Raw genomic sequence first — 115,343 nt, 5'->3', positions numbered from 1 at the left:
ATCAGCAACGGCCAGAAATGCCGCGATTGGGCGAACCGGCCTGCGGCTGGCGTGAAGATGAAGATGGCAAAGCCGGCCAGGGCAATGAGCGCGATCAGACTTCCCCAGAATCGACCGGATGCGCGCCAGTTCGAGGGCGTGCTGCGCGAATCGATGGCCTGGCGGTAGAGGTGGCGGGCAGGGAAAAAGGTGACGGCCGCGATTACCGGCAGCAGCCAGATCTGAACCGGAATATCGTCAAACATGCCGATCGATGCTGACCGTCTCAGGCGCGTTTCGCAACAGCGTCATGATCCCGCGCCTGAACGCAGGAAGCGTCGTCAAAAATCGGTCCCCAGCGTCAGCGCGGGGCCGGAACCCGGACTGGCATTGCCCGCGACGCGTTCGCGCCAGTCGACCGCGAGGCGCACGGCGCGGTCGCCCAGCGGTACCGTGGCGACGGCAGTGGGACCGACATCCAGGCGTGTCGCGTCGCGCTGTGCGGCACCCCAGCCGCCTGCGCCGAGATCGAGCCGCGCGCGACCGGTCGAGGCGACCTCACGCACCACGCGGAGCGCCCCGTCGGCGAACGGGTCGATCCGCTTGCGCGCGACCGCGCCCGCCTGCCCATAGGCTTCGAGCTTGAAATCGAGCGGTAGCGCGACGCCATCGACACCGCCGACGATCCCGATAGCAGGCCCGCCGGCCGTGCCGTCGAGACCGACACGGTGTTCGGCGACGAACCGCACGGGCGCGTCGAGCGGACGCCATTCCGCGCCGAGTGCGAGTTCGCGGCCGGGTCGTGCAAGAGCGCCGCTGACTCGCGCATAGAATGCGAGGCGGCGATTGCCGCCCAGCGCATAGGCGACGCGGATGCCCGCCTGATCGCCGCCAAGCTGCGGCCCGCCCGCCGACGCGCCGCGCCGCGTGACGAACCAGGCGCTGCCCGACCAGCGTGACGGCTGGGCGCGCTCCGGCAGCATTGCGGGCGGCGCAGCGCGGCGGGGAAGCGCGCCGGACGGTGCGCCCAGCACCTCCTCGCTACCGAACGAGACGAGTCCCAGCATGGCGAGGTTCACGCGTGCCGGATCGCCGGCACGGGCAGTCGGCGCGAGTGCCGTAGCGACGGCGCGGAACGGCATCTCGGGGCGTGCCTGAACGCGTGGCGCAGACGCGGCGCGCTTGACACCGGCCGGTACGATGGCGGCTTCCGCTTGTTGCAATGGGAAGGCAGCCTCGATCGCCTCACCCAGCGTGCCGCCCTCGGGCCAGAGCAAGACCACCCGTGCGCTGGCCCACGTTGCAGCGACCAGTGCGACGAAACGGATCGGGCGGCCACGCCCGTTCACCCGGCGGTCCCCTCGTTCTGATCGGGGAAGTGATGCGCGGTTTTTTCCCAGTGCGGGCGTTTGCCGTCCAGCGTCGGCCAATAGATCTTGAGCGCACGCCGCGCGGCCAGCAACGCCACCAGGTTGGCGACGAAGATGCGCGGGACCGACAACGCCGCCTGTCGCCAGCCATGCGCGCGACCGGTACACAAAGCGCGGCACAGGACGCGCCAGCCGAGCAGAACGGCATTGATCCCGAGCAGCCAGCGCATGGCACCTTCCGGAAGCGGCATGGCCGTTGCCGTCACCCCATGCCCGGCGAGCGACAGCCCCCATGCCACCAGCGCCAGATAGGCGATTGCCAGCACCGGTATCGCGAGCGTCGCGCGCCGATCGCGCATCCGCATCCAGTGATCGCCGATCGCACCCGCCCGGCCCCAGCCGACGCGATCCCAACCGGCAAGCGCAATACCCGTCATCCAGCGCGCCTTCTGACGCACTGCCGCGGAAAGCGCCGCCGGGAAATAGGCGCGGACGGCAACGAGTTCGCCGTCGCCGTCGCGAACGCGCGCCAATTTCGTGCGTCCGCCCAGAGCGGCAACGGTCAGGCCGAGTTCGTAATCCTCGGTCAGACTGGTGTCGTCGAACGGATCGCCGCCACGAGCGTCGGCGATGCGCGCCAGCATCTTGCGGTCAATCGCGCAACCGACGCCGGCAAAGGGAATGCCGGCGCGCAGCGTTTCACGCACCGCCAGATGCACCGTGTGAGCCGTCGCAAACTCATCAAGATAGTGTCCGGAGATCAGCGGTGACCGTGGATCAGGCAGCGGCAGCACCGGCACCTGCACGGCGGCGTGGTCAGTCAGATAGGCGGCGAAAACACGCAGTTCGTCAGGATGCACAAGGTCTTCCGCATCGTGGAGAACGACGGCGTGGGCCTCCCCCTCGCGACTCTCGTCATCGAGCAGGGTGCGCCACAGGCTGTTCAGGCAATCTGCCTTGGTGGTCGGGCCGGGGTTAAGGCCGATCACCGGCCTGACCCTGGCATCGATCGCTGCCACCGCTTCGACGATCGCGATAGTAGCTGTATCGTTCGGGTACACCCCGACATACAGGCGATAATCCGGATAGTCATAGCGAGCGAGCGTGGCGCGCAGCATCTGCCCGATCACCGCAGATTCATCCCAGGCAGCGATGAATATTGCGATGCGGCCTGCTGGTTTGTCGAGCGCGCGCGGCGGCTCCGGTCGAAACCAGTTGCATATGCGACACCAGAGATAGGCCAGATCAACCGCCAGATCGTCGATCCCGCCGATCAGGAAGCCGATCGCGGCGAACAGCATCGCTTCGCGGGCGATCGCGTCGATGACCAACAGCACGGTGTCGATGGCCGGCACGCCGTTTCCCCCGATTCGGACACGATAGTGTCTGTTACGGACAAGGCATGTTCAAGCGCTTGTTTTATACTCGAAAAGAGAAAGCCGGCCCGCAACGAGGACCGGCGTCAAATTCTTAACGAACGGACGGGATTAGCCGTCGTAATCAGCACCCAGATTCTGGTTGCGCGGCGGTGCGGCGGCGGTGAGGCGCAGCGCCTCTGCCGATGCGGCCAGCGAACCGACCTCGTCGGGCGCTTCCTCGTCGTCGATCTGGACGCGCTGCAGGCTGTTGACCAGCGATTCTTCCAGATGATCCGGACGCACCATCTCCTCCGCGATCTCGCGCAGGGCGACCACAGGGTTTTTGTCGCGGTCCCGGTCGATCGTCAGTTCGGCACCGCCCGAAATCTGGCGTGCACGCTGAGCGGCGATCAGGACGAGGTCGAAACGATTGGGAATCTTGTCGACGCAATCTTCGACAGTGACGCGCGCCATGAAACGCTTCCTTCGGCAACACTATGGGAAAGGGGGCGACTTAGGGAGGGTGGCCGGACGAGTCAAGAAAATCGGCGTTTCGGGGCTGTTCGCGGGACGGCGGCTCGTGCAAGCGGGGTGCATGGAGCAGGCCGAACCGATCCAACCTGTCGCGCAACCGGGTGCATTGCCCGCTGCGCCGCACGACATCGTGCCCGAACCGCCGCCGCAACCGGTATTCGGAATCGAGGGTAACCGCCTGACGCTGCTCGACACCGGCCCGCGCCGTCTCGATGCGTTGCTCGCCCTGATCGCGGAGGCACGCCAGTCGCTCAGGCTGCTTTATTATATCTACACCGACGATGCGGTGGGTGAGCGGGTGCGCGACGCGATGGTGGCGGCGGTGGGGCGCGGCGTCGCGGTGACGCTGATCGCCGATGCGCTGGGCAGCGATCCGGCGCATGACCGCGATTTCTTTGCCCCGCTGCGCGAAGCGGGGGGCAATGTCTGTTTCTTCGAGCCGCGGCTGGGCCGCCGCTATCTGTTGCGCAATCATCAGAAGATCGCGCTGGCCGATGCCGAAACTCCGGATGCGCGGGTCATCATCGGCGGGTTCAATATCCAGGACGATTATTTTGGCGCGCCGGGACCCGATGCATGGCGCGATCTCGGATTGCTGGTCGAGGGGCCGGCGGCGGCGCGGCTGGGCGGGTATTTCGACGCGCTGTGGCGCTGGGCACGGCGACCCAAGGCGCCGCTGCGCGGGTTGCGCCGTGCGCTGTCGCACTGGAGCGAACCGGAGGGCAGGCTGCGCTGGTTGCTGGGCGGACCCACGCGGCGATTGTCGCCATGGGCACGGGCGGTGCGCCGCGATCTGAAGGGCGCGCGGCGGATCGACATTCTCGCCGCCTATTTCTTTCCGAACCCGGCGATGTTGCGGCGACTGGGCCGCGCGGCGCGGCGCGGGGGCGAAGTGCGCGTGGTGCTGCCTTCGGTCACCGACAATGCGCTGACATTATGGGCGGCACGCTTCACCTATCGCGGGCTGCTGCGGCGCGGGGTGCGGATTTTCGAGTATCTGCCGACCAAGCTGCACACGAAGCTGTTCGTGATCGACGATGTGGTACAGATCGGGTCGGCCAATTTCGACATGCGCAGCCTGTACCTGAACTTGGAGGTGATGCTGCGGATCGAGGATCGCGCGTTCGCCGCGCATGTCCGTGCCTATGTCGATGGCGAGGTGCGGCGATCGCTGGATGTGACGCCGGAACTGCACCGCGAGCGCACCGGCCTGTGGACGCGGATCAAGCAGGCGGCGGTGTATCTGGTGGTCGCAGTGATCGACTATCGGGTCACGCGATTCCTGAATTTCGGGTCGAAGGACTGACCCCGAGCGCACAGGCCCGGGGTCAATCGGGGCATTACTTCACCGCAGCCAGTGCCTTTTCCGCGCCGGCCAGCGCTTCGGGGGTCAGTTGATCGGGGGCTTGGGCGGAAAGCTGACGCAGGCTCATGCCCTTGAACATCTCATAGGCTGCATGCGTGGTCACACCGGGCAGGCTGGCGTCGAGCGCCGCCTTTGCCGCCGGGTCGGCGACGATGTCCTGTACGGGCGTGTCGAGATTGAACTTGGCGGCCGCTGCGGCGGGGGCGGGGGCGGGGGCCGGTGCCGGTGCCGGTGCCGGTGCGGTCTGGGCGACGGCGGCGGGCGCGAGCGTGACAACCGCAAGCGCGGCGAACAGGGCAATCTTCATGGAAATTTATCCTCCCAGCGGCGCGCGAATCGCAACCGGCCCGTGGCGGGCGGCGTCGACCCTAGCGCGGGGATTTTCCCGATGCGAGAGGCCCCATCGTCAGCATCCAGAAATCGGGCGGCGCGCCCAGCCGTGCGGGCATGATGCTGGTGCCAAGACCGGCGGAGACGATCGTCGTCTGCGATGGCTCACGCACCATGCCGCAGCGGAAACGCTCGCCATAGCGCGATCCGGTCGAGACCGCGCCGATCACCGGCAGCACGACCTGACCGCAATGCGTGTGTCCGGCGAGGACGAGACGGAAGCGGGTCGGCAGCACCGGGCCGAGATCCGGAATGTGTCCGAAGATCACCAGTGGCGTGCCGTGCGGAGTTCGCCGATTCATGGCGGCGATATCGGCAGGCGCGGCGCGGCGATAGTCGTTGCCGACGATTACCAGCGGTCCGACGCGAGCGGGTTCGTTCCACAGCATCCGGATGCCGGCGGCGCGCATGGCATGGACGATCGATGCGGTACCGCCTGAATGATCGTGATTGCCGATCACCGCAAAGATGCCGAGTGGCGCGCGCAGACCGGCGAGCGGCGCAATGATCTGTGGGTCGGAATAGCGGTGCGTCGTCAGCAGCCGGTCGCCGCGATAATCCCCGGCGAGGAGGATGACATCGGGCCGCTGTGCGTTCACCTGCGCGATGATCCGACGCAGTCGAGCCGGGGGCATATCCGGCCCCTGAACATGCAGGTCGGTCACGAATGCGACGCGCAGCGGCGGCGCGCCCTTTGGCCAGCTGGCGAAACCGACATTGCCGTGGCGCACGACCGGATCGACGACGGCGTTGTGATAGAGCAGCGCCGCTGCTGCGAACAGCAACGGGACAAGGGCGATCAGCGCGCGCTTCATCGGGGGAGCGGCCCCATGCGGATCATCCAGAAATCGGGCGGCGCACCGAAGCGGAACGGCAGCACGCTGTTACCGATTCCGGCGGAGACGATGGTGGTGCGTCCGGGTTCGCGGATCATGCCACAGGCGTAGCGCTCGCCATAGCGTGAGGCGGTGGCGAGCCGGCCGATCAGCGGCAGCACGATCTGGCCGCAATGCGTGTGACCCGCCAGTACAAGCCCGAAGCGCGGCGGCAGAGCGGGCGCGATATCCGGGCTGTGGCTGAGCACGACCGTCGGTCCCGGCAGCGCGGCGGCGGCGCGCGTGAGGGCCTCGATATCGGCATTGCCGGTGTGGATATCGTCGGCACCGGCGATCGTCAGCGGCCCGGCACGGATCGCCTGATTGACCAGCACGGGGATGCCCGCCGCGCTCACTGCGCGTCGCATTGCCGGGCCGTCGCGCCAGTGGTCGTGATTGCCGAGCACCGCATAGACGCCAAGCGGGGCCTTCAAGCCTTTGAGCGACACGGCGATCTCGGTTTCGGCATAGAGCCGGGTGCGCAGCGTCCGGTCGCCGCTGAAGTCGCCCGCGATCAGGACCAGGTCGGGGCGTTCGCGGTTAACCTGTTCGACGATCCGCGCCATGCGTTCGGGCGGCAGGTCCGGACCCTGGACGTGGATGTCGCTGAGCAACGCGACGCCGATCGGCGGCGTGCCTTTGGGCCAGTTCTGGAAACCGACATTGCCATGCCGCACGACTGGATCGGTAACGGCATTGCGATACCCCAGCAGGGGAAGCGCGAGCGCAATCACGAGCAGGACGAGGGCGACGCGCTTCATCTGGCGCACGACTAGCGGAACCGGACGCGCCGCGCCATGTTGCACCTGTCATGCGCGCATTTGCCGATTTGCTGGACCGGTTGATCTACACGCGGTCGCGCAATGCCAAATTGCGGCTGATCGGCGATTATCTGAAGGCGACCCCCGATCCCGACCGTGGTTGGGCAATGGCGGCGCTGACCGGCGATCTCGATCTGCCTGCCGTCAAATCCGCGACGATCCGCGCGCTGGTCGACACGCGGGTCGATCCGGTGCTGTTCCGGCTGAGCCGTGATTTCGTGGGCGATACGGCGGAGACGGTGGCGCTGATCTGGCCCGAGCCGCTGGTCGCGCCGCCGACCGGCGAGCCGCTTAATCTGGCCAATGTCGTGGATCGGCTGGCACGGCTGTCGCGGTCGGATGCGCCCGCCGTGCTGGGCGAGATGCTCGATCGGCTGGAGGCGGATGAGCGCTATGCGTTGCTGAAGCTGGCGACCGGCGGCTTGCGTGTCGGCGTGTCGGCGCGGCTGGCGAAGACGGCGCTGGCGGAGGCGTTCGGGCTTGATGTCGATGCGGTGGAGGAGGTCTGGCACGGGTTGCAGCCGCCCTATGCTTTGTTGTTCGATTGGGCCGAGGGGCGGGGCGCACAGCCGACGGCGGCGGACGTGCCGGTGTTCCGCCCGTTCATGCTGGCGCATCCGCTGGAGGAGACGCAGGTCGATCTGGCCGACTATGCCGCCGAATGGAAATGGGACGGCATTCGCGTGCAGATCGTCCATGTCGCGGGCGAGACGCGGCTGTACAGTCGGGCGGGCGACGACATAACGGCAAGTTTTCCGGAGGTTGCGGCGGCTTTCGTGACGCCGGGGGTGCTGGATGGCGAGTTGCTGGTGAAGGGCGAGGCGCAGGGCGGTGTCGGGGGTGCGGCGAGCTTCAATGCTTTGCAACAGCGGCTGGGGCGCAAGGTGGTGCCGGCGAAGATGCTGGCCGACTATCCGGCGTTCGTGCGGCTTTACGACATATTGTTCGACGGGCTGGAGGATTTGCGCGCGCTGGGGTGGAGCGAACGGCGGGCGCGACTGGAGGCGTTTGCGACGGGGCTGGATGCCGAGCGGTTCGATGTGTCGGCGCTGATCGAGGCGGCGGATTTCGCAGGCCTGGAGGAATTGCGGGCGGGTGCGCGGGATGCGGCGATCGAGGGCGTCATGCTGAAACGGCGCAATTCGCCCTATGTTACCGGACGCCGCGTCGGGCTGTGGTATAAGTGGAAACGCGACCCGCTGAACGCCGATTGCGTGATGATGTATGCCCAGCGCGGGTCGGGCAAACGGTCGTCCTTCTACTCCGACTTCACCTTCGGCGCGTGGACCGAAGAGGGTGAGCTGCTGCCGGTGGGGAAGGCCTATTTCGGGTTCACGGACGAGGAGCTGAAATGGCTTGACCGCTTCGTGCGCAACCATACGACGGCGCGGTTCGGGCCGGTGCGGGAGGTGGAGAAGACGCTGGTACTGGAGGTTGCGTTCGACTCGCTGCACGAATCGAAGCGGCACAAGTCCGGGCTGGCGATGCGCTTTCCCCGGATTTCGCGGATTCGGACGGACAAGCCGGCGGCTGAGGCGGATACCATAAAAGGGCTGAAGCGGCTGGTGAGCTGACCCGTCATCCCGGGCCTGACGCGGGGTGACGATAAGGGGGTCAGCCCTGCGGGACGTTGGCCTGCAATTCATCCAGCCACGGTTTCGCCGTCCCGTCCGAAGGCGCACGCCAGTCGCCGCGCGGGGAGAGGGCACCGCCGGAGGAGACTTTCGGGCCGTTCGGAATCGCGCTGCGCTTGAACTGACTGGTCTGGAAGAAACGGACCAGGAATTTTTCGAGCCAGTGGCGGATTGTTGGCAAATCATATGCCACGCGCGCTTCGGCGGGCAGGCCCAGCGGCCATTCGCCCGCCGCCGCGTCTTTCCACGCATGCCAGGCCAGGAACGCGATCTTGGACGGGGCGAGGCCGTGGCGGACGACATAATGCAGGAAGAAATCGTTGAGCGCGTAGGGGCCGATCCGCGCCTCGGTGCTCTGCATCGCGCCGTCTTTACCGGCGGGGACGAGTTCGGGGGAGATTTCCTGAGCCAGGATCGCCTCGAGCACGCGGTCGGTTTCTGCATCGAACTGGTTGGTTCGCTCACACCAGCGGATCAGATACTGGATCAGCGTCTTGGGCACCCCCGCATTGACGGCGTAGTGGCTCATATGATCGCCGACGCCATAGGTGCACCAGCCGAGCGCAAGCTCGGACAGGTCGCCGGTGCCGATAACGAAGCCGCCGCGCTGATTGGCGAGGCGAAAGAGGTAATCGGTGCGCAGGCCAGCCTGCACATTCTCGAACGTCACGTCATAGATCGGCTCGCCGTCCGCATACGGATGCCCCATGTCGGTCAGCATCTGGCGCGCGGCGGGGCGGATATCGAGTTCCTCCGCCGTGATGCCGATCGCCTTCATCAGCGCCCAGGCGTTGGATTTCGTGCCCTCACCGGTGGCGAAGCCGGGCATGGTGAAGCCGAGGATATTGGTGCGTGGCAGCCCAATGCGGTCCATCGCCCGCGCCGCGACGATCAGGGCGTGGGTGGAGTCGATGCCGCCCGACACGCCGATGACGAGCTTTTGCAGGCCGGTCGATTCGATGCGCTTGCGTAGCCCCTCGACCTGGATGTTGAACGCCTCGAAACAATCCGCGTCGAGCTTGTCGGGGTTGTTGGGGACGAAAGGGAAGCGGCGGAGTTTGCGCTGAAAGCCGATGTCGTCGGTCGTGGGCTGGTGCTCGAACACGATACGGCGGAAGCGGGTTTCGGGGTGGCCGGTGGCGACGGCGGTGTCGTTGAACGTGCCAAAGCGAATCCGCTCCTGCCGCAACCGTCCCACATCGATATCCGCGATGATCGTTTCCAGCGTCAGGTCGAAGCGGGTGGATTCGGCGAGCAGTTCGCCGAGTTCGTAGATCAGGCTCTGTCCGTCCCACGCGAGATCGGTCGTGCTTTCCCCCGGCCCGGCCGCGGAGAAGATATAGGCCGAGGCGGTGCGGACCGATTGCGCGGCGCAGAGCAGCGCCCGCTCGCGCGCCTTGCCGATGGTGATGTTGGAGGCGGACAGGTTGCACAGGATCAGTGCGCCGGCGAGCGCGCCATGCGTAGAAGGTGGGAGCGGCCCCCAAAAATCCTCGCAAATCTCGGCATGAAAGACGAAATCGGGCAGGTCGCTGGCGGCGAAGATCAGGTCGGGGCCAAACGGCGCGGTTTGCCCCGCGATTTCAATCTCGCTCGACAGCCCGATGCCCGACGCAAACCAGCGCTTCTCGTAATATTCGCGGTAATTGGGGAAATAGCTTTTGGGAACGACGCCCAACACCATGCCGCGCGCGATGACGACGGCGGTGTTGTACAGGCGGCCATTGCGTTCGAGCGCTGCACCGACGACCAGCACCGGCTTCAACTTCGCGCTCGCCTCGATCAGGTCGGCCAGCCCGTCGCGGGTGGCACGCAACATCGCATCTTGGAGGTGGAGATCGTCGAGCGCGTAGCCGGTGATGCTGAGTTCGGGGAACAGCAGCAGGTCGGCACCAGCAGCATCACCCTCTTTCGCCAGATCGATATGCGACGCGGTGTTGGCCGCGACGTCGCCGACGCTCGCCCCCGGGGTGCATGCGCCGATGCGCACCAGCCCATGCGAATGGATCGAATAGAAGGGATGTTTCGCCATGCCCCGCTATTAGCGGGACAGGAACGAACGCGCCACTAACGCGATCTAGGCCGATTTCTCCGCGTAGATCATGCGGCCTTCGCCGAGTAGCGCGAACACCTTGTCCAGCTCGCCCTCACCCACCGCGAAACAGCCCTGGCTGCGGCCGAGCTTGCCGTGTTTAGCGATCATTTCCGAATTCGAATACCAGGCGGCGTGGATCACGATCGCGCGGTCGAGTGCGTTGTTGTTGGTATGATCGAGGCCGATCAGCCGCTGTGACAACTGGTGCTTGCCGACATAATAGTTGGACGCCAGGAACGCACCTTCGCTGGTCGCTTCCGAATTGACCTCGTTAGAGAAGCGCTGAAGCTCGCCGGTATGCTCTGGGTCCGATCCGATGCCGTGCGAGACCAGCATCGAGCGCGTCGCGCCATTGTGCAGATCGACGAGATGAAAGCGCAACCGCGATGATGCCAGCGAGAAATCGGCAATGGCGATGCGGTCCTGCTGGCGGATGCGGCTGCCGTGGCGCTGCAATGCGATCATCGCGCGCTGGAACAGCTCGGGCCGCACGCCGCGCGGGGCGACGGCGACGCGCACGCCGGGTTCGATCGGGGTGGCGACCGGTGGCGGTACCGGGATCCGTGGCGGCGCAACCGCCGTGGTGACGCTGCGCGAGGCGCAACCGGCCAGAAAACCCGTCCCCGCGACCGCTGCTGCCGTCCTCAAAAACGAGCGGCGCGAACGTGCCGCCTCAATCAATTCGTTCATGCGTCCTCTGTCGCCCCACAAAATTCGCCCCGCTTTCCTATAGCAAAAGATGCGCTTGATTCGCCTGAACAAGTTTAAGTGATTTGCCCGTTTCATCGCATGTGCGGCCCGCTTTGTCGAAGTTGCGGCCAAATCCGGGACAAAAGGCAAGTGTCCCGATTTCGCTTTTAAAGCCTGTTTCGGCATGGCACCAACTTGCGCATGACGGCGTTAACCATATTTGTGCGGGGGCGACGGACCTCCGGCGCGGCGATGGAGACGTGCATGTCCCTGATGGGGGTTCGGACGGTGTTGGCAATTGGGGTCGGTCTGGCTCTCGCATTGGCAGTCCCGGCGTCGGCGCAACAGGTGGCGGCGTCGGGTGCCAGCGAAGTGTTGTTGCGCAACGGTCAATGGACGTGGATCGAGGAAGCGGCGTATCAGCCCGCGGGCGGGCTGGGCCTGGTTTCGATCATCGTCAGCCTCCCCGGCCAGATCGCTTATGTCTATCGTGACGGCGTGCTGATCGCGGCATCGACGGTGTCGACCGGAAAGCGCGGTAAATCGACTCCGCCGGGCGAATTCACGATCCTGCAAAAGCGCGTGCATCACCGCTCCAACCTCTACAGCAACGCGCCGATGCCGTTCATGCAGCGGCTGACCTGGGACGGGATCGCGCTGCATGCCGGGTCGCTGCCCGGCTATCCGGCATCGCATGGCTGCATCCGCTTTCCGCGCGAGTTTGCGCGGCGGCTGTACGCGATCACCGAAATGGGCACGGCGGTGTCGGTGGTGACCTATGAAATTGACGATCCGCGCGTGCGGCGGGGTGTGCCGCGACTGGCGCCGTCGGAGCAGATCGCCAAAAGGGCCGATCCACCCTTCCTGCGCGCCGAGCTTGCCGCGTTCCGGACGGGTGAGTTCGACATCGTGACCGCAAGCAACGACGTCATCATCCCGGGGGTGGAAACGCGGGAAACGAGAAGCGATGGCGTGGTGCTCGCCCCGGCCAAGGCGGTGGTGCAAAAGGTGCCGCGCCGACGGCGTTAGGACGCGGCGTCCAACATATGGCTTGACGAAATCCTCGTCCGGAACGAAGGGCGGCGCGTGGGGGCGGCATGCTGCACCCGCGAAACGATCGCGCCGGTGTCCTTCGGGACTTAAACGGGAATGCGGTGCGGACGGGTGACCGTCTTATGCCGTAGCTGTCCCTGCAACTGTAAGCGGTGAGTGCGATGCGCAGGTCTCCCCTGAGGAGACAGCCACTGGACGGCAACGTCCGGGAAGGTGTGCATCGTGCGATGACCCGCGAGCCAGGAGACCGACCAGCGTGGTGTCGCTCTTGCTGAGGCCCAGGTGAGGCCGCGGCACGGTGATCCGTCTGAGCGACGATCCATGCGGCCGGACCGCACGGGTACGCCGCGACGGGTGACAAGCGCCCATCCCGACCGGCGACCCGGCTGACTTATGTCGGCAGATCCGGCCCGACGTTGCTCAGGCGCCGGGGGATTTCCCGATGAAGACCGCTGTTTCATTGATTGCGCTGGCAATTGCCGCGCCCGCTTATGCCCAGACCGTTGAGTCTGCCGACGAGGATGTTGTCGTTACCGCGACCGGCATCGAACAGCCGCGCGACGAGGTCGGTCAGACCGTCACCGTGATCGATGCCGAGACGATCGAGCAGCGCCAGACCATCGACGTGGTCGATCTGCTCGCCACCACGCCGGGCGTGCGGTTCAGCCGCAATGGCAGCACCGGCGGGGTGACCGGCGTGTCGCTGCGCGGGGCGGAGACGACGCAGACGCTGGTCCTGATCGACGGGGTAAAAGTCAACGACACCAGTGGCATCGGCGACGGCTATGATTTCGGCCATTTGCTGACCGGCAATATCAAGCGGATCGAAGTGCTGCGCGGATCGAACTCCGTGGTGCATGGCAGTCAGGCGATCGGCGGCGTGGTCAATGTGATGACCGGCGTGCCGGTGGCAGGGTTCGCGGCGAATGCGTCGGCGGACTATGGCTATAGCGACACAATCCGCGCGCGCGCCGATGTGTCGGGAACCAGCGGGCTGGCATCGGGCGGTGCGGGCGTTGCCTATTTCCGCACCGACGGGATTTCGTCGGCAGCGGGCGGAACCGAGCGCGACGGGTATAAAAACCTGTCGGCGAACGCGCGGCTGAAGCTGACGTTCAGCGATGCGCTGAGCCTCGATCTGCGTGGCTATTACATCAATTCCGACCTGAACTATGACAGCTTCTTCGGTGCGCCCGCCGACAGCGGCGACGTTGCCAAGCTCGACCAATATGTCGGTTATGCCGGATTGAACCTGGCGCTGTTCGACGGGGCGCTGAGCAACCGCGCATCGGTGACCTATCTGCGCAACGACCGCGACTATTTCTTCGCGCGCGGGAACGCGCCGGATTACGGCTATAGCGGCACCAATCTTCGCTTTGAGTATCAGGGCGTGGTCGCGCCGGTCGAAGCGGCCAAGCTGGTGTTCGGCTATGAACATGAGCGGCCCGAATATACCTTTTTCGGCTTCGGCTCGACCGCGGACGAGGGTGCGAACATCGACAGCGTCTATGCGCTGGCCCTCGTTCAGCCGTTCGCAGGCCTGTCGCTGACCGCTGGCCTGCGGCACGACGATCACAGCCAGTTCGGTGGCGCGACGACGTTCGGGGCGAGCGCCAATTTCTCGCCCAATGGCGGCGCGACCAATATCCGCGCCAGCTATGGCGAGGGGTTCAAGGCACCGTCGCTGTATCAGCTATACGACAGCTTCAGCGGCAACGATCTGCTGCGTCCGGAGCGGTCGCAAAGCTATGAGGTCGGGTTCGACCAGAACCTCGTCGATGATCGCGCGATCCTGTCGGTGACCGCGTTCCACCGCGATACGAAGAAACAGATCAACTATGACAATACGACCTTCACCTATGGCAATATCGACCGCACGCGGGCGAAGGGCGTCGAGGCGGCACTGACGCTGAAACCGGTCGAAGCGCTGAGTTTCGTCGCCGCGTACAGCTATATCGACGCGCGCGACCGCTCGCCCGGAACAGCGAATTTTGGCAAAAGGCTGGCGCGGCGGGCCGAGCAGACGGTGAGCGTGTCGGTGGATTATGACTGGTCGTTCGGCTTGTCGACCGGCGCGACGGTGACGGTTGTCGGCGATAGCTTCGACAATTCGGCTAACACCGTTAGGCTGGACGGCTATGCGCTTGCAGGCGTGCGGGCGTCATTGCCGCTGGGCGAACATCTGGAGGTCTATGGCCGGGTCGATAACCTGTTCGACGCGAATTACGCGACCGCGTTCGGCTACGGCGTCTATGGTCGCGCGGCCTATGGCGGCGTGCGTGTCCGCTTCTAATCTAAACAGGGGGCGGGCGTGATGCCTGCCCCCTTATTTTGCCGGGATGGCCGCGAGTTGTGTGGTCAGGCTGCGTGCGGCCTGCACATAGGCCGGGCCGCCGCACACCGTCCACGCCTGTGGCAGGGACACGCGCGGAATGTGGCGCAGGGCCGGATGCTGGAGCATTTCCGCGCCCTGATCGGTCACTGTCGGGCTGTCGGTTTCGACGATGAGAATGTCGGGATTGGCGGCGACCATTTCTTCGAGCGTCAGACGCGCGAGCGGTCCTTTGCCGAGTTGGGTGGCGAGGTTCACGAGACCGGCGCGGGTCATCAGTTCATCGACCAGCGTGCCGGTGCCGGTGACATAGCCGCGCCGCTGATAGTAAGCGGCGACGCGGCCCTGGCCGGTACGCCGGAGCTTGGCGAGCGCGGCGTCCATCTGTGCGGCGATCTTCTGCCCTCGCGCGGGGTGGCCGGTCGCGGTGGCGACGGCGCGCAGCTGGGTCTGGATATCGGACAGGCTGTTGGCGAAGGGGAGGTCGAGCGCAGCGATGTTCCTGCGCGCCATGCCACGCCATTGGGTTGTGCGGAATTCGGGTGCGCCGACGATCAGATCGGGGTCGAGGGTCAGGATTTCTTCGGCCGTTCCACGGATCATGCGGAAGGGCTGGGCCTGTTTCGCAGCAGCGGACATCCACGGGTCGCGTGCGTTGCGGGTGAGCGCAGCGATCTGCGCTGGATCGGCAACGGCGAGCAGCAGTTGATCCGCGCAGAGATTGGCGGAGACGATCCGCGTCGGTTGCGCGACCGCGTCGCCGGTGACGACGATCGGGGCAGCGCTGCCGGTGAAGGCCAGTGCGGCGGCGAGGAGGGGCAGGCGGATCACGCTGTCCTCATGTCGCGGGTCGGGAGCGCGCGCAAGTGAGCGTGGTGTCGCGCCCGGTATTGATCGGCGGACTGGCGATGCTGGCTGGCGTGGCGGGCATATTGTCGCTGCTGGTCGGGAGCGCGCCGATCGGGTTGGGGCGGCTGTTCGCTGCGCTGACGGGCGGCGGCGATCAAATCGCACGGGTGATCCTGTTCGAGCTGCGGCTGCCCCGCGCGCTGCTGGGGCTGGCGGTCGGGGCAATGCTGGGGGTGTCGGGGGCGGCGTTGCAGGGCTATCTGCGCAATCCGCTGGCCGAACCGGCGGTGCTGGGGGCGTCGAACGCGGCGGCGCTGGGGGCGGTGATCGCGCTGTATTTCGGGCTGGCCGCGATTCATCCGGCGGTGCTGCCGTTGCTGGCGATCCTCACCGGGTTGGGTGCGCTAGGGTTGTTGTTCCTGCTGGCGGGCAATTCGGAAAGTCCGCTGACGTTGATCCTTGCGGGCATTGCCGTGGCGACGATGGCGGGGGCGGGCATCAGCTTGGCGCTCAACCTTGCGCCCAATCCGTTCGCAGCAATCGAGATCATGACGTGGCTGATGGGCAGTCTGGAGGATCGCAGCTTCGCGCATGTCGCGGTGGCATTGCCGTGCATCGCGGTTGGCGGCGCATTGTTGCTGTGGGACGGACGCGCGCTGGATGCACTGGCATTGGGCGAGGATGGCGCGACGGCTTTGGGCGTCGATCTGCGCGCCACGCGCATCCGCATGATGCTGGGCGTCGCAATCGGCGTGGGTGGCGCGGTGGCGGTGACCGGGTCGATCGGCTTTGTCGGCCTTATCGTCCCGCATCTGGTACGCCCTTTCACTGATCGCAGCCCCTCCGCAATCCTGTTGCCGTCGGCGCTGGCGGGGGCGGCGCTGCTGACCTTCGCCGATCTGGGCGTGCGGCTGATCCCGGCGAGCAGCGAGTTGAAGCTGGGCGTAGTTACCGCGTTTCTGGGCGTGCCGGTGTTCCTGGCGCATCTGATGCGGGAGCGGCGGCTGTGGTGATGCTGGCGGCACAGGGTCTGGGCGTGGCGCTGGGCGGGCGTCCTGTGTTGGACGGCATCGACGTGTCGCTGGCGCCAAGCGGGCTGATCGGGGTGATCGGGCCGAACGGGGCGGGCAAATCGACGCTGGTGCGGGCGCTTACCGGGCTGGTGCCGTATCAGGGCATTGTCACGATCGACGGGGCGGACGCCGCCGGGATTACGCGCGCGGCGCGGGCACGGACGATGGCGTATCTGCCGCAGGGGCAGATATTGCACTGGCCGTTGACGGTCGAGCGACTGGTCGGCCTCGGGCGATTACCGCATCTGAGGCCGTTATCGCGGATATCGGGGGCGGACGCTGACGCGATCGAGCGGGCGATGGCGCGGGCCGACGTGCTGCATCTGCGCGACCGGGTGGCGACGGAATTATCCGGGGGTGAAAAGGCTCGTGCGCTGTTGGCGCGGGCGCTGGCGGTGGAGGCACCGGTGCTGATCGCCGACGAGCCGCTGGCGGCGCTGGACCCGCTGCACCAGATCGAAGTGATGGAGTTGCTGGCGACGGAAGCGCGCGGCGGCGCGCTGGTGATCGCGGTGATGCACGATCTGACAATGGCGGCGCGATACTGCTCGCGGCTGTTGATGCTGCATCACGGGCGGCTGGTGGCGGATGGGTCGCCGGAAGCGGTGCTGACGCCCGCGCGACTGGCGGAGGTTTACGGGGTCGAGGCGCGGGTCGAGTTGCGCGGCGGCGTGCCGGTGGTGCTGGCGATCGGGCGGGTTCAGCCCTCGGCCGGTGGCGCGGCGTAATTCACCGGTGCGACGGTGTAGGCGAACGGGCGCAGCGGCCCGCCCAGCGCGCTGACCAGCGCATCCTCGATCCGGCGACGGCTTTCGGCACCGATCGCCTTGCGGCCGGGAAAGTCGCGCGGGTCGAACGGGTCGAGAAAGGTGATGCGCAGCGGGAAGTTGCCCTTCCGCGCGAGCACGCGGCGGGCGTTGTTGAGACCGCTTTCGTCGCCGACCCAGCCGATTTCTTCGCCGACCGCGCCGTAATCGAGCATCACCGGCTGAACCATCACGCCGGGCGGCGGTGGTTCGAGCACGCGCAGCATCGGCGTCTTGAACGGCAGCAGCGATTTGCCATCGGTCGTGGTGCCTTCGGGGAATACGGTGATCGCCCAGTTTTCGGCCAGCGCGTCGCGCAGTTCGTTGATCTGTTCGGCCACGCCCATGCGGTTCTCGCGCTTCACGTAAACCGTCCGGTTCAGGCCCGCGAGCCAGCCGACGATGGGTGCCTCACCGATTTCCGACTTGGCGATGAATGCAGTGCCGCTTGCCCCGCCCAGCGATAATATGTCGATCCACGAGATGTGGTTGGAAATGTAAAAGACGTCGCGGCGCAGCGGCGTGCCGATGACCTGGACCCGCGCGCCAGCGATGCGTCCGACGCGCCCGAGAAACCAGCGCGGCCAAGGCGAGGGCAGGCGAAACAGCCGCCACAGATAATGCATGGGGACGTGGCTGAGCAGCAGGAGCAGCAACAGGCCGACGCGCCGCCAGAGGCGAAAGGATTCGTCGAAATCGAGGCGGGTGGCGACGCCCTTCGCGGCGTCGGCGCGCCGGTTATCGACGCCGGTCGTCACGGTCAGATTTTGCGATCGAGCGCGACGCCATAGAGTTCCATGCGGTGATCGACGAGGCGATAGCCGAGCCGTTCCGAAATCTGCTTTTGCAATTGCTCGAGCTCGGGATCGACGAACTCGATGACCTTGCCGGTCTCGACATCGATCAGGTGATCGTGATGTGCCTCCGGTGCCGGCTCATAGCGGGCGCGCCCGTCGCCGAAATCGTGGCGGTCGAGGATGCCCGCTTCCTCGAACAGGCGCACGGTGCGATAAACCGTGGCGATCGAGATGCCGGGATCGATCGCCGAGGCGCGCGCATAGACCTTTTCCACATCGGGATGATCGTCCGCGTCGGACAGGACGCGCGCGATCACCTTGCGCTGTTCGGTGATCCGCAGCCCTTTTTCGTGGCAGAGTGCTTCGAGGTCGATCTTCCTGCTCATGCAGCCGATGTAGCGACATCGGTGGCGGGGGGGAAGGGGACCAAGAAAGCGTTTTGGTGTTGGGTAGTCGGTGCCAGCCCGCTCCCCCACCCGGCCACCCACAGGGTATTCTGAATGGGTGGCCGGGTGGGGGAGCGGGCTGGCACCGACTACCAGATCAAAAATGCTTAGCGCGCGGTTTTGCGGCGCTTGGTGCCCAGGCCGATCTTTTTCGCCAGCGTGCGGCGCTGTTCGGCATAATTGGGGGCGACCATCGGATAGTCGGCGGGAAGATTCCACTTTGCGCGATACTGGTCCGGGGTCATCTGATAATGCGTCATCAAATGGCGCTTCAGCATCTTCAGCTTCTTGCCATCCTCAAGACAGACGATGAAGTCGGGTTTGATCGACGAACGCACCGAAACTGCCGGTTCCTGCTTCTTGGCTTCGGGCTCAGGTGCCTTTTCACCAAGCGCGGCGAGCGCGCCGTGAACATTCGAGATCAAAACGGGCAGGTCGGATACAGCGACGCTGTTGTTGCTGACATGCGCGGCGACGATGTCGGCGGTCAGCGTGACCAGCGTTTCGTGCAGGTCGTTCTGGGCGTCCATGATAATCCTTTCAAGCGGGTGCTGCGGCCGCAACATTACACGCCGCAAGCGCGCGCTATTGATCGGGAATGGATCGATTGCAAGTCCAGCGTGAGTAAATTCCGCAAGCGTCAGGCGATCTTTCGAGAAAAGCTGTGGGCATCGAACAGTTTGCCGTCGGTTCCTCTATAGTAATCGCGGCGTTCACCGATCTTGTCGAACCCTTCGGCACGGTAAAGCCGGATCGCATCGTTGTTCGCGCGAACTTCAAGATGCATCTTCGTCGCGCCGCGTTCGCGCGAGTCGGCCATCACCGAACGAAGTAGCGCGGTCCCGATCCCGCATCGACGCATCGACGGACGGATCGCCAGCAACAGCAACTCGCTTTCGTCGAGGACCGTGCGGGCAAGTGCGAAACCGGCGGGTCTCGCGCCACTCCACGCGATGCTGAACCACACGCCGGGCAGCGCGATCATGCCCAGGCACTGGCTGTTGGTCCACGCTTCGCCGTAACGCGGATCGAAGGCGTCGGCCATGATGGCGTTGACGGTGGCCAGGTCGGCGGGGCCGCCATGGACGATTTCGATCAGGACCGGCGCGGTGCTCATGACGCGATCGGCTTGGCATCCGGCGCACGACCATAGATCGGGCGCGGCGGCAGTGCGGTGAAGTCTGTTGGGAGCAGGCAGGCGTCGGCAGCGCGCGGCAGGGTTTCGCGCAGGTCGAGCGCGGGGTCGAGCGCGGCGAGGTGATGCACGCCGTTGCCGGTGGCGACGCGGTCGCCGAGCATCGCCAGTGCCGCCTCGGGCTTCAACGAGGCGAAGGGGCCGTTTGCGGCAAGCGGACGCCCGAATGTCTGCATGAATACCTCACCATGTCCCCCTTCGAGCACGACGGCAAGATCGTCGAGCGCCGGATCGGCGGCGAGCGCGGCGGCGGCGGTCAGTGCAAGTGACGAGAAGCCGGTGACCGGCACGCCCCAGCCGATCGCCAGCCCGCGCGCGGCGGCGATGCCGACCCGGATGCCGGTAAAGCTGCCGGGGCCGCAATCGACGAGGATGCGGTCGGCGCGACCGCCGTCGGGCAATTCGGCGATCATCGGGATCAACCGTTCGGCATGGCCGCGCCCGATCAGTTCATAGCGCTCCGCGACGACCGCGCCCTCCCGGATCAGCGCGACCGAGCAAGTGGTGGTCGAAGTTTCGATGACGAGCGTGAGAGGCGCAGGTTCAGGCAATCGTGTTGAACTGCCCGAATTCGGGCCGCGGGAGCCGTCCGAAGATCGTCGAGGGATCGCCGACGCCCAAGGTTGCGATGAAGTTCGACTTCACGTTCGGCGTGTCGGCAAAGAACGCCGCATCGACCTTCGCGTTATCGAACCCCGACATAGGCCCGGTATCGAACCCGAGCGCGCGCGCGGCGATGATGAAATAGGCACCCTGCAGCGATGAATTGCGGAACGCCGAGACTTCGCGGCCCGCAGGATCGGCGAACCACGGGCGTGCATCGACGTGCGGGAACAACTGCGGCAAATGCTCGTGAAATTCGCTGTCCATGCCGATGATGACGGTGACGGGCGCGGCGATAATCTTCGGCGCATTGTTGCCGGACGACAGCGCCGCCAGCTTTTCCTTCGACTCCGGGCTGACGCACCACACGAAGCGCCCCGGATGCTGGTTGGTCGCGGTCGGCCCCATCTTGAACAGGTCATAGATGGCGCGGATGTCCGCTTCGGTCACCGGCGCGTCGGTATAGCCATTATAGCTGCGCGCGGTGCGGAAAATGGTGTCCAGCGCGAGGTCGTTGAGTGGCGTGCCCATCAGACGGCGCGCACTTCGGTGACTTCGGGGACATAATGTTTGAGCAATTGTTCTATTCCGGTCTTCAGCGTCGCGCTGGACGAGGGGCAACCGGCGCAGGCACCCTGCATCTGGAGATAGACCTTCCCCTTGTCGAACCCGCGATAGACGATGTCGCCGCCGTCATTGGCGACGGCCGGGCGGACGCGCGTCTCGATCAGTTCCTTGATCTGCACGATAATGTCCTCGTCCGCCGGATCGTCAGTGAAGCTGTCCGGGGCGGGGACGGAGAAGCCGGCGGACCCTTGCCGAAACAGCGGCATGTTCGCGCTGAAATGATCGAGCAATATGCCGAGCACATCGGGCTTCAGCTGTGACCATTCGACGCCGGGACCGGCGGTGACCGAGATAAAGTCGCGGCCGAAGAACACGCCGGTCACATCGCCGAGTCCGAACAACGCGTCTGCCAGCGGCGACGCTTCGGCTTCCTCGGGCGTGGCGAAGTCGCGCGTACCGCTGTCCATTACCGGGCGACCGGGCAGGAATTTGAGCGTGGCCGGGTTCGGCGTGGATTCGGTTTCAATGAGCATGATCTGCATTTGGGGGCGATCCGGCTCCGCATCAAGCAAGGATACATATGGAGAGGGCGACCGAAACTGTCCGAAGCGCGTTCATCCACGCGCCAGCATCGACGGCGCACCCGGTGAAGCGGGAGAAACGCCGATGCTGACCTATCTGATTGCCGCCGCGCTGGCGGTCGCACCCCAGCAGGATTGGGCGCGCGACCGCGCCGCTGCGGCCGAACTTGGCATCATCGCAAAGGGGTGCGAGCTCGACTATGAGACCGGGCCGACGCGCGGCATCAATTACCGGCACGAGATCGAGCGCAATCTGCGCGCGATGCTGAAGGATCCGCCGACCTGCCCGGGCGTGGCGCAACAGGCGGCGGCGTGGATCGCGCGGTCGGTTGGCGCGCCGGAGCGAGGCGATGTCGATATCGAGATGCTGGAGCGCGCGTGGAAACTGGTGCGCGAGGGTCGGTTCGTGCGCGCCGACCGCGCGGTCGAACTGCGCTATGCCCGGATCATCTGGCTGTTCGACGGGCCGCGCCGGTTAAAGGAATATCCAAAGGCCGAATGGGAAGCATGGGCGCAGACGCCGGAGGCGGTGGCGCTGCTCGCCGCGCGCAATGAAGACAAGCGTGCACGCACGCGTCAGTCGCTGGTGCTGGAAATCGCCATGCGGTTGCGCCGCGACACGCCCTTCTACGACCCGGCGCGAGCGGCCAACCTGCTGAGCGACGCGCTGGTGATGAACAGTCCCGAGACGCGCGCGCAGACAGCGGCGATGTGGACCGATGGCGTGCATCTGCCGCGCGACTATGCCCGCGCCGCCGTGCCCTATCGCTATATGGCGACGATCGACGGTGAGAATGGCGCGGTGCATCGGCGCGGGTTGCTGGTGGTGGCGCGGCTGGCGGCGGCGGCGGCGCGGACCCCGGCGGAACGCGCGCTGGCGATCAATTTATTGTTCGGGGCGACACTCGGCGGCGAGACCGACCGGAACGGCGAGCGCGATGCGCTGGTCAAGCGGCTGGGGCGCGTGCCGGTGGTAGCGCTGGCGGCGGGGGACGCGGAGAAGATCGGGCGAGCCATCGACTGGGAGTATGGCTGGGCGCTGGGCACCAGTGGCGCGGAGAAACCGGCACCGGGCAACCTGATCCGGTTGCGCGCGCTGGTGGGGCCGGACGGGCGCGTAGTGCTGGTGACGCTGACGCGATCCTGTGGCGTGGCCGAGCGCGACCGGCGCGCGATGGGCGTGTGGTTTCAATATCGGGAGAGGGCCGATCTGTCGGCAACCGCACGCGGGCGCTTCGTCTGGGCAGACCTGCCGCCGGTCGATCCGGCGATGACATCGTCCGACGCTTATCAGCGCTGGAATAAGTAGCGGATACCATGCTTTTCTTTTGGGCCGACAGCGAGTAAGGCACCGCGTCTTTTACTGCATGTCCCAATGAGGTTTGTTTGGCCAAGGAAGAACTGCTTGAAATGCGCGGCCGCGTTGTGGAGTTGCTCCCCAACGCGATGTTCCGTGTGAAACTTGAGAATGACCACGAGGTTCTGGGCCACACTGCGGGCAAAATGCGCAAGAACCGCATCCGCGTGCTGGTCGGCGACGAAGTGCTCGTCGAAATGACGCCCTATGACCTGACCAAGGGCCGCATCACTTATCGCTTCAAGTAAGGCTCAGCGCGTCAGCGCGGCGTGCTCGCGCAGGCGGGCACTATGAAAATGGATAGGCACATGCGGCTGGTGCTTGCCTCGACCTCGCCCCGCCGTCTCGACCTGCTCGCGCGGATCGGCGTCGTGCCCGATCGTATCGCCGCGCCCGATATCGACGAAAACCCGCTGAAAGCCGAACTGCCGCGCGTCTATGCGACGCGACTGGCGGAGGCGAAGGCGCGCGCCGTGGAGCGCGCCGAAGACGAGATCGTGCTGGCGGGTGACACCACCATTGCCCTCGGCCGCCGCATCCTGCCCCCCGCCGAAACCGAAGCCGTGCAGCGTGAACTGCTGACAAAGCTCTCCGGGCGGCGGCATCATTGCCTGTCGGCGGTGTGCCTGATCGGGCTGGACGGGCGGGTGCGGGTGCGGATCGCCGATACGGTGGTGGCGTTCAAGCGGCTGAGCGACGCCGAGATCGACCGTTACATCGCGTGCGGCGAGGGGCTGGGCAAGGCCGGCGGCTATGCCATTCAGGGCCGGGCCGAGGCGTTCGTGCGGTTCCTGTCGGGGACGCATTCAGGCGTAATCGGCTTGCCGCTGTTCGACACGCGCGCGTTGCTGGAGAGCGCAGGCTACCCCCTTGGCTGAGTGGCTGTACGAGGCCGGGATCGGCGAAAACCGTGCGGCTCTGGTCGCGCGGGGCACGATCCGCAAGGCGCGGATCGAGCTGCCGGGGCTGCGCGCGGGGACAATCGCGCGGGCGAAACTGATCGACAAATCGACAGGCAAGATCGCGCTGGAAGGCGGCATCGAGGCACTGTGCGACCCGTTGCCGCCGGGGGTGACTCAGGGCGCGTCGTTCACCGTGCGCATCGTGCGCGAGCCGATCCCGGAGCGCGGGCGACCCAAGATGCCAAAAGCGGTGCCTGCATTGGACATCAGCCCTGCGCCCGGCCCCGACCTGTTGGCACAGATTACCGCCACCGACCTGCCGGTGCGGCAGTTGCGGGCGCATGAGCCGGATGCGCTGGAGGAAGTGGGCTGGTCCGAAGTGCTGGAGGAGGCATGGACCGGCGAGATCGCATTCGGCAGCGGGGCGCTGCGGCTGTCGCTCACGCCCGCGATGAATTTGTTTGACGTCGATGGCTCGGCACCGCTGGGGCCGCTGTCGATCGATGCGGCGCACGCTGTGGCGGCGGCGATGGAGCGGCTGGATATCACCGGATCGGTCGGCATCGACTTTCCGACGCTCGCCAACAAGAACGAACGCAATGCCGTGGCCGAGGCGATCGACGCCGCGCTGCCGCAACCGTTTGAGCGCACCGCGATGAACGGCTTCGGTTTTATGCAGGTGGTGCGCCGCCGCACGCGCATGTCGCTGCCCGAGTTGATCGCCGCCGATCCGGCGGGCGCAGCGCTGAGGGCGGAGCTGCGCAGGCTGGAGCGGGTTCCCCCGCCCGCGCCGGATACCCATATGCTGCCGGCGGCGCTGTTGCGGCGGCTGGAGCGCGAGCAGACCTGGCTCGCCGAACTCCACCGTCGCACCGGTGGGCGCACAACCTTTACGGAGCAGACATGAAGCGCAACGGCTGCCCGATCTGTGGCACGGCCCCCGACCCGGCGTTCAAGCCATTTTGCAGCCGCGGCTGCAAGGACCGCGACCTGCTGCAATGGCTGGGCGAGGGCTATCGCCTGCCGGGTGCCGCGATCGACCCCGATGATGCCGAGGGCGCGCAAAGCAGGCTGGACAGCGACCCGGACCGCGACTAATAGCCCCGCTTCCGGCGCAAGCCGCGATCCTATCCTCCGGCTTCGTCCGGTTGGGCCCGGATAGCTCAGTTGGTAGAGCATGCGACTGAAAATCGCAGTGTCGGCGGTTCGAATCCGTCTCCGGGCACCATTTTCCACAATGAAATGGATAGTCGTCTCCAGTCTGCGCTCCCCTTTGGCTGGAGCTTGGCCAACACAGGGCTGATACGCTCCAGCTTGCATCCTTAATGGCTGCATGGAATTGACAAGAGCGCCCTGAAAGGGCTGAAAAGGACCATGGGGGCGGCGATTCCTCTCATGAGGCGTCAGCCGAAGCATCGCATCAATCGTCATTCGAGGATGCTTCATGCTGCGTTTTGCGTTGTCGTTTTGCCTGGTCGCCAGTTTTGCCGTCCCTGCCACCGCCCAACAGAGTGAGGGCTTAGACCTTTCGGGATCGATCCGCCTTCGCCATGAGTCGATCGAAAACCAACCGCGCGCGGGGTTCGACCGCGACGACGCCCTGATAAACCTGCGCACGACGCTGTCGGCGAGCTACCGCGAGGGGCCGCTCACGCTGGCGGCAGAACTGTGGGATAGCCGTATATGGGGCGCGGACCCCGGCACGCCGGTTTCGACGGGCGAGGTCAATGCCCTTGAACTGGTGCAGGTCTATGCGGCTTACCGAGCCCAATTGGGAAAGACCCGGCTGACGCTGCAAGGGGGCCGCTTCACGCTCAACATCGGGTCGCGCCGATTGGTGGCTGCCGACGATTACCGCAATACTACCAACGGATATACGGGGATCAGGGCTGACTTTGCTGCGCCAAATGGCGTGTCGGGCACTTTGGTCTATGTCCTGCCACAACAGCGCCGACCCGATGATGCAGCGTCGCTGCGCAATGCCCGGGCCGAATGGGACCGTGAAGGGTTCGACCAGGTGCTGTGGGGCGGCACCCTTGCCAAGGCAAAGGCGATCGGGGCCGTGACGATCGAGGGGAACTTTTATCATCTAGGGGAGCGGGACACGCCTGGCCGTCCGGTTCGTGACCGTTCGATCAATACCTATGGCGGTCGAATCATGCGTGATCCCAAGGCCGGGGCGATCGACTTCGAGATCGAAGCATTTCATCAATCCGGCCGGATCAGCGCATCGACGGCGGCAAACGCAGCGCGGATTCCGGTCGATGCCAGTTTCGTTCATGCCGATGTCGGCTACACGCTGACCGATCCGTGGAAAACGAGACTGTCGTTGGAATATGATCGCGCGAGCGGGGATCGCGCCGGGGGGCGCTATGGCCGCTTCGATACGCTGTTCGGGATGCGTCGCGCGGATTTGGCCCCGGCGGGACTCTATAATGCGATCGGACGCGCGAACCTGGTTTCGATCGGGCCGCGCATTGAGATGGCGCCGTCGAAGCGGATCGACGTCACAGCGACCTATCATGCGATGTGGTTGGCGGAGCAGACAGACAGTTTCGCCACGACCGGCGTGCGCGATGCGACCGGCCGCGCGGGGCGTTTCGCGGGGCAACAGATCGACACCCGGTTTCGCTGGTGGATGGTGCCGGAGAAGCTGCGCCTTGAAGCGAACGCTGTGTTCTTGGCCAAGGGACGATTTTTACGCGAAGCGCCGAATGCACCGGCCGGAGGGTGGGCGCGCTATTTCTCGCTCAATATCACCGCGACATTCTAGTCCGATCCCGGCAGCCCTTGGTTGCGTAGCCAGAGTTTCCGCCCACCAAATAAAGCTATCGACTCAATTCCTATCAAACGAGTATGTATTGCTTATCGGCACTGGTCAGGCCGTGCGGTGAATAGCCGATCCGACCCGCGGTTTTTGACGGAATGCAGATTGCGCCGCGTCACCAATTGCTAAAGCGCACGGTGTTGCCGATGGAGCCCGGCTGCCTCGTGTTTCCGAGTATAAAAGGAACGACGATGAGCAAGTGTATCTCCGCCGCAACCCCGCCTCCCGCATTGGGAATACTCAGTTCAGCCGAGCGCTGACGCCACCCAAATTCTGCAAGTGACCGCTGCGGGCTGACGCCCGTGGTCCATCCCCTGTGCGCTGTTTTCAGCGCGACGGACGGCTGCGCCTGATGCGTGCCGGACCCGGCGGTTGCTTGCCTTGCTGACAAGGAAATTCCGCAATGACCGATACGATCAACGACCTTTGGTACACGCGCTGCCCGGTTCCGACCGGGCTCGGCATCGCCGTCCAGCTAGGCTGGTTCGCCGATGAGTTCGGGCGAGACGGGATCGGCCTGAAATCGATTCAGGAAAGCGCCGATACCAATACCCGCGAATCCCATTTCGACCATAATCTGCCCAGCTCGTTTCGGCAGGGCGGCAACATTCCGGCGATCTGGGCTCGCGCGAACGGTCGTGACACGCGCGTGATCGGTCTGTCCTGGACCGACGAGTTTCAGGCGATTCTGGCGCTTCCCGGATCGGGCATCCGGTCCGCGCGCGACCTGAGCGGTCGCCGCATCGGCCTTCCGGTCAACCCGATCTCGATCGACTTCAACCGCGCCACCGCGCTCAAGGGCTTTGCCAGTGCGCTCGAACTGGAGGGGCTTTCGCTTGGCGATGTCGAGCGGATCGACACGGTCAGCACCGATCCGGCGCGTAGCGGGATCGAGGGGATTGCGACTGGCGAGGGCAATCGCGGTCGCACGCGCCACGGCTATCGCGCCGAAGTGCTGGCGCTGGTGCGCGGCGAGGTCGATGCAATCTACGTCAAGGGTGCGCTGGGGCTGGAAACCGCGCGACTGGCGGGGGCGCACATCGTCGCGTCGCTCGGCAACCACCCCGATCCGTGGGTGCGCGCGAACAATGGCACGCCACGCACGCTGACCGTCGATGCCGCGCTGATCGAAAGCCGGCCCGATCTGGTCGAGCGCTTCCTGTCGCGCGTCGTTGCGGCGGGCGAGTGGGCGCGCGCGCATCCCGACGAGACCATCGCCTATATCGCGCGGGAGACCGGATCGACGCCGGACTGGGTACGCGAAGCCTATGGCCCGAACGCGCCTGCGAGCCTGGGCACCTTCCTTGCGCCCGACGCGATCGACGCGCTGTCGCGGTACAAGGATTTCCTGTTCGAGCATGGCTTCCTGGCGGCCGATTTCGACGCCGCGGCGTGGATCGATCCCGCGCCGCTTGCTGCGGTCGAGGCACGCACGCGTCAGGCCGCCTGACCACTTCACGACAATCGCACTGCACGGATCGACGCCCGCGCGCGATCCCGGGGGACACCGAGTTACCATGACGATCTACACGACACGCAAGAAGGCGCTTGCCGCCGCAATTTCACTGGCCGCGCTCAACGTCGGCCTGACCCCTGCCGCCTATGCCCGCGACGGCGAGGCGGTCGTCGAAGGCGCCGATCCCGCTGACCCCGCCGATGCCGAACCGCTGGAAATCGTCGTCACGGCAGGCAAGCGCGAGCAGGATATTCAGGACGTGCCCACCGCGATCACCGCGCTGGGGGCCGATGTCTTCACGCTTCAGGGCGTCGGCCGCTCGGCCAGCGAAGTGCTCAGCCTCGTCCCCAACGCATCGGCGGGGACGCAGCAGCATGGCCGCCCGCGCTGGTGGATTCGCGGCGTCGGCGCCGGGCAGCAGCAGATCGACCTTGCTAACCCGGTCGGCTTCTATCTCGATGAAGTCTATATCAGCAACGCCAGCGCCACCGGCCTGCCGCTGTTCGATCTGGAACGGGTCGAGGTGCTGCGCGGTCCGCAGGGCACGCTGTGGGGCAAGAACACCACCGGCGGCGCGATCGCCGTCGTCACCAAGAAACCGAGTTTCTCGACCGAGGGCGCCGAGAATTACGTCAAGCTCGATTATGGCAGCTATGACGACAAGATCGTCCAGGCTGGCGTCGGCTTCGTCATCGCGCCGGACGCGCTCGCCGCCCGCATTTCCGGCCATATCGAGAACCGCGACGGCCGCTACACCAACCTGTTCACCGGCGAAAAAGACAATGCGATCGAGGACAGCGTCATCCGCGGCCAGCTGCTCGCGCGTGCCGGTGGCAATTTCGAGGCGCTGCTGGGCGTCCATTACCGCAAGTACAAGACGTTTGGCGGATACTGGACGATCGGCAGCTATAGTGCCGACGGCGTCTATCGCAACGGCTATGCCCCGCCGACCGACCGCGACGCGGTCAATACCAATGCGCCGGAGAATAGCGACGCCGAACAGTTTGGCGGCTCGCTGAAGCTCGACTGGGATTTCGGTGGCGTCTCGCTGACGTCGATCACCGGCTATGAACGCTACGCATCCACCTCCTTCGGCGACAGCGATTATACGCCGCTCGAGATCGCGCGCAGCCACACCGATGCGGTGAGCAAGCAATGGAGCCAAGAACTGCGGCTCGCCTCAAACGGTGGCGGCCCGCTCAAATGGATCGTCGGCCTCTATTATTTCAACGAAAAGATCGACTCCGAAGCCGCTTCCGCGACCCTGCCCAACGGCACCGTTCCGGCGCGTCCTGGCGATACCGCCCCCGATGCCTTCAGCCTCACGCGCTATGCCCACAGCGCGGAGAGCGGTGCTGCCTTCGCCAATGTCGGTTACGACCTGACCGATACGCTGAACCTCACGGTCGGTGGGCGCTTCACGCGTGAGACGAAGACGCTCGATTTTCGCCGCTTCTCGTCCGCCGCCACAGCGCCACTGCCGCCGTCCTGGAGCAGCTATCCGCAGTGGTGGAACAGCTACACTGGCGGCTTTGGCGGGCTCGGCACCTTCGCCGGCAACCTCGAACGGACCTGGGACAATTTTACCTATGACGTGACGCCCTCATGGCGGGTCGCGCCCGATCATCTGCTCTATTTCAAATATGCGCATGGCGTGAAATCGGGCGGCTTCAACACCGCGGCTCAGGTTCCGGCGGCATTGCAGGTGGTGGAGCCGGAAGAGCTCGATTCGTTCGAGATCGGCTATAAATCGACCTGGTTCGACGGCGCGGTGACATTCAACGCCACGGCCTTCCACTATCAATACGACAATGTGCAGATCAACGTTGTCGGCCCCAACCCCGGCGCGGTTGCGGGCACCACCACTTCCTACCTCCAGAATGCCGCCGAAGCGCATGTCAACGGCGCCGAGTTCGAGTTGACCGCCCGCCCGTTCAAGGGGCTGGAGCTGAACGCAGCGCTCGGCCTGCTCGACACCAAATATGACAGGCTTCAGGTGGTGAATGGCGGCGCCAATTTGTCCGGCGCGGAGTTCGTGCGCGCGCCGCATGTCACGCTCAACCTTGGTGCGTCCTACCGCTTCGATCTGGCCGATGCGGGGACCATCCAGATCGCCGCCGATGCGCGCTATCAGTCGCATCAATTCTACTACATCACGCCACAGGATCGCGTGAACCGCTTCCTGCTAAATCAGCCGGGCTACACGCTGGCCAACGCGCGCGTCGCTTACACCACGCCCGACGATCGCTTCACCTTCAGCGTCTATGTCAACAATCTGTTCGACGAGGCCTATCGCAACCACGCGCTGCCCCAGGCGAACGCCGCGACCGGCATTACCGGGGACACCATCCAATGGGGCGATCCGCGGACCTGGGGCGCCGCGCTCGTGGCGCGCTTCTGATGACCCGCATTCCACTCATCCCGAACTTCAGGAGGCATGCATGACCGCCTTTCCAACCGAAATCTGGTATACCCGCTGCCCGGTGCCGACGCCGCTCGGCATCGCCATCAATCAGGGCGTGATCGACCGCGATCTGGGCAATCTGGGCATCACCGTCCGCTCGATCCAGGACACGACCGACCCGGACGTGCGCGCCAGCCATTACGACCATCATCTCGCGCACAGCTTTCGTCAGGGCGGCAGCGTGCCTGCGATCTGGGCGCAGGCGACGGGGGCGCATACGCGCGTCATCGGGCTCAGCTGGGTCGATGAAAGCCAGCTGATCCTGACCTTGCCGGACTCGGGCATCCACAATGTCGAGGATCTGAAGGGCCGCCGCATCGCGCTGCCGCGCCGCGCGAACGCAAAGATCGACATCTTCCGCGCCACTGCTCTTCGCGCACTGCTCGCGGGCCTGTCGCTGGGCAATGTCGGTGAAGACGAGGTCGAGTGGGTCGATGTCGACGCGACCGATCCCGACGGCTTCGAGACGGTCGGTCGTGGAAACTGGGGCGGGCGTCCGCTCTACACCGCTGAGTTCCATGCGCTGATACGCGGCGAAGTCGATGCGATCCATGTCAAGGGATCGCTGGGCCACGAATTCGCACTTCTCGCCGGCGCGCATGTCGTGATCGACACCGGCTTTCATCCCGATCCGAAGATCCGCGTCAACAACGGCGCACCGCGCCCGCTCACCGTCGATGCCGCGACGCTGGAGAAGCATCCAACGGTAGCGCGCCGCCTGCTCGGCCATGTCGTTGCGGCCGGGGCATGGGCCGAAGAACATCCCGAAGAAACGCTCGCCTATATGGCCCGCGAAACCAGATCGCCCGAACAATTCGTCCGCGCGGCCTATGGCGGCGATACGCTGCACCGGCGGCTGAAGACCGACCTTGACCCCGCATCGGTCGCGGCGCTGGTCGATTTCAGCAACTTCCTGTTCGATCGCGGTTTCCTGCCCGCGCCGGTCGATGTCGCCGCCTGGGTCGATCGCCGCCCGTTTGAGGCGCTCGATTTCCTCGAAGCGCTGGACGCCGCATGAGCCGCAAGACGATCCTGATCGCCATCGGCGCGGTTCTCATTCTCGGCGCGCTGCTGGTCTATCAGTTTCGCGGCGGGGCGGGCGACGCCGCGGCGGGCGAAAGCACCAAGACGCTGACCATCGCCAGCATCGCCTATCCGCATGAGGGCAAGCAGCGTTACCAGGGCCAGACCGCGATCATCCAGCAACAGGGCTGGCTGGAGGCCGAACTCGCGAAGAAGGGCGTCAAGCTAAACTGGTTCCCGGTCTCGACCGCCGTCGGCGGCCCGGTCATCAACGAAGGATTCGCGGCGAAGCGGATCGATTTCGCCAGCTATGGCGATTTCCCGGCGATCATTGCGGTTGCTGGCGGCGTCGATCTGCGGCTGGTCGTGCCGGTCGGGCGCGGGCAGAATGCGTATCTGGTCGTGCGCAACGGCATCGCCGCGAACAGCATCGCCGATCTGAAGGGCAGGCGTATCGCGCTGCACCGCGGGCGTCCGTGGGAATTGCCCTTCGCCAAGCTGGCCGAGGCGAACGGGCTGAAGCTCAGCGATTTCCGCATCCTCAACATCAACCCGCCCGCAAGTCACGCGGCGCTGGCCTCGGGCGATGTCGATGCGGTGTTCCTGCTGTCCGACGCGCATCTGTTGGTCGAGAAGAAGGTCGGGCGTATCATCTGGTCGACCAAACAGGCACCGCAATCGTGGAAGATGCGCGCCGAGTTGTTCGGGCGCGGCGACTTCGTCGATGGCCATCCCGAACTGACCCAGCTGGTCGCCGACGCCTATGTCCGCGCCCAGGCTTGGTCGTCAGACCCCGCGAACCGCGAGGCGGTGATCGAGATTACCTCGCGTGCCGAATCCCCGCGCAGCGTGGTCGAGGCCGAATTGAACGAACCGCGCGTCGCGTGGAAGGACCGCTACTCGCCGCTCTATGACGACTTCATGGTCGGCCATTATCGCGATGCCGCCGCCTACACATTCGATCAGGGGCTGGTCCGCAAACAGGTCGATGTCGACAAACTGCTCGACCGCCGCTTCGCCACCAAGGCCCTCGAACGGCTGAAGCTTCAGGACCAGTGGCAGGCCGCACCGGTCGAAAGCGCCGCGCGGTGACCGATAACCGCTTCATGGCGAACTTCCTGCTGCTCGCGTTGGTCAGCGGGCTGACGGTGGGGCTGGGCAAGGTCGTGACGACGATCTTCGCCATCGATCTGGGCGCGACTGCGTTTCAGGTCGGGGTGATCGCGTCGATGGAATCGATCGGCATGATCCTGGTGACGGTGCCGGCCGGTTTCATCATCGCCCGCTATGGCGCGCGCGGCATCTATTTCGCGTCGAGCCTTGGGCCGATGCTGGTCAATATCGCAATGCCGTTCGCGGCGGGCTGGGCCGCGCTGGCTGCGGGGCGCTGGCTGATCGGCCTGTGCATCCCGTTCCGCATGGTGGCGATGAACAGCTCGTTCCTTGAGCGGCTGCGCGGGCGCGGCGAGACGCGCGGCGGCTGGTATCGCGGTGCGCTGACGGCGGGCATGGCGATCCTGGGGCCGGCATCGGCGGGGCTGCTGATTGCCGGGGCGGGGATCACCACGGCTTTTCTGATCGTCGCGGCATTGTTCGGGATCATGGCGGTGTTCAGCCTGTCGTTTCTGCCTGCGCGTCAGCCCGAGAGCGCGGAGGGCGGAGCCTCCTTTCTCACCGAAATCGGCACTCTGCTGGCCAATCCTGCCATCGCTGAAAGCTGTTTCATCGAATTTCTGAGTGCGGCGACCGGTGCGCTGTTCGGCACGTTTATCCTGCTGCTCGCACCGACGATCCCGCTGCTCACGACACAAGACGGGATCACGTTGCTGCTGATCCAGGGCGTTGCTGCGGTCGCTTTGCTGTTCCTCAGCGGCACGATCGTCGCGCGGCTGGGGCGTGCCACGGCCTATACGCTGGCACTGACCCTTGCCACCAGCGCGCTCTTGTCGCTCGGGCTGGCGCAGGGTTTTGCCGCGCTCGCCGCCGGAGCCGTGCTGCTTAGCGCCAGCGCGGCGATCGTCCACCTCATCAACGTGCGCATGCTCGCCGCCTTGCCCGGCGTGAAGAGCAAGGCGGCGGGTCTCTACAATCTCGCGTCGATGACCGGGTCGTCGGTCGGGGCGCTCGGCGGCGGATTGCTGACCAAATTCGTGCCGCTCCAATCGGTGTTCCTGCTGTGGCTGCCGATCCTGTTCGCCGGTGCCGCGTTCGCCTTCGCCCGCCATCGCATTGCGCGTCCGCTGACCGCGCAGGAGGTTCTGCCATGAAGCGCCTCACCGCCATCGCTGCGGGGACCGCGCCGCTGCTCGCGCTGCTTCTCGTCTGGCAAATCGCCTCGGCCAGCGGCCTGTTCCCGCCGCAAGTGCTGGTCGCGCCCAGCGAAGTGGCCGCGACGCTCACGCAACTATGGCGCATCGGCGAGCTGGGCGGGCATCTCGGCACCAGCCTGTTCCGCCTCGTCTTCGGGTTCCTTGCGGGCGCGGCGATCGGCCTCGCCTTCGGCACATCGATCGCCCTGTCGAAACTGGTCGAGACCTTGTTCGCGCCGTTGTTTCAAGCGGTGCGACAGGTGCCGGTACTCGCCTTCATCCCGATGCTGGTGCTGCTGCTGGGGATCGAGGAGCGCTTCAAGATCGTCGTGGTCGCCGTCGCAGTGTTCTTCCCGGTCGCGCTCGCCACGTTCGACGGGGTCAAGTCGATCCCGCGCGCATATTTCGAGGTCGCCCGGCTTTACCGCACCCCACCGCTCCCCTTCGTCACACGCATCCTGCTGCCCGCCGCGATCCCGCCGATACTTACCGGCCTTCGCCTCGGCCTCACGCGTGGCTGGCTCGTCCTCGTCGCCTGCGAACTGCTCGCGGCGGACAGCGGCATCGGACAGATGATGGAGATGGGCCGCCAGATGTTCCGCATCGACGTCGTGCTGGCCGGTGTCTTCGTCAGCGGTCTTGTCGGCTTCGCACTCGATCGCTCGGTCAAACTCGTCGAACGCCACTTCGTTCGCTGGAAGGAGGCATGAGAATGGCCCGCCTGAACACCCCCGCCGCGCGCATCCTGCTCGGCCTGATCGTGCCGGTCCTGATCCTGTTCTGGTGGCAGGCGCAATCGGCGCTGGGCGGCGCGCGCGCGCTGGCGTTCGTGCCGTTGCAGGATGTGGGCGCGACCCTCGCCACGCAACTCGGCAACGGGTTCCTGCTCAACGACGCGCTCGCCACACTCTCGCGCGCAGTCACCGGGTTGCTGCTCGGCGGCGTGGCCGGCACCGCGCTGGGCGTGGCGATGGCGATGTTCCGCCCGGTCGACCGGCTGGTCGGGCCGCTTTATCACGCGATCCGTCAGGTGCCGTTGCTCGGCTGGCTGCCGCTGATCGGCCTGTGGGTCGGCAATGGCGACGGTGCGAAGCTGCTGATCGTCAGCCTCGCCGCCTTCTATCCCACGGTGCTCAACAGCTATGAAGGGGTGACGGCGGTCGATCGCAAACAGGTCGAGGTCGGCACGCTGTATGGCTTCACCCCGTGGCAGCGCTTCGTCCATGTGCTGCTGCCCGCCGCGCTGCCGCTGATCCTCACCGGCTTCACACAGGCGCTCGCCTTCGCCTGGATCGCCACGATCGGCACCGAAATCCTGCTCGGCGCAAATGCGGGCCTCGGGGCGACGATGGGCGTCGCGCAAGCACAGCAGCGAATGGACATCATCCTCGTCGCGATCCTCGCCGCCGCCCTTCTGGGGTTCTCTATCAACCACCTCTTCGCCCGCCTTCGCCGCCACCTGCTGCGCTGGCAACCGACGATCGACTGAAGGACCGGTCATGACATTGCACACCCGGATCGACACGCCGCCGAACCCCGCCGACGCGCACGCCAATGGTGCGCTCACCGTTCACGGCCTGTCGAAGGACTTCCGCATCGGTGCGGATACGCTGCCGGTGCTGGATCGGATCGATCTCGATATTCGCGCGGGCGAGTTCATCAGCATCGTCGGCCCCTCGGGCTGCGGCAAGTCGACATTGCTGCGACTTATCGCCGGCCTCGACACGGATTATGCAGGGGAAATTCGGCTTGATGGCCGCCGCATCGCGGGCACCAGCCTCGATCGCGGGCTGATCTTTCAGGACCACCGGCTGTTCCCGTGGCTGACGCTTGAGGACAATATCGGGCTGGCCCTCCTCAACACCGATATCCCGAAAGCGCAGCGCCCGAGGATCGTCGCAGAGCATATCGCGCTGGTAAACCTGACCGGCTTCGAGAAGGCTTATCCACACCAGCTCTCCGGCGGGATGGCACAGCGCGCAGCGATCGCCCGCGCACTGGTGACCGAGCCGAAGCTGCTGCTGCTCGACGAGCCGCTCGGCGCGCTCGACGCACTGACCCGCGTGCATGTGCAGCGCGAGCTTCAGCGCATCTGGATGGCGCAGCGATCGACGATGGTGATGGTCACGCACGATGTCGAGGAGGCCGTCTATCTGGGCAATCGCGTGATTGTGATGGATGCCAAGCCCGGGCGCATCCGCCGCATCGTCGACATTGATCTGCCGCATCCGCGCAAGCGTTCGTCGCCGGTGGTGCACCGCATCCGCGACGAGATTCTGGCCGAACTGACCGGCCCGCCCCCTGAAAAGCTGGTGCATCTGCCGGTGCGGGAGATGCGGGCATGAGCCGGGTTCCCGATCACCCGGTCGAGCCGTTGTTCGTGGATCGCTGGTCGCCGCGCAGCTTTTCCGGCGAGCCGATCCCCGATACGGTGCTGCACAGCGCGTTCGAGGCAGCACGCTGGGCGCCATCGGCCTCAAACGCCCAGCCGTGGCGCTTCATCGTCGCCCGTAATGGCGATGCGGCCTGGACCGATTTCCTCGACCTGCTGGCACCGCGCAACCGGCTATGGGCGGCGCAGGCATCGGCGCTGGTCGTGATCATATCGGCGCTTAAGCTCGAACGGCGCGGCGAGATCGTCGATAATGGCAACCACAGTTTCGACGCCGGTGCGGCTTGGGCGAACTTCGCGCATCAGGCGTTTCTGCTCGGCTGGCATACCCACGGCATTGGCGGGTTCGACCGCGACGCCGCGCGCGAGCGTCTGGCGATTCCCGCCGACTTCGCCGTCGAGGCGATCGTCGCGCTGGGGCGTCTAGCCGGCCTCGACACCCTGCACGCCGATTTTCACGCGCAGGAACAGCCCAATACGCGCCTGCCGCAGCGCGACCTCGTGTTCGATGGCCGCTTCGGCGTCCGCACCCACCCCCATGAAAGGAGTGCCGCATGACCCTCAACCTCTATTGGCGGCTCGACCCCGCCGCCGAACCCGCGCGGGGCGAACCGCACGAACGACCCGCCACAGGTTATCTGCCACGCGAGGCCCGCACGCGTTCGCTCACGCGCTACGACTATTATGCGCAGGTGGCGCGCGCCGCCGCGATCACCGGCTTCGACGGGCTGTTCGTCGCCTATCGCCCCGACAGCGACGACAGCCAGATCGTCGCGGCAGCGGTCGCGCGTGGGGCACCCCGGCTGCGGCTCATTCCCGAATTTCCCAGCACGGTCGGCTCCGCCGTCTATGCCGCCAAACAGGCGGTGAGCTTTCAGCGCGCCACACATAACCGACTGGGCTGGGCAATCGTGAGCAACCCCGCCGACGAGGAGGATGCCGAGCGTATCCGCGAGTTCCTCCATGTCGCGCGCGGCGTGCATGGCCAGCAGCCATTCGATCACAAAGGGCAGTTTTTCGCCGTACAGGGCGGCGGGTTCAAGGCACCCTTGGCCAATGTCCCATTTCCGCCGGTGTTCCTGAGCGGCGCGGACGAAGCCGCGTTGCAACTGTCCGCCCATGCCGCCGACATTCACTTGTTCGATGATGTCGATCTCGACCGGCTGCGTGAGCGCGCCGAGACGCTCGATCGTCTCACGCTCGCAGCGGATCGCAATGTCGCCATCGGCGTCGTCGCAAGGGTGACGGCACGCGAGACCGACGACGAAGCGGCGGGCGCGGGCGGCGAAGGTATCGCCGGCAGCTATGCGGCCGTCGCCGACCGGCTCGTCGCGCTCCACGCGGCGGGCGTCACCCACCTTGTGCTGAGCGCCCCGCAATCGGTGGAGGAAGCATATCGCATCGGCCAGTTCGTCCTGCCGCTCGTCCGCGCGCGCACGTCCGCGCTGCGCACCGCCGCCTGAAGGAAAAAGCACCATGTCCATCGACTTTTACTGGCGCCTGCCCACGCATGGTTGCCACTCGACGATCCGCCACGGCTCCTATGACCGCGGCGACTGGTCCCCACTCGCGCCCGGTAATCAGACACCGGGCCTGACCGCTGAAGGTGAGGATGACGGCTTTCGTTACATCGATCACCTAGCAGAAATTGCGAAGGCGGCCGAACTGTCGGGCTTTATCGGCGGGCTGATCCCGTCCTTTCCCAACACCGACGATCCATGGGCGATCTCGCCGCTACTGGCGCGTGAGACCGAGACCTTCCGCTTCATGATCGCGTTTCAGCCGGGTTTCCTCGACCCGGTCCACGCCGCGCGCCTCTCCGCCAGCCTGCAACGCGCAACCGGCGGGCGAACCGTGTTCAACATCATCACCGGCGGCGGCGGTCCGTCGCAATTGTGGTGGGGCGACGATTTCACGCATGACGACCGCTATGGCCGCACCACCGAATTCCTCGACGTTTTTCGAGGCGTCTGGAGCGGCCAGCCATTCGACTATCAGGGGCTTTTTTATCAGGTCGAGGGCGAGCGCTTGTCGCCGCTGCTCGCACGCGAGGAAGTGCCGGAAATCTGGTTCTCGGGATCGTCCGACGCGGCGCTCCAGTCGGCAGCGAAACACGCCGACTATTATCTTTCCTGGCTCGAACCCTATGAGCAGCTGACCGACAAATTTGCGCGGGTGAAGCAACGCACGGCAGAGCTGGGCGGCGAACAGAAATGCGCGATTCGGGTCGATCTGGTGGCGCGCCCGACCGAGGAAGAAGCGTGGCGCGACGTGCGCATCGGGTTCGAGAATGTCACCGACGAGACGCGCGCGCAGTGGCGCGGGCAGCCGACCGATTCGATCGGCGCATCGCGGCAGGCGGCATTGCGTCCGACCGAAGCAAAGCGCTGGGACGATTTGATCGTCGGCAAAAATCTGTGGGGCGGGTTCAACCTGCTGCGCGGAGGGCCGTCGCTGGGCATCGTCGGCAGCTACGAACAATGCGCCGAACAGCTCGACGAACTGATCGGGCGTGGGGCCGACGCCTTCATTCTCGCCGGCACCCCACATCTCGAGGAAGCCTATCGCATCGGTGAGGAGGTGCTGCCGCTGCTCGGTCGCACCGCTGCCAAACAATTCCTGCTCGAAGCAGCAGAATAAGGAGAACCCCCATGACCATCCTCAATTCCACCATTACCGATTTCGCTGCCGCCGTCGTGCGGGACGCGACCATCGCCTTTCGCGGGCTCGCCGCCACCGGCACGATCGCGCCGAGCGGCACGGTCAATTTCGTCGAGCGTGTGCCGGGCGAGGAAGCGGTCGTGTCGATCGGCTATCCCGGCCCGTTCGCACCCGATGCGGAGATTCACCCGACGATCTATGCGCTGGACGGCGAAGTGCTGAAGGGGCCGCCCAACGCCAATCTCGGCGGGGGGCGGTACCTTTCGATCTTTCGTGCGCATGCCGACATCACAACGGTGAGTCATGTCCATACCGTCTATCTGGGGGCATGGTCGCAAAGCCACCGGGCATTGCCGATCCGCTATGTCCCGGTCCAGCGCTGGACCCGCGCGCGCGAGCTGCCGATCTATATCGACCGGCGTCAGGCCGAGGCGGATTTCATCCTCGAAACGCTCGCGCGCGATCCGCAGGTTCCGGCGATCCTGGAGGCGAATGGTGGATCGACGGCGTGGGGCCGCAAGGGGCTGCTCGCGCTCGCCAGCTATATCGTGCTGATCGACGAAGGCGCTCGGTTTCAGGCGATTGCCGAGACGCTGGGTGGCGCGAAGAACTATGGTCCTGGCGTGCTTGAGCAGCAATGGAAAATGTCGGGATTGCTCAAGCCGGAAGAAGCGCTGGCGGTGGCTGCTGAATGATTCACTGATCTGGCTGCCGGGGATATGCGATTGCCCCGGCAGCAGGAGTTTCTTAGGCAGCGTGATTACCGACCTTCAACAGGGGCATGTTCGCACATAGCTAGCACGCAACCTGTATTTTCCTCGCTCCGTCTCCGGTCACCCTTCTCAGGGGTTGCGAGAGACGCTGCTCGGTCGCTGTCGGTGCGCGCGGCAATGGCGACGCTCCGGCAGTTCTTCCCCCGAACTCGGTTGTTCGGCACGCTTGCGGATCTCTCGAAAACGGCATCCATGAGCAGGCAGCGAATGGCCCCTACCTCAGTTTCTAGTCGGCGCTTGTTGAGCAGCCCTGCTAGCTCGCAGCCTGTCTTGATCCGTCCTTAGATACTCAATGTCGGCGCTATCTCGGCCAATGCTGGTGACAGGGGGCCTGATGGTACCGATCAGCGCTTGAACGTCTTCAGCAAGCGGTTGCGAGGGAAACGGTGGCACTAAGGCGTTCGCGGAGCCAGGACAGTCCGCGGTCGGCTGCGCGCGCGCTGTGGAATTGCATCATTTCGCGCATGATGGGCAGCTCGAATGGCGGGTTCTGAATCGCGAGCGACAATTGCGGTGCCAGTTCGCGTGCCAGGCGCTCGTGCATCAGGGCGAGGCGCGTGGTCCCGGGAAGCATCCAGGGGACTTGCGTGAACGCCGCGCAAATCACCTCGACCCGCCGTTGCTCACTTTGTCCGCGCAGAAAATTGTCGATGAACGTTCCGTCCCGAGAGACGCTGACCACCACATGCCCGCTATTGTAGAATGTCTCGGCATCGAGCGGCTTTTGCAGGGCGGGATTGTTCGCACAACCGACAACGACATGGCGCTCTTCAAACACCAGTTCGCGCGGGTGATCGGGACTGAGAAATTGTTCGGGGGAAATGAGTAGATCGATCTCGCCGTCGTCGAGCATTTCGAGAATGTCGGACCCCGGCAGGGTTATTTCGATCTGGATCCCCGGGGCTTCGCGTTGGAGCGATCGAAGTGCCGGACCGATCAGCACCGTCGTGATATAGTCGGACGCTACGATGCGGAACCGGCGACGCGACTGCTGCGGATCGAAGCGCATCCCGCTGGCGAGAATTCCGCGCAGGTTGAGCACAGCCGCGGCGACATGGGGTGCAAGTGACAAGGCACCGGGCGTCGGCACCATCCGTTTGCCATGCTGAACGAGAATGTCGTCCGAAAATGCCTCGCGCAGCCGCTTCAGCGCCGCGCTCATCGCCGATTGGGTCAGGTTCAGGCGCTCCGCGGCGCGGGTTACCCCGCGCTCCTCGATCAACACATCGAATGCAATCAACAGGTTGAGATCAAATTGATCGAGCCGCATCCATCAATTCCATTTGTTCATTCATATCAAAACAAATCATTATAATAATTTCAGCAAATTTGCCATTCCTGTTCGGCGAGGCGCGTCCATCGAAATGTCGCCCATCGGGAGGGATATATGAAACAAGCACTTTTGGCCGGAACGGCGGCGGTTCTGGCGCTTAGCGTCCCAACGGTTGCGGCCCAGCAAGCAGACGCCGGCGCGCAGCAAGCATCAGAGGCTGCTGACAGCGAAAGCGCGGATGGCCTTACCGATATCGTCATCACTGCCCAGCGACGTTCAGAATCGCTGCAGCGCGCGGCTGTTGCCGTCACTGCGGTAACCGGTGACGATCTGGCCAAATCGGGCATTACCGAAACATCCAATCTGGGCAAGCTGGTGCCATCGCTGGTCGTGCAGCCAACGGGGGGTACCACCAGCTTCTTCCTGCGCGGTGTTGGCACCAACTCGCAGAACTCCTTCTCCGAAAACGCCGTCGCGTTCAATTTCAACGGCGTTTATGTCGGTCGTCCGACAGCGCCAGCGGGCGTTTTTTACGACCTCGAACGGGTCGAAGTGGTCAAGGGGCCGCAGGGAACACTTTATGGTCGCAACGCCACCGGCGGCGCGATCAACGTGCTTCCGAAACGGCCTGTGTTGGGCCAGTTCCGCGGCGAAGCGCTGTTCGAATATGGCAATTACGACAGCAAGAAGGGCTTTCTCGCGCTGAACGTCCCGATCGGCGACACCGTAGCGCTGCGTGTGGCAGGGCAGGTCGTCGATCGCGACGGCTATATCTCCGACGGTTATGACGACGACAAGGGCGAGGCGGTGCGTGCGTCGTTGTTGATCGAGCCTTCGCCACTGTGGTCGATGACGCTGGTCGCCGATTATTATCGACAGCATGGCAAGGGGTCGGGCGCGGTTCTGCTTCCAAGCGCCGCATTCGCGGTACCCCCTCTGGAGGATCGGATCAGCGTATCCGACCCGCGCGCGCACGCCGCGATCCGTGGCTATGCCGCCACGGTGTTCGCCCCGCCTTTCTGCGGCGGTTTTGGCGGCTTTGTGACCAGCGGCTGCGTGGCGCTCGCCGGGACCGACGGCTTTCTCGACAATAAATTCTATGGCGTCAGCGCAACCGTTGTCGGCGATCTCGGCTTTGGCACGCTTACGGTGATTCCGGCCTGGCGGCGTTCGGACGTGAATTTCCGCACCTATCTGCCGGGCTTTGCGGGCGATTTCGTCGATTTGGCCGAGCAGACATCGGTCGAGGTCCGGCTGGCGTCGAATGACGGGCAGCGGCTGGGCTATGTGCTGGGCGCATTCTATTTCGGCGAGAACCAGGCGACCGAGAATTTTTTCCGCCAGGGCAATATCTCGACCACCCGCTTCACGCCCCGGCTGAATACCGAGAGCGTTGCGGCGTTCGGACAGTTGACGTTCAACGTCACCGATGCGTTGCGGCTGGTGGGCGGCGGGCGTTACACGCGCGAGGACAAGAAGCAGCTGACTTCGACGGCATCGGGTGGCCTTCCCGGTCCGATCCAGCCACCGCTGAGCGCGCCGTTCACCGGCAGCCTGAGTTTCGAGAAATTCACCTGGAAAGCGGGTGTTGAATTCGACGCAGGCCCGGCTTCGCTGATCTATGCGAACGTCGCAACCGGCTTCAAATCGGGTGGGTTCTTCGTCGCCCAGCCGCCCAACAATACGTTTCGACCGGAAACGCTGACTGCCTATACGGTGGGTGCGAAGAACCGCTTTTTCGACAACAAGCTGCAGCTGAATTTCGAGGCATTCTATTGGGACTATCGCGATCAGCAGATCACCTTCGTCGGTGGCGTGCCGACCGGCAACGGGTTGTTTGCGCAGGGATCGATTACCGTCAATGCGGGCAAATCGCGCATCTATGGTGCCGAGTTCGAGGCGCGCTTCGCGCCCAGCCGCAACGACCTGTTCAACCTTAACGTACAGTATCTCGATGGTAAATATGACAGCCTGCAGACGTCGAACTTCTCGCCGACCGGCGCGCCGGTCACGACGGGATGTCGCACGTTGGGCAGCCGTGCTGCCAACCCGGGCGTCAACAATGCCCGCTTCTATGACATCGACTGTTCGGGGAAGCCGACGGTCAATTCGCCGAAATGGGCGATCAACGTCGGTTACGAGCGGACCTTAGAGCTGTCGGGTGATCTTGCGCTGATCGCGGGCGCGCGTGCCAACATTGAAAGCAGCCGGTTCATGAATTCGAACTACCGGCCGGAAGAGCGCCAGGACGGGTTTGCGATGGCCGACGCGTTCCTTACGCTGGAAAGTCAGAGCGGGTGGAGCGTCACCGGCTTTGTCAACAACATCACCGATGAAGTGGTGCTGGCACGCGCGGGCACGCGGCCGATCCTCGACTTTCCGGTCGCCACGCTGCGCCCGCCACGCACCTATGGCGTTCGGGTCGGGTTCGACTTCTGATGCACGCGTGTTGCTCCCGGCTGGCACTTGCGGCGCTGATCGCGGCATCGCCTGCGCTGTCGCAACAGGTGCCAGCCGGCGGAGATGCGTTTGTCACGCTCGGCACGATGGGCGGACCGGTCCCCAGCGTCGATCGATCGCAACCGGCCAATGCCCTGATCCACGCTGGACAGGTCTATCTGGTCGATGCGGGCGACGGAGCGGTGCAGCAACTGGCGCGCGCTGGCATCACATTGCCCAGGGTCAAGGCGGTATTTTTGAGCCACCTCCATGTCGATCACACCGGTGGTCTGTCGGCCGTGCTCGGCCTGCGCAACCAGACCAATGTCGGTGAGCGTCTGACCGTTTACGGTCCGCCGGGGACGCGCGTGCTGGTCGCCGGGATCGTCGCGTCGATGCAGCCAGCTGCCCGCGTTGGCTATGGCATTCCGGGCAAGTCGTGGCTGCCCCCTGCCGACACAGTTACGGTGATCGAACTGACCGATGGTGAGCGCTTCAAGGTCGGCGGCATGACCGTTACCGCTGCGCAGAACACGCACTACGACTTTGCCCCAGGCAGCGTCGAGGATCGCAATTACAAATCGCTGTCGTTGCGCTTTGACATGCCGGACCGGTCGATCGTCTATACTGGCGATACCGGCCCGAGCACAGCCGTCGAGAAGCTGGCAAAGGGCGCTGACCTGCTGGTCAGCGAAATGATCGATATGGGCGGCACCATGGCGCTCGTCGCGCGCAATTCGCCGAACATGCCGGCAGCGGCGAAGCAGCAGCTCGAACAGCATCTTTCGACGCATCACCTCACGCCCGAAGCGGTCGGCCAGCTGGCGGCGCGTGCCGGGGTGAAGGCGGTGGTCGTCACCCATTTCGCCGGCGGCACGCCCGACCCGGTTCGCACGCGCCGCTATATCGCCCGGATCCGCGACCAGTTCAGCGGACCCGTCACCCTCGCCAATGATCTCGACCGTTTCTGAAAGACCAATCATGCAATCCGGCAGCATTCTCGTCATCGGCGGCGGCATTGGCGGCCTGACCGCCGCCATCGCCCTGCGCGCGCGCGGCTTTGCCGTCACGGTGATCGAACGCGATCCCGACTGGTCGGTCTATGGCGTCGGCATCATCCAGCAGTCGAACGTCATCCGCGCGATGTTCCAGCTTGGCCTGATCGACGAGTACGTCGCATCCGGGGTCGGATTCGACGCGGTCGAGATCTATACCCCTACGGGCATGAAGGTCGCGCGGGTACCCACCCCGCGGCTGGTCGACGGCTATCCGGCGAATATGGGCATCGGTCGTCCGGCGCTGCACAAGATTCTGGGCGATCGCACCATCGCGAGCGGCGCGCAGGTACTGCTCGGCGTGACCGCGACCGACTTGCAGGACGATGGCGACGGCGTCGATGTTCGCCTGTCGAACGGCACCTCGGCGCGATACGATCTGGTGGTCGGCGCGGACGGGGTCTATTCGCAAACGCGCGCGATGTTGTTTCCCGATGCGCCGCGACCCGAATATACCGGCCAGGCGGTGTGGCGCTACAATCTGCCGCGCCCGACCGATCTTGACGCGCTTCACGCCTATAATGGCCCGACGGGGGTCGGGCTGGTGCCGATTTCCGACACCCTCATGTACATCTATGTCACCACGCCCGAGCCCGAAAATCCGCGCTATACGCGCAAAGGCCTCGCGGCGGTGATGCGATCGAAAATGGCCAGTTGCGCGCCGCTGGTCCGCGACCTGGCGGAGCAGGTGACCGACGATGATGGCGTCGTTTATCGTCCGCTTGAGGCGTTGCTGATCGAGGGGCCGTGGCATCGCGGGCGAATCGCGCTGCTCGGCGACGCGGTGCACGCGACCACGCCGCATCTCGGCCAGGGCGCGGGCATGGCGATCGAGGACAGCCTCGTGCTGGCCGAGGAGCTTTCTCGCCATGACGATATCGAAACCGCGCTCAACGCTTATCATGACCGTCGCTTCGACCGCTGCGCCTATATCGTGCGCTCGAGCCTTGCGATCTGCATGGGCCAGATCGGCAAGGGACCGCCGGTCGACAATGCCAAAGCGACACATGAAATGTTCGAAATCGTCGCGGAACCGATCTAGATTTGGAAAGTGAGCAGGGCATGACCATGCAAGCCACCACGCGGCACGGGGTAATCCTGATGCTCACGGCGGTGATGCCGACGATGGCGATCATTGCGCTGGTGCCGATCCTGCCATTGCTGCTGCGCGAATTTGCAGACGTGCCGGGATCGGCTGTGCTGGTGCCGATGGCGCTGACCATACCGGCTTTGTGCGTCGCGTTATTCTCGCCGCTCGCCGGGTGGCTGTCCGACAAAGTCGGGCGCAAGCGGCTGCTGATCGGCGCGCTGATCGGCTATGCCGGCTTCGGCCTATTGCCGCTGCTGCTGGACAGCTTGCATGCGATCCTGGCGGCGCGTGTCGCGCTCGGGCTGACCGAGGCCGTGATCATGACCGTCGCCACCGCGCTGGTCGGCGATTATTTCGTGGGCGAACGGCGCGAGCGTTGGGTTTCGATCCAGATCGCCACCGCCAGCGTCAGCGCGATCGTGCTGATCGCCGCCGGCGGCGCGCTGGGCGAGGCGCTCGGTTCGCGCGGGCCGTTCTGGCTGTATCTGCTGGCGCTGCCGGTGGCGCTCGGCGGCGCGATCATCCTGTTCGAACCGGCCAAGGCCAGCGCAGCGTGCCCGACTGCAGCACAGGCGGCGGCGACGCGCAGCATTGCCGGACTGGTCGCAATAACCTTTGGCGTCGGGCTGCTCTTCTACACGATCATCGTTCAGCTCGGCCCGGTGATCGAGGCGACCGGCGTCACATCGCCGGCGATGATCGGCCTGGCCGGTGCGGCGGCCAATCTCGGCGTGATGGTCGGATCGCTGCTGTTCGGGCGATTGAAGGCGATGCCGGGCCAGTGTCTGCTGGCCATCGGCCTGTCGCTGGTGACGCTGGGCTATGTCGGTATCGCGCTGTCGAGCGAGTTTTTCCTGACTGCGGCGTCGGCGGTGGTGATTTGTACCGGCAACGGGCTGATGCTGCCGACCATGCTGGCCTGGGTGCTGCGACGGCTGCCGCCGCAAACACGCGGGCGCGGCACCGGGATATGGACCGGCGCCTTCTTCCTCGCACAGTTTGTGGCTCCGATTACCGCCGCAGCCCTGTCGGGCGTGCTCGGCGGGCTGTCAGGCACCTTCCTGTTCTTCGCCGCAGCCGCCGCGCTCGGCGCGGGGTTCGCGCTGCTGCGCCGCAGCCCCTCGACCAACGACGCTTAAGGAGCGATTTGATGACCCCACCCGTTCGCCGTGTCGTGACCGGCCATAATTCTGCCGGTCAGGCGATCATTCAGGAAGACGGCCCGGCGCCGCGCGTGCAACAGATCGGTGGCCCGTCGGGGCCGATGTTTCACGAAATCTGGAATACCCCGGTTGTTCCTGCACCGATTGACGCAGCCTCTGGCGAACCTGCGGAACACGATATCAAGCTTGCGCCCCCCAAGGGCGGCACGCGCATCCGGGTCCTCGACATTCCGCCCGAGAATGACGAAATTCGTATGATGTCGCCCGAGGAGGCACGCGCGCATTTTGCCGAAGTCGGCGCGGGCGACGCATCCGCGCATCACATCGAGAGCAGCCGCCACGCATTGATGCATCGCACCGAAACGATCGATTACGGTATCGTGCTGGAAGGTGAAGTGGTGCTGATCGTGGACGAAGGCGAAACGACCGTCCGCGCAGGCGATATGGTGATCCAGCGCGGTACCAATCATGGCTGGTCGAACCGTTCGGATCGCAATTGTCGGATCGCGTTCATCCTGATCGACGGCAAGTTCGACGCCGATCTGAAACCGTAAATGCGGATTGCGATCACCGGCGCGGCGGGGTTTGTCGGCCTGGCCGTCGCGCGGTACGTCACTGACCATCATCCAGAGATTCAGCTGGTGCTGGCCGACCGGGCGTTCGACGTGCAACAGCGTTTCGAGACGCTGGCCGGCGAGCTGACCGATCCGGCGATGATCGGCGAGCTTTGCCGCGACGGGATCGACGCGGTACTTCATCTCGCGGCCTTGCCCGGCGGCGCGGCGGAGCGCGATCCACGGGCGTCGCGTGCGATCGGTCTTGATGTGCCGCTGGCACTGATCGAGGCGATGCACGGTCGCAGGCTCGTCATTGCCGGGTCGATCGGCGTATTCGGCGGGCAACTCCCTGCGCAGGTCGATGATGAAACGATGCCGGCCCCAGCCAGCGTATACGGCACGCATAAACGCATGGTCGAACTCGCCTTCGCCGATGCGATGCGGCGCGGTGCGATTGGCGGGATGGTGGTGAGGTTGCCGGGCATCGTTGCGCGGCCTGCGACGGCGGGCGGGTTCGGTTCGGCGTTTCTGAGCGATGTCTTTCACGCGGCGAGGGCCGGAACACCCTATCGCGTGCCGGTCGCGCCCGATGCGACCAGCTGGTTGATGTCGGTCCGCACCTGCGCCGCCAATTTGGTGGCTGCGGCGCTGGGCGAGGCGAGGGTTCGGGACGCGGTGACGTTTCCGGCGCTGCGCGTGCGGATCGGCGATCTGGTCGATGAACTCGGCCGTCATGGCGATACCAGCGGGCTGACCTTCGTCGAGGATAAGGCGATCCGCGCCATGTTCGGCAGCTATCCGCCGCTGGCAACCCCGCGCGCCGATGCATTGGGCTTTCGGCATGACGGGTCGCTGGAGCAGTTGGTGGAAGCGGTGTTCGCCGAGCTTTGACGCCGGGGGACATCCCTCCAGCCCACCCCCCTCTGAAAGGGAGGGGCTTTGGTTATCCCGGGACGACGCGCTGATCGATGACGCCGAAGGGCGAGACGCCGTCACCTGCACGCATTGCCACGCGGCTTCCGAATGAGAGGAACGGCGTTCTGGGCGCGCCATGGGCGATGATTTCGATCGCGCGGCGCTCGGACAGGCAGGTCGAGCCGACGGTCTCATGCTCAGGATTGGACACGGTGCCCGAGCCAATGATCGTCCCGGCGGGGAGCGAGCGCGAGCGGGCAGCGTGGGCGATTAGCTCGTGAAAGCCATAGCCCATCGCCGCGCCGCTGGGGCTGCCGAACCATTGGCCATCGACCTCGACCGTTAGCGGGAGGCAGACGCGGCCTTCACGCCAGGCATTGCCCATTTCGTCGGGGGTGATTGCGAAGGGCGCGACGCTGCACGCGGGCTTGGCCTGGATCCAGCCGAAACCTGTCTTCATTTCAACTGGCGCAATCGCGCGGAGCGACCAGTCGTTGATGAGCAGCACTAGGCGGACATGCTGCAACGCCTTTTCGGCTGAACAGCCCATCGGGACGTCGCCGGTGACGATCCCGAACTCACCCTCGAAATCGATCCCGTCGGCTTCGCTCGGCAACGGCACATCGGCGGTCGGGGCGAGAAACAAGTGGCTCATCCCCTGATACATCAGCGGCAGTTCGGTCTCGATCGGCGGCATGTTGAACGCCGTCTCCATCAACGCGCCGTGATTGGCGAAGGCCGAGCCGTCGAGCCATTGCCACGCGCGCGGTAGCGGGGCGGCGAAGTCATCGGGGGCGACGGTTTCGCCGGATTCGGCAGCGTGGGCGGCGGCCCGCAGTGCATCCTGCACCGCATCCCACTCGTCCAGCGCCGATTGCAGGGTGGCATAGCCCGGAACCGGGGCGACGCGCGCGCCGTCGGCGCTGACCACGACCAAAGTACCGTCGCGGCCGCCGCGCTTCAACGTGGCGAGGCGCATCAGGCGAGCCGCCCGCCCAGCGTATCGGCGAACCAGTCGGCGATATAGTCGCGGCCAAAGCTCATATTGTCGGCGCCGACATGCTCGACCCCGCCCTCGCGCTCGGTGAACAGCTTGAGTTCGCGGCGCGGCGAATTGACGAGCTGATCGTAGCAGTCATGCGCATAGTCGACGCTGATCTGGCGGTCCTTGGCACCGTGCGTGACCAGGAACGGCACCTTCACGCCGCCCATATGACCGTTAAGGTTCATGTTGTCGGCTTTGGCGAGAAATTCTTCCATCGTCTCGGCACCGAACGCCCACATGACATGCGCCCAGTAATGCGGCACCGGGTTTTCGCCCTCGCGATTGAGCCGCTTTTGCTGCACCTCTGCCCAATTGTGGTTCGCGCCCCAGCAGGCGCCGCTTGCAAAGCGCGGTTCATAGGCGACCGCGCGCGGGGCGAAATGCCCGCCGAGGGAAATGCCGGTCATGCCGATCCGTGCGGGATCGACGTCGCTCTGGGTTTCGAGCCAGTCGACCGCCTTGCTCGCCCAATTCTCGCTATGCGGGTCGACGGGGAGGTTCTGAAGACGCAGCGCCTCGCCGCTGCCGGGCTGGTCGACGCTCAGCGTCGAAATACCACGGCGCGCCAGCGCTTCGGGCAGGCGCGACCAGTAGAGCAGCTCCTTGCAGCTATCGAGCCCGTTGCAATAGACGACGACCGGATGCGGCCCCGGTCCGGCGGCGCGGGTGAACAGCGCGGGCATCGTGCCGGTCGCGAGCGGGATTTCCACGCGTTCGCGGTTGATCGAGCCGAGTTGGGTCGAACGAGCGAAGGTCGCCAGCGCCCGCGCATAGGTTTCCTGACGCCCCGGATGGCCATGACCCTGCATCCGCTCGGCGACGAGCAGATAGAGCGCGGCGCGCTCGAGCTTGTCCGAGGCCGAGAAGCCACGTCCGGCGGCATCGTCCTCGTCCGCCAGGCCGATCAGCCGGTCGGCCATCTCGACCCATTTCGCCATGAATTGCGGCGTGCCGGCATCCGATCCCGACGCGGCGGCATCCTTGATCGGCTGGCACATATCGACGATCTCGCCGATCCGCCCGCCGCTTTCGAGCGCGATCGCAACCGACAGGTTCCAGATATAGTTCGGGAAATACTCAAACAGCGCCATGATTATGCCTCGACCGGCTGGAACAGGCCCTTATCGGCCTCGGGATGCGGCATCGTCTGCGGGCCGCCGATGCCGACGCCCCATTGGTCCATCACGGTGGGTCCGGGCACATGCACCTGATCGACATGATGTTCGAAATCCACGTCCTCCAGCTCGGACGTATATTCGACCGCAAAGCCATTCGGTGTGGTGAAATAGCTGAACGTGTTGTTGCCCGCAGTGTGCCGGCCGGGGCCCCAGAGGATGTCGGTGCCGCGTTTGCGCAGCCGGCTGATGCCACGCATCATGTCGTCCACGGTCAGCATGTCATAGGCGACATGGTTGAGGCAGGGCGGCCCAGGCAAAAATGCAATCCGGTGATGCGCGCTGTTGCAGCGCAGGAAGCACATGAAGTCCCCCAGCCAGTCGCTGACGCGGAAGCCGAGCACATCGACGAAGAACTGCACCATCGCCTTGTGATCGGGCGAGTGGAGGACGATGTGGCTGATCTTTTGCGGCACCCCGTCCCAGCGCACCATCGGACGCGAGGTGCCACGTGCGACATCGCTCGAAATTTCGAACGGCAGGCCGTCGGGCGTGAAGAAGCGAAAGCCATAGCCGCCGCCGAAGCTGGTCAGGGCGCGCGGCGCGAAGATGATGCGACAGCCAGCGCCGATGACCTTGTCGTGCAGCGCATCGACATCAGCGCGGCTGTCTGCGGCGAGCGCGATCACATCGACGCGCTTTTCATCGGCCTTGCGCAAGCGAATGACGTGATGTTCGTCATGCCCTTCTGCGGCGAAATGGATCATGCCATCCTGTTGGCCGACCTCTTTGAGCCCCCACACGTTGCTGTAAAAGGCGTGTTCGGCGGCAAGGTCGGTAACGGCATAGCCGACAAAGCGGATTTCGGTGACGCGGCTCATTGGCAATCCTGCTCCAGAACGATCTGGCCGGTTCGCAGCCGGCGGTATCCGATCCTGATAGCCACCGCGCCTTCGATTGAAAAAGTTATTGTTTTGATCCATTTTCATTCATTGCGTGAATGGAGAGTACGGTGCGTTTCAAGGGTCTCGATCTCAACCTGCTCGTCGCCTTCGATGCGCTAATGAATGAGCGCAGCGTTTCGCGTGCTGCAGAGCGCGTGAATTTGAGTCAGCCCGCCATGAGCAATGCGTTGGCCCGACTACGCATTTATTTTGGCGACGAGCTTCTGATCGCGCACAGCAAACGCATGTACCCGACATCCTTTGCGGAAACCCTGCTGCCCCAGGTTCAGGCGGCGCTGGCGACGATGGAGGGGGTGGTCGCAACGTCCCGTCATTTCGCCCCCGCGAGTTCAAGCCGCACGTTTCGCGTGATGGCTTCTGACTATATCGCGACGGCAGTCCTGTTCCCGATCATCACTCGCCTGGCCCACATCGCGCCCGGCGTCCGCATCGAGCTGCTCCTTCCCAGCCAGCGGCGGATCGAATTGCTCGACAGCGGCGGTATCGACTTGCTCATCACGCTCCAAGCGTATCTGACGCCCGAGTTGCCATCCGATTTCCTGCTGGAGGATGAATATTGGCTCGTCGGCCGTACGGGCCATCCGGCATTGGTCACCGATGTCACGCTGGAACATATGCTGGCCTATGAACATGTCGTTGTGGCGATCGGTGAGGAGCGACTGCCCAGCTTCGGGGATGCCTATCTGGAACGGGTCGGGGTTCAGCGGCGCGTTGCAGTGACTGCACCTAATTTTGCGATGTTGCCGTGGCTGCTTCAGGAAACCGATTGGCTTACGCTGATGCAGGGGCGACTGGCGCGATTGATGGCCCGCAATTTCGCCATTGCGCTCATACCGCCGCCGGTATCCATTCCGCCCCTGATCGAGATGGCGCAATATCACGTGACCCGGGCCAACGATCCGGGCCTGCGCTGGCTCATCGACACCATTCGGACTCAAACCGCTCGACCAGGCTAGAAGCTTTGCGTTCACGATGTTTGCGCATGTCGCACGCTGGCCTGAGGCAGGACCATGGTGCCGCGCGGCGCCATTTCTATCCGTTCGGCGGGCTGGCGAAGACGGTCGGATGGATCGAGCAATATGCTGCGAAGGCGCTTCGCGGGCCTGTGCGGCGCGATCAGCGAAAGCTGTACGACGCAGCCGGAATTTCGAGTCATCCGCGCGGAAAGTCGGGCGCGATGCAAATGCGACAGGTGTGGAGCGAGATTTCGGTTTACTGGCTGATCGCGTGGGACAATCCCGCGACGCTGCCCGCTGCCCGCTGCCCGCTGCCCGCTGCCCGCTGCCCGCTGCCGGCCGTGCGCCGGATGCTCGCGGAGAATATCGTGCGCGACCGCAACCGCGCCTCGATCGCGATCTGGAGCATTGCCAACGAGACACCCGATTCGCCCGCGCGCAACGCGTTCCTGCGGACGCTCGCCGCCGGTCGTCGCGGTCTTTCTGTCGGGCCGGCCGATGTGGACGAATGCCGAGATCAACGCCGCCGACGCGTTCGGAGCATGGCAGCCGATCAGTATTCCGCTGCGCCGTTTCGGATCGGGCGGATTCGATCTGAAATCGGTCGAACGCCCCTTCAGGCTGGCGACGGCAGACGCGTTGACGCTGACGCTGTCGGATGTGCGGATTGGCCGGTCCGACACGCCGTCGGTGACCTGCGGCACCTAGCGGGCTGCGACACCGTTCCAGTCCAAGCCGAACCGCGCGAGATATTTGCGCAGCCGGTCGGCATCGTTAGCGGTGCTGCGACGGGTGCGGGAGGCAGCGAAGAGCGTGCGGCCCGCTTCGGAGAGCGAGCGGCTGGCGCGGCACACGCGGATCGTCTCGGCGAGCTGGACGCGATCGAACGGGTCGATGTCGGCGAGTGCCACCTCACTCAGCATTTCGGCCAGCACGCCTGCGCCGTCGTCGACCTGTCCCGACCATAATCGTTTCAGTCTCACGATTTCCGCCTCGACGCATTCCAGGTCGATGCGGCCTTTCGGGCTGAGCGTGGCCATGCGCGTGACGCTGGCGGCGAGGTCGCGGAAATTGCCGGGCCAGCGCGCGTCGGGCGCGGTGGCGAAGGCGAGGTAGCGCTGGCGGGCTTCCTTGTTGAAGCTCGCACGGTCGCCCTCGCGCTCGGCAAAGCGGTCGAGTTCATAGTCCAGATTAGGTTCGATATCCTCACGCCGCTCCGCCAATCCCGGCAAGGTGAAGGTCCACAGGTTCAGCCGCGCGTAAAGGTCGTCGCGAAACCGCCCCGCCGCGACCGCTTCACCCAGATCGCGGTTGGTGCCGGCGATCAGCTGGAAATCGGACGCCGCTTCCTTGTCCGACCCAACAGGCAGGAAGCGCTTGTCCTCGATCGCGCGCAGGATCATCGCCTGTTCGTCCAGCCCAAGCTCACCGATCTCGTCGAGGAACAACATGCCCTTGTCGGCGGCACGCAGCAGCCCGGGCCGGTCGGCGGCGGCACCGGTGAACGCCCCCTTGCGGTGGCCGAACAGCGCCGACATCGCGCTGTCGCCTTTCAGCGTCGCGCAATTCACCTCGACGAACGGCCCAGCGATCTGGTGCTTCAGGCGTTTGAGTTCATAAATGCGGCGCGCGAGCAGGCTCTTGCCCGCGCCGGTCGGCCCCATCAGCAGGATGGGTGCTTTCGAACGCAGCGCGACCTGTTCGATCTCGTCGATCATGCGGTTGAACGCGGCGTTATGCGTGTCGATGCCCGATTTCAGGAACGAGGTGCTTTCCGCACTGGCGACGGCGAAGCGCGTGGCGATGCTGTCATAGCGCGAGAGATCGAGGTCGATCGTGGTCCAGCGCCCCGGCGCGCCGCCATCGTCAGCGCGTTTGGCTGGCTGGGTCTGGAGCAGGCGGCCGGGCAGATAGCGCGCCTCGGTCAGCAGGAACATGCAGATTTGCGCGACATGCGTGCCGGTGGTGATGTGGACGAGGTAGTCTTCGACCTCCGGATCGAACGGCTCGGCGCGGGCGAAGTCCAGCAGCTTGCCGTAAACCTCCTCGAAATCCCACGGATCGGCGAAGTCGAGCAGGCGCAGTTCGACGGTCGTTTCGGGCGACACCGACATGATGTCCGCCGCGATCGAGTCGGCGAGCCGGGCATGCGGGGTGCCGTGGAGCAGCACGAAGCGATCGACGCGCAAATCCTCATGCATCGTTAGCGCGACCGAGGGCCGCCACTTGTTCCAGCGTGACGGTCCGAACTTGCTGGCGTCGAGCGTGGAGCCAAGGAACCCGATGACGGTTAGTGGTTTCATGGTTAGATCATAGGATAAGAAGCGATCTATGACGATAGTAAAATTGTGCCTCTGTATTCTTGTTGCCTACCGCTGTGCAATGCGATTGTGTATAAAATCACATTAAAACAATGATATAAAAGAATATCATTGCCTATCCCCTCAAATTGGCACGCCTCCTGCGATAGGGTTGGATGTCAGGCGGTGCGGTCGAACCACTGTCCGACAGGCGGAGCAGGGGCGGCCGGAATGGGCCGGTCGCCCCCGAACCCGCAGTGAATTGTCGTGGTTGCATATCGGTGAGCGCATGGGCGCGGTCTGGATTCCAAATCCACCACCTGCTGGTTCGATTCCAGCCACCGGTGCCACCCCGAATGAGAAAGGGAAGATCATGGCCAATAAGGGACTTTTCGCCTCGGCGATCGCAAAGCTGCTGCCGCGCACGGACAGCGTGAATCGCGAAGGCGCTCCGGCCTATGGCTATGGGCCGGAGGCGAAGCTGGCGCAGCTGGCCGCGACCGGCACGCTGGCGGACACATTTTATGGCGCGGCGGAGACGCAACTGGCCAATGTGCTGGAGGCCGCGAAGGCGGTCGATCCGTATTTCGTGGCGCAGGCGGCGATCTACGCCCGCACATCCGGTGCGATGAAGGACATGCCGGCATTGCTGGCGGCGTATCTGACGGTCGTCGATCCCGATCTGGCGGTTCCGGTCTTTGGACGGGTGATCGACAATGGACGGATGCTGCGCAACTTTGTGCAGATCATGCGTTCGGGGCAGGTCGGGCGCACCTCGCTCGGCTCGCGGCCGAAGCGACTGGTCCAGCTTTGGCTGGAGCAGGCCTCGATGCCTCAGTTGATGGCGGCGGCGACGGGCAAGGATCCGTCGTTGGCGGACATCGTGCGCATGGTTCACCCGCGTCCGGCGGATGCGTCGCGCAAGGCGTTTTATGGCTGGCTGATCGGGCGTCCTTATGACGTTGCCGCGCTGCCAGTCGAGATCGCCGCGTTCGAGGCGTGGAAGGCGGACAATTCGCTGCCGCTGCCGCCGGTGCCGTTCGAGTGGTTCACCGCATTCCCGCTTTCGGCGGAGAATTGGGCTGAGCTGGCGATGCGGATCGGGTGGCAGGCGCTGCGCATGAACCTCAACACGCTGGCGCGCAATGGCGCGTTTGCGGTGGAGGGGGTGACGCAGGCGGTTGCCGCGCGGCTGACGGATCGTGACGCGATCGCGAAGGTCGGCCCGATGCCCTATCAGTTGATGGTGGCATTGGGTCAGGCTGGCGAGGGTGTGCCGCTGGCGGTGAAGGAGGCGTTAGAGGACGCGCTGGAGTTCTCGCTCCGGAACGTACCAACGGTGCCGGGCCGGGTGGTCGTGTGCCCCGACGTGTCGGGGTCGATGACTTCGCCCGCGACCGGGTACCGCAAGGGTGCCTCGTCGAAGGTGCGGTGCATCGATGTCGCGGCACTGGTCGCAGCCGCGATGCTGCGCACCAACCGCGATGCCCGCGTGCTGCCATTCGAGCAGGACGTCGTGCGGATGAAGCTGGATGCCAACGCCCGTGTCGCCGTGAATGCGGCGAAGCTGGCGGGTGTCGGCGGGGGCGGGACGAATGTCTCGGCACCGCTGGCGATGCTGAATGCGGAGCGCGCGAAGGTCGATCTGGTGGTCATCGTTTCGGACAATGAGTCCTGGGTCGATGCCACTCGCTACGGCGCGACGGCGACGATGCGCGAATGGGACAAGCTAAAGCGCCGGAATCCGGATGCGAAGCTCGTCTGCATCGACATTCAGCCCTACGGGACGACGCAGGCCAAGGGGCGTGCCGACATCCTGAATGTCGGGGGTTTCTCCGACGCGGTGTTCGACACCGTCGCACGCTTTGCCACCGGCGAGACGCGCGATTGGGTCGAGGTCGTCAAGCAAGTGGAGATATGAAGAACAAGGGTCGTGGCGAATGCTGGTGGGACTACATCCAGGGACCGAAGCTGCGGGTTGTGCCCGCGTCGGTGAATGTCTCACCGAAACCTTGTCGCCACGACCCGCGAGAATATCACGGCGAATGCCGGTAGGACTACATGGTGTCGCGGGTTCGAGTCCCGCTCCGCGCAAGCGGGTAGCTCAGTGGTAGAGCATGTCCTCCAACATCTTGTCGCCGTGGCCAACAACATCATGGCGAATGCCTGACGGACTACATTGATTGCTAATCACCAGGTCGCGGGTTCGACTCCCGCCGGGTTTTCGGACCCGTAGCTCAGCGGTTAGAGCGGGAATGTCCGTCAAAATACTGGTCGCCATGACCAAACTCAATGCTGGCGAATGCCGGCGGGACTACAGGAGAGAGCACCTGCCGAAAGGCAGGAGGTCGGCGGTTCGACTCCACCCGCGGGAAACCGCGTAGCTCAGTAAAATGTCTCGCCACCGCTCGTCGCCAGATACTGACCGAAGCGCGGCGAATGCCAACGGGACTACACGGGTAATGGAGGGTTCGACTCCCTCGCCGGCCGCATACGCCGGAAAACGTCCCGTCACTCCATCGTCGCCGTGCCGAGGTTGCACTGATACGAATAGCGAAGAGGAGGTCGTGATGACCGAAGTGAATTACGACTACCAGCATGTCGAAGGCGGCGTGCCGATCAAGATGTGGACGCGCGGCGTACCGGTCGAGGATGGCGCACGCGCCCAGCTCGCCCGTGCGGCGCAGATGCCGTTCGTGTTCAAGCATGTGGCGGTGATGCCCGACGTGCATATCGGCATCGGCGCCACCGTCGGCTCGGTGATCCCGACCAAGGGCGCGGTGATTCCAGCGGCGGTGGGCGTGGATATCGGATGCGGCATGATGGCCGCGCGCACCTCGCTGGTGGCAAGCGATCTGCCCGACAATCTAGAGGGCATTCGCTCGGCGATCGAGCGGGCGGTGCCACACGGGCGATCGATGAACCGCAACAAGCGCGACACCGGTTCGTGGGGCGATCCGCCCCCGGCGATCGTCGAGGCATGGGCGACGCTCGTCCAGCGCTTCGACCGGCTGTGCGACAAGCATCCGCGGATGAAGAACACGAACAACCTCGTGCATCTCGGCACGCTGGGGACCGGCAACCACTTTATCGAGCTGTGCCTGGATCAGGACCAGCGCGTGTGGGTGATGCTGCATTCGGGGTCGCGCGGCGTGGGCAATGCGATCGGCACGTTCTTCATCGAACTGGCCAAGCAGGACATGCGCAAGTGGCACATCAATTTGCCCGATCAGGATCTGGCGTACTTCCCGGAAGGGACCGACCATTTCGACGACTATGTCGAGGCGGTCGGCTGGGCTCAGGATTTCGCCGCGCTCAACCGCCGCATGATGATGACCAACGTCATCCGCGCGCTGCGGGGCCAGATCGCCAAGCCGTTCGACGCGGAACTGGAGGCGGTGAACTGCCACCACAATTACGTCCAGCGCGAGAATCACTTCGGTGAGAATGTGCTGGTGACGCGCAAGGGCGCGGTGCGCGCGGCCAAGGGCGTGATGGGGATCATCCCGGGTTCGATGGGCGCGAAGAGCTTCATCGTGCGCGGGTTAGGCAACCCGGAATCGTTCGACAGCTGCTCGCACGGTGCGGGGCGCGTGATGTCGCGCACTGCCGCCAAGAAGCTGGTGACGCTCGACGAACACATCGCCGACACGGCGGGCGTCGAGTGCCGCAAGGACGCGAGCGTGATCGACGAGACGCCGCGCGCGTACAAGCCGATCGAGGCAGTGATGGCCGCGCAGGCCGATCTGGTCGAGATCGTCCACACGCTGAAGCAGGTAGTGTGCGTCAAGGGGTGACCCTTGGCGCGCACCGTCCCATTCCGGAAAACACCATGATGCATGGAGTCAATGAATGGCGTCAGGAGGGCCGTCTTTACCTTTGGCGCTACGCTAACCCGAAGCATGGCTGGCAATTCAGCGCCGACCCTGTTGGGTGTCGCTCAATCCGAAATCTGCTTGATCGAATGCGGGGCGGAGAGCCTTGCTATCGCACCTTGAAGCTGAACGCAGTGACCGACACGATACTCAATGTGCCCAATTATGGTCAGAAAGCTCACGGCCACTTTGAGAAAGTACGGATTGAGTATTTTCCGACCTTTGAGAATTTGCACATTGAGCCTGACGGCGACGCGCTGATCCTGACTACGGATGCAAGACGGGCGCATGCTTTGTCAGCGGCTGTCGCCGCTGTGGAAGTTGGTGACGGAGATTTCGGGATATCGCCCGCCAAGAAAGCGGCAAGCTGGATGTTCTGGTGGATGTCGGACATCAATTATTATGACGGGAAACGATTGTGATTATCATCGACGGATCGGAGGGCGAAGGCGGGGGGCAGGTCGTGCGCAATGCGTGCGCGCTGTCGCTCGTCACCGGGCAGCCGTTTCGCATCACCAATGTACGCGGCAAGCGCGAAAAGCCGGGGCTGATGCGTCAGCATGTTACCGCGATCGAGGCCGCGCTGGCGATCGGTGGCGCACATGCCGAGGGGGTGGCGGTCGGGTCGTCGGAGATCGCCTTCACGCCGGGGCGGGTGACGCCGGGCGAGTATCGCTTTGCGGTCGGGACGGCTGGAAGCACGGGGCTGGTGCTGCAAACCGTATTGATGCCGCTGTTGCTGGCGGATGGACCGTCGCGGCTGGTGCTGGAGGGTGGCACGCACAATATGCTGGCGCCGCCGTTCGACTTCATCGCGCGTGCGTTCGTGCCGGTGCTGCGCCGCATGGGTGCGCAGGTCGAGATGCGGCTGATCCGCCACGGCTTCTATCCGCGCGGCGGCGGGCGGATCGAGGTCGATATCGTGCCGGGTGAACTGACGCCGGTCGACTGCGTTGATCGCGGGTCGCTGACCGACGTGTCGGCGACTGCGTTGATCGCGGGCCTTCAGTTGGATATTGCCGAGCGCGAGATCGAAACGGTGCGAAAGCTGTTCGACTGGCCCGAGCGCGCTTTCGCCATCCGCGAGCTGCCCGCCGAATGCGGACCCGGCAATGCGCTGTTGCTGGAGGCGCAGTTCGAGCATGCGACCGAGATCGTCACGGGTTTCGGGCGGCTGGGCGTGTCGGCCCAGTCGTTGGCGAAACAGGCGGGGCAGCGCATGGCGGGGTTCCTCGCCAGCGATGCGTTTGCCGGGCCGTATCTGGCGGATCAGCTGCTGCTGCCGTTCGCGCTGAGCAATGGCGGGGCGGGCGGCGGCAGCTTTACCACCGTCAAGCCTAGCCAGCATGCCCGTACCGCTGCCGACATCATTCAGCGTTTCACCGGCCAGCGCTGGGTGTTCGAGCAGGCGGGCGGCAGCCATCTGGTGCGGTTGGCACGCTGACGCTACACCATGGATCATACCAGTTTCGCTGACTGGTATAATCACCACTTGAATCATTCATGCCAATTGATTAGTCCAATGGGTAGAACGATAATTGTGGGAGTGGCGGATGCGTGGGCTGGGAATGATGGCTGTCGCCTTTTTGGCGATCCCCATGCCTGCCTTGGCCGCCGATCATCTGGTCCGCGATCAGGCCGGCTATGCCGCCGCCGTCAAGAAAGCCGCGCCCGGCGATCGCATCCTGCTGGCCGATGGCGAGTGGCGCGATTTCCAGATCGTGCTGCACACACGGGGAACCGTAGCGAAGCCGATCACGCTTGCCGCGCAGACACCGGGCAAGGTCGTCATTTCCGGCCAGTCGAACCTGCGCATCGGGGGCGAGCATCTGATCGTGTCGGGCCTGGTGTTCCGGGGCGGGTGGTCGCCGACCAAGGAGCTGATTTCGTTCCGCCGCGATTCGAAAACCGTGTCGCGCAACGTGCGGCTGACGCAGATCGTGATCGACAATTTCACCAACCCAGATCGCCGCGCCGAGGATATCTGGGTTGCGATCTATGGCACCGATAACCGCGTCGATCACAGCTGGTTCGCGGGCAAGGGCAATGGCGGCGTCACGCTCGCGGTGATCCGGCCCAAGGGTCAGCCAGGCGAGAACCGCGCGCGCATCGATCACAATTATTTCGGCCCCCGCCCCCCGCTTGGCTCGAACGGCGGCGAGACCATCCGCATTGGCACCAGCGACGAATCGCTGAGCGACTCCAAGACCATCATCGAGCGCAACTGGTTCGAGAAATGCGACGGCGAGGTCGAGATCGTCTCGGTCAAATCGGGCGGCAACATCGTCCGTGAGAATATGTTCGTGGAGTCACAGGGCTCGCTGGTCCTGCGCCACGGCAACGGCAATCGGGTCGAGCGCAACATCTTCATGGGGCGTGGCAAGCCCAGCACCGGCGGCATCCGCGTCATCAACCGCGACCAGATCGTGCGCCACAATTATCTGGAGGGTGTCACCGGGACGTCGTTCCTGAGTGCGGTCGCGGTGATGAACGGCGTGCCGAACTCGAAGGTGAACCGCTATCATCAGGTTAGTGGCACGGTGATCGAGCGCAACACGATCGTCGAAGCGGCGCGGATCACGTTCGGTGCGGGCGCGGATGCCGAACGCAGTGCGTCGCCAGTGGACAGCCGGTTCGACGCCAATCTGATCGTCAACGGATCGGGCAGGGGCATCGTGCGCGCCGAGGGCGATATTGCGGGCCTTGCGATGGCCGGCAACGTGCAGACCGCGCCGGTCGCCGCCGATGTAGCGCGCGGGTTTACGCAAGCACCGGTTAAGCTGGTTCGCGCTGCAAATGGCCTGCTCTACCCCGCCGATCCTGCACTGAATGTCGGCGCGCCGCGCGACTTGAAGCCGCTGAAGCGCGACGAAGCCGGTCCCGCCTGGTATCCCATGGATGCCCCCGCTCCGACTGCCGGACGCACGATCAACGCCCTGGCACGCGCGGGTGCGCTGGCCGATGCAGTGGCATCGGCGGCGGCTGGCGACATCGTGCAAGTCGCCCCCGGCACCCACCGTGTGACACAGCCAATTCCGGTTGCCCATGCACTCACCGTCGCGGGGCCGCGTGACGCGGTGATCGAGGCCGCCACGCCGACATTGTTCCAGCTCCTTCCGGGCGGCAGCCTCACCGTTCGCGGCGTCAGCCTGTTGGGCAGTGCGGCACCGGCGATCGCGGGCAACGCGCTGGTCCGTGCGCCGCTGGCCGTCAGCACCACCAACTATGCCGTGACGCTGGACAAGGTCGCGGTGCGCAACCTGACCGCGCCCGGCTTCGACGTGATCGCCACCACGCCAGCGACCTTTGCCGATCGCATCGCAATCCGGGGAGCGAGCTTTGCTAATATCTCCGGAACCGTGATTGCCGCTGCAGCCGAAACCGGCAGCAAGGGCCTCTACAGCGCCGAGCGGGTCGAGATCGCCGACAGCGAGTTCGCCAATGTCGGGACGATTGCCGATGTCGCGCGGCTTGGCACCGACGAAAGCACGTTCGGCCCGTGGGTTGTCATGACCGGCAACCGCGTCACCGGCGGCGTCGCGGGCCGCGCAGCGGTGCGCTTGTCGGGCGTCCAGAGCACGACGATCGCCGACAATCGCTTTGATCGCGCGGGGGGAATCGAGGTGGCGCACAGCGTTGGCGCGCCAGTCACGCGGATAACCGGCAACCGTTTTGCCGCGACGCCGGAGCCGCGCATCGCCAAGCTGTATCCACAAGGGTCGCCAGTGGTCGAGCTGGCCGGAAACACCGTTGAGGGCCGCCCGTGAAATATATCGCCCTCGCCCTCGCGTTGCTCCTCGGAACCTCGGCTTTTGCCCAGAACGCCGCCCCGGTTCTCGCCAGCGCCGATGCCTATCGCACGATGGCGAGCGGAGGCGCGCGCGCGCCGCTATTTGCCCGCGAACTCGCATCCGCACGCCGCATGGTCGATGCCGGCATCCGCGCAGGCATCGACGCGCCGGTGCCCAAGGATCGCGGCGGCGGGCCGACGCATGAGCGGCACAAGGCGAATTACAAGCTGATCCAAAGCGCGGGCGCGCTCTATCGCCTGACCAGCGACAAGCGCTACGCGAGCTATGTCCGCGATATGCTGCTGGCCTATGCCAAGCTCTACCCCACGCTCGGCAAGCATCCCGCCGCCGCCAATCAGGTGCCGGGGCGACTATTCTGGCAATCGCTCAACGACAGCGTGTGGCTGGTCCACGCAATTCAGGGTTACGATGCAGTCCGCGCCGACCTGACGCCCGCCGAGCGCAAGACCATCGACGACGATGTCTTTCGCCGCATGGCCGCGTTCCTGACCGGCGAGCCGACGACGTTCGACCGCATCCACAATCACTCGACCTGGGCCAATGCCGGGGTCGGCATGACCGGATATGTCCTGCGCGACAAGATTCTGGTCGAACAGGCGCTAAAGGGCAGCGACCGCAGCGGCAAGGTCGGGTTCCTGCGCCAGCTCGACCTCCTCTTCTCGCCAGACGGCTATTATGCCGAGGGGCCGTACTATCAGCGTTACGCGCTCCAGCCCTTCGTCGTGTTCTCGCAGGCGATTGCGGACAATGAGCCGAGCCGCAAGATCTTCGAGTACCGTGACGGCATCGTGCTGAAGGCGATCCGCACCGCGATCCAGACCACTTATGCCGGCGCATTCTTCCCGATCAATGACGCGATGCCGGACAAGACGTTGCGCACCGAGGAGCTCTATCAGGGCGTCGCCATTGGCTATGCGGCGAGTGGCGATACGGGCCTACTCGCCATCGCCGAATGGCAGGGTCAGGTCGCGCTCTCGCCACAGGGTTTCGCGGTCGCGCGCGACCTCGCAGCGGGCAAGGCGAAGCCGTTCGCCTTCGCCTCGACGCTGTTGCGCGACGGGCCGGACGGCAGGGACGGTGCGCTCGCCATTCTGCGCTCGGGACCGCAGGACAAGGCCCAGGTGGTGGTCGCCAAGAACACCGCCCAGGGCATGGGCCATGGCCATTTCGACAAGCTCAACTGGCTGCTCTACGATAATGGCAACGCGATCGTCACCGACTACGGCGCGGCGCGTTTCCTGAATATCGAAGCGAAGGACGGCGGGCGCTATCTGCCCGAGAATGACAGCTGGGCGCAGCAGACGGTCGCGCACAACACGCTGGTCGTGAACGAGACCAGTCATTTCGACACGAAACTCGCGCCGGCCGAAAAAGCCGCGCCGGTCCAGTTGGCGTTTCAGGGCGAAGGACCGGCCCGATATTCGATCGGTGAGATGGCGGGGGCCTATCCGGGCGTCGTGTTTCGCCGTGCGCTGGTGCAGATCGATATGGGGACGAAGGCGTCGCCGCTCGTGCTCGACCTGCTGACCGTGAAGGGCGGGGCCAAGGCGACTTATGATCTGCCGCTGCACTTTGGCGGGCACATCATCGACACCGATCTGAAGCTGGCTCCGAACGTCACCACGCGTCCGGTGTTGGGCAAGGCCAATGGTTATCAGCACCTATGGGTCGATGCGACCGCGCCACTCGTAAACGGGCAGGGGCGGGTGACGTGGATCAATGACGGGCGCTTCTACACCTATCGCATGGCGGCGGCCGGAGCACAGGTGATTCTGGCCGAAAGCGGTGCCAATGATCCGCGCTTCAATTTGCGCCGCGAACCGGTGATGATTCAGCGACTGACCGGCGCGGGCGACGCCGCCTTCCTGAGCCTGATCGAGCCGCATGGCCGCTATGACGCATCGAGCGAGACGACCACCAACAGTCGCAGCGCCGTAACCGGCCTGACGATGGCCGAAGCTGGCGGCGCGCGGATTGCCACGATCGCGCTGACCGGCGGGCGACAGATCGTCATTGCCATCGCGGCGGACACGACAGCGGACAAGGCGCACAGCGTCACCGTGAACGGGCGCAAGCTCGAATGGCGCGGAGCCGTCGGCCGCTTCGACGCCGGTTCAGGAGCAGGTAAATGAAATCGGGTTTCCGCTGGTGGATCATCGCGCTGATCGCGCTCGCCACCGTGATCAATTATATCGACCGCAACGCGCTGGCGGTGATGTGGCCCGAAGTCGCCAAGGACATCGGCGCGACCAAGGAAGACTATGCGCTGCTGGTGACCATCTTCATGGTCTTCTACGCGATCGGCCAGTCGCTGTTCGGCAAGATCTTCGACGTGGTCGGCACCCGCATGGGGTTCGCCATCTCGATCGTGGTCTGGTCGCTGTCGATCGCCGCGCATTCGCTGGTACGGTCGATGCTGGTGCTGGGCGCGCTGCGCGGGTTGCTGGGCGTCAGCGAAGCAGGCAACTGGCCCGGCGCTGCGAAAGCCAATGCGACCTGGTTTCCCCGTTCCGAGCGTGCCTTCGCTCAGGGTATCTTCAACGCGGGCGCGTCGATGGGCGCGATCGTTTCGGCGCCGCTGATCGCCATCCTGTTCGGCTTTGTCGGCTGGCGCATGACCTTCGCCATTATCGGCGTGTTGGGGTTCCTGTGGCTGTTGCCGTGGCTGTGGGTCTATAAATCCGATCCCGACGCGCATCCATGGCTGAGCAAGGCCGAGCGCGCGCATATCGCGGGCGCGAACGAGCGCGTCGATGCCAACGCCAAGCCGGATGGTTATGCGCCGACGATGGGTCAGTTGCTGCGCCATCGTCAGAGCTGGGCACTGCTCGCCGGGCGCTTCTTTCTCGACCCGATCTGGTGGCTGTTTGTGTCGTGGCTGCCGATCTACCTCAACGAAAGCTTCGGCTTCGACGTCAAGCAGATCGGCATGTTCGCATGGGTGCCGTTCGTCGGCGCGATGGCCGGATCGCTGTCGGGCGGGTGGCTGTCGGGCGCGCTCATCAAGCGTGGCTGGAGCACCGACAAGGCACGCAAGACCGCGATCACGATCGGTTGCGTCATCATGCTGCCCGCCTTGCTGCTCACCGCGACCGCCGCGACCCCGCTCTATGCGGTGCTGCTGATCGCGGCGATCCTGTTCGGCTTTCAGGTGGCGATCAACAATATCCAGACCTTGCCCAGCGACTGGTTCGGCGGCGGCGCGGTCGGATCGCTTGCCGGGATCAGCGGCACGGCTGCGGTGGCGGGGACGCTCATCACCACCTGGCTGGTGCCGTCGATGACCGCGGTGAGCTTCGCGCCGATCTTCATTCTGGGTGCCGCGCTGGTGCCGCTCTCGCTCATATCGATCTGGCTGGGTGGCCGGATCGAGCCCGTTCAACCCAAACAGAATTAAGGGGCTTTCATGCGTTTCAAGGACAAGGTCGCCATCGTCACCGGCGGCGGACGTGACATCGGGCGTTCGATCTCGGTGCGCCTCGCCGCCGAGGGGGCGAAGGTCGTCATCAATTATCGCAGCGACGAGGCAGCGGCTCAGGCCACACTGGCGGAGATCGAGGGCGCGGGCGGCACCGCGCTGCTGTACCGCGCGGATGTGACGCAGGCGGCCGAGGTCGCCGGGCTGATCGAAGCGGCGGCGGCGGTCGGGCAGATCGACGTGCTGGTAAACTGCGCGGGCGGGATGGTCGCCCGCAAAACGCTGGCGGAGATGGACGAAGCGTTCTTCGACACGGTCATGGACCTGAACCTGAAGTCCGCGTTTCTGGTGACGAAGGCAGCGCTGCCGCATCTCGCCAAGGGTGCCGCTATCGTGAACATCGCGTCACAGGCCGGGCGCGACGGCGGCGGGCCGGGTGCCAGCATCTATGCCGCGTCAAAGGGCGCGCTGATGACGCTGACGCGTAGCTGGGCAAAGGAACTGGGGCCGCAGGGCATCCGCGTCAACGCGCTGAACCCCGGCCTGATCGGCACGTCGTTCCACGACATCTTCTCGAAGCCCGAGGGGCGCGCCGCCGTGGCCGGCAACACGCCGTTGCGCCGCGAAGGGCATCCGGACGAGGTCGCAGCGGCGGTGGCATTCCTCGCCTCGGGCGATGCGTCGTTCCTGACCGGCACCAATGTCGACATCAATGGCGGGCTGGCTTTCTCATGAGCCGCCTTGCGCTCGCCGCCGCCGCGCTCGTGCTGGCACCCGCCGCTCTGGCGCAGACGGCGCGCGAGCGCACCGACGTACCGCCGATCGAGCCTTACAAGATCGTGCTGGTCGGCGATTCGACGATGGCGGTGGCCAGCGGCTGGGCATCGATGTTCTGCGCGCGGCATGTGAAATCGTCGGTCGCCTGCCTCAATCTGGGGCGTGGCGGGCGATCGACGCGCAGCTACGTTCAGGAAAGGTCATGGGCGATCGCGCTCGCCGAGGCGAAAGTGCCGGGGTACAAGGCCAGTTATGTGCTGATCCAGTTCGGGCATAACGACCAGTCGAGCAATCCCGAACGCTGGACCGACCGCACCACCGAATTCCCGGCGAATTTGCGCAAGATGGTCGAGGATGTGCGTGCGGCGGGTGCCGTCCCGGTGCTGGTGACCCCGCTCACCCGCCGCCAGTTCAAGGACGGCAAGCTCGACAACACGCTGGCCGAATGGTCGGACGAAGTGCGCAAGGTCGCGACCGAACTGAAGGTGCCTTTGGTCGATCTCAACCGGCGCAGCGCGGCGGTGGTGCAGCGGCTGGGTGCGGAGGAGTCGATGGCGCTCGCCCAGGCAGAGCCGACGGCGGAGGAACGGGCGGCGGCAAAGGCCGGCACCACGCTGAAACCCCGCTCTGCCGAAGAGGCCCGGCTTCCGCCTGCACCGACCAAGCCCGGTGGGCCGCGCGGTCAGCAGACGCTGAAGTTCGACTACACCCATGTTGGTGACACCGGCGCGACCGTGTTCGCCAAACTGGTCGCCGAAGATCTCGCCCGCGCCGTGCCGCCACTGGCAGCCCAGCTTGTGCCCTGACAAATTGGTAGGACCAATTATCTAATAAAGGCATAAGACTTAGGTTGACAACTTGTGGTCAAGCGGCAAGGTGATCGCATAAGAATTGGACTCGGGAGAGGGCGAATGACAAAGTCGGCTGGTGTCGTTGGATCGGCGCGTATGATCCGCAAATGGTTGCTGGGCAGCGCGGCGCTGTTCGTTGCGACGCAGGCGATGGCGCAGGACGCCGCGCCCGAAGCCGCCCCGGCGGACGAGGAGGAAATCGTCGTCAGCGGTATCCGCGAGACGCTGCGCACCTCGATCGATGTCAAGAAGCGCGAGACCGCGATCGTCGATGCGCTATCGACCGACGAGATCGGCGACCTGCCCGCATTGTCGGTGGGCGAGGCGATCCAGACGATCACAGGTGCGACCACACACCGCGAAAAGGGCGGCGCCTCCGAAATCGCGCTGCGTGGCCTTGGTCCGTTCCTGAGCAACTCGACCTTCAACGGGCGCGAAGCCACCAATGGCTCGGGCGACCGCTCGGTCAATTTCAACCAGTTCCCGTCGGAGCTGGTCAACAACATCAAGATCTACAAGACGCAGCAGGCCGATCTGGTCGAGGGCGGCGTTGCGGGATCGATCGACATTGGCACGCTGCGCCCGCTCGATTTCGGCAAGACCCGCATTCAGGGCGAGATCAAGACCAATTACAGCCCCTATCAGGACAAGATCATCGGATCGTCGGCCTGGGGGCTGCGCGGCACGATCAGCTATGTCGATCAATATGATCTGGGCGGGCTGGGCGAAGTCGGCATCGCCATCGGCGCCCAGCGCAACGACGTCAGCAATCCCGAGGAAACCGTCGCCGCCAGCACCACCTGGACTGCGTGCAACGCGACAATCATCGTCGCCAACAATAATTGTCAGGCGATCACCCGACAACAGGGCAATGCCGGCACGCCATTCTACCTCGTCCCAAATTCGCTGACCTATCGTCAGATCAGTGAGACCGATCGCCGCGACGCGGTGTTCGGTGCGCTGCAATGGCGCTTTTCGGACCGGGTCGAGCTGAACATCGACGCGCAATATTCGGATCGCACCTTTGTCGAGAATCGCCGCGACCTCAATTTGTCGGAGCTGCGGTACGGGCTGACCAACGTTCAATATGATGAAAACCACATCATCACGCGGATGAACGGGATCAGCTCGGTCGAATCGACCGCAGTCAATCTCGCCCGTTCGGAGGAATATCTGGGCGGTGGCGCCAATCTGCGCTGGGACGCGAGCGAGCGGCTGACGCTCAGCCTCGACGGCTCCTATTCGCGCACGATCCGCACCGAGATCGAGCGCCAGGTTCGCCTGCGCACCGACCCGCTCGACATGAACGGCGTGCGCACCGCGATCAACAATATGCGCATCCCCTATACCTATGAAATTCTGCCGGGGAATTTTGCGCCGACCGTCACCTTCGATCCGCGATTCGACCCGAACAACCACGCATTGTTCTGGGACGATGCGCGCGTGCGGCGTGACGAGAGCGAGCGCCGAAACGAGATTATGGGGGTGCGGCTGGATGCCGATTACAAGCTCGACGGTTTCCTGAAGAACATCGCTATCGGCGGGCGCTGGTCCGAACAGACCTATCGCGATTTTGATGCGCGTAACGAGCTTAACCTCAACCCGACCGCGCCGCCCGCGGGCCGTGAGGATGCGCGCATCAACCAGCTGTGCCGGACGCAATTCCCGCAGACCGATTTCCTCGATCATGCCCCCGGCAACAACATCACCAGCTGGGCGACGTTCGATCCGCTTTGCCTCATCCGCGAATATACCGGTTCGGAAGATCCCGGTCGTCCCGCCGAACTCCGCTCGCCTGCGAACCGCGATGTCACCGAACGGGTGCTGGCCGGTTACGTGATGGCCGAATATGGCAGCGATCTGGGCAGCATGCCGGTGCGCGGCAATTTCGGCGTGCGCGCGGTGAATACGAAGGTGCGCTCGATCGGGTTGCGCAGCGCGTTCACCGTCGTCAACAATCCCGATGGCTCGATCTCGCTGACGCCGACCCCCGGCACGTTCGACAGCGTGACGATCGACAGCGAGAATACCCGCTTTCTGCCCAGCCTGAACGCGATCTTCGAGCTGGAGCCAAATCGCCTGTTGCTGCGCGCCGCCGCCTATCGCGCAATGTCGCGTCCCGCGCCAAGCGCGCTGGGTGCGGGTCGCACCTTTTTGCTCGACACCAGCGGGACGACGATCGAGGATTCGATCAACGAAATCCGCGCCAATGGCAGCCCGAATCTGAAGCCGCTGATGTCGTGGAACGGCGACCTCGCGCTGGAATATTATCCCAACCGGGATTCACTGTTTTCGGCGACGCTGTACTTCAAGGAGTTCAGCGGCGGCTTCATCCCGTTCGTGACCAACGAGAATTTCTCGATCGGCGGGCGCGATGTCAGCGTCCCGGTGATCCAGACCGCTAATAGCGACACGAAGAGTCAGTTGTGGGGCGTCGAAATCACGCTCGCCAACCGCTTCTCGTGGCTGCCCAGGCCGCTCGACGGATTCGGCGGCAAGCTCAGCTATAACTACGCCGACACCAATTTCGAGAATGAGGACATTCTGCTCGGCGACCTCTACGATCCGGTAACCGATACGACGACGGAGGGGATCATCCCGCCCGCCGGCATGTCGGGTTTTTCGAAGCACGTCGTCTCGGCACAGCTTTATTATCAGCTGGGCGGCTTCTCGATCCAGGGCATCTATAACTACCGCTCGCAATATTATCAGGATTTCGTCGGCGGCAATTCGCAGCTGCGTTATGTGCGTGGCAACGAGACGTTCGACATGCGTGCGTCATACGACGTCAACCGCAACATCTCGCTGCGATTCGAGGCGACCAACATCCTGGATGCGCCAAAGGTGACCGACATGCCGGTGGTCGGCAGCAGCCGCCAATATCATTATTACGGGCCGCGCTACTTCCTCGGCGCGCGCTTCCGGCTCTAGTCCGTCCGCGACCGGCCCGCAGATCCGATGATCGCCGCTCCCCCCTCCCCAAGGGCGATCGGTCGGATGTGCGGGCCAACCGCTGTCCGGCGCTTGCGCTTTGGAGCGAAGCCAATAAGGATCGGCTGCAAAGGAATTGGTGAGGACCGCAATGGCTGACCGGCTATACCAGAGCATCGCCGATCAGATTACCGACCTGATCGATCAGGGCGTGTTCCCGGTCGGATCGCGCCTGCCCGGCGAGCGCGAGCTGGCCGAGCAGTTCGGCGTTAGCCGCGTGACGATCCGGGAGGCGGAGATCGCGCTTCAGGCGATCGGTCGCATTCGCATCAAGACTGGATCCGGCGTCTATGTGACGGACCGCACGGCGGTACGGACCGACGAACCGCCAGCGGTCAGCGCGTTCGAGCTGACCGAGGCGCGCTCGCTGTTCGAATCGGAAGCGGCGGCGCTGGCGGCATCGACGGTGACGCCGCAAATGCTGACGCGGCTCGGCGAATTGCTCGAAATCATGGGGCGCGACGACAGCGACGATGAGAAATCGACCGAGGCGGATCAGGAGTTCCATCTGCTGATCGCGTCGGCGTCGGGCAATCAGGCGATCATTCACGTCATCCAGTCGCTATGGCGGATGCGCACCGAGGTGCCCGAAGTGCGCCATACCTATGCCAGCGTGTGTCAGCATGACGGACGCACGCGGCGGCGCGAACATGGCGCGATCGTCGATGCACTGCGCGCCAACGATCCGGCGGCGGCGCGAATTGCGATGCGGCAGCATTTCAACCGGTTGCTGGAAGCGATGCTGGACGCGACCGAGGAGCGCGAAATCCTGGAGCTTCGGCGCAAGTCGGCGGAGAGCCGCGAACGCTTTCTGATGAGTGCGCGGTTGAGCTGAGTCGCGGCTTCGCTGCCCTTGTAAATTTGTATGATGTTTCTAGGTAGGGCGCGTAACGATCAGGCGCGCGCCCCCGCAATCGCCTGTATTGTCGGTTGCGGAGAAGACGATGATATTGACCGGAAACCTGTTCATCGGCGGCGAACGCCGTGCCGCCGCCGACCGCTTTCACGCCTATGATCCCGCCGCCGGGGCAGAGATTGCCGATGTCGGATTCGCCGGGGCGACCGAGCAGGATGTCGCCGATGCCTGTGCTGCGGCCGACGCTGCGTTCATTCCCTATTCGACTCGTCCGCTGGCCGAACGCGCCGCGTTTCTCGACGCCGTTGCGGACGAAATCGAAGCATTGGGCGACGAGCTGATCGAACGCGCATGCCGCGAGTCCGGGCTTCCGTCCGCGCGCATTACTGGCGAACGCGGTCGCACCACCGGCCAGCTGCGCCTGTTCGCGCGGGAAGTGCGCGACGGCCAGTGGCAGAAACTGCGCATTGACCATGCCGATCCCGCACGCACCCCGCCCAAGCCTGATCTGCGGCTGCGGATGGTGCCGGTCGGCCCGGTCGCCGTGTTCGGGGCGTCCAACTTCCCCTTGGCTTTCTCGACGGCAGGGGGCGACACTGCCTCCGCGCTCGCCGCCGGATGTCCGGTGGTGATGAAGGGGCACCGCGCGCATCCCGGCACCGCCGAGCTGATCGCCAGCGCCATTGCCAGCGCCGCCGAAAAGACCGGCATGCCGGCGGGCGTGTTCAGCCTCGTCAACGGCACCTCGCGCCGGGTCGGCGAAGCATTGGTTGCCGATCCGCGCATTCAGGCGGTGGGCTTCACCGGATCGCGCGGCGGGGGCGAGGCGCTGATGAAGATCGCCGCCGCACGTCCGCGCCCGATCCCGGTTTATGCCGAAATGTCGGCGATCAACCCGGTCATCCTGTTGCCCGAAGCGCTGAAGGCACGCGGGACCGCGCTGGCCGAGGGGTTCGTCGCGAGTCTGGCGATGGGCGCGGGTCAGTTCTGCACCAATCCCGGTCTGGTGATGGGCGTGGACGGCCCCGATCTCGACGCCTTCGTCGCGCGTGCCAGCGAAGTGCTGTCAGGGCAGCCCGCCCAGGTGATGCTGACCGACGGTATCTGGGACGCGTTCGAGAGCGGCAAGGCGAAGCTCGCCGCCAGCGCACATGTAACGACGCTGGCACAGGGTGCCGAGGCTGAGGGTCCGAACCGCGGTCGTGCCGCTTTGTTCAGCGTGGCGGGCAAGGATTTCCTCGCCGATCCGGTGCATCTGCATGAGGTGTTCGGGGTGTCGTCGGTGATCGTGCGCTGTGCCGATATCGCCGAACTGAGCGCGGTGCTGGGCGAACTCGAGGGACAGCTGACCGCGACGTTGCAGGTCGATGCGGGTGATTACGACGCTGCCCGCGCGCTGTTGCCCGTGCTTGAGCGCACCGTCGGTCGCGTGATCGCCAATGGCTGGCCGACCGGCGTCGAGGTCGGGCATGCGATGGTGCATGGCGGCCCCTATCCGGCGACCTCGGACCCGCGCAGCACGTCGGTCGGCAGCCTTGCGATCGACCGTTTCCTGCGCCCGGTCAGCTATCAGGATCTGCCCGAGGCGCTGTTGCCCCAGGCGTTGCGCGAGGGCGGGCAAAGCGGCGTCGTCGCGCGGATAGACGGCGACTGGAAACTGTAGGGATCGTCCCGCTTGCGAGCGGGATGACTGAATGATAGCGCTATCATCAACCGTGGGCGGCGCGATGCGGCGACCGGCGGGAAGGGAGAGACTGTGAAGGCTTTCGATACCACTGCACTTCCCATCGACCATGCGCGGGCGGTGCTGGCGGGGCGGGTGATGCTCGCCGATGGACCCGTACCGGTGCTCGTTCGGAATGGCCGTGTGTTCGATGTGTCGGGCAGCGCATCGACGACCGCCGACTGGTTCGACCTGCCCGATCCCGCCGCGATTTCGGGCCGCGATCTGTGCGGCGTCGAGGACTTGACCATCGGCGGCGGTGACTACCGGCTGATCGCGCCGATCGACCTGCAATGCGTCAAGGCATGTGGCGTGACCTTTGCCATATCCGCGATCGAGCGGGTGATCGAAGAGCGCGCGCGCGGCGATTCCGGCGCGGCGGCAGCCATCCGTGCCGAGCTTGAGGACAAGATCGGCGGCGGTATCCGGTCGGTGGTTCCGGCCAGCGACGAGGCGGCGAAACTAAAGGCTGCGCTGATCGAGGCGGGCATGTGGTCGCAATATCTTGAGGTTGCGATCGGCCCCGACGCGGAAGTGTTCACCAAGGCGCCGGTCCTGTCCTCGATCGGCTGGGGCGATCCGGTCGGCATCCGTTCGGATTCGAGCTGGAACAACCCCGAGCCGGAGGTCGTGCTGATCGTCAATGCGCTTGGGCGTGTGGTCGGCGCGACGCTCGGCAATGACGTCAATCTGCGCGATTTCGAGGGGCGCAGCGCGCTGTTGCTGGGCAAGGCGAAGGACAATAACGCCGCCTGTGCGCTCGGCCCGTTCGTGCGGCTGTTCGACGCGGGTTTCGGCATCGACGATGTGCGAAATGCCGAACTCGATCTGACCATCGACGGGCCGGAGAGTTATCGGCTGGAGGGGCATAGTTCGATGAACCAGATCAGCCGCGACCCGCTCGATCTGGTCGCGCAGACGCTGTCGGAACATCAATATCCCGATGGCTTCGCGCTGTTTCTGGGAACGCTGTTCGCGCCGGTACAGGATCGTGACGAAGCGGGGCGCGGGTTCACGCACAAAGTGGGCGACACCGTTCGCATCCATTCACCAAAGCTGGGCACACTGCTGAACCCGGTAACGACCTCGAAGGAAGCCGAGCCGTGGACGTTTGGCATCCGCGATCTCTATCGCGCGCTTGCCGGACGGCATGCCGTTTGATGGACCTGCGCGCCGTCTATCCCAGTCTTGCGGGCAAGCGCGTGCTGGTTACCGGCGGTGGATCGGGAATCGGCGCGGGGATTGTCGAGGGGTTTGCGCGGCAGGGCGCGGATGTGGTGTTCTTCGACATTGCCGAGGCGGATTCGCGCGCATTGGCGGACACGAGCGGGGCCGCGTTCGAGCGCGTCGATCTGACCGATATCGCGGCGCTGCAAACGGCGATTGCGCGGCTGATCGAGACCGGCGGCGGGTTCGACATCCTCGTCTACAATGCCGCCAATGACGAACGCCACAGCATCGACGACGTCACCGAAGTCTATTGGGACGAGCGTTTCGCGGTCAACCTGAAGCATATGTTCTTCGCTGCGCAGGCAGTGGTCACGGCGATGCGCGCCAGGGGCGGCGGGGCGATCGTCAATCTGGGTTCGATCTCATGGCATCTGGGGCTCAACGACCTGATCCTCTATCAAACCTGCAAGGCAGCGATCGAGGGGCTGACGCGCAGCCTCGCGCGCGATCTGGGCGGCGACGGCATTCGCGCGACGTGCGTGATCCCCGGCAATGTCCGCACCCCCCGGCAACGGAAATGGTACACGCCAGAGGGCGAGGCCGATATCGTCGCGGCGCAATGCTTGGACGGGCGTCTCGCGCCGGAGGACGTTGCGGCGATGATCCTCTACCTTGCTTCCGACGATGCCCGGCTGGTCACCGGACACAGCTATTTCGTGGATGCGGGCTGGCGCTGATGGATGTTGCCGCGCATGACTGGGAGCTGGTGGTGCTACCCGAACTCGGCGGGGCGGTCGGGGCGCTTCGGCATGAAAGGCGCGACATGCTTCGGCCTGCGCCGGACGGCACGACCGATCCGCTGGCGACTGCCTGTTTCCCGCTGGTGCCCTATGCCAACCGCATCGCGCGTGGCCGCTTCCACTTTGGAGGGCAGGTCCATTCGCTGCCGCTCAATTTTGCGGATCATCCGCACAGCCTGCACGGTCTGGGGTGGCAGGCGGTATGGGCGGTCACTGACATTTCGGACAGCGCCGTGACGCTGGCGCATGGCCATGATGGTGGTGCGGGCTGGCCCTGGCCATATCGCGCGGAACAGCGCTTCACACTAGCGCTTGGTGCTGCGACCCTGGCGATTTCGCTGACCAGCCTGGCGGACGAGCCTGTGCCGGGCGGGCTTGGGCTGCATCCCTATTTCCCGTGCGATGCGGCAACGCGGCTGACGGGATATGCCGACCGCGTGTGGCGCACGGACGAGACACTACTGCCGGATGAACCAGCCGATGCGGCGCAGTTCGGGGACTGGCGAACGGGCGCGGCGGTCGCGGGCGAGACGCTGATCGACAATGCCTATGACGGCTGGGACGGCCTCGCCCGGATCGATCAGCATTGGGGCAGCATCGACCTGACCGCACGCGGCGCACCGGTGTTTCATCTCTACCGCCCGCCCGGTGTGGATTTCTTCTGCTTCGAGGCGGTCAGTCACCTGCCCGATGCGATCAATCGTGGCGGGATGACACTGCTTCAACCCGACGAAACCATGACGCTAGAAATGACGCTCGCTATTCGCTGACTTTACCCCTGCATCTCCTCCAGTTCCTTACCCTTGGTCTCGTGAATGAATTTCCGGGCGAGGATGAAGCTGACGACCGCAGCGACGGCGAAGAAACTATAGCTGACGGCCAGACCCAGCCCCGCCGCCAGCACCGACCGCCATCCCGCCCGCGATGCGTGCCGCGACGAACACGAACTGGCTGTCGGCAAAACCCTGAACGATCGCGCCGATCAGTAACAGGATGGCGGCGAGCATCATCACATTGCGACGGCCGATGACATCGGCAAGCCGCCCGGCCAGAAACGCGCCGATGAAACAGCCGATCAGCAGCGAGCCGACGGTAAAGCTAAGACCCCCTTCGCTCAGCGCGAATGCCGATTTCAGACCGTCCTGCGTGCCGTTCACCACGCCGCTGTCATAGCCGAACAACAGGCCGCCGATCGTCGCCCCCGCGACGATGGCGACGATCAGCCCGAAATTCGCACGGCTGTCGATTGCCTCGTTCATCCCGCCCTCCATGCCGCGTCATTTGGTCGTCTGGCTAGGTCCGGTCGGGGGCTATCGCGCCGGAGGCGGTGCCGAGGAATCGCGTATGATCAGCAAATGGGGCAGCACTTCTTCCTCTGCCGCGCGATCCTCACCGTCCCGCTCGCGCAAACGGTAGAGAAGCATGGTAATGGCGGCTTCCGCCATGTCGGCGATCGGCTGGCGGATCGTGGTCAGCTCGGGCCAGATGCTGGTGGCGATGGCGGTGTCGTCGAAGCCGACGATGCTGAGGTCGTCCGGCACGTGCAGGCCGTGCCGGTGCGCGACGCCGACCGCCGCCGCCGCCATATCGTCATTGGACGCGAAGATCGCCGTCGGCCGCCGCTTGCCGCCAAGAATCCGGGTCGCGGCGTCGATGCCCGAACGATAAGTGAACCAGCCCTGCTCGATCGTCAGGTCCGCGGTGTCGATACCGCGCTCGGCCATCGCGGCAAGGAACCCGCGTTCGCGCTTCGCACTCGCCAGCTGGTTTGAATGCCCCCTGATAAAGGCGATGTCGCGGTGACCGAGATCGATCAGGTGCAATGTCATCGCCCGCGCCGCCGCATGATCGTCGATCCGCACGTTAAGCGTGCCGGGTCCCTGCGCCCCCATCGCGATGGCCGCCCACGGGATCTCCGCATCGGCCAGCGCGGCCTGTACCGTGGCGGATTCGGACAAGGGCGGGGGCAGGATCACACCCCCCACCGCAGCATCGATCAGCTGGCGCACGGCCTCGGTCTGAGCGGCGGGGCTGTCGTCGGCACATGCCTCGAGCACTAGGTGACAGCCAACACGGCGGGCGCTCTCCAGCGCGCCGATCAGGAACTGGCCAAGATAGCCCGCCGAAGGGTTGGAATAGAGCAGGCCGATCTGGGTCGCGCCGCCCGCCGCGAGCGAGCGTGCGGCGGTGTTGGGGCGATAGCTGAGTTCTGCGACCGCGGCGAGAACGGCCTTGCGGGTCGCCTCACGGACATTGCTGCCGCCATTCACCACGCGCGATACGGTCATGGCGGACACGCCCGCCGCGCGTGCCACGTCCTGTACGGTCGCGCCCCCCTGAGTCCTGCGCGCCGAGCGGCTCATTTCATTCGCTGTCCGGGATCGTCGTCGACAGTCCTGCAGCCTTCAGATCCTGATAGCGTTTGATCGATTTCATCATGTGCTTGCGCGCGGCGCGGCGTGCTGCGTTGGCGTCGCCCGCCTCGATCGCGGCATAGATCGCCTCATGGTCGCGGTTGATCGTGCGGGCATAGCGTTGATGCCGCCGCGCGTCGCTGCCCTGCAGATACAGCCGCCGCGAGGGGACGAGCCGGACCCCGAGAAACTGGGTGAAGCGCAGGAAATAGGGATTGCCGGTCGCGCCCGCGATCGCGGCGTGGAACGCGGCGTCGGCCGACACCGACGTATCGACCTCGATACTGGCATCCATCGCCGCCAGCGCGCGCCGGATCGCGGCAAGATCGGCCTCTGTGCGGCGAAGCGCGGCAAGTTCGGCCATCTCGACCTCAAGCCCCATGCGCATCTCCAGGAGCCCCAGCACGTCGTCGATCTCGCTGATCTCGTCCGGCATCACCTGAAACGCGCGATATTGCGCGCCGTCGGCAACAAACGCACCCGAGCCCCGGCGCGACACCAGCAGGCCGCGTGCAGCCAGTCGCGAATACGCCTCGCGCACCACGGTTCGGCTGACGCCGAAGGATTCCGTGATCGCCTTCTCCGTCGGGAAGCGCGATCCGGGGGGCATTTCGCCCCGTTCTATCTGTTGCTCGAAACGCTGGACCAGATCATCTGCCAGCGACGCCGCCTTGGTTACCGCCATGACGTGAGCGTTACCATTGCGGTGCGGATGCTGGCTAGGGCCTGAAATCGGGGCGCTGTTCATCGACATAGTTCTGCCATTCGGCGGCGGTTTTGAAATCAGAGCCGCGATCCCATGCCGCGCCGCTGTAATAGACAAACGGCTTGCCGGGCTGGACTCGGACGAGGATCAGATAATTGTCGGCATCCTCCGTAAAACCCGCGAACGCCGCCGGATCGACGACTACCGCCGCCGCCATCGTGCCCTTGGCCGGATCGGTCGGTCCCCACCAGCTTAAGCGGGCGCGGGCGGCGTCCTTCGTGATCTTGCCCAGCTGTCCGGGCGGGATCGGGCGTTTGGAGATGCCGATCCCGACGATCATGACGCCCCGGCGGTTTGATCGCAGCGTCGACGTCATGCGCGTGAAATTGGTGCCGGCGGGCAGGGTAAAGCGTCGCGTCTCCGACACCGTGCGCGCCACATCCACTGGCCAGGCGTCGTAATCGACGGTGAAATCCGCTACTTGCGGCCCGGAATTGTGGATGCGCGGGCGCGTGTAGTTGCGCGACACCCACAGCTTGTTGTCGTGCCAGATGCCCAGGCCGCCGGTTCCGCGCCCGGTGCCGACATTATAAAAATCCAGCCCCTCGCCATGATCGGCATGCTGGTCGCCGGTGCGCAACTGACGGTCCATATAGGGCCAGCGAACCCGCTTGCCCCAGGCGTCGACGCCCGAGGAGGAGGGCGGTTCTTCCTTTTCGAGCGCCCGCGCGTAGATGCGGTGCGCGATCCGATCGTTTTCCCATAGCAGATCGCCATAGCGGTAATCGGCGATGACTACGGCGGTGCGGGCCTGCTTCTCCACGTCTGTTGCGGCCCGCATCGGCGTGCGCTCCTGTGCCAGCGCCGCGCTCGCAACGAACGCCAGCAAGAGACCGGCGATACGCATCACCAGTTCCACATCGTGCCGTCTTCCAGCCGGTTCACCGGCAGGTAAGCGCGCTTATAGGGATGACCCTCGGCCAGCGTCTCGTCGATCTCGACGCCCAGCCCCGGTGCATCGCCCGGATGCAGCATGCCCTCGGCAAAGCTGTAGGCATGCGGGAACACCGCGTCGGTCTCCGGCGTGTGCCGCATATATTCCTGAATGCCGAAATTGGGCACCGACAGCCCGAAATGCAGCGCCGCGGCCATCGCCACCGGCGACAGGTCGGTCGCGCCATGACAGCCGGTGCGGATCTGGTAGAGATCAGCCAGCGCGGCGATCCGCCGCAAATGCGTGATCCCGCCGGCGTGCACCACGGTCGCACGAATATAATCGATCAGCTGATTCTCGATCAGCGCCTTGCAATCCCAGATCGAGTTGAAGATTTCGCCCACCGCCAGCGGGGTGGTGGTGTGTTGCCGGATCAGGCGAAATGCGTCCTGATCCTCCGCCGGGGTCGCATCCTCCAGCCAAAAGGGGCGATACGGCTCCAGATCCTTGCCCAGTCGTCCGGCTTCGATCGGGGTCAGACGATGATGGATATCGTGCAGCAAATGCACGTCCCAGCCCAGTGCCTCACGCGCCGCCGCAAACAATTCGGGCACCACGCGCAGATATTTCGCGGTCGACCAGACATTCTCGGTCGGCAGCGCGCCATCGGCGGGCTCGTAGAAATATTTGTCGTTCGACACGCCATAGGTCGACGGCATCCCCGGCACGCCGCATTGCAGCCGGATCGCCTTGTAACCCTGTCGCTGATAGTCCAGCGCGGCCGCGATCGTCGCGTCAACGTCCGCGCCATTGGCATGGCCATAGACCATGCACGCATCGCGCGCTGCACCGCCCAACAGCTGATAGACCGGAAGGCCCGCGATTTTCCCCTTGATGTCCCACAGCGCCATATCGACCGCCGCGATCGCGGTCATCGTCACCGGGCCACGGCGCCAGTAAGCGCCCTTGTAGAGATACTGCCAGATGTCCTCGATCCGGTGCGCATCGCGCCCGATCAGGCAGGGGACGACATGCTCGGACAGGTAACTCGCCACCGCCAGTTCGCGCCCGTTCAGCGTCGCATCGCCGATACCGGTGGTGCCATCGTCGCATTCGATCTTCAGTGTGACGAAGTTACGGCCCGGACAACTCACGATCACCCGTGCAGACACGATCTTCGGCATTCCATCCCCTCAGTACAACGATTAGTTGTGTGACAACCTTATTGACAGGATCGCCGGAAAAGGAAAGAGCTATGTCACCGGTGTCAAGCATGACACGCAATCGAATCGTTCAGGAGATGGGTGTGCGGCGAGCGGCATTGCTGGCGTTTACGGGGTTTGCCGCGCTGGCTGCGATGGCTGTCAGCGCGCAGGCGCAGGACAAGGGTGTCGCAAATCCGGCCAACTGGCCCGCACTGACCGCGCCGACACCAGACGCCGCAATCGAACGCCGGGTCGACGCGCTCATCGCCGCGATGTCGCTGGAGCAGAAGGTCGGGCAGGTCGTGCAGGGCGATATCGCGAGCACCACGCCGGAGGATGTCGCCAAATACCACCTCGGATCGGTGCTCAATGGCGGCAGCTCATCCCCCGGCGGCGACGAATTCGGTCCGGCGTCGGCCTGGGTGGCGGCGGCGGACGCCTATTACGAGGCGTCGATGCGGCCCAATGGAAGTCTGCCGCGCATTCCCGTGATGTGGGGATCGGACGCGGTTCACGGCCACAATAATATTGTCGGCGCCACGCTGTTTCCGCACAATATCGGACTGGGCGCGGCGCGGAATCCGGCGCTGATGGAAAAGATCGGACAGGCGACCGCGATCGAGATGCGCGTCACCGGGCTCGACTGGACCTTCGCCCCGACCATCGCGGTCGCGCGCGACGATCGCTGGGGCCGCACCTATGAAAGTTTTGCCGAAGACCCGGCGATCGTGCGGGATTATGCCACCGCGTTCGTACATGGGTTGCAGGGGCGGCGCGGTGACAAGGACTGGTTGCGCGGGCCGCACATCATCGCCACCGCCAAGCATTTCATCGCCGATGGCGGGACGCTGGACGGGCGCGACCGGGGCGATGCGAAAATTCCCGAGAGCGAGCTGATTCGCCTCCACGCCCCCGGCTATGTCGCCGCGATCGATGCCGGGGTGCAAAGCGTGATGGCCAGCTTCTCCGGCTGGCAGGGCGTCAAAATGCACGGCAACCAAAGCCTGCTGACCGGCGTGCTGAAGCAGCGGTGGGGGTTCGACGGCTTCGTCGTCGGCGACTGGGACGGACATGCCAAGGTCACCGGTTGCACACCGGCCGATTGCCCGGCGGCAATCGCGTCGGGCCTCGACATGTTCATGGGTCCGGCGAGCTGGAAGGGGCTGTACGAAACCACGCTGGCGGCGGTGAAATCGGGCACGCTACCGATGGCGCGGCTCGACGATGCGGTGCGCCGCATTCTGCGGGTGAAGGCGCGTGCGGGGCTACTCGACGCAGCCAAGCCATCGACTCGCGAATTTGCCGGACGTTATGAATTACTCGGTGCGCCAGAGCATCGCTCGGTGGCGCGACAGGCGGTGCGCGAATCGCTGGTGCTGCTGAAGAACAACGGGACGCTGCCGCTCAAGGCCGGCGCACGCATTCTGGTCGCGGGCGACGGGGCGGACGATGTCGCCAAGCAATCGGGCGGCTGGACGCTGACGTGGCAGGGGACCGGGACGAAGCCCGAACATTTCCACGGTGCGACCACGATCTGGGCAGGCGTGCGCGATGCCGTGAAGGCGGGCGGCGGGAGCGCCAAATTGTCGGTCGCGGGCAGCTTCACGCAAAAGCCCGACGCCGCGATCGTCGTGTTCGGCGAAGACCCCTATGCCGAGTTTCAGGGAGATCGCACCGACCTGTATTTCGACGATCCGCGTGGCAGTCTGGCGACGATGCAGCGGTTGAAGGCGGCGGGCGTGCCGGTGGTCGCGGTGTTCCTGACCGGGCGGCCATTATGGGTGAACCGCCACATCAATGCCGCCGATGCATTCGTCACGGCGTGGCTGCCGGGATCGGAGGGCGGCGGCGTTGCCGATGTCCTGTTCGGCAAGGCGGATTTTCGGGGCAAACTGCCCTTCTCCTGGCCTGCCGATGCCAAGGGCGCGCCGCTCAACATCGGCGAAGGGGGCAAGCCGCTTTACGCTTATGGCTATGGCCTGACGCTTAAGGATCGCGGGGGCGCTGCGGCCCTGTCTGAAGACCCCGGCATCGTCACCGAGCAGCCCGCCACCGGCCCGATCTTCGCGCGCGGTCGCGCGGTCGGCACTCGCTTGCTCCAGATCGACGGCGCGAACGACAGTGCGCAGGTGATTACCGGTGCCGCCGATAACGGTGCCATCGCCGTGCGCCCGGTCGATCGTGACGCGCAGGAGGATGCGCGCGAGATCGTCTGGTCGGGCAAGTCGCGCGGTACGCTTCAAATCGTCAGCCCGCGTGCCGCCGACCTCACCGCCGCAGGGCCACTGGCGCTGACGATCGAGCTGAAGGTCGATGAAGCACCCGCCGCGCCGGTCATGGTCGAGATCAAATGCGGGCCGGGCTGCCTTGCGCGGCTCGACCTTACCACCCGTCTTGCAGCGATCGTCGGCAAGGGGTGGCAGACGGTGAGCGTGCCGCTGGCCTGTCTGGGCGACGCGCGGCTGAACAAGGTCACCGCGCCCTTCGTGCTTTCCACCGGCGGTCGCCTGCGCCTGACGCTCGGCACCGTTGCTCTCATGCCGACAAAGGAATCGACATGTCCCTGATCTTCCTCGCCCTCACCGCTGCGCCTGCTGCCATCGTCGAGGTACAGCCATCAATGCCGCGCCCAGCCGCCATCCTCGCCGAGACGCGGCGCGTCGCGGACTGGCAGCTGGCCAACCGCACCAACTGGGCGACGATGCCCGCCGCGCGAAAAAGCGTGCAGAACCCGCGCGACTGGCAACAGGCGACCTTCTGGATCGCGCTAAGCGAACTGGCCAATCGCGACAGGCGTTATGCGAAGCCGCTGCTCGATCTTGGCCGCGACGTTTCATGGAAGCTCGGCGACAATCCTTTTCACGCCGACGATCAACTGATCGCGCAGGCGTGGCTGTGGGCGGCGCGCAACGGGGCGGGGAAGTCGGTGATCGCGCCGACAGTGGCCTATTTCGACAATGTGCTCGCCAACCGCCCAATTGGCAGTCTCGAATTCATTCCCGTCGCGCCGGGCAAGGGCACGTCGAAATGCACCGATCGCTGGTGCTGGTGCGATGCGCTGTTCATGGCGCCGCCGACATTGATGCAACTTGCGAAAGCAACCGGCGACCAGCGCTATGCCGAGTTCGCGCATGCCGAGTTCAAGGCGACGACCGATTATCTGTTCGACCCGAGCGAACAGCTCTATTTCCGCGACAGCCGTTTCTTCGACATGCGCGACGGCAAGGGGCGCAAGCTGTTCTGGAGTCGCGGCAATGGCTGGGTGATGGGCGGCCTCGTTCGCATGCTGCAAGTGATGGACCGCAAGGACCCCAAGCGGCCTTATTACACCAAGCTGTTCCGCGACATGTCGGCGAAGCTGCTGACCCTGCAAAAGGCGGACGGCTATTGGCCCGCGTCGCTGCTCGACGGCGATCCCGGCACCCCGGCGGAATCGAGCGGGACCGCCTTCTTCACCTATGCTTTTGCCTGGGGCGTCAATGCGGGGCTGCTCGATCGCGCGATGTATCAACCGGCGGCGATCAAGGGCTGGAACGCATCGGTTCGTGCGGTACAGCCCGACGGCATGCTCGGCTGGGTGCAGCAGGTCGGCGACCGGCCCGACAGTGTGTCGGCAAAGGAAACGCAATTCTACGGCTCCGGCGCATTTCTGCTCGCCGGAACCGCGATGGTCGATCTGGCGCGCAAGGCGAAAAACTGATGATAAAATATGTTTGCGTACCCGTAATTGCTGCACTTCTCATCGGAAATGCTGCACCCGCCGATCGCTGGGCCAGCCAGCCGCATGGGCCGGTCTATGCCACGAGGGTCGCGCCGATGGACCGCACCGTCACCACGCGGATGATGCCGCAAGTCGAGGCGTTGCTCGAACAATTGCTGCGCGAAAAACGCAGCATGAAACTGGGCGGGGTCGAGGTGTTCAAGAGCGGCGACAAGTTCCTGCCGGGCAAGATCGCCGCCGCGATGGCGACGCGCATCACCGCGCTGCCGCCGGGCGATGCACGGCTGGATCAGCGGCTGCGCGACTTTGCCGATATCGCCGAACTCACGCTGGGCGACGTCAACGAAAGCTGGGGCCTCTACTATTATGTCTCCGCACTGCACGATCTCAACGAACGCGGTCTGCTGACCCGCGCCGTGCGTCCCGCGACGCTGGCGAAATTGCGCCAGCAGCTCGACTGGCGGCGCTTCGTGCGTAGCGACCTCACCCTGATCGACCTACCCAACAATTACTACGGGGTCGCCTTCTCGATCGCGCGGCTGCGGCATCTGATGGGCTGGGAGGATGCCACCGGCGGCGACCTGCTGCTCGCGCGCACGCTCGACCATTATCGCAAATATTCCGGCGAATATGGCTTTGCCGACGAGACCGAAGGCAAGGGTCGGTTCGACCGTTATTCGGTCCTGCTGATCGGCGAGATCGCGCATCGGTTGATCGAGACCGGCATGACCCCCTCGGCGGAGGTCAAGGGCTGGCTGCGCAAGTCAATCGACGTGTTGCTCCCGCGCTTCAACCTGACCGGCGAGGGGTTTGAATATGGTCGCAGCATCGGGGCTTACGGCGAGACCGCGTTCCTGGAAGTGCTCACCGCCGCTGCATTGCTAAAGGTGCTGACGCCGCAGGAGGAGCGCATGGCCTATGCCTTTTCCAGCCGCATTGCCGCGCGCTACATGGACTTTTGGGTCGACCCCAAAACCGGTTCGGTCGATCTGTGGGCGCAGGGGCGGCGCACCGATGCGTATCGCGGCATCCACCGCATCTTCGGCGAGAATCTCAGCCTCGCTCGCCAATATGGCTATACCAGCGCGATCTGGAGCCGGCTAGGCTATCGCGGCAAGGCCCCCGATCCTGGCTATGCCCGCTGGCTGAACACGCTACCGAAAGTGACCACCACCTGGTTCGCGCGTGGCGAATATGATCGCGCGGTGGTGACGCTGCGCGATCGCGGCAAGGTGATCGGGCTGCCGATCATCAACGGGGCGGAGGGGCAGCATATGCACAACCCCTATTTCCCCGTGCCGTTCGCGCCGGGCATGTTGCAGGGGTCGGCGGACGCACCCTATCCGCATCTGGTGCCGAAAATCACGCTGGCGGACGGTGGCGTGCTGATGCCGCTCGCCTTCTTCAAGGATGTGCGGATCGTTCGGCGCGGCGCGACCACGACCGTCAGCTGGCGACAGGATGCGTTGGACCTGATGGGCAAGAACGACGCGCGCCCCGATCGCCGCGCCAGCATCGAAACGCGCTACACCTTCACCCCCGGCCGCATCGTCCGCAGCGATCGGCTGCGGCCCGCACCGGGCGTGCGCATTGCACGCATCGATATGGAGTTTGCGAGCTTCTCCGGCGCGGCGAAGCTACAGGCTGGCGAAGTGCGCTTTGGACGCGGCGAAGTCCGGCGTTTCGCGGCGCAGGGCTATGGTCCATGCCGAACGCAGAAGCCGGATAATGCAGTCTATCGGGCACCGACCGGCGCGTTTGCCACATTGGTCCGTTGCGGCCGAACCCTGCCCGCTGCAACCGGCAGCATCATAGCGCTAACATGGGATTTGTCCTACAACTGAACGGGTTGACGATTGACTCACCCGAACAGAGTTGTATTACACATTAAATGACACCGGTATCAGCCGGGTGAAACCGGCGGTCTGCGGAACGCCCGAGGGGAGGAAGAAGAATGTCGCAAACGAAGATGATGGTCCGGGGAAGCCTGCTCGCGTCGGCGGCGCTGGTCGCGGTCGCGCCGGCATGGGCACAGGATGCGCCGGCTGACCCGGTTGCGGCAGCAGCCGACGAGACGACGGGCGGCGAGGAAATTCTCGTTACCGGTGCCCGCGCGACGCAGCGCACCTCAATCGAGTTCAAGCGCAGTGCGGACGTCGTCGTCGATGGTCTGGTGAGCGACGAGATCGGCGCGACCCCGGATAATTCGGTCGGCGACACGCTGGAGCGGATCACCGGCGTCTCGGCGGATCGCTTCAAGGGCAATGCCAATGAATTGTCGGTTCGCGGCCTGGGTCCCACGCTCAGCTTCTCGACGTTCAACGGACGCGAAGTCTCGACCGCTGGTCCCGACCGTTCGGTCGCGTTTCAACAGTTCCCGTCGGAGCTGGTCAACGGCGTGCTGGTGTACAAGACGCAGCGCGCCGACTTCCTTGAAGGCGGCGTCGGCGGCATCATCGAGTTGCGTTCGATGAAACCGCTCGATTACGGCAAGCAGCGCATCCAGTTCGAGATTCGTGGCGACTTCCAGCCGAAAGACGACGACGTCTACCAGCATGACGGCCTCGGCTATCGCGCCAATTTCTCCTACACCGACACCTTCTCCACCGGCATTGGCGATATCGGTTTCACGATCGGCTATCAGCGGCAGGACACGACCGCGCCGGAAGATTATTACAACACCAATTCGGTGTTTCAGCCGTGCAACACCATTGCCAACAACTCCTCGGCGGTGACCGGTACTGCGGCGGCGCTGGTCGCGTCGGGGGCCGGCGCCAACTGTGCGCTTGCCACGGGTCCACGGTCGGTCGCGCCAAGCACCGGGGCAACGCCGGTTGTGGTCGGCGAGACGCGCGGCGACGTGTATTTCGCCAACTCCTCGCGCAGTTTCCGCACGCAGCAGACCTCCGAAGTGCGCGACGGCCTGATCGGTGCGCTGCAATGGCGGCCGCATGCCGATTTTGAAATCTCGATCGACGGGCAATATTCGAATCGTGCCAGCCTGGAGGACCGCAACGTCCTGCAGATCACCGAGGGATTGCGCGGTCTGCAACCACTCGTGGTCGGCAATGGCAGCAACGGTTACAGCACCGGCGCGCTGATGAGCTATCGCGGTAACTCGAACCTGGAGAACCAACTCGAAACGCGGCAGCGCGACGAGGAATATATGGGCGGGGGCGTCAGCCTGATCTGGTCGCCGGATCGGTGGAACGTCGCGTTCGACGGTTCCTATTCACGCAGCCACCGCACCGAATTGCAAAAGCAGACGCGCATGCGATCGAACCGCCGCGTCGCCTATACGCTGACCTATGAGGACGACAATGTCGTGCCGGTGGTCAATTTCGACAATTACGACATCACCAACCACGCCAATTTCATCACCACCGCGAACAACTCGGTCTATGCCCGCCGCCGTTTCGTCACCGACCGCCAGGACGAGATTCTGGCAGGCCGCCTCGACATCACGCGCGAGTTCGACGGGTTCCTGACCTCGGTGAAGTTCGGCGGGCGCTTCTCAGATCACAAGCGCACCAACGACAATGCCCGCAACAACGATCTGAACACGATCCCCGGCACCGCGGCACAGGTGACGGCGATTATCAGTCAGGCCAACCTGCAATGCCGCGTGCCTTTCACGACCAGCTCGTACATGGCGGATACCGGCACCAACGTCACGAGCTGGGCGACGTTCGACAATGACTGTCTGTTCCGCACCTTTACCGGCAGCGACGACGCGTTGCCGGTCCCTGCGGACGGGCGCGATCCCAGCGACATCGACGTGCAGGAACGCATCTATGCCGCCTATGCGATGGCCAATTTCCGGTCGGACGAGGGCAGCATTCCGTTCAGTGGAAATGTCGGGCTGCGCTGGGTCAAGACCGACATCACCTCGGTCGGCTTTCGTCAGGCCTATCGTCTGACCATCGACACGGTCGGCGACGACTATTCGATCGCGGTCGATCCGACGCAGCCGCTGTTCACCAATACCACGCGGGGCAGCTACAACTACTTCCTGCCCAGCGCCAATATCGCGTTCGATCTGTCACAGGAACTGAAGCTGCGCCTCGGTGCCTATCGCGCGATCGCGCGTTCGGGCATCGAGAGCTTTGGTGCGGGTATCAGCCTCACCCCCACGGTCGATGCCGCCGGCGTCAACAACATCATCTTCAATGCCACCACCGGCAATCCGAACTTGAAGCCGTTGCGCGCGTGGAATGCCGATGCCAGCCTCGAACTCTATGCGTCGAAGGATACGCTGGTTTCGATCGCGGGCTATTATAAATGGGTCACCGGCACCGTGATCGGCCGCTCTGAACCCCGCCCGACCGACATCACCGTCACCACCATCCGTGACGGCGGGGCACCGACGACCGAGACCTTCACGATCAGTCCGGTCGGCCCGGCCAACGATCTCGAAACGCGCCATCTCTATGGCGTCGAGGCGACGGTGAGCCACGCCCTGACCTGGCTGCCCTCGCCGCTCGACGGGTTTGGGTTTCAGGGGTCGGTCAACCGCGCCTTCGCCAATTTCGAATATCCCGATACTTCGCCGATTGCCGCCTATCTCGATCCGGCGAACCTGATCGGCCTATCCAAATGGACGGCGAGCGGATCGGTCTATTTCGAGAAATGGGGCCTCTCGCTGCGCGCAAACCTCCGCTACCGCTCGGACTATTACAAGCCCAATGGCGGCACCAACCGCGAGATCCGCGACGGCACTTATGTGAACCTGTCAGCGCAATATAATCTGACGAAGAACGTCCAGCTGAAGCTGCAGGCGCTCAACGTCACCGGCACGCCCGACGTGATGTACAAGGGCGGGTTCGACAGCATCACCGAAGTCTCGAACAGCGGTACCCAGTACTTCGCCGGCTTCCGGGTGCGCCTGTAATGCAGCTTGGCTGGACCACCCCTCTCTCGGTCCTTGCCGCCACCGCCGCCATGGGTTCGCCCGTGGCGGCGGCTTTTCCTTCTGCGCCGGTTGGCGTGTGCAAGGGTAGCGAGGGCTATGCCGCCGCATTCGACGGTCGCCGCACCTTCACGCTGCGTCCGGACGCGCTCAACGCGATCAAGGCGGCGCTGCCGGGCGATCCGGCGCTCACCGAAGCCTATCGCGGACTGATCGCCCGTGCCGATCAGGCATTGGCACGCAAACCTGGGTCGGTGATGGACAAGCGCACCATCCCGATCTCAGGCGACCGCCGCGACTATCTCAGCATCGGCCCCTATTGGTGGCCCGATCCGGCTAATCCCAAGGGTCCCTATGTGCGCCGCGACGGACAGGTGAATCCGGAACGCGACACCAACCGTTTCGATCGCACCGCGCTTGGGCGGATGGCGAGCGATGCGGATGCACTGGGGCTGGCCTATTTCTATAGCGGCGACCGTAAATACGCCGATAAGGCGGCGGCGGTGATCCGCGCATGGTTCATTACGACCGAAACCGCGATGAACCCCAATATGAACTATGCGCAAGCGGTGCCGGGGCGTGAGAATGGTCGCGCGGAAGGGGTGCTTGATACCAGCGCGTTCATCGCGGTGATCGACGCGGCGGGGCTGATCGGCCCGACCGGCGCGCTGACGGCGGATGAGATCAAGGTGCTCGAAAGCTGGTTTTCGCGCTATATCGACTGGATGCGCAGCAGCCCCAATGGCAAGGCGGAAGCCGCCGCCCGCAACAATCACGGGGTGTGGTACGATGCACAGATCGCGCGGTTTGCCTTGTTCGCGCGGCGGCCCGATGTGGCAATGCACACGGTCGATGCATTTCCGAAAGACCGTATCGCGCGCCAGATCGAACCGACCGGTGCATTGCCGCACGAACTCGCTCGCACCCGCAGCTTTCATTATTCGCTCTACACGTTGCAAGCCGCCTATCACGTCGCCGACAGCGCCGCGTGCCTCGGCGTCGATCTTTATGGCTATGCCGATCCGAAGGGGCGCTCGCTGCGCAAGGCGACCGATTTCGTTGCACCCTATCGCGGGCGGCAGGCCGAGTGGCGCTACAAGGAAATGACCTGGCCCGCCGACGGCCTCGACGATCTGCTGACGCGCGCCGATGCGGCATGGGGACCGGGTGTCTATCCGCGCGCGGCGAAGGGCGATGTCGTGCTCCGCTATCGCCGGTGAGGATCGCACGCCGCGAATTGCTGGCCGCCGCGCTGCTTGTGCCAACCGCTGCAATCGCGGGGAAAGCCAGATTCGACATCCCCGCAATCGAACGTCGTCGCGTCATCCCTCGCGCCCTCGCGCTGCTCGATGCGATGCCGCGCACGATTGCCGCGATCCCCGCCCCGCGCAGCCCCGGCGGGCGGCAAGACTATTATTCCGAGGGCGACTATTGGTGGCCCGATCCGAAGAACCCGGGCGGCCCATACATCCGCCGCGATGGGCGTTCCAACCCCGACAAGTTCGATGGTCACCGCGACGCGCTGATCGCTTTCGGTCGCATCGTGCCGATGCTCGCGGTCGCTTGGAAGCTGACCGGCGAGGCGCGCTTCGCCACCGCTGCGATGCGGCACCTGCATACATGGTTCGTCGATCCTGCCACGCGGATGAACCCGCACCTCAATCACAGCCAGGCGGTGATCGGGGTCAACACGGGTCGCGCAATCGGCGTGATCGACACGCTCCAGATCATTGAGGTCGCGCGCGCCGCGACGTTGTTCGCTGAAAGACGGGCACCCAGTTATGCCCGCATCCGGGCAGGGGTCGAGGACTGGTTCGCGCGCTATCTCGACTGGCTCACGACATCGCCGTTCGGGGTTGCGGAGCGCGACGAGAAGAATAATCACGGTAGCTGCTGGCTGTTGCAAGCGGCCGCCTTCGCCAGCGCAACGCGCCACACAGCCACCCTGGATGCCGCACGAACGCGCCTCAAAACCACGCTCATCCCGACGCAGATCGCGCCGAATGGTCGCCAGCCGCTCGAACTGGCGCGGACCAAACCCTATGCTTATTCGCTGTTCAACCTCGATGTGTTGACGACGAGCGCGTGGTTGTTGTCGCAGCGTGACGGCGATCTGATCGGCTGGCGCACGCCCGATGGCCGCTCGATCGCCGGGGCCATCGCTTTCATGGCGCCTTATATCGCGGACAAGCGCAAATGGCCGTTCGCCAGGGACATCGAATATTTCGACGACTTCCCGGTGCGGCATCCGGCGCTGCTGTTCGGCGGCATCGCGGCGAAGCGACCGGACTGGACCGCGCTCTGGCAACGGCTCGATGCCGATCCGGTGGTGCCCGAAGTCGTCCGCAACTTCCCGGTACGCCAGCCCTTGCTATGGCTTGACTGACGTCGCGGCGAACCAGCCGTTTCTAACGCCCCAGCTGTAGAACAGGCCCGGCCATGCCGCCACCGGGGTGCCGGGCTTGCCCAGTCCGAAGCTATGCCCGCCAGACTCGAACAGATGCATTTCGACCGGTCGCCCCGCCGCCTGCATCGCCGCCTGCATCCGCTTGCTATGCTCCACATTGGCGATCGGATCGTCCATTGCGTGCGCCAGAAAAACCGGCGGCGTCGCGGGCGTGACATGCGCCTCGACCGAGAAGGCATTGCGATAAGCGGGCAGCACTTTCAGCTCACGCGCCGTGCGCGTTGTGTCGATCGGCGTGCGCATCGAGACGACCGGATAGATCATCGCGGTGAAATCGGGCACCGCGCTGATCCGGTCGGTGGCGTCCGCGGGGGCATAGAAATCAAACGCCCCGCGCGTTGCCAGCGTGCCAGCGAGATGCCCGCCCGCCGAGAAACCCAGCACGCCGATCCGCTTCGGATCGATACTCAGTCGCTTTGAATTGCTGCGCAGCAATCGCATCGCGCGCTGCCCGTCCTGAAACGGCGCATCGGCGTTCCACCCGTCACCGGGCAGGCGGTAATAGAGTACGACTGCTGTGATCCCGCGTGCCGCCAGCCACTTCGCGGTCGGCACTGCCGCACTGGCGATCTGGATACGGAAATAGCCGCCCCCTCCGATCACCAGCACGGCTGCGCCATTGGGCTTGGCGGGCCGAAAGATCGCCATGCGCGGCACCGTGACGTTCGTCACCGCACCTTCGCCCGCACCTGCTTTGCCGACCTTCTCCGGACCCGTCGGCGCGCCGGACCCCGGCATCGCCTTCGCCCACAGGTTGAAAGTCTCGACGGGCGCGTCCTTCGCCGCCACCGGGGCGGCGAGGAACGACAGCACCAGAGCGATGAACCAGCGCATCGTCATTGCCTTCAGAACCTTTTGCCAACCGAGAAATAAAGATAGCGGCCATAGGGCACGTAGAGCGAACCCAGATAGCCATCGGCGGTAATCGGAGGCTGGGTATCGAAGACGTTTCGCGCGCCGATGCGGAAGCGCGTGTCCGCCAGCGGGCCGGAACGGACGCGATACTGGCCGTACAAGTTGAAGAACGCCTTGCCCTCGACCCGATAGGGATTGCCGTTCGCATCGAGGAAGTTGGTGTCATCCACCGACCCGACATAATTGCCGAACGCGCCGATCTGAAACCCCTTGTGGCTCCACGTCAGCGATCCGGTGACGCGCCATTTGGGCTTGCCGCGATCCTCGATCAGGTCGCTGGCGTCGGTCAGCGGGGTGGCGGGGTTGATCGTCCCGGCGCTGCGCGCGTCGAACAGCGCCTGTACCGCCGGCGGTGTCTGGCGCGAAAATTTGGTCAGGCGCGCGGCATTGAGCGCGACGTCGAACCGGCCGAAGCCGGTACGGACATTATAAAGGATCGCCAGATCGACGCCCTGTACCGTCTGTGGCAGCAAGTTGGTGAACTGGTCGTTGATGCGCGTCACCGCGCCCGCCGCTGCCAGTCCGGTCCCGGCGAATACCGGGGTGTCGTCGCTGGTCGGTGCGGCGCGGATGACGTTGGGATTGCTCGATCCCTGAAGCCGCAACAGATAGTCGAGTACCAGCGCATTTTGTGCGCCGAACTGGCCAACGATGCCGGTCTGCTGGATCGACCAGAAATCAGCGGTGAGGGTGAGGCGACCATATTCCGACGGAATGAACTTTGGCTCGATCACCGTGCCGACGGTCCAGTTGGTGCTTTCTTCCGGCTTCAGATCGGGGTTGCCGCTGATGAAGATCGAGTAGCTGACGCCGCGCGCGCATGCCGAGTAGTTGGCGATGCGGTTGGCGCGCAAATCGGCTTCGCACCGGTAAAAGTCGGTGTTCGATCCGAGCCGGGAATAAGCGACGGTCTTTGTCTGCTCCAGATTCGGCGCACGGAAACCCTGTGACCACGAACCGCGCAGACGCAGCCCATCGACGATGTCCCATGCGGCGGCGATCTTCGGCTTCGCCACCGATCCGAAGTCGCTGTAATTCTCGAACCGCCCGGCCAGCTGCACGTCGAGCCGGTGGATCAGCGGCACGTTCATTTCGGGCGAGATCACCGGGACTGCCAGTTCGGCGAAGGCCGAAAGCACGGTACGGCTGCCGCTGGTCGAGGGGGTCGGACTGACGGCGGCGGTGTTCGACAAATTGGTCTCACCGGTCACCATGTCAGTAAAGGTAATCTGGCCATTCAGATTGGGATCGCGGATATCCTGCTGCGTCTCGCGCCGTCCCTCGACTCCGAAGGCGATACCGAGATTGCCGCCGGGGAGTTCGAGCAGCCGATTGCTGGACAGCTTGAAATCGCCGAGCAGCAGGCTGGTCTTCGATGTGCGGACGAGGTTGAAGCTGATCGCGTCGATCGTCGCCGCGCTCGCGGGCGAGCAATCGCCGAGCGAAGGCGTTGCCGAACAGCCGCCGCTGAACGGGTTGTACGCGTCCGGCGTCGACAGCGCGAGATTGCGCTGAAGCGCGGTCATATCGATCGCGTTCGAGCTGTCGCGCGCCTGTGCCTCCGAATAGAGCAATGCGCTGTCATAATCGAAGATGCCGATCTCACCGCGCGCACCGATCAGGAAGCGCGACTGCCAGTTTTCGACATCCACCACCTGATTGCCGGCATCGACGAAGCGATAGGTGGACAGGCGCACCGGCAGGCCGGCGGCGGGCACGTTGGTCAGGCCGGGAATGCGGTTCGGATTCGCTTGGCCGTTGGCGAAGGTCACCGGGCCGAACGGGTTCCAGTAATTCGACGCCGGAATGACGATCGCGTTGAGGTTGATCGTCGGCGGCTGAATGCGTTGCGTGTCGGCGAGATAATAGCCGAGCTCGGTATAAAGCTCGATCTTGTCGCTGACTTCGTATCGGCCAGTGAAGAACGCGTTGTAGCGGTTGAACGACGGCGTGACGGTGGTGCCGGGACGCGTGTCGAACCGCTCGGACCGCAACGTCGTCGCGGTCGCGCGCGTGCCGGTCCCATAGCAGACGTCGGTGTTGATGGTGACCGCGCAGCCGGGGTTGAGCGCCGATTGCGTATGGAACGCGCCCGCCGACGATGTCAGCGCCTGATTGCCCGGGCTGCGGCGGATCGTGCCGGGGCCGCCGACCACCGCGAGGTTTGCCCACGGACTTTGCGTGGCGCGCCCGTCGGCGGTCAGGTTTCCGGCAAATGCCGGGTCGTTGGCGAAGAACGACATCAGATTGTCAGTCGCGGTATAGTCCTGATCCTCGGCGAATTGCGCGGTGCGCTTCACGTAATTGACGAACAGCGAGAAATTGCCGCGACCCTCGTCAAACGTCTTTCCGACCAGTGCGGTGCCTTCATATTCCTTGCGGTTGGTGCCTTCGGCATAGCCATAGCGGAAATTGAGCTCCGCGCCGTCATAGTCGCTGCGCGTCACCGTGTTGACCACGCCTGCTACGGCATCGGAGCCATAGATCGCCGACGCACCGTCGCGCAGGATCTCCAGCCGCTCCAGCCCGGCGACGGGAAGCGCGTTGGAATTGTAGCCCAGCACCGGCACGTTGCCGTCGCCCGCCTGGCTGGTCGGGTGATTGACCATGCGGCGGCCGTTGAGCAAAGTCAGCGTGTTGCCGACGCCCAGATTCCGCAAATTGATCGAATTGACGTCGCCGCGCGCCGCGTTGCTGGTCTGCGGGTTGTTCGCTTCGTTGAAGGTGACGTCGCCTGCCTGCGGAATCGATCGGATAAGATCGTCGCCCGACAGCGCGCCGGTGGCATCGATCTGATTGCGGTCGATCACCGATACGGGGAGGGCGGTGATGTCGGCGCCCTTGATCTGGCTTCCGACCACGACGATTTCCGCCGGCACCGGTTCTTCGGCTTGCGCCTCGGTGGCAACGCCATCCTGCGCCGCCGCCGGAATCGCAATCATCAGCGCGATCAGCGCGGTGCCGGTGCGCAGTGCGAATTGCCTGTTGCGGTCGGTCATCTCATACTCCCCAGTTGCGGGGCGGGTTCTGCGTCCCGCGCCCAATGTTCAGTCCGGATCGGTTTCCGCCGCGACCCTTGCCGGGGCGGGTGAAGGCTCGGCGTTCAAGGCGCGTGCGAGCGCATCGCGGTCGAGCGCATTGTCCCAGCGCGCGACGACGATCGTCGCCACCGCGTTGCCGATGAAATTGGTGAGGCTGCGGCATTCGCTCATAAAGCGGTCGATGCCCAGGATCAGCGCCATGCCCGCGACCGGCACCGACGGCACGATCGACAGCGTCGCGGCCAATGTGATGAAGCCCGCGCCGGTGACGCCCGCCGCGCCCTTTGACGACAGCATGGCGATCAGCAGCAGCGCGATCTGGTCGCCGAGCGACAGGTCGACATTGCACGCCTGTGCGATGAACAGCGCCGCCAGCGTCATATAGATGTTGGTGCCGTCGAGGTTGAACGAATAGCCGGTCGGGACGACGAGGCCGACGACCGATTTCTTGCACCCGGCGCGTTCCATTTTGTCCATCAGGCTGGGCAGCGCGCTTTCGGATGAGGAGGTGCCGAGCACGAGCAGTAATTCGGCCTTGAGATAGCGGATCAGCTTCAGGATCGAGAAGCCCGACAGGCGCGCGACGGTGCCGAGCACGACGAGCACGAAGATGAGCGACGTGAGGTAAAAGGTCGCCACCAGTCCGGCGAGATTGGCGAGCGATTCAATCCCGTATTTGCCGATGGTGAAGGCCATCGCCCCAAACGCCCCGACCGGGGCCGCGCGCATCAGAATGCCGACGAGCTTGAACACCACCAGCCCGACGCGCTCCAGCATGTCGCGCACGGGTGCTGCGGGCTCACCGACGATCGACAGCGAAATGCCGAACAGGATCGACACGAGTAGCACGGGCAACAGCGAGTCACCGGTCAGCGCTGACAACAAGGTCGTCGGGATGATCGCCATCACGAACTCGACCAGGCTGCTGTCCTTGGCTTTTTGCACATAATTATCGACCGCGCCGGTATCGAGCGTGGCGGGGTCGATGTTCATCCCCGCGCCCGGCTGGATGACATTGGCGACGATCAGGCCGACGATCAGCGCGAGGGTCGAGAAGAACAGGAAATAGGCGAACGCCTTGCCCGCGACGCGGCCGACCGAGCGCAGCTCGCTCATGCCCGCGATGCCGGTGACGAGGGTTAGGAAGATCACCGGGGCGATAATCATCTTGACCAGCTTGATAAAGCCGTCGCCCAGCGGCTTCAGCGATTCACCCACGCCGGGCCAGAAATAGCCGATCGTGACCCCAGCCGCGATGGCGATCAGGACCTGAACATAGAGCTGCGTCCACCATCCGCCGCGTGGCGGCGCGGGCTCCGCCGCATAATCGAGTGCAATCGCCATTTCAGTCCCCTCCGATGCGCCGTTCGCGGCGTCATCTGGCCGCGGTTCACGCGACAGCAGGGTTATCGTGGATAAGTGCGTTGCGCCCCAAGTTTCTGCGGAGAATAAAGCTAAGTACCTGATATAAAATAACATAATGAGTTTAATGCGTGATCTTGCCACATTAAGTTGTGCGAATATCCGCACGTGCAATTTGTCGATCGTGTGGTATTCCGCACAAATGCAACGCGAACCGACTCGCTTGGGCAACAGGCTGGCAGTGATGGCCGCGATTGCTCTCGTGTTGATGGCGGCGGTCGCCTTCGGTGCAACACGATGGGCGCGCGGGCAGGCGATTGCGGCGACTGACGCTGCGGCAACGCAGCTGGCGCAGGGCAATGCCGGACTGCTGACGAGCGAGCTTCAGAAATTCCGGCTGCTGCCGCTGGTGTTGACGCAATATCCCGACGTGCGCGCGATGCTGGAATCGCGCGATTCGGCAGCGGCGGAGCGGATTAATGCGCGGCTGGAACTGCTGGCGGCGCGCACCGATGCCGCCGCAATCTATGTCATCGGTGCGGACGGGCTGACGGTCGCCGCGAGCAATTACCGCCTCCCGTCCAGCTTTGTCGGCCAGAATTACGGATTCCGGCCCTATTTCCGCGATGCGCTCAAAAGCGGACAGGCGGAGCTTTTCGCGCTGGGGACGGTGAGTGGGCGACCCGGCCTTTACCTTGCCCAGCGGGTGGGCGACGCCGCACGCCCGCTGGGCGTGATCGTGGTCAAAATCGAGTTCGAGGCGATTCAGGCGGGCTGGGCGCGGCAACCGGGGACGACGATCGTCACCGACCGACACGGCGTGGCGATTATTACAAGCCGCCCGGACTGGCGGTTCCTGACGCTGGGGCCGCTGAGCGCCACGGCGCGCGAGGCGATCCGGGCGACGCGGCAATATGGCGACCTTCCGCTCAAACCCCTGCCGCTGACGGTGGACGGGCGCGGCGTGCGCGAGCCCGAAGGACGGATCGCAGAAGCGACGGCACCGATGGCCGGGGCGCGGCTGCGCGTGTTGATGCCGCTGGCACCGGCTTTGGCCAATGCCAATGCGAATGCGCGGTTGATGATGCTGGCGGCGCTGATCGCAATTGCGGGCGTGCTGCTGCTGGTGTGGCGCGCACGCGAACGCGGGATGCTGCAAGCGGCGGCGCAACGCGCGTTGGAGGTCGAGGTGGCGGAGCGTACGGCGGAACTGCGCGAGAGCAACACGCAACTGGAGGCCGAGAGTGCCGAGCGAGCGCGCGCCGACCAACGTTATCGTTCCGCGCGCGAAGAATTGGCGCAGGCCAGCCGATTGGGATCGCTGGGACAGATCACGGCGGGTGTCGCGCATGAGATCAACCAGCCCGTGGCGGCGATCCGCAGCTTTGCCGAGAATGCGCGCAGCTTCCTGATCCGGGGCGATGCCAACCGGGCGGGCAGCAACCTCGACCGCATCGTCGAACTGACCCAGCGGATCGGCACGATCACCGGCGAACTGCGCGGCTTTGCGCGGCGGCGGACGCCGGAAATCGGCGCGGTGCAGGTGGGCGACGCGATCGATTCGACGCTGTTGCTGATCGGCGATCGGGTGCGGACACAGGGCGTGGCGCTGGAGCGGACGGGCGATCAGGGTGTGGCCGTGGTCGCAGATCGGGTACGGTTGGAGCAGATCCTTATCAACCTGATCCAGAACGCGCTCGACGCGCTTGCGGGGCGCGATGGTGCGGCGATCCGCATTGCCGTGGCGCGCGACCCGGACGGTGTTGCGATCGAGGTTGCCGATAACGGCCCCGGCGTCGCCGCTGTGCTGGCCGACGAATTGTTCATGCCGTTCGTCACCGGGCGGGACGAGGGGCTGGGCTTGGGGCTGGCGATTGCGCGCAACATCGCACGCGATTTCGGCGGTGAGTTGTCGCTGGTGCCGTCGCCGCTGGGCGGTGCCGCGTTCCGGATCGAACTGCGGGAAGCGACGCGTGGCTGATCCGCAAATCCTGTTCGTCGACGACGACGCGGCGCTGCTTGAAGCCAATGTTCAGACGCTGGAACTGGCGGGCCTCACGGTGCGGGCCTTTGCCGATGCGCAGACGGCGCTGGGCGCGGTCACTCGGGCTTTCGCGGGTGTCGTGGTCAGCGATATCCGCATGCCGGGCATGGACGGATTGCAGCTGTTCGCCCGGCTGCGCGCGATCGACCCTGAAATCCCGGTGATCCTGATTACGGGCCATGCCGATGTGCCGATGGCGGTGGGTGCGTTGCGCGACGGCGCGTTCGATTTCCTGTCGAAGCCGTTTGCCGGCGATCATCTGGTCGCATCGGTCAACCGCGCGCTGGCGCACCGTGCGCTGGTGCTCGACAATCGCGCGTTGCGTGAGGCGGCTGCCGCGCCACAGGACAGCCCGCTGATCGGCGACAGCCCGGCGATGGTGCGATTGCGCGAGACGATCGCCCAAGTCGCCCGCGCCGATATCGATGTGCTGATCGAGGGGGAGACGGGGACCGGCAAGGAACTGGTCGCGGCAATGCTCCATCGCGGATCGCCGCGCGCCGCGCGTCCCTTCGTAGCGGTTAACTGCGCGGCGTTGCCGGAGACTTATGCCGAAATCGAACTGTTCGGCCATGCCGCCGATGCGGTCCCCAATGGCCGCTTCGCGCGCACCGGCCGGATCGAGGCGTCAAACCGGGGGTCGCTGTTTCTCGACGATATCGATGGCATGCCGCTGGCGGTGCAGTCGCGGTTGTTGCGGGTGATCGAGGAGCGCGAGGTGCTGCCGATTGGCGAGCAGCGCCCGATCCCGCTCGACCTGCGCGTGATCGCATCGGTGAAGTACGATCTGAACGTGCTGATCGCCGAGGGGCGGTTTCGCAGCGACCTGTATTTTCGGCTGAACGTAGTTCGGCTGTCGATCCCGCCCTTGCGCGAGCGGCGTACCGATGTCGCGCCGCTGTTCGCGTCGTTCGTGGCGGAAGCGATTGCGCAGACCGGGCAGGACGGATTCCGCATCACCGACGGCGTGCGCCGTCATCTGGTCGAACATGATTGGCCGGGCAATGTCCGCGAACTGCGCAACTTTGCCTTCTCAGCCGTGCTCGATGTGGCGGATGCGCAAAACTGGCGGGATGAGACGCCGTCGCTGGCCGAGCGGGTCGGGCGTTATGAGGAAATGCTGGTGCGCGAGGCATTGGGGCTGACCGGGGGCAGCGTGACCCGCGCGATGGCGTTGCTTCAGGTGCCGCGCAAGACATTGTACGACAAGATGCAACGCGCGGGGATCACGCCGGGCGATTATCGGCGAAAGGGTTAGTCGCCAGCGCGGTTGAGACGGATCTGATCGCCCGCTGCAAGCGCCTCGTACCGCGCCAGCATCTGTCGGTGGATCAAACGCACGCCGGGATCGGTCGCCTGCTCGGCAAGCTGACGCGCCTTTGCCGCGCGTCGCCGATAATAGTCCTGATCGGTCGAACTGTGCATGGCGGCGTCGTAACGTCTTGATCGGACGACAGCTTTAACCTGCGTGCTCGCAAAGAACGATGTTATGCGCGATTGCGCCGTGGCATGGGTAGGGAATGACGATGATTTCGGGCAATGAACCGCTGGCACCGATGCTGGCCAAGCTGAACGCGCGGGGCACGCTTGACGATATGGACCGCGCGGCGGTGCTGGCGCTGCCGTATCGACTGAAATCGCATGACGCAGATGGCTATGTCGTGCGCGAAGGCGACATAGCGACGCATTCATGCCTGTTGCGCACCGGTTTCGCCTACCGTCAAAAGATCGTGCGGACAGGGGAGCGACAGATTTGTTCGATCCATCTGCCGGGCGATATGGTCGATCTGCAAAACTCGTTGCTGATCGTCGCGGACCACAGCGTGCAATGCCTGACCCGCGCCGATACCGCATTGATCCCGCGCGAGGCGGTGATCGAGCTGGCGTTCCGGCGACCGAATGTCGGGTTGGCCATGTGGTACGACACGCTGGTCGATGCGGCGATCTTCCGGGAATGGACCACCAATATTGGGCGGCGCGACGCGCGCACCCGGCTGGCGCATATCCTGTGCGAATTCGCCATGCGGATGGCGGCGGCGGGGCTGGGCGATCATACCGCCTATGAATTGCCGATGTCGCAGCAGGAATTGGGCGATTGTACGGGGCTGACGCCGGTGCACGTCAACCGTATGTTGCGCTCGCTGGAGCAGGCGGGGCTGATTTCGCGCAAGCAGCGCGCGGTATCGATCCTCGACTGGGACGGTCTGGCGCGGGCGGGCGACTTCGATGCCGCCTATCTGCATTTACCCAACGCCTGAACGGTCAGGCGCGCGCATTGCGCCATGATCGGCGGACAAGGGCGGCAATGATCGCCGCCTCGCTCGCGTCGCGCGGCGCATAGAGCATCACCGTGTCGAGCGACACGGTTGGCTGTCCGGCGACGGGTGGGATTCGGCCCAGCGCTCTGCCATCGCCTCGCTGCGCAACGGCTCGGGCAGGATCGCGTGAAGGCTGCCGTCATCCTCGACATGGACATGCGCGAATTCATGACCGAGCAGGAACGCGCGCGGGTCGCCGCACGCGCAGGCTGTGCGTGGGGATGCCCAATGCCTCGACCTGTTCGGTTTCGGCGGACGACAGCGGACGGCGCGACAGGATCAGCGCGGTGAAGCCATAGCCACTGATCCGGTCATAGATCGATTTTCCGATGTCGAGCGGCGCTTCGGGCGCGCGCATGCCGGGGCCGACCTTTGCATTCGATGCGCCGCCGACGAATGCACCCGCCGGATAGGAAATCGCGCGTTGCGATGCGTTGTGAAACGCCTTGCGCTGAAACGGCGGCGCGCGGGAAATCAGCGGGAGCAGCGCGCCGACCATCCGACCTGTTCGACCGGATGGCGCGGATCAATGTCGATGCCTGTTCCGGAAACCCTATGACGTCACGCGAGCGACCGTGATCGCGGTCAAGGCATAGCCACGCGCACCCGCTGATCGATCACGCCAAGCAGGCCTGGATCGCCAAGACTCAGGCGAACCCGCTCGCCGTCGGCCAGATAGGGCGTCACCGGGCGACCCGCGATGGTATCGAGCGCGCGGCGTTCGGCGATACAGCCCGATCCCACGGTTTCCGCATCGTAATTGGACACGGTGCCGGAGCCAATGACGGTGCCCGCGCACAGGTCGCGGGTGGCGGCGGCATGCGCGATCAGCTCGCCGAAACCGAAATGCATCGCGCCACCCTGTGGTGCGCCGAACAGCGCTTCGCCGCGCCACACCGACAGCGGCTGATGCACCCGCCCGCCGTGCCACGCGTCACCCAGCTCGTCGGGCGTTAAGGCGAATGCGGAGAGCGTGCTGGGCGGTTTGGCATGGATGAAACCGAACCCGCCCTTCATCTCGCCGGGGCCAAAGGCGCGCAGGCTCCAGTCGTTGATGATGACGATGAGCTTTACATGGGCGAGCGCGGCGTCGGGCGTAACGCCCATCGGCACGGCGTCCGTGATAATTCCGATCTCCGCCTCGAAATCCACGTCATGCGCGGCATTGACGAAAGCCACGTCTTCGTGCGGCGAAAAATAACGGTGCGAGATGCCCTGATACATCAGCGGCGGTTCGTGCTCGCCACGCTTCTCGAACCCCCAGGCATCGGCAAGGATATGGTTGTGCGCGAGGAACGCGGAGGCATCGAGAAACTGGAAACCGCGCGGCAGTACCGCGTCAAGCGCGGCGGGATCGACCGCGACGCCCTCCTCGGTCGCTGCCTCCAGCTGTCCCGCCTGTTCGCGCAGCATCGGCGCGACCCGCCCCCAATCGTCGAGCGCGGCCTGAAGCGTGGTTGCGCCGAGGGCGAAGGTGCCGCGCTGCAGGTCGCGCGAAACGATCAGCAGCCGTCCATCGCCGCCGGTACGCAGCGTTGCGAGTTTCATGCGCCGTCCTCGAAAATCGCCACCGCGCGCGTCCACCCGGCGGAGGCCGCATGGATCTTCACCGGGAAGCAGGAGATGGTGAAGCCGGTAGGCGGCAGCACCTCAAGATTGTGCAACTTTTCCAGGTGGCAGTAGCCGATATCGCGGCCGACCTTATGCCCTTCCCAGATCACGCTGGCATCGCCGGTTTCGGCATAAATTTGGGCGGTGTGGCTGAACGGCGCGTCCCAGCTCCACGCATCGGTGCCGGTCACGCGCACGCCGCGTTTGAGGAGGTACAGCGTCGCCTCGCGCCCCATGCCGATCCCGGCGGCGAGGTAGTCGTCATGACCATAACGGCGTCCGGCGCGCGTATTCACCACCACGATGTCGAACGGCTGGAGCGTGTGACCGATACGGTCCAGCTCCGCTTCGACCTCGGCTGCGGTGATGACATGGCCGTCGGCGAAGTCGCGGAAATCCAGCTTTACGCCGGGGCGGAAGCACCAGTCGAGCGGTACCTCGTCGATCGCGATCGCGCGCTGGCCGCCATTCATGGTCGAGGCGAAATGGTACGGGGCGTCAAGATGCGTGCCGTTATGCGTAATGAGATCGATGCGTTCATATGACCACGCCTCCTCGTCGGGCAGCTGGTCGGCGGTCAGGCCGGGAAAGAATTTCGCCAGTTCGCCGACCTGGTCCTTGTGGCTGAAATACTCGATCTTCGGACGGTAAGGCGCCGGGTCCGACGCCACGTCATTCTCCAGCGGAACCGAGATATCGACGAAGCGCCGCGTCACGATCAGACCGCCCGTTCGATGTAAGTATAGAGCGGATCTTCCGCGCCACGCTTCCCAAACAGGAATGGTTTGGCGGGGTGGCGTTCCCAGAACTTCGCGGTCTCCGGCTCCATCCGGCTCCAGTCGAAGATGACGTCGCGGTGGACGATGCCCCAGCGTCCGTCGCGCCGTTCGAACTTGTCGAGATAGCGCCCGCCGATCTCCGCGTCCGTCCCGTCGGTCATCTGGCACCAGGCGACGTGATAGCTCTCGACGAAGGCATGGTCGGCATCGCTGAACTCGCTCAGGATGTTGGTGACCATGTGCATCATGCCCTTGATCGGCGAGCCGGGCTTGGGGCGGGTGAAGGAGACCACGTCGATGAACTCGGTGGCCAGCCCGTCGAATTCGCCATGCCGCTCGGTCGCACCGGGATGATAGCAGGTGTGGGCGAGTTCGGCGTCGCTGCGGTCCCCGGCGCGCGCGCGGTTGTATAGGATTTCGGCGATGGCCTGTTTGTCGAGCAACTGCTGAATCGCGGCGTCCATGTCGTTGGGTTCCTTGATATTGCGGATGGAGAGCAGGGCACCGCGTGTCGCGCTGCCGGTCGCGTAAAGCGGGTCGTCGGATGTGCGGCTGCCCATCAGATATGCGGGCTGGGTTTCGGGATTCCAGAAGGGGGGCGTGCCGGGCATGACGCGCGACCAGTCATAGACGATATCACGGTGCTGGATCAGCCAGCGGCCAGCGACATGGCGGAAGGTATCAAGATAGCGCCCGCCGATGTGGAAAAAGACCCTGCCGCCGTCACCATCCGCAAACGTCTCGTGCGCGACGTGATAGCTTTCACAGAACACGTCGCTATCGTCGCGGAAATCGAACAGCGCATTGCCGACGATGTGCAGCTTCGAGAAGCATTCGGGGCCGTTCAGCCGCGACGCCTCCAGGCTGTCGATAAAGCCGTGCATCAGCCCCTGATAAGTGCCGTGATTGTCGGTGCCGTCAACCGGGTGGCATGCCTTCATCAGTACGGGGTCATAGCGGTCGGCACCGCGCGCGCGGGCGTTCAGCAGGTCGAGGATCTCCTGCTTTGCCGCATATCGCTCAAGCTCGTTCACGCCACGCCCTCCGCCCGCACTTCGCCCTCGATCGCGCCGATATGTTCGACCTCGCATCGTACCTTGTCGCCGACTTTCAGAAAGCGTGGCGGCTTCATCGACCCGCCGGTCCCCTTGGGCGTGCCGGTGGCCAGCACGTCGCCCGGCTCCAGCGTGCAGACGGTGGAGAGATAGGCGATCTGCTCCCAGATATTGTTGATCATTTCGGACGTCGAACCATCCTGCACCACCTCGCCATTGACCAGGCAGCGCAGGCGCAGCGCATGTGGATCGCCGATCTCGTCGGGCGTGACGATCCACGGGCCGAGCGGACCATGCGTGTCGAACGACTTGCCCAGCATGATCGTCGGGCTGCGCTTCTGCCAGTCGCGCACCGACACGTCGTTGCAGATGGTGTAGCCCGCGACGACTTCATGCGCGCGCTCCGGGGTAACGCGGCGACAACGCTGGCCGATGACGACCGCCAGCTCAACCTCCCAGTCGAGCTGCTCGCTCTGCGGCGGCATCAAAATCGGGTCATAGGGGCCATTGATCGACGTCGGCAGCTTGACGAACCAGCGCTGATATCCGGGCGGTACATAGCCCGGCATCGACCTCAGCACCTCGTCGATATGGCTTTGATAATTGGACGCGATGCCCAGAAATTTGCGCGGGTTCATGACCGGTGCGGCCAGGCGGACATCGGCCAGCGCGTCTCCCGAACCGCCAACGGCGTCCGCCCGCTTCATGCCCGCCGCGCCCTCGGCCAGCAGCGCCTCCATCGACGGCGTATCGACGGCGAAGATGCGGTCCTGGCGCACCACGCCGACGCGCAACCCCGCTGCGCCTTGATAGCATGCGAGCTTCATTGCCCCAGCCGCTCGACCAGCTGCGCGCGGTAATCGGGTGCGGACATATAGGTCGGGTTGGTCATCACCGCCGCCTCGGTCGCGGCATAAATCGCCTCGTCCGACAGCGCAAAGTCGATCGGCGTGCCATGCGGCTGGCTGACATGCCACGGCGTGTGGACATAGGTCTCGATGATATTGTCCTCCGGATCGCGGAAATAGACGGTCCAGCTGTTGCCGTGATCCAGCGTCCAGATCTTGGTGATGCGCGGATCGGCATGGGCGCGTTCGTGGACGGCGCGCAGCTGCTGGAAATCGTCGAGCAGGAAAGAGATTTGCGCAACGGTCGATGGGCTATCGGGCGCGCGGCCCGATACCAGCAGCAACTGGTGATGCTCGTTGGGCGACATCGTCATGAAGCGGATCGGGTTCATATCGGTGCGTTCGTCGGTGACGATGAAGCCGAAAAAGCTGGTGTAGAAATCGGTCTGCGCGTCGATGTCGATAACATAGATGCCGACATGGTTGAGCGCGAAATTGATGCGGGTCATGGGGCTGCCTCCGTCGGCGCGGGTGTGAGGTGAAGTTGATCGGCGAGCCGGTCGAGCGCGGCGTCGAGCGCGGGCTGGCCGGTGCCGGTGGCGAAGACATAGCGGTCGGGGCGAACCAGTGCCCAGTCGGCGCTGTGTCGGGCGAGCCAGTCGCGCAAGGCCGGATCGGTGGCGTCCACCACGTAACCGTCCGGCCATGTCAGCGTCGATGTTGCAACCAGTGCGAAGCGACCGTCGAGCAGCCGGTCGAAATGGCGCCGTCCCTCAGGCGTTTCGACGATGAATTCGGGCAGGCGCATCCCGCCGCTTTCCCGATCGACCAGACCGGCGCGGATCGGCGGCACCACATCGGTCATCGCCACCGCACCGCTCCGGTTACGCTCGGCTTCGCGGAATGCCTCGTCGCGCAGCGCCGCTGCCTCGGGGTCGAGCTTGCACACCTCCGCCCCCGCCGCGACCGATGCGGACACGATCGCGCGAACATGCGGCTCGCGCTCCGGCTGATAACTGTCGAGCAGTTCGTCGCCCGCCGCGCCGCGCAGCACCAGCGCCAGCCGCCACACAAGCTGCGCCGCGTCGCGGATGCCGTGGCACATCCCCTGCCCGTAAAAAGGCGGCGTCTGGTGCGCGGCATCACCGAGCAGGAAGGTATTGCCGACGCGCCAGCGCGCCGCGATCAGCGCGCGAAAGCGATAGACGGCGGCGCGGACGATATCGACATCGGCGGGGTCGATCCATTTGCCGATGTGGCTGTACAGCCATGGGTCGGTGACGACCTCAGCATCGTCCTCACCCGCCAGCAACATATATTCCCAGCGGCGATGGCGGCCGGAACCGGGGATCAGCGTGGCCGGTCTGGCGGGATCGCACACCATCATTGAATAGCGCCCGTCGCGCACCTCGGGCGGGATGCCGTGATCCTCAGGCCAGCGCATCGGCCCGTCGACCAGCGTGTCCGCCACCAGCCAGCGTTCCTCGAATCCGATATCGGTCAGCGGCACCCCCAGCGCCTTGCGCACAATGCTGCTCGCGCCGTCACAGGCGAGGATGAAGCGGGCGCTGACGGTCGCGTCACCATCCGGTCCGCGCATGCGTATCGTTTCACCATCAAGGCTGGTCACGTCATGACCCGTACGGACCTCGACATTGGCGAAGCGCGACACGCCGTCGCGCAGCAACGCCTCCAGCTGCGGCTGATAGAACAGGTTGCTGGGATGCCACATCAGCGGATCGGCGCGTTGCGGCGCACGGAAAGTGCGGATGGGCTGTAGATCGGCACCCAGATAGACCGATCCGCCCAGCGGTCGCGTCACCGCCGCGATCTGCTCCGCCAGCCCGATCGACGCGAAGATGCGCATGATCTCGGCGTCGAACACGATCGCGCGGGGCTGGCGATAGGGTTCGTCGCCGCGTTCGATGACGATGGTGCGCAGGCCCGCCTGTCCCGCAAGGTTCGCGGCGGCGGCACCCACCGGCCCCATCCCGACGATGGCGATGTCGTAATCACCCGCGCTTGCCATGCCCCGTCATCGACCCCTGCATGCCCCCGGCTTGAGCGGCGGGGACCGTTTGATCTTGAGCTATCGGCGGCTGACTTAAGTGACAAAGACCGTTGAGGCCAATTTCGATAACCGTGGATTATCGCGGCGTTTCGATCGCACCGGGCAGGGTGGCACAGGCGTCGCGGATCAGCTGCATGACCGCACGCGCACCCGGCAACAGCGAACTGTGCTGGCGATAGGCGAGCCCGACCTGTTCGGGCGGAAAGGCGAAATCGACATCGAGCGCGGCGAGATTCGACTGGCGCGCGCTGAGCAGGGTTGAGGGGACGACGGTGATGAGGTCGGTATTCTGGACGACGGTATCGAACAGGATCACCGTGCTGACGTCGATCGCGCTTTGCGGCGGCGGCATCCCCGCGTCGAGGAACGCGCGGTTGATAATCTCGCGGTGCGATGGCGGATAATCGGGGATCAGCCACGGATAACCCGCCAGATCGGCGAGCGACAGGTCGCCGCGCCCGGCCAGCGGATGCCCCGGACGTGCGGCCAGACGCGGGCCGGTCGCCACCAGCGGCTCGAACCCCAGCCCCAGCGGGCCGCTGTCGGCGGGCAACAACAGCAGGGCAGTGTCGAGTTCGCCGTCGAGCAACGCGGCGGTCAGTTCGGCAGAAAAGGCGATCTTCAGCTTCAGACGCAGACCGGGCAGCGTCTCCATCACCTGTCGCGCGACCTCGCCCATCACCGCGCTCATCGTCGGGATCACGCCGATGACGATGGTGCCGCGCGTCAGCCCGCGCATCGCGTCGATCTCCGCCACCGCGCGGCGCACCTCGCTGTCGATCATCTTGGCATAGCGGAACAGCACTTCGCCGAACCGGGTGGGTTCCACCCCGCGCGGGCGGCGGTCGAGCAACGGAACACCCAATTCGGCTTCCAGCCCGTTGATTGCCTTGCTCAGCGCCGGCTGTGAGACATGCACGGCGGCGGCGGCGGCATGCATCGTCTTGTTTTCGACGCACGCCATGAAATATCGCAGGACTCTCAGGTCCATCGCTGCTCTCCCAACCGGCTGTTCCAGATATTAAATAATGAGGGGAAGTGGGGGTTTCGGCAATGGGCGATAACCTGAGCCTATTGGTCCGGGCGCAAGTTTCAATTTTTCGGGACCGGCCACCTGTCCAGAACCACGATCAAATAAAACGACGATAAGGGAGGGGATCATGGCATCTGGAATCATGGCGGCACGAGTCCGTATGGTGAGTGCGGGTTCGGCACTGGCGATCGCGCTGGCGGCAACACCGGCACTGGCGCAGGATCAGGCAGCGGAAGCGGCGACCCCGCGCGAGGACGAAATCGTCGTCACCGCACAAAAGCGCACCGAGCGGCTTCAGGACGTGCCGATCTCGATCACCGTGGTCAGCCCGGAACTGCTGGAAAGCACCAATGCGCGCAACTTTGCCGAGCTTCAGGGCGTGGTGCCGGGCGTGTTCTTCCACGGCAATTCGGGCGGCGGGCGCACCTATATCACGCTGCGCGGTGCGACCGGTCTGGCGCTCAACACCGGTGACGAGCCGGTCGCGGTCTATGTCGACGACATCTATATCGCGCGCGGCGTCACCGTCGGCATGTCCGACCTGCTCGACATGGGCGGGATCGAGATCGTGCGCGGTCCGCAGGGCACGCTTCAGGGCCGCAACGCCACCGCCGGCGCGATCCTGATCCGCAGCGCCGACCCGACCGACGAGCTGAGCGGCTATTTCAACCTGAGCGTCGCCGATCCGTTGGAGTTTCGCACGCAGGGCGCGATTTCGGGATCGCTGGGTAACGGCTTCAGCGCGCGCGCTGCGGCGGGCTATGTCAACGATCGCGGCTGGGCGTATAACCCGGTGATCGACGAGAATATCGGCGGTGCGGAGAGTTTCCAGTCGCGCGTGGTGCTGCGTTACGATGCCGGCGATTTCAACGCGCGCGTCGTCGGCGATTACAGCTGGACCAACAATCAGCCCGCGATCTTCCGCTATGCCAATACCAATTTCAGCCCGCTGGCGACCGGCGCGCTGGTCCCGGCCGGCACCGCGACCCCCAACGCACCCCTGACCGCCGCCGACCGTGCCGCGATCTTCGAGGACAATATCATCGCGCTGAACCCCGGCACCGACACGACCGTGCGGACCGGTGGCGTTTCGGCGAAGATGGAATATTCGTTCGGAAACGTGGACCTGGTCTCGGTCACCGGCTGGCGGCGTGCGGTGGTGCGCGGCACGAACGATTCCGACGGCCTCGCCACCGCGCGCATGGGCTACAACCAGAACAATGCCGAGAGCAGCCAGGTCAGTCAGGAGCTACGGCTGCAATCCTCGGGCAGCCAGCGCTTTTCGTGGATTCTGGGCCTCTATTTCTTCGACGAGAACCAATATTATGACGACGATATCTATAATCTGCGCTTCTCGCTGCCGACCAATGGCGTCACCAAATATCGTGGCAATCTCTACACCACATCCTATGCCGCCTTTGCCGACGCGACCTTCCGCCTGACCGAGCAATTCCACATCATCGGCGGCATCCGCTATACGCATGATGACAAGAAGCTGGACGCCGTAATCCGCCCGACCAACCTCGACACCAACGTCACCACCAACACCGTCTATTCGCCGCCTTCGGAGACATGGACCGACACCTCCTATCGCGCGAAACTGGTTTATCAGCCGTCGCGCGACCTGATGTTCTTCGCCGGTTACGGGCGTGGTTTCCGCGCGGGCGGCTATAATCCGTTCGCAGTGCAGCCATCCTACCAGCCCGAGGTCAACAAGAGCTGGGAAGTGGGCGCAAAAGGCACCACTGCCGACCGCGCGCTCAGCTTCTCGTTCGCCGCCTTCCTGTCCGATTACTCGAACCTTCAGCTGCGCGCGGGCGTGCCGACCGGTGGTGCGATCATCACCAATGCGGCGGAAGCGCGGATCAAGGGCGTCGAGCTGGAGCTGGTCGCGCGACCGGGTCCGATGACGCGGCTGACCGGCAATCTGGCCTATACCGACGCCAGCTTCACCAGTTTCCCGACCGCGCGCAACACGCTCGATCAGCCGGTCGATGCGACCGGCAACAAGCTGCCGCGCACGCCGGAATGGCAGTTCTTCGTCCAGGCTGAACAGGATTTCGCGATCGGCAGCGATCTGATGCTGACGGCGGAGGCGAATTACCGCTGGCGCGACAAAATCTATTTCTTCTTCACCGACCAGACCGTGCAGCCGTGGCAGGATCCGGCCAATGGCGAGCTTGGCGCGCGGTTGACGATTAAGCCCGATGGCGCGCGCTGGTCTTTCTCGCTGTTCGGCACCAATCTGACCAATGCGCGGATCATCAACACCGCGGCGGTCACGTTCAGCTACCCGCAGGTCGGACTGAACAAGCCGCGTGTGGTCGGCGCATCCGCCGCGTTCAAATTCTGACGCGGCGGTGAGAGGGAGAAGCAGATGACCGGGTCGGGCGAGTTCCGCCAGCATTGGCGCACGCTGGCGGGGTGCACCATCGCGGCATCGATCGGCACGATCGGGCTGCATGCCTATACCAGCGGCGCGTTCGCGCATGCGCTGACCAGCGATGCCGGATTTACGCGCGACCAGATGTCGCTGGCGACCCTGATCCTGTCGGCCAGCGTGGCGGTGTGTGCGCCGTTCGCGGGCGTGCTGATGGACCGTTACGGCGCGCTGCGTGTCGTCTCGATCGCGGTGGTGGGGGAGGCGATCGCCTTCGCGTTGCTGGGCCTGATCCCGTCGAGTTTCGGCTTCTATGCCGCCGGCGTGTTCCTGCTCGCGATCCTGGGTGTCGGCACGACGCCGCCGGGGTTCGCGCGGATGGTGACGGGCCGGTTCGACAAGTCGCGCGGGCTGGCGCTGGGTGTGATGATTAGCGGCTTGGGCCTGATGGCGATCAGCGGGCCGATCTGGGCGACCTGGGTGATTCAGCAACTGGGCTGGCGCGGTGGCTATCTGGTGCTGGCGGGGCTGGTGTTGGTGCTGGGCGGGATCGGCGTGCTGCTGATCCGCAGTGAAGGCGATATCCATGGCAAGAGCAGCGCTTCGCTCAAGACCGGCGATTTCTCCGCGCTCCGGCGGCCATTATTCTGGGCGATGCTGCTCGGCTTTCTTGCACCGGCATTCTTCAGCGGCGGCTACCTGCTTCACCTGATTTCGCTGTTGCGCGAGCGCGGTTTCACGCCGGCGGGCGCGGCGCAGGTTCAGTCGCTGATCGGCGTTGCGATCCTCGCCGGACGGCTCGGCTCGGGCTGGGCGCTCGATCACTGGCCACCGCAATGGGTGGCGGCGGTCGCCTTCACCATTTCCGGCCTTGCGTGCGTGCTGTTGCTCGGTTCCGATCCGCTGCTGGTCAGCCTCGCCGCGCTGGGCATCGGCCTCACGATCGGCGCGGAGCTGGACATCATGGCCTATTTCATCTCGCGCTATTTCGGGCTGGAGAGTTTCGGGCGGCTCTATGCGCTGGCCTATGCCTGCCTCATCACTTCGGCGGGGGCCAGCCCGGTGCTCATCAGCAAGCTGGCCGACATCGGCGACGGCTATGCCACCGCGCTGATCGTATCGACGGTCGGCACGGTTGCGGGCGCGGTGATCCTGATGTTCCTGCCCAATCCGGGTCGCGCCGAACCGAATAAGCAACCGGAAGGCGCGATCCCGGCGGAGGCGTAAGGACGTGGCATTGCTGTCGGGCAAAATCGCGATCGTCACTGGCGGCGCGTCCGGGATCGGGGCGGCGACGGCGGCATTGTTCGAGCGTGAAGGGGCGTCGGTCTGGCGGGCGGATATCGATCCCGCAGCGACGCTTGCGCTCGACGTGACCGATCCCGATGCGTGGGAACGCGCCGTCGACCGCGTCGTGGCCGGGGCGGGGCGAATCGACATCCTGGTCAATGCCGCGGGAATCGCCAGTGCAGGCGGACCAGCCGCCATCGACCGGGTCACGCTCGATCAATGGCGGCGCGTGTTCGCGGTTAATGTCGAGGGGACGCTGCTCGGCTGTCAGCAGGCATTGCGGGTAATGGGGCGGCAGGCCCCGGCGGCCATCGTCAACATCACCTCCACCGCCGCGGTCGCGCCCAGCCCGGCGCTGGCTGCCTATGGCGCGTCCAAGGCGGCAGTCGTGCAACTGACGCGAAGTGTTGCGGCGGCGGGCGCGCTAGCAGGGCAAAAATTGCGGTGCAACTGCGTGATGCCGGGCATGGGGGATACGCCGATGACCGCCGCAATGGGTGCCGGCTATCACGCGGCGTGGATCGCGCAAATTCCTGAAGGCCGCTTTGCCGAGGCGGATGAGGTGGCGCACGCCATATTGTTTCTGGCGAGCGACGCGGCGTCCTATATCAACGGTGCCGCGTTGCCGGTGGATGGCGGCATGCTGAGCCGCCCGGTGGTGTCGCTGGCGCGAGGCTGACTTGCTATTCTCCGCCGGTGCGGATTTACGGATCTGCACAGGTTGGGAGAGTCAAAAATGCGTGAAGCCGCAATCGTATCGACGGCCCGGACGGGGATCGGCAAGGCCTATCGGGGTGCATTCAACGTGACCGAGGCACCGGTGCTGGCGGGGCATGTGATGAACGCGGCGGTGGAGCGGGCGGAGATCGACCCGGCGCGGATTGACGATGTCTTCTGGGGCGTGGGCAACCAATGGGGAACGCAAGGGGGAAATGCGGGCCGCATGGCGGTGTTCGCCGCGGGCCTGCCGCAAAGCGTGCCTGCCTTCACGCTGGACCGCAAATGCGGGTCGGGGCTGAACGCGCTGGCGCTGGCGGCGCGGTCGATCATCGCGGGCGATATCGATGTCGCGTTGTCGGGGGGCATGGAGTCGATCAGCCTGACGGTGACCAGGGACGCACCGCGCTTCGCCAACCAGTCGGTGCTGGAGCGTGAGCCGCATGCCTATATGGCGATGATCGAAACCGCCGAGATCGTCGCCGAACGCTATGGAATCAGCCGCGCCGCCCAGGACGAATATGCCGCGATGAGCCAGCAGCGCGCGGCGGCCGGGCTGGCCAATGGCGCGTTCGTCGAGGAGATCGTGGCCGTAACGGTCGAGAAGGCGATCTTCGACAAGGAAGGCAACCGCACCGGATCGGAAACCGTCACCGTCACGCAGGACGAGGGCATTCGCGCAGGCACGACCGCCGAAGCGCTCGCCGGCCTGCGCACCGTGTTCGAGGACGGTCAGGTCATCAAGCAAGGCCAGCACATCACTGCCGGCAATGCCAGCCAGCTGTCGGACGGTGCCGCAGCGCAGATCGTGATGGACCGCGCGACGGCTGAGGCAGAGGGCCGGGAGATTCTGGGCATCTATCGCGGGTTCCAGGCGGCGGGATGCGGGCCGGACGAGATGGGCATCGGCCCGGTGTTCGCCATCCCCAAGCTGCTGGCACGCGCGGGCCTGAAGGTCGAGGATATCGGGCTATGGGAGCTGAACGAGGCGTTTGCCAGCCAGTGCCTCTATTGCCGCGACCATCTCGGCATCGATCCTGAGAAGTACAACGTCAATGGTGGCGCGATCGCCGTCGGCCATCCGTTCGGCATGACCGGCGCGCGGCTGGTCGGCCATGCGCTGATCGAGGCGCGCAAGCGCGGCGTTCAGTACGCCGTCGTGTCGATGTGCACCGCCGGGGGCATGGGTGCCGCCGGGCTGTTCGAGATCGTCTAGCGCCGCTCAGGCGCGGACGAACAGGCTCTTCAGCCATTGCGGGCCGCCGCGCGCCGCCTGACGCCAGTCGAGTTCCTCGTCTGCGCTGTCGGGGGCGAAGCCCCAGGGGTTGAACAATTTGACCCGCGCACCCCTGAACGCGGCGGTGTTGCGGGTGACCAGCGTCAGCCCATGTTCGAGCGCGGTCGCCGCGACCAGCGCATCGCGCGAATCGGCAAGGGCAAGCTGGACGCGACGGCGGACGACGGCGGTATCGACGGCAAGGATGCGGCCCTCGAACGCCGGGATGACTTGATCGTCGAGCCAGCTTTCCAGCGCTTTGGCAGCCACCTTGTCGTTGCGTGCGAGCGCGGTGGCGGCATTGCCGAGTTCGAGCAGGGTGAGCGCGGACACGAACAGCGTCTGTATCGATACCGCCGACGCCCAGGCGGTGAAACCGGGATCGGAGCGCCCGGCCCGTGCGTGGCGCAGTTCATAGACGATATCGGTGTCGAGCAGGAACATCAGCCGAGCTTCGCGCGCCGGTCCCAGCCTTCGCCGGAAAAGGACGAGTCGAGAGCGACGGGGGCGGAGCCGGGCATGGCCAGCAGGTCGACCACGCTCTCCGTCGCGCCGGTCAGTTGCTGGAAGGCGGCGATGCTCATCAGCACATGCGTGGGCTTTCCGCGATCGGTTACGAACACCGGTTCGACTCGGGCGAGTCGCTTCGCCTGACTGACATCCTGATTGAAATCGCGGCTGCTGATAACCTTCATTTCGTACCTACGTACCTAGATTGTCCAGGTTGTCATGTAGGTACATTACTACCCTGTGGCGACTGCGCAACAGAATTGGCCGTGACGTCGGGAAAATGATGCGGGCGGCCCAATTTATGACAATTACGGCTTGCGTGTCGACGCCGATCCAAGCTCCGATGACGATGCCGAAACGGATTCAGACAGACCGTTGGCCGTGAAAATGGGGGAGAGATTTCGTGGTGACCGAGCTGTTGAACGATTTCTGGCGGGTGTTGGGAGACGTGATGTCGGCGCACGGTCCCGCGGTCCAAGCCGCCAAGACGTTCGCGCCGAACGACTACAGCATCCACTTCTTTCTCCAGCTTGCGGTGATCCTGCTGGCGTGCCGCGTGGTCGGCTGGCTGGGCAAGAAATTCCTGGGCCAGCCGCAGGTGGTGGGCGAGATGATCGCGGGCGTCGTGCTCGGACCGTCGCTGCTTGGCCTGCTCTTCCCCGAATTTCAGGCGGCGCTGTTTCCCAAGGAGACCAAGAACGTCCTCTACGTCGGCGCGCAGTTCGGTGTGGGTCTTTACATGTTCCTGGTCGGCACGACGCTCCAGCTCGACCATTTCAAGTCCAAGGCCAGAAGCGCCGTCGGCGTTTCCGCGGCTGGGATTGGCGCGCCATTCTTCTTCGCCATCCTGATTACGCCGCTGCTGCTGACCGTGCCGGGGCTGTTCGCGCCGGGGATCAGCCAGTTCAACGCGACCTTGTTCATGGGCGCATGCATCGCGCTCACCGCGTTCCCGATGCTGGCGCGGATCATCAACGAACGCGGCCTGAACAACACCTCGCTCGGCACACTTT

At 64.8% G+C, this 115,343-nt stretch carries 104 protein-coding genes, 2 tRNA genes, 1 pseudogene and 1 riboswitch (2 of these 108 cut by a window edge); of the genes and pseudogenes, 63 read left to right on the top strand and 44 right to left on the bottom strand.

Annotation, left to right across the window (positions count from 1 at the left end; genetic code table 11):
- The 4 genes from U1702_RS12205 to rpoZ all read right to left on the bottom strand — a co-directional run.
- Positions 1 to 245: the beginning of a tetratricopeptide repeat protein gene (locus U1702_RS12205; protein WP_332724985.1), read on the bottom strand. Its footprint begins 721 nt before the window's first position; only the first 245 of its 966 coding nucleotides appear in the window; it begins with the start codon at positions 243 to 245; the stop codon falls past the left edge of the window.
- Positions 246 to 320: 75 nt separating this feature from the next.
- Positions 321 to 1,328, bottom strand: a complete 1,008-nt coding sequence (locus tag U1702_RS12200) for a hypothetical protein (RefSeq protein ID WP_332724983.1) — start codon at positions 1,326 to 1,328, stop codon at positions 321 to 323.
- The gene (locus tag U1702_RS12195) at positions 1,325 to 2,704 is read right to left on the bottom strand and encodes a glycosyl transferase family protein (RefSeq protein WP_443026840.1); all 1,380 of its coding nucleotides are present in this window, start codon (positions 2,702 to 2,704) and stop codon (positions 1,325 to 1,327) included. Before U1702_RS12195 ends, U1702_RS12200 begins: the two co-directional genes overlap by 4 nt.
- A gap of 132 nt (positions 2,705 to 2,836) precedes the next feature.
- Positions 2,837 to 3,181, bottom strand: coding sequence for a DNA-directed RNA polymerase subunit omega (gene rpoZ / locus U1702_RS12190; protein ID WP_332724981.1), 345 nt, complete (start codon positions 3,179 to 3,181; stop codon positions 2,837 to 2,839).
- 190 nt (positions 3,182 to 3,371) lie between these two features.
- On the opposite strand from rpoZ, the gene U1702_RS12185 reads away from it, so the two are divergent.
- Positions 3,372 to 4,547, top strand: coding sequence for a phospholipase D-like domain-containing protein (locus tag U1702_RS12185; RefSeq protein WP_332726377.1), 1,176 nt, complete (start codon positions 3,372 to 3,374; stop codon positions 4,545 to 4,547).
- Positions 4,548 to 4,581: 34 nt separating this feature from the next.
- Here the strand turns inward: U1702_RS12185 and U1702_RS12180 are convergent, their stop codons facing one another.
- From U1702_RS12180 to U1702_RS12170, 3 genes are all read right to left on the bottom strand, one after another.
- Positions 4,582 to 4,914: a hypothetical protein gene (locus U1702_RS12180; protein ID WP_332724979.1), complete on the bottom strand. Its 333-nt coding sequence runs from the start codon at positions 4,912 to 4,914 to the stop codon at positions 4,582 to 4,584.
- A gap of 61 nt (positions 4,915 to 4,975) precedes the next feature.
- Positions 4,976 to 5,812: a metallophosphoesterase gene (locus U1702_RS12175; protein ID WP_332724978.1), complete on the bottom strand. Its 837-nt coding sequence runs from the start codon at positions 5,810 to 5,812 to the stop codon at positions 4,976 to 4,978.
- Entirely contained in the window at positions 5,809 to 6,633 is an 825-nt protein-coding gene (locus tag U1702_RS12170) for a metallophosphoesterase (RefSeq protein ID WP_332724976.1), read from the bottom strand. The genes U1702_RS12175 and U1702_RS12170 overlap by 4 nt, the downstream gene beginning before the upstream one ends.
- Before the next feature lie 50 nt (positions 6,634 to 6,683).
- Between U1702_RS12170 and U1702_RS12165 the strand changes: the two genes are divergently transcribed.
- Positions 6,684 to 8,267: a cisplatin damage response ATP-dependent DNA ligase gene (locus U1702_RS12165; protein ID WP_332724974.1), complete on the top strand. Its 1,584-nt coding sequence runs from the start codon at positions 6,684 to 6,686 to the stop codon at positions 8,265 to 8,267.
- Between the two features lie 40 nt (positions 8,268 to 8,307).
- Here the strand turns inward: U1702_RS12165 and U1702_RS12160 are convergent, their stop codons facing one another.
- Positions 8,308 to 10,359 carry an NAD(+) synthase gene (locus tag U1702_RS12160; protein WP_332724972.1) on the bottom strand — a complete coding sequence of 684 codons (2,052 nt, stop codon included), beginning with the start codon at positions 10,357 to 10,359 and terminating at the stop codon, positions 8,308 to 8,310.
- A gap of 45 nt (positions 10,360 to 10,404) precedes the next feature.
- Positions 10,405 to 11,112: a murein L,D-transpeptidase catalytic domain-containing protein gene (locus U1702_RS12155; RefSeq protein ID WP_332724970.1), complete on the bottom strand. Its 708-nt coding sequence runs from the start codon at positions 11,110 to 11,112 to the stop codon at positions 10,405 to 10,407.
- Positions 11,113 to 11,376: 264 nt separating this feature from the next.
- Between U1702_RS12155 and U1702_RS12150 the strand changes: the two genes are divergently transcribed.
- Together U1702_RS12150 and U1702_RS12145 are read left to right on the top strand one after the other, a co-directional pair.
- Positions 11,377 to 12,141, top strand: coding sequence for a L,D-transpeptidase family protein (locus U1702_RS12150; protein WP_443026839.1), 765 nt, complete (start codon positions 11,377 to 11,379; stop codon positions 12,139 to 12,141).
- Between the two features lie 77 nt (positions 12,142 to 12,218).
- Positions 12,219 to 12,435: riboswitch (cobalamin riboswitch) on the top strand.
- Between the two features lie 172 nt (positions 12,436 to 12,607).
- The gene (locus U1702_RS12145; protein WP_332724968.1) at positions 12,608 to 14,458 is read left to right on the top strand and encodes a TonB-dependent receptor plug domain-containing protein; all 1,851 of its coding nucleotides are present in this window, start codon (positions 12,608 to 12,610) and stop codon (positions 14,456 to 14,458) included.
- A 33-nt stretch (positions 14,459 to 14,491) separates the two neighbouring features.
- Here U1702_RS12145 and U1702_RS12140 read toward each other — a convergent pair whose 3' ends face one another.
- Positions 14,492 to 15,328, bottom strand: coding sequence for an ABC transporter substrate-binding protein (locus tag U1702_RS12140; RefSeq protein WP_332724966.1), 837 nt, complete (start codon positions 15,326 to 15,328; stop codon positions 14,492 to 14,494).
- Positions 15,329 to 15,405: 77 nt separating this feature from the next.
- Here U1702_RS12140 and U1702_RS12135 point away from each other — a divergent pair, with 77 nt between their 5' ends.
- Together U1702_RS12135 and U1702_RS12130 are read left to right on the top strand one after the other, a co-directional pair.
- On the top strand, positions 15,406 to 16,359 hold the full coding sequence (locus U1702_RS12135; protein ID WP_332726376.1) for a FecCD family ABC transporter permease: 954 nt from the start codon (positions 15,406 to 15,408) through the stop codon (positions 16,357 to 16,359).
- Positions 16,353 to 17,147, top strand: coding sequence for an ABC transporter ATP-binding protein (locus U1702_RS12130; protein ID WP_332724964.1), 795 nt, complete (start codon positions 16,353 to 16,355; stop codon positions 17,145 to 17,147). The genes U1702_RS12135 and U1702_RS12130 overlap by 7 nt, the downstream gene beginning before the upstream one ends.
- Here U1702_RS12130 and U1702_RS12125 read toward each other — a convergent pair.
- The 7 genes from U1702_RS12125 to U1702_RS12095 all read right to left on the bottom strand — a co-directional run bounded on the left by U1702_RS12125 (position 17,120) and on the right by U1702_RS12095 (position 21,366).
- Positions 17,120 to 17,983 carry a lysophospholipid acyltransferase family protein gene (locus U1702_RS12125; RefSeq protein WP_443026838.1) on the bottom strand — a complete coding sequence of 288 codons (864 nt, stop codon included), beginning with the start codon at positions 17,981 to 17,983 and terminating at the stop codon, positions 17,120 to 17,122. The genes U1702_RS12130 and U1702_RS12125 overlap by 28 nt on opposite strands.
- A gap of 2 nt (positions 17,984 to 17,985) precedes the next feature.
- On the bottom strand, positions 17,986 to 18,408 hold the full coding sequence (locus U1702_RS12120) for a Fur family transcriptional regulator (RefSeq protein ID WP_332724962.1): 423 nt from the start codon (positions 18,406 to 18,408) through the stop codon (positions 17,986 to 17,988).
- A 167-nt stretch (positions 18,409 to 18,575) separates the two neighbouring features.
- A complete protein-coding gene (locus U1702_RS12115; RefSeq protein WP_332724960.1) occupies positions 18,576 to 18,998 on the bottom strand; it encodes a Ros/MucR family transcriptional regulator in 423 nt (140 codons plus the stop codon).
- Between the two features lie 110 nt (positions 18,999 to 19,108).
- Positions 19,109 to 19,585, bottom strand: a complete 477-nt coding sequence (locus tag U1702_RS12110; RefSeq protein ID WP_332724958.1) for a GNAT family N-acetyltransferase — start codon at positions 19,583 to 19,585, stop codon at positions 19,109 to 19,111.
- On the bottom strand, positions 19,582 to 20,214 hold the full coding sequence (gene tsaB, locus U1702_RS12105) for a tRNA (adenosine(37)-N6)-threonylcarbamoyltransferase complex dimerization subunit type 1 TsaB (protein ID WP_332724956.1): 633 nt from the start codon (positions 20,212 to 20,214) through the stop codon (positions 19,582 to 19,584). Before tsaB ends, U1702_RS12110 begins: the two co-directional genes overlap by 4 nt.
- Positions 20,207 to 20,797 carry a malonic semialdehyde reductase gene (locus tag U1702_RS12100; RefSeq protein WP_332724954.1) on the bottom strand — a complete coding sequence of 197 codons (591 nt, stop codon included), beginning with the start codon at positions 20,795 to 20,797 and terminating at the stop codon, positions 20,207 to 20,209. Before U1702_RS12100 ends, tsaB begins: the two co-directional genes overlap by 8 nt.
- Complete coding sequence (locus tag U1702_RS12095) at positions 20,797 to 21,366, bottom strand: NifU family protein (protein ID WP_332724952.1); 570 nt, start codon at positions 21,364 to 21,366, stop codon at positions 20,797 to 20,799. Before U1702_RS12095 ends, U1702_RS12100 begins: the two co-directional genes overlap by 1 nt.
- A gap of 133 nt (positions 21,367 to 21,499) precedes the next feature.
- Here U1702_RS12095 and U1702_RS12090 point away from each other — a divergent pair, with 133 nt between their 5' ends.
- The 19 genes from U1702_RS12090 (at position 21,500) to U1702_RS12000 (ending at position 39,500) form a co-directional block, all read left to right on the top strand.
- Positions 21,500 to 22,723: a hypothetical protein gene (locus tag U1702_RS12090; protein WP_332724950.1), complete on the top strand. Its 1,224-nt coding sequence runs from the start codon at positions 21,500 to 21,502 to the stop codon at positions 22,721 to 22,723.
- Between the two features lie 77 nt (positions 22,724 to 22,800).
- Complete coding sequence (infA, locus tag U1702_RS12085; RefSeq protein ID WP_332724948.1) at positions 22,801 to 23,019, top strand: translation initiation factor IF-1; 219 nt, start codon at positions 22,801 to 22,803, stop codon at positions 23,017 to 23,019.
- Positions 23,020 to 23,079: 60 nt separating this feature from the next.
- The gene (locus U1702_RS12080; protein WP_332724946.1) at positions 23,080 to 23,649 is read left to right on the top strand and encodes a Maf family protein; all 570 of its coding nucleotides are present in this window, start codon (positions 23,080 to 23,082) and stop codon (positions 23,647 to 23,649) included.
- Complete coding sequence (locus U1702_RS12075) at positions 23,642 to 24,580, top strand: ribonuclease (RefSeq protein WP_332724944.1); 939 nt, start codon at positions 23,642 to 23,644, stop codon at positions 24,578 to 24,580. Before U1702_RS12080 ends, U1702_RS12075 begins: the two co-directional genes overlap by 8 nt.
- Complete coding sequence (locus tag U1702_RS12070) at positions 24,577 to 24,771, top strand: DNA gyrase inhibitor YacG (RefSeq protein WP_332724942.1); 195 nt, start codon at positions 24,577 to 24,579, stop codon at positions 24,769 to 24,771. Before U1702_RS12075 ends, U1702_RS12070 begins: the two co-directional genes overlap by 4 nt.
- Positions 24,772 to 24,825: 54 nt before the next feature.
- A tRNA-Phe gene (locus tag U1702_RS12065) sits at positions 24,826 to 24,901 on the top strand.
- Positions 24,902 to 25,117: 216 nt separating this feature from the next.
- Positions 25,118 to 26,446, top strand: a complete 1,329-nt coding sequence (locus tag U1702_RS12060) for an alginate export family protein (protein WP_332724940.1) — start codon at positions 25,118 to 25,120, stop codon at positions 26,444 to 26,446.
- Between the two features lie 457 nt (positions 26,447 to 26,903).
- Positions 26,904 to 27,950 carry an ABC transporter substrate-binding protein gene (locus U1702_RS12055; RefSeq protein ID WP_332724938.1) on the top strand — a complete coding sequence of 349 codons (1,047 nt, stop codon included), beginning with the start codon at positions 26,904 to 26,906 and terminating at the stop codon, positions 27,948 to 27,950.
- 67 nt (positions 27,951 to 28,017) lie between these two features.
- A complete protein-coding gene (locus tag U1702_RS12050; RefSeq protein ID WP_332724936.1) occupies positions 28,018 to 30,357 on the top strand; it encodes a TonB-dependent receptor in 2,340 nt (779 codons plus the stop codon).
- Positions 30,358 to 30,397: 40 nt separating this feature from the next.
- The gene (locus U1702_RS12045; RefSeq protein ID WP_332724934.1) at positions 30,398 to 31,438 is read left to right on the top strand and encodes an aliphatic sulfonate ABC transporter substrate-binding protein; all 1,041 of its coding nucleotides are present in this window, start codon (positions 30,398 to 30,400) and stop codon (positions 31,436 to 31,438) included.
- On the top strand, positions 31,435 to 32,535 hold the full coding sequence (locus U1702_RS12040) for an ABC transporter substrate-binding protein (protein ID WP_332724932.1): 1,101 nt from the start codon (positions 31,435 to 31,437) through the stop codon (positions 32,533 to 32,535). The genes U1702_RS12045 and U1702_RS12040 overlap by 4 nt, the downstream gene beginning before the upstream one ends.
- A complete protein-coding gene (locus U1702_RS12035; RefSeq protein WP_332724930.1) occupies positions 32,532 to 33,710 on the top strand; it encodes an MFS transporter in 1,179 nt (392 codons plus the stop codon). The genes U1702_RS12040 and U1702_RS12035 overlap by 4 nt, the downstream gene beginning before the upstream one ends.
- The gene (locus U1702_RS12030) at positions 33,707 to 34,462 is read left to right on the top strand and encodes an ABC transporter permease (RefSeq protein ID WP_332724929.1); all 756 of its coding nucleotides are present in this window, start codon (positions 33,707 to 33,709) and stop codon (positions 34,460 to 34,462) included. The genes U1702_RS12035 and U1702_RS12030 overlap by 4 nt, the downstream gene beginning before the upstream one ends.
- Before the next feature lie 2 nt (positions 34,463 to 34,464).
- Entirely contained in the window at positions 34,465 to 35,241 is a 777-nt protein-coding gene (locus tag U1702_RS12025; protein ID WP_332724927.1) for an ABC transporter permease, read from the top strand.
- 10 nt (positions 35,242 to 35,251) lie between these two features.
- On the top strand, positions 35,252 to 36,097 hold the full coding sequence (locus U1702_RS12020) for an ABC transporter ATP-binding protein (protein WP_332724925.1): 846 nt from the start codon (positions 35,252 to 35,254) through the stop codon (positions 36,095 to 36,097).
- Positions 36,094 to 36,702 (top strand): nitroreductase family protein, encoded by a 609-nt coding sequence (locus tag U1702_RS12015; protein ID WP_332724923.1) that lies wholly within the window; start codon positions 36,094 to 36,096, stop codon positions 36,700 to 36,702. Before U1702_RS12020 ends, U1702_RS12015 begins: the two co-directional genes overlap by 4 nt.
- The gene (locus tag U1702_RS12010; protein WP_332724921.1) at positions 36,699 to 37,607 is read left to right on the top strand and encodes an LLM class flavin-dependent oxidoreductase; all 909 of its coding nucleotides are present in this window, start codon (positions 36,699 to 36,701) and stop codon (positions 37,605 to 37,607) included. The genes U1702_RS12015 and U1702_RS12010 overlap by 4 nt, the downstream gene beginning before the upstream one ends.
- Before the next feature lie 13 nt (positions 37,608 to 37,620).
- Positions 37,621 to 38,784: an LLM class flavin-dependent oxidoreductase gene (locus U1702_RS12005; protein WP_332724919.1), complete on the top strand. Its 1,164-nt coding sequence runs from the start codon at positions 37,621 to 37,623 to the stop codon at positions 38,782 to 38,784.
- Between the two features lie 11 nt (positions 38,785 to 38,795).
- A complete protein-coding gene (locus U1702_RS12000) occupies positions 38,796 to 39,500 on the top strand; it encodes a class II aldolase/adducin family protein (protein ID WP_332724917.1) in 705 nt (234 codons plus the stop codon).
- Positions 39,501 to 39,939: 439 nt separating this feature from the next.
- On the opposite strand, the gene U1702_RS11995 is transcribed toward U1702_RS12000, so the two are convergent.
- Positions 39,940 to 40,848, bottom strand: a complete 909-nt coding sequence (locus U1702_RS11995) for a LysR family transcriptional regulator (RefSeq protein ID WP_332724915.1) — start codon at positions 40,846 to 40,848, stop codon at positions 39,940 to 39,942.
- Between the two features lie 117 nt (positions 40,849 to 40,965).
- Here U1702_RS11995 and U1702_RS11990 point away from each other — a divergent pair, with 117 nt between their 5' ends.
- From U1702_RS11990 to U1702_RS11965, 6 genes are read left to right on the top strand one after another with little or no spacing between them, the layout of a single operon-like run.
- Positions 40,966 to 43,290 (top strand): TonB-dependent receptor, encoded by a 2,325-nt coding sequence (locus U1702_RS11990; protein WP_332724913.1) that lies wholly within the window; start codon positions 40,966 to 40,968, stop codon positions 43,288 to 43,290.
- On the top strand, positions 43,290 to 44,261 hold the full coding sequence (locus U1702_RS11985) for an MBL fold metallo-hydrolase (RefSeq protein WP_332724910.1): 972 nt from the start codon (positions 43,290 to 43,292) through the stop codon (positions 44,259 to 44,261). The genes U1702_RS11990 and U1702_RS11985 overlap by 1 nt, the downstream gene beginning before the upstream one ends.
- A gap of 10 nt (positions 44,262 to 44,271) precedes the next feature.
- The gene (locus U1702_RS11980) at positions 44,272 to 45,387 is read left to right on the top strand and encodes an FAD-dependent oxidoreductase (protein ID WP_332724908.1); all 1,116 of its coding nucleotides are present in this window, start codon (positions 44,272 to 44,274) and stop codon (positions 45,385 to 45,387) included.
- Between the two features lie 20 nt (positions 45,388 to 45,407).
- Positions 45,408 to 46,574, top strand: coding sequence for an MFS transporter (locus U1702_RS11975; protein ID WP_332724906.1), 1,167 nt, complete (start codon positions 45,408 to 45,410; stop codon positions 46,572 to 46,574).
- Between the two features lie 11 nt (positions 46,575 to 46,585).
- The gene (locus U1702_RS11970; protein ID WP_332724904.1) at positions 46,586 to 47,152 is read left to right on the top strand and encodes a cupin domain-containing protein; all 567 of its coding nucleotides are present in this window, start codon (positions 46,586 to 46,588) and stop codon (positions 47,150 to 47,152) included.
- Complete coding sequence (locus U1702_RS11965) at positions 47,153 to 48,046, top strand: NAD-dependent epimerase/dehydratase family protein (protein WP_332724902.1); 894 nt, start codon at positions 47,153 to 47,155, stop codon at positions 48,044 to 48,046.
- 52 nt (positions 48,047 to 48,098) lie between these two features.
- Here U1702_RS11965 and U1702_RS11960 read toward each other — a convergent pair whose 3' ends face one another.
- Genes U1702_RS11960 through U1702_RS11950 form a run of 3 tightly spaced genes read right to left on the bottom strand, consistent with a single transcriptional unit; the run spans position 48,099 to position 51,111 of the window.
- On the bottom strand, positions 48,099 to 49,049 hold the full coding sequence (locus U1702_RS11960) for a fumarylacetoacetate hydrolase family protein (protein WP_332724900.1): 951 nt from the start codon (positions 49,047 to 49,049) through the stop codon (positions 48,099 to 48,101).
- Positions 49,049 to 50,206, bottom strand: a complete 1,158-nt coding sequence (locus U1702_RS11955; protein WP_332724898.1) for an alpha/beta hydrolase family protein — start codon at positions 50,204 to 50,206, stop codon at positions 49,049 to 49,051. Before U1702_RS11955 ends, U1702_RS11960 begins: the two co-directional genes overlap by 1 nt.
- Before the next feature lie 2 nt (positions 50,207 to 50,208).
- Positions 50,209 to 51,111, bottom strand: coding sequence for a VOC family protein (locus tag U1702_RS11950; RefSeq protein WP_332724896.1), 903 nt, complete (start codon positions 51,109 to 51,111; stop codon positions 50,209 to 50,211).
- 131 nt (positions 51,112 to 51,242) lie between these two features.
- Between U1702_RS11950 and U1702_RS11945 the strand changes: the two genes are divergently transcribed.
- Entirely contained in the window at positions 51,243 to 52,151 is a 909-nt protein-coding gene (locus tag U1702_RS11945) for a LysR family transcriptional regulator (protein ID WP_332724895.1), read from the top strand.
- A 256-nt stretch (positions 52,152 to 52,407) separates the two neighbouring features.
- On the opposite strand, the gene U1702_RS11940 is transcribed toward U1702_RS11945, so the two are convergent.
- Complete coding sequence (locus tag U1702_RS11940) at positions 52,408 to 52,560, bottom strand: hypothetical protein (protein WP_332724893.1); 153 nt, start codon at positions 52,558 to 52,560, stop codon at positions 52,408 to 52,410.
- Positions 52,561 to 52,616: 56 nt separating this feature from the next.
- On the opposite strand from U1702_RS11940, the pseudogene U1702_RS11935 reads away from it, so the two are divergent.
- Positions 52,617 to 52,859: pseudogene (locus U1702_RS11935) on the top strand (putative glycoside hydrolase); the annotation flags it as partial.
- On the opposite strand, the gene rtcR reads toward U1702_RS11935, so the two are convergent.
- Positions 52,856 to 54,454, bottom strand: coding sequence for an RNA repair transcriptional activator RtcR (rtcR, locus tag U1702_RS11930; protein ID WP_332724890.1), 1,599 nt, complete (start codon positions 54,452 to 54,454; stop codon positions 52,856 to 52,858). The pseudogene U1702_RS11935 and the gene rtcR sit on opposite strands and share 4 nt — an antisense overlap.
- 274 nt (positions 54,455 to 54,728) lie before the next feature.
- On the opposite strand from rtcR, the gene U1702_RS11925 reads away from it, so the two are divergent.
- From U1702_RS11925 to U1702_RS11850, 16 genes are all read left to right on the top strand, one after another.
- Positions 54,729 to 54,801 (top strand) — tRNA-Trp (locus tag U1702_RS11925).
- 23 nt (positions 54,802 to 54,824) lie between these two features.
- Positions 54,825 to 56,372, top strand: a complete 1,548-nt coding sequence (locus U1702_RS11920) for a vWA domain-containing protein (RefSeq protein ID WP_332724888.1) — start codon at positions 54,825 to 54,827, stop codon at positions 56,370 to 56,372.
- Between the two features lie 649 nt (positions 56,373 to 57,021).
- A complete protein-coding gene (locus U1702_RS11915) occupies positions 57,022 to 58,248 on the top strand; it encodes an RtcB family protein (RefSeq protein ID WP_332724886.1) in 1,227 nt (408 codons plus the stop codon).
- Positions 58,249 to 58,283: 35 nt separating this feature from the next.
- Complete coding sequence (locus U1702_RS11910; RefSeq protein ID WP_332724885.1) at positions 58,284 to 58,748, top strand: hypothetical protein; 465 nt, start codon at positions 58,284 to 58,286, stop codon at positions 58,746 to 58,748.
- On the top strand, positions 58,745 to 59,770 hold the full coding sequence (gene rtcA / locus U1702_RS11905; protein ID WP_332724883.1) for an RNA 3'-terminal phosphate cyclase: 1,026 nt from the start codon (positions 58,745 to 58,747) through the stop codon (positions 59,768 to 59,770). The genes U1702_RS11910 and rtcA overlap by 4 nt, the downstream gene beginning before the upstream one ends.
- Positions 59,771 to 59,879: 109 nt before the next feature.
- Positions 59,880 to 62,093: a polysaccharide lyase 6 family protein gene (locus tag U1702_RS11900; RefSeq protein ID WP_332724881.1), complete on the top strand. Its 2,214-nt coding sequence runs from the start codon at positions 59,880 to 59,882 to the stop codon at positions 62,091 to 62,093.
- The gene (locus tag U1702_RS11895) at positions 62,090 to 64,270 is read left to right on the top strand and encodes an alginate lyase family protein (protein WP_332724879.1); all 2,181 of its coding nucleotides are present in this window, start codon (positions 62,090 to 62,092) and stop codon (positions 64,268 to 64,270) included. Before U1702_RS11900 ends, U1702_RS11895 begins: the two co-directional genes overlap by 4 nt.
- On the top strand, positions 64,267 to 65,535 hold the full coding sequence (locus U1702_RS11890; protein WP_332724876.1) for an MFS transporter: 1,269 nt from the start codon (positions 64,267 to 64,269) through the stop codon (positions 65,533 to 65,535). Before U1702_RS11895 ends, U1702_RS11890 begins: the two co-directional genes overlap by 4 nt.
- 9 nt (positions 65,536 to 65,544) lie before the next feature.
- Entirely contained in the window at positions 65,545 to 66,291 is a 747-nt protein-coding gene (locus U1702_RS11885; protein ID WP_332724874.1) for an SDR family NAD(P)-dependent oxidoreductase, read from the top strand.
- Positions 66,288 to 67,139: a rhamnogalacturonan acetylesterase gene (locus tag U1702_RS11880; protein ID WP_332724872.1), complete on the top strand. Its 852-nt coding sequence runs from the start codon at positions 66,288 to 66,290 to the stop codon at positions 67,137 to 67,139. Before U1702_RS11885 ends, U1702_RS11880 begins: the two co-directional genes overlap by 4 nt.
- Before the next feature lie 105 nt (positions 67,140 to 67,244).
- Positions 67,245 to 70,115 (top strand): TonB-dependent receptor, encoded by a 2,871-nt coding sequence (locus U1702_RS11875; RefSeq protein ID WP_332724870.1) that lies wholly within the window; start codon positions 67,245 to 67,247, stop codon positions 70,113 to 70,115.
- A gap of 151 nt (positions 70,116 to 70,266) precedes the next feature.
- On the top strand, positions 70,267 to 71,010 hold the full coding sequence (locus U1702_RS11870) for a FadR/GntR family transcriptional regulator (protein WP_332724868.1): 744 nt from the start codon (positions 70,267 to 70,269) through the stop codon (positions 71,008 to 71,010).
- A gap of 109 nt (positions 71,011 to 71,119) precedes the next feature.
- Entirely contained in the window at positions 71,120 to 72,694 is a 1,575-nt protein-coding gene (locus U1702_RS11865) for an aldehyde dehydrogenase (NADP(+)) (protein ID WP_332724866.1), read from the top strand.
- 159 nt (positions 72,695 to 72,853) lie between these two features.
- Positions 72,854 to 73,915, top strand: a complete 1,062-nt coding sequence (locus U1702_RS11860) for a fumarylacetoacetate hydrolase family protein (protein ID WP_332726374.1) — start codon at positions 72,854 to 72,856, stop codon at positions 73,913 to 73,915.
- Positions 73,915 to 74,661: a D-xylose 1-dehydrogenase gene (gene xylB / locus U1702_RS11855; RefSeq protein WP_332724864.1), complete on the top strand. Its 747-nt coding sequence runs from the start codon at positions 73,915 to 73,917 to the stop codon at positions 74,659 to 74,661. Before U1702_RS11860 ends, xylB begins: the two co-directional genes overlap by 1 nt.
- Positions 74,661 to 75,494 carry an aldose 1-epimerase gene (locus U1702_RS11850; RefSeq protein ID WP_332724863.1) on the top strand — a complete coding sequence of 278 codons (834 nt, stop codon included), beginning with the start codon at positions 74,661 to 74,663 and terminating at the stop codon, positions 75,492 to 75,494. Before xylB ends, U1702_RS11850 begins: the two co-directional genes overlap by 1 nt.
- A gap of 2 nt (positions 75,495 to 75,496) precedes the next feature.
- On the opposite strand, the gene U1702_RS11845 is transcribed toward U1702_RS11850, so the two are convergent.
- From U1702_RS11845 to manD, 6 genes are read right to left on the bottom strand one after another with little or no spacing between them, the layout of a single operon-like run.
- Positions 75,497 to 75,628 carry a hypothetical protein gene (locus tag U1702_RS11845; RefSeq protein ID WP_332724861.1) on the bottom strand — a complete coding sequence of 44 codons (132 nt, stop codon included), beginning with the start codon at positions 75,626 to 75,628 and terminating at the stop codon, positions 75,497 to 75,499.
- Positions 75,591 to 75,983, bottom strand: a complete 393-nt coding sequence (locus tag U1702_RS11840; protein ID WP_332724859.1) for an MFS transporter — start codon at positions 75,981 to 75,983, stop codon at positions 75,591 to 75,593. Before U1702_RS11840 ends, U1702_RS11845 begins: the two co-directional genes overlap by 38 nt.
- A gap of 51 nt (positions 75,984 to 76,034) precedes the next feature.
- Positions 76,035 to 77,087, bottom strand: a complete 1,053-nt coding sequence (locus U1702_RS11835; RefSeq protein ID WP_332724857.1) for a LacI family DNA-binding transcriptional regulator — start codon at positions 77,085 to 77,087, stop codon at positions 76,035 to 76,037.
- 1 nt (position 77,088) lies between these two features.
- Positions 77,089 to 77,823: a FadR/GntR family transcriptional regulator gene (locus U1702_RS11830; protein ID WP_332724855.1), complete on the bottom strand. Its 735-nt coding sequence runs from the start codon at positions 77,821 to 77,823 to the stop codon at positions 77,089 to 77,091.
- A 34-nt stretch (positions 77,824 to 77,857) separates the two neighbouring features.
- Entirely contained in the window at positions 77,858 to 78,751 is an 894-nt protein-coding gene (locus tag U1702_RS11825; protein ID WP_332724853.1) for a DUF4861 family protein, read from the bottom strand.
- Positions 78,751 to 79,962 carry a D-mannonate dehydratase ManD gene (manD, locus tag U1702_RS11820; protein ID WP_332724851.1) on the bottom strand — a complete coding sequence of 404 codons (1,212 nt, stop codon included), beginning with the start codon at positions 79,960 to 79,962 and terminating at the stop codon, positions 78,751 to 78,753. The genes U1702_RS11825 and manD overlap by 1 nt, the downstream gene beginning before the upstream one ends.
- Positions 79,963 to 80,051: 89 nt before the next feature.
- Between manD and U1702_RS11815 the strand changes: the two genes are divergently transcribed.
- The 6 genes from U1702_RS11815 to U1702_RS11790 all read left to right on the top strand — a co-directional run bounded on the left by U1702_RS11815 (position 80,052) and on the right by U1702_RS11790 (position 90,999).
- Positions 80,052 to 82,550 carry a glycoside hydrolase family 3 protein gene (locus U1702_RS11815; RefSeq protein WP_332724849.1) on the top strand — a complete coding sequence of 833 codons (2,499 nt, stop codon included), beginning with the start codon at positions 80,052 to 80,054 and terminating at the stop codon, positions 82,548 to 82,550.
- Positions 82,541 to 83,683, top strand: coding sequence for a glycoside hydrolase family 88/105 protein (locus tag U1702_RS11810; RefSeq protein ID WP_332724847.1), 1,143 nt, complete (start codon positions 82,541 to 82,543; stop codon positions 83,681 to 83,683). Before U1702_RS11815 ends, U1702_RS11810 begins: the two co-directional genes overlap by 10 nt.
- Complete coding sequence (locus U1702_RS11805) at positions 83,683 to 85,548, top strand: hypothetical protein (RefSeq protein ID WP_332724845.1); 1,866 nt, start codon at positions 83,683 to 83,685, stop codon at positions 85,546 to 85,548. Before U1702_RS11810 ends, U1702_RS11805 begins: the two co-directional genes overlap by 1 nt.
- Before the next feature lie 110 nt (positions 85,549 to 85,658).
- Positions 85,659 to 88,595 carry a TonB-dependent receptor gene (locus U1702_RS11800; protein ID WP_332724843.1) on the top strand — a complete coding sequence of 979 codons (2,937 nt, stop codon included), beginning with the start codon at positions 85,659 to 85,661 and terminating at the stop codon, positions 88,593 to 88,595.
- Positions 88,595 to 89,833 (top strand): alginate lyase family protein, encoded by a 1,239-nt coding sequence (locus U1702_RS11795; protein ID WP_332724841.1) that lies wholly within the window; start codon positions 88,595 to 88,597, stop codon positions 89,831 to 89,833. Before U1702_RS11800 ends, U1702_RS11795 begins: the two co-directional genes overlap by 1 nt.
- Positions 89,830 to 90,999, top strand: a complete 1,170-nt coding sequence (locus U1702_RS11790; RefSeq protein ID WP_332724839.1) for an alginate lyase family protein — start codon at positions 89,830 to 89,832, stop codon at positions 90,997 to 90,999. The genes U1702_RS11795 and U1702_RS11790 overlap by 4 nt, the downstream gene beginning before the upstream one ends.
- Here the strand turns inward: U1702_RS11790 and U1702_RS11785 are convergent.
- The 3 genes from U1702_RS11785 to U1702_RS11775 are packed head-to-tail and all read right to left on the bottom strand — an operon-like array spanning position 90,985 to position 96,380.
- Positions 90,985 to 91,914, bottom strand: a complete 930-nt coding sequence (locus tag U1702_RS11785; protein WP_332724837.1) for an alpha/beta hydrolase — start codon at positions 91,912 to 91,914, stop codon at positions 90,985 to 90,987. The genes U1702_RS11790 and U1702_RS11785 overlap by 15 nt on opposite strands.
- An 11-nt stretch (positions 91,915 to 91,925) precedes the next feature.
- Entirely contained in the window at positions 91,926 to 94,994 is a 3,069-nt protein-coding gene (locus U1702_RS11780) for a TonB-dependent receptor domain-containing protein (RefSeq protein WP_332724835.1), read from the bottom strand.
- A gap of 48 nt (positions 94,995 to 95,042) precedes the next feature.
- Complete coding sequence (locus tag U1702_RS11775) at positions 95,043 to 96,380, bottom strand: dicarboxylate/amino acid:cation symporter (protein WP_332724833.1); 1,338 nt, start codon at positions 96,378 to 96,380, stop codon at positions 95,043 to 95,045.
- 262 nt (positions 96,381 to 96,642) lie between these two features.
- Between U1702_RS11775 and U1702_RS11770 the strand changes: the two genes are divergently transcribed.
- Both U1702_RS11770 and U1702_RS11765 read left to right on the top strand, forming a co-directional pair.
- Positions 96,643 to 98,379, top strand: a complete 1,737-nt coding sequence (locus U1702_RS11770) for a sensor histidine kinase (RefSeq protein ID WP_332724831.1) — start codon at positions 96,643 to 96,645, stop codon at positions 98,377 to 98,379.
- On the top strand, positions 98,372 to 99,700 hold the full coding sequence (locus U1702_RS11765) for a sigma-54-dependent transcriptional regulator (protein WP_332724829.1): 1,329 nt from the start codon (positions 98,372 to 98,374) through the stop codon (positions 99,698 to 99,700). The genes U1702_RS11770 and U1702_RS11765 overlap by 8 nt, the downstream gene beginning before the upstream one ends.
- Here U1702_RS11765 and U1702_RS11760 read toward each other — a convergent pair.
- Positions 99,697 to 99,867, bottom strand: coding sequence for a hypothetical protein (locus U1702_RS11760; protein ID WP_332724827.1), 171 nt, complete (start codon positions 99,865 to 99,867; stop codon positions 99,697 to 99,699). The genes U1702_RS11765 and U1702_RS11760 overlap by 4 nt on opposite strands.
- A gap of 95 nt (positions 99,868 to 99,962) precedes the next feature.
- Between U1702_RS11760 and U1702_RS11755 the strand changes: the two genes are divergently transcribed.
- The gene (locus U1702_RS11755) at positions 99,963 to 100,700 is read left to right on the top strand and encodes a Crp/Fnr family transcriptional regulator (RefSeq protein ID WP_332724825.1); all 738 of its coding nucleotides are present in this window, start codon (positions 99,963 to 99,965) and stop codon (positions 100,698 to 100,700) included.
- An 87-nt stretch (positions 100,701 to 100,787) separates the two neighbouring features.
- Here U1702_RS11755 and U1702_RS17120 read toward each other — a convergent pair whose 3' ends face one another.
- The 9 genes from U1702_RS17120 to U1702_RS11715 form a co-directional block, all read right to left on the bottom strand.
- Positions 100,788 to 100,880, bottom strand: coding sequence for a hypothetical protein (locus U1702_RS17120; protein WP_443026859.1), 93 nt, complete (start codon positions 100,878 to 100,880; stop codon positions 100,788 to 100,790).
- Between the two features lie 46 nt (positions 100,881 to 100,926).
- A complete protein-coding gene (locus U1702_RS11750) occupies positions 100,927 to 101,259 on the bottom strand; it encodes a hypothetical protein (RefSeq protein WP_332724823.1) in 333 nt (110 codons plus the stop codon).
- Between the two features lie 86 nt (positions 101,260 to 101,345).
- Complete coding sequence (locus tag U1702_RS11745; RefSeq protein ID WP_332724821.1) at positions 101,346 to 102,308, bottom strand: fumarylacetoacetate hydrolase family protein; 963 nt, start codon at positions 102,306 to 102,308, stop codon at positions 101,346 to 101,348.
- Positions 102,305 to 103,087 (bottom strand): cyclase family protein, encoded by a 783-nt coding sequence (locus U1702_RS11740; RefSeq protein ID WP_332724819.1) that lies wholly within the window; start codon positions 103,085 to 103,087, stop codon positions 102,305 to 102,307. Before U1702_RS11740 ends, U1702_RS11745 begins: the two co-directional genes overlap by 4 nt.
- A 2-nt stretch (positions 103,088 to 103,089) precedes the next feature.
- The gene (locus tag U1702_RS11735) at positions 103,090 to 104,184 is read right to left on the bottom strand and encodes a nuclear transport factor 2 family protein (protein ID WP_332724817.1); all 1,095 of its coding nucleotides are present in this window, start codon (positions 104,182 to 104,184) and stop codon (positions 103,090 to 103,092) included.
- Positions 104,181 to 105,032: a fumarylacetoacetate hydrolase family protein gene (locus tag U1702_RS11730; protein ID WP_332724816.1), complete on the bottom strand. Its 852-nt coding sequence runs from the start codon at positions 105,030 to 105,032 to the stop codon at positions 104,181 to 104,183. Before U1702_RS11730 ends, U1702_RS11735 begins: the two co-directional genes overlap by 4 nt.
- On the bottom strand, positions 105,029 to 105,562 hold the full coding sequence (locus U1702_RS11725) for a VOC family protein (protein ID WP_332724814.1): 534 nt from the start codon (positions 105,560 to 105,562) through the stop codon (positions 105,029 to 105,031). Before U1702_RS11725 ends, U1702_RS11730 begins: the two co-directional genes overlap by 4 nt.
- Positions 105,559 to 107,082 carry a bifunctional 3-(3-hydroxy-phenyl)propionate/3-hydroxycinnamic acid hydroxylase gene (locus U1702_RS11720; protein WP_332724812.1) on the bottom strand — a complete coding sequence of 508 codons (1,524 nt, stop codon included), beginning with the start codon at positions 107,080 to 107,082 and terminating at the stop codon, positions 105,559 to 105,561. Before U1702_RS11720 ends, U1702_RS11725 begins: the two co-directional genes overlap by 4 nt.
- Positions 107,083 to 107,200: 118 nt before the next feature.
- A complete protein-coding gene (locus U1702_RS11715) occupies positions 107,201 to 108,115 on the bottom strand; it encodes a LysR family transcriptional regulator (RefSeq protein WP_332724810.1) in 915 nt (304 codons plus the stop codon).
- 169 nt (positions 108,116 to 108,284) lie between these two features.
- On the opposite strand from U1702_RS11715, the gene U1702_RS11710 reads away from it, so the two are divergent.
- The 4 genes from U1702_RS11710 to U1702_RS11695 are packed head-to-tail and all read left to right on the top strand — an operon-like array spanning position 108,285 to position 113,760.
- A complete protein-coding gene (locus tag U1702_RS11710) occupies positions 108,285 to 110,510 on the top strand; it encodes a TonB-dependent receptor (protein WP_332724808.1) in 2,226 nt (741 codons plus the stop codon).
- 24 nt (positions 110,511 to 110,534) lie between these two features.
- A complete protein-coding gene (locus tag U1702_RS11705) occupies positions 110,535 to 111,764 on the top strand; it encodes an MFS transporter (protein WP_332724806.1) in 1,230 nt (409 codons plus the stop codon).
- 4 nt (positions 111,765 to 111,768) lie between these two features.
- Positions 111,769 to 112,506 carry an SDR family NAD(P)-dependent oxidoreductase gene (locus tag U1702_RS11700; RefSeq protein WP_332724804.1) on the top strand — a complete coding sequence of 246 codons (738 nt, stop codon included), beginning with the start codon at positions 111,769 to 111,771 and terminating at the stop codon, positions 112,504 to 112,506.
- A 57-nt stretch (positions 112,507 to 112,563) separates the two neighbouring features.
- Positions 112,564 to 113,760 carry an acetyl-CoA C-acyltransferase gene (locus U1702_RS11695; RefSeq protein WP_332724802.1) on the top strand — a complete coding sequence of 399 codons (1,197 nt, stop codon included), beginning with the start codon at positions 112,564 to 112,566 and terminating at the stop codon, positions 113,758 to 113,760.
- A gap of 6 nt (positions 113,761 to 113,766) precedes the next feature.
- On the opposite strand, the gene U1702_RS11690 is transcribed toward U1702_RS11695, so the two are convergent.
- Positions 113,767 to 114,264 (bottom strand): type II toxin-antitoxin system VapC family toxin, encoded by a 498-nt coding sequence (locus U1702_RS11690; RefSeq protein WP_332724800.1) that lies wholly within the window; start codon positions 114,262 to 114,264, stop codon positions 113,767 to 113,769.
- Entirely contained in the window at positions 114,264 to 114,515 is a 252-nt protein-coding gene (locus U1702_RS11685) for a type II toxin-antitoxin system Phd/YefM family antitoxin (protein WP_332724798.1), read from the bottom strand. Before U1702_RS11685 ends, U1702_RS11690 begins: the two co-directional genes overlap by 1 nt.
- A gap of 221 nt (positions 114,516 to 114,736) precedes the next feature.
- Between U1702_RS11685 and U1702_RS11680 the strand changes: the two genes are divergently transcribed.
- Positions 114,737 to 115,343 carry the 5' end (the start) of a cation:proton antiporter gene (locus U1702_RS11680; RefSeq protein ID WP_443026837.1) on the top strand. 764 nt of this gene lie beyond the right edge of the window, so only the first 607 of its 1,371 coding nucleotides appear in the window; it begins with the start codon at positions 114,737 to 114,739; the stop codon falls past the right edge of the window.

The sequence above is a fragment of the Sphingomonas sp. LT1P40 genome, from assembly GCF_036663835.1.
GTDB lineage: Bacteria > Pseudomonadota > Alphaproteobacteria > Sphingomonadales > Sphingomonadaceae > Sphingomonas.
This window is presented reverse-complemented; position numbering and strand designations above follow the sequence as displayed.

Coding starts and splice junctions, on each gene's coding strand:
- rpoZ (WP_332724981.1), bottom strand. CDS start 3,181: ATGGCGCGCGTCACTGTCGAAGATTGCGTCGACAAGATTCCCAATCGT.
- U1702_RS12180 (WP_332724979.1), bottom strand. CDS start 4,914: ATGAAGATTGCCCTGTTCGCCGCGCTTGCGGTTGTCACGCTCGCGCCC.
- U1702_RS12175 (WP_332724978.1), bottom strand. CDS start 5,812: ATGAAGCGCGCGCTGATCGCCCTTGTCCCGTTGCTGTTCGCAGCAGCG.
- U1702_RS12170 (WP_332724976.1), bottom strand. CDS start 6,633: ATGAAGCGCGTCGCCCTCGTCCTGCTCGTGATTGCGCTCGCGCTTCCC.
- U1702_RS12165 (WP_332724974.1), top strand. CDS start 6,684: ATGCGCGCATTTGCCGATTTGCTGGACCGGTTGATCTACACGCGGTCG.
- U1702_RS12160 (WP_332724972.1), bottom strand. CDS start 10,359: ATGGCGAAACATCCCTTCTATTCGATCCATTCGCATGGGCTGGTGCGC.
- U1702_RS12155 (WP_332724970.1), bottom strand. CDS start 11,112: ATGAACGAATTGATTGAGGCGGCACGTTCGCGCCGCTCGTTTTTGAGG.
- U1702_RS12150 (WP_443026839.1), top strand. CDS start 11,377: ATGTCCCTGATGGGGGTTCGGACGGTGTTGGCAATTGGGGTCGGTCTG.
- U1702_RS12145 (WP_332724968.1), top strand. CDS start 12,608: ATGAAGACCGCTGTTTCATTGATTGCGCTGGCAATTGCCGCGCCCGCT.
- U1702_RS12135 (WP_332726376.1), top strand. CDS start 15,406: ATGCTGGCTGGCGTGGCGGGCATATTGTCGCTGCTGGTCGGGAGCGCG.
- U1702_RS12120 (WP_332724962.1), bottom strand. CDS start 18,408: ATGAGCAGGAAGATCGACCTCGAAGCACTCTGCCACGAAAAAGGGCTG.
- U1702_RS12115 (WP_332724960.1), bottom strand. CDS start 18,998: ATGGACGCCCAGAACGACCTGCACGAAACGCTGGTCACGCTGACCGCC.
- U1702_RS12110 (WP_332724958.1), bottom strand. CDS start 19,585: ATGAGCACCGCGCCGGTCCTGATCGAAATCGTCCATGGCGGCCCCGCC.
- U1702_RS12100 (WP_332724954.1), bottom strand. CDS start 20,797: ATGGGCACGCCACTCAACGACCTCGCGCTGGACACCATTTTCCGCACC.
- U1702_RS12095 (WP_332724952.1), bottom strand. CDS start 21,366: ATGCTCATTGAAACCGAATCCACGCCGAACCCGGCCACGCTCAAATTC.
- U1702_RS12090 (WP_332724950.1), top strand. CDS start 21,500: ATGCTGACCTATCTGATTGCCGCCGCGCTGGCGGTCGCACCCCAGCAG.
- U1702_RS12080 (WP_332724946.1), top strand. CDS start 23,080: ATGCGGCTGGTGCTTGCCTCGACCTCGCCCCGCCGTCTCGACCTGCTC.
- U1702_RS12070 (WP_332724942.1), top strand. CDS start 24,577: ATGAAGCGCAACGGCTGCCCGATCTGTGGCACGGCCCCCGACCCGGCG.
- U1702_RS12060 (WP_332724940.1), top strand. CDS start 25,118: ATGCTGCGTTTTGCGTTGTCGTTTTGCCTGGTCGCCAGTTTTGCCGTC.
- U1702_RS12055 (WP_332724938.1), top strand. CDS start 26,904: ATGACCGATACGATCAACGACCTTTGGTACACGCGCTGCCCGGTTCCG.
- U1702_RS12050 (WP_332724936.1), top strand. CDS start 28,018: ATGACGATCTACACGACACGCAAGAAGGCGCTTGCCGCCGCAATTTCA.
- U1702_RS12045 (WP_332724934.1), top strand. CDS start 30,398: ATGACCGCCTTTCCAACCGAAATCTGGTATACCCGCTGCCCGGTGCCG.
- U1702_RS12040 (WP_332724932.1), top strand. CDS start 31,435: ATGAGCCGCAAGACGATCCTGATCGCCATCGGCGCGGTTCTCATTCTC.
- U1702_RS12030 (WP_332724929.1), top strand. CDS start 33,707: ATGAAGCGCCTCACCGCCATCGCTGCGGGGACCGCGCCGCTGCTCGCG.
- U1702_RS12025 (WP_332724927.1), top strand. CDS start 34,465: ATGGCCCGCCTGAACACCCCCGCCGCGCGCATCCTGCTCGGCCTGATC.
- U1702_RS12020 (WP_332724925.1), top strand. CDS start 35,252: ATGACATTGCACACCCGGATCGACACGCCGCCGAACCCCGCCGACGCG.
- U1702_RS12015 (WP_332724923.1), top strand. CDS start 36,094: ATGAGCCGGGTTCCCGATCACCCGGTCGAGCCGTTGTTCGTGGATCGC.
- U1702_RS12010 (WP_332724921.1), top strand. CDS start 36,699: ATGACCCTCAACCTCTATTGGCGGCTCGACCCCGCCGCCGAACCCGCG.
- U1702_RS12005 (WP_332724919.1), top strand. CDS start 37,621: ATGTCCATCGACTTTTACTGGCGCCTGCCCACGCATGGTTGCCACTCG.
- U1702_RS12000 (WP_332724917.1), top strand. CDS start 38,796: ATGACCATCCTCAATTCCACCATTACCGATTTCGCTGCCGCCGTCGTG.
- U1702_RS11995 (WP_332724915.1), bottom strand. CDS start 40,848: ATGCGGCTCGATCAATTTGATCTCAACCTGTTGATTGCATTCGATGTG.
- U1702_RS11990 (WP_332724913.1), top strand. CDS start 40,966: ATGAAACAAGCACTTTTGGCCGGAACGGCGGCGGTTCTGGCGCTTAGC.
- U1702_RS11985 (WP_332724910.1), top strand. CDS start 43,290: ATGCACGCGTGTTGCTCCCGGCTGGCACTTGCGGCGCTGATCGCGGCA.
- U1702_RS11980 (WP_332724908.1), top strand. CDS start 44,272: ATGCAATCCGGCAGCATTCTCGTCATCGGCGGCGGCATTGGCGGCCTG.
- U1702_RS11975 (WP_332724906.1), top strand. CDS start 45,408: ATGACCATGCAAGCCACCACGCGGCACGGGGTAATCCTGATGCTCACG.
- U1702_RS11970 (WP_332724904.1), top strand. CDS start 46,586: ATGACCCCACCCGTTCGCCGTGTCGTGACCGGCCATAATTCTGCCGGT.
- U1702_RS11965 (WP_332724902.1), top strand. CDS start 47,153: ATGCGGATTGCGATCACCGGCGCGGCGGGGTTTGTCGGCCTGGCCGTC.
- U1702_RS11960 (WP_332724900.1), bottom strand. CDS start 49,049: ATGCGCCTCGCCACGTTGAAGCGCGGCGGCCGCGACGGTACTTTGGTC.
- U1702_RS11955 (WP_332724898.1), bottom strand. CDS start 50,206: ATGGCGCTGTTTGAGTATTTCCCGAACTATATCTGGAACCTGTCGGTT.
- U1702_RS11950 (WP_332724896.1), bottom strand. CDS start 51,111: ATGAGCCGCGTCACCGAAATCCGCTTTGTCGGCTATGCCGTTACCGAC.
- U1702_RS11940 (WP_332724893.1), bottom strand. CDS start 52,560: ATGCTCCAGATCGCGATCGAGGCGCGGTTGCGGTCGCGCACGATATTC.
- rtcR (WP_332724890.1), bottom strand. CDS start 54,454: ATGAAACCACTAACCGTCATCGGGTTCCTTGGCTCCACGCTCGACGCC.
- U1702_RS11920 (WP_332724888.1), top strand. CDS start 54,825: ATGGCCAATAAGGGACTTTTCGCCTCGGCGATCGCAAAGCTGCTGCCG.
- U1702_RS11915 (WP_332724886.1), top strand. CDS start 57,022: ATGACCGAAGTGAATTACGACTACCAGCATGTCGAAGGCGGCGTGCCG.
- U1702_RS11910 (WP_332724885.1), top strand. CDS start 58,284: ATGATGCATGGAGTCAATGAATGGCGTCAGGAGGGCCGTCTTTACCTT.
- U1702_RS11900 (WP_332724881.1), top strand. CDS start 59,880: ATGCGTGGGCTGGGAATGATGGCTGTCGCCTTTTTGGCGATCCCCATG.
- U1702_RS11890 (WP_332724876.1), top strand. CDS start 64,267: ATGAAATCGGGTTTCCGCTGGTGGATCATCGCGCTGATCGCGCTCGCC.
- U1702_RS11885 (WP_332724874.1), top strand. CDS start 65,545: ATGCGTTTCAAGGACAAGGTCGCCATCGTCACCGGCGGCGGACGTGAC.
- U1702_RS11880 (WP_332724872.1), top strand. CDS start 66,288: ATGAGCCGCCTTGCGCTCGCCGCCGCCGCGCTCGTGCTGGCACCCGCC.
- U1702_RS11875 (WP_332724870.1), top strand. CDS start 67,245: ATGACAAAGTCGGCTGGTGTCGTTGGATCGGCGCGTATGATCCGCAAA.
- U1702_RS11870 (WP_332724868.1), top strand. CDS start 70,267: ATGGCTGACCGGCTATACCAGAGCATCGCCGATCAGATTACCGACCTG.
- U1702_RS11865 (WP_332724866.1), top strand. CDS start 71,120: ATGATATTGACCGGAAACCTGTTCATCGGCGGCGAACGCCGTGCCGCC.
- U1702_RS11860 (WP_332726374.1), top strand. CDS start 72,854: ATGCTCGCCGATGGACCCGTACCGGTGCTCGTTCGGAATGGCCGTGTG.
- xylB (WP_332724864.1), top strand. CDS start 73,915: ATGGACCTGCGCGCCGTCTATCCCAGTCTTGCGGGCAAGCGCGTGCTG.
- U1702_RS11850 (WP_332724863.1), top strand. CDS start 74,661: ATGGATGTTGCCGCGCATGACTGGGAGCTGGTGGTGCTACCCGAACTC.
- U1702_RS11840 (WP_332724859.1), bottom strand. CDS start 75,983: ATGAACGAGGCAATCGACAGCCGTGCGAATTTCGGGCTGATCGTCGCC.
- U1702_RS11835 (WP_332724857.1), bottom strand. CDS start 77,087: ATGAGCCGCTCGGCGCGCAGGACTCAGGGGGGCGCGACCGTACAGGAC.
- U1702_RS11830 (WP_332724855.1), bottom strand. CDS start 77,823: ATGGCGGTAACCAAGGCGGCGTCGCTGGCAGATGATCTGGTCCAGCGT.
- U1702_RS11825 (WP_332724853.1), bottom strand. CDS start 78,751: ATGCGTATCGCCGGTCTCTTGCTGGCGTTCGTTGCGAGCGCGGCGCTG.
- manD (WP_332724851.1), bottom strand. CDS start 79,962: ATGCCGAAGATCGTGTCTGCACGGGTGATCGTGAGTTGTCCGGGCCGT.
- U1702_RS11815 (WP_332724849.1), top strand. CDS start 80,052: ATGACACGCAATCGAATCGTTCAGGAGATGGGTGTGCGGCGAGCGGCA.
- U1702_RS11810 (WP_332724847.1), top strand. CDS start 82,541: ATGTCCCTGATCTTCCTCGCCCTCACCGCTGCGCCTGCTGCCATCGTC.
- U1702_RS11805 (WP_332724845.1), top strand. CDS start 83,683: ATGATAAAATATGTTTGCGTACCCGTAATTGCTGCACTTCTCATCGGA.
- U1702_RS11800 (WP_332724843.1), top strand. CDS start 85,659: ATGTCGCAAACGAAGATGATGGTCCGGGGAAGCCTGCTCGCGTCGGCG.
- U1702_RS11795 (WP_332724841.1), top strand. CDS start 88,595: ATGCAGCTTGGCTGGACCACCCCTCTCTCGGTCCTTGCCGCCACCGCC.
- U1702_RS11785 (WP_332724837.1), bottom strand. CDS start 91,914: ATGCGCTGGTTCATCGCTCTGGTGCTGTCGTTCCTCGCCGCCCCGGTG.
- U1702_RS11780 (WP_332724835.1), bottom strand. CDS start 94,994: ATGACCGACCGCAACAGGCAATTCGCACTGCGCACCGGCACCGCGCTG.
- U1702_RS11775 (WP_332724833.1), bottom strand. CDS start 96,380: ATGGCGATTGCACTCGATTATGCGGCGGAGCCCGCGCCGCCACGCGGC.
- U1702_RS11770 (WP_332724831.1), top strand. CDS start 96,643: ATGGCCGCGATTGCTCTCGTGTTGATGGCGGCGGTCGCCTTCGGTGCA.
- U1702_RS11760 (WP_332724827.1), bottom strand. CDS start 99,867: ATGCACAGTTCGACCGATCAGGACTATTATCGGCGACGCGCGGCAAAG.
- U1702_RS11755 (WP_332724825.1), top strand. CDS start 99,963: ATGACGATGATTTCGGGCAATGAACCGCTGGCACCGATGCTGGCCAAG.
- U1702_RS11750 (WP_332724823.1), bottom strand. CDS start 101,259: ATGGTCGGCGCGCTGCTCCCGCTGATTTCCCGCGCGCCGCCGTTTCAG.
- U1702_RS11745 (WP_332724821.1), bottom strand. CDS start 102,308: ATGAAACTCGCAACGCTGCGTACCGGCGGCGATGGACGGCTGCTGATC.
- U1702_RS11730 (WP_332724816.1), bottom strand. CDS start 105,032: ATGAAGCTCGCATGCTATCAAGGCGCAGCGGGGTTGCGCGTCGGCGTG.
- U1702_RS11725 (WP_332724814.1), bottom strand. CDS start 105,562: ATGACCCGCATCAATTTCGCGCTCAACCATGTCGGCATCTATGTTATC.
- U1702_RS11720 (WP_332724812.1), bottom strand. CDS start 107,082: ATGGCAAGCGCGGGTGATTACGACATCGCCATCGTCGGGATGGGGCCG.
- U1702_RS11715 (WP_332724810.1), bottom strand. CDS start 108,115: ATGGACCTGAGAGTCCTGCGATATTTCATGGCGTGCGTCGAAAACAAG.
- U1702_RS11710 (WP_332724808.1), top strand. CDS start 108,285: ATGGCATCTGGAATCATGGCGGCACGAGTCCGTATGGTGAGTGCGGGT.
- U1702_RS11705 (WP_332724806.1), top strand. CDS start 110,535: ATGACCGGGTCGGGCGAGTTCCGCCAGCATTGGCGCACGCTGGCGGGG.
- U1702_RS11695 (WP_332724802.1), top strand. CDS start 112,564: ATGCGTGAAGCCGCAATCGTATCGACGGCCCGGACGGGGATCGGCAAG.
- U1702_RS11690 (WP_332724800.1), bottom strand. CDS start 114,264: ATGTTCCTGCTCGACACCGATATCGTCTATGAACTGCGCCACGCACGG.
- U1702_RS11685 (WP_332724798.1), bottom strand. CDS start 114,515: ATGAAGGTTATCAGCAGCCGCGATTTCAATCAGGATGTCAGTCAGGCG.